Below are 115,343 nucleotides of genomic sequence, written 5' to 3'. Positions count from 1 at the left end.
ACTACCAACTCAATTCACATACGGGGCCTCCAGCCGGCGGCCCATGCTCTTGAAGCCGCGGCCGGGCAGGCGGCCGGTGAGGCGGGTAGCGAGGGCCTGTGCCTCGGGCGTACTCAGCACATCGAGCTTGTGCAGCCAGGCCAGGCGGCGCAGCTGCGGCTCAATGAGGCCCAGGGGGTTCACGGGGGCGTATTCCTGGCGCAGGTAGCGCTTGGTGTGGTTTTCTACATCCTGCACAAAGGCGCGCAGTTGGCGGCGGTCGCGGGGGTGGTCGGCCAGGGTTACCTGCAAGTTGGCCGTGTGCACGATGGCCTTGTGCCACCAGTTGCGATGGGCATAGGCTACCAGCAGCCCCAGCCCCATGAGCAGGCCAAAGGCCCAGCCCCAGGCCTCGGGCGTCAGCTCGGTTGGCCGCACGGCCCGCAGAATATTGAGCAGGCCAAAGAGGCTGAACACCACCCAGCGGCCCGTAATCTGGGGCACGCTGCGCTGGTACTCCAGACGTACGGGTAGCACCTCTTCATATGGCACCTCCAAGGCGATATCGACGGCCCCCCGGCTATCGCGCTGGCTCACAAACAAGCCATCCTGGCGCAAGGAAAACTGGGTAGACCGAGTAAGTTGACTTTGCTGAAACTGCATATTTTCCTAACAATACCACGAAGCTAAACTCCGCAGTTAAAGCACGACGAGCGGCGCCGGCGAAAAGCATAAAAGAAACAACCCCACCATTACCCAGCCCAGCACCTGCCGGCCCCGGCTAAGGGGGCTGTCGTCGGGCGCAGCCGGGTGATACACCCCCGAGAGCCGCCCCAGCAGCAGCCCGAATATCAGCCAGCCCGGCTGGCCCAGCGTGCCTGGCCACCGGGTAGTAATAGCTATTTGGGCCAGCCATACCACCGCGCCCACCGCCATTCCCCACGAGGCGCGGGGCAGCAGCCGCCAGAATACCAGTCCCAGGTACAGCGCATAAGGCACGCCCCCGTACAGCCACACCTGCCAGCCGCTGCGCAGCGAAAACAGCCCCAGCCCCGCGTAAAAGATGAACGTCACAAACAGCAGTGCCGACAGCCGCCCCGCCTTGCGCGACCCCAGCAGCCCGTATAGGATGTGCCCGCCATCGAGCTGGCCAATGGGCAGCAGGTTGAGGGCCGTAAAAAACAGACTCAGTTCACCAGCCACCAGCAAGGGGTAGCGCAGTAACAGGTTGGTAGGGGGTAGGCGGTGCGGGTCGGCAAACAAGTACTCCAGCACCCGGTAGAGCAGCGGCTGGGCCAGGGTGAACTCGGGCGCCGGGTAGCGGGCCAGGCTGCGCGTAGTCACCAGTAGGTATTCGGCCTGGTCGGGCAGGGTAGCAAAGGCATAAATAAGCAGCGGCACCGCCACCAGCAGCCCCGCCAGTGGCCCGGCCAGCCCGATATCAAAAAATTCGCGCCGCGAAAATATCCGGTCCTTCACCCTGATAACGGCCCCGAACGTGCCCAGCCCCAGGGGCACCGGCAGGAAAATGGGTAGCGAAGTCCGCACCTTATTGAAGCGCGCCGTGAAGTAATGCCCAAACTCGTGCACCGCCAGCACGCCCAAAAATGGCCCCGCGTACAGCAGTCCCCAGCCCAGCTGCGCCCAGCGCTCAGCCGCCGGCAGCCGCAGCACATCAAACGACAGCAGCTCGATGGGCCCACTCCGTACCAGCTGCACCCCGGCCAGAATGGTCGAGACCAGCGTGAGCAAAAACAGCCCTAGGTGCAGCGCATAGCGGTAGCCCGGCCGCATCGGCGGCCGCTCGTAGCGCCGAAACAGGCGCCGCGCCCAGGCCCGGCGGGCGGGCGCGGGCTCGGCTACCGCATCGGCGGGCCAGCCCAGCAGCAGGTCGTCGATTGGCGGCTCAGGCAGGGGTAGGGGCTGAGGGTTCAGGGTATTCTCGGGGGTAGGCACGCAGGGCTTCGGGCAGGGCGGTGGTGAGGGTCAGGGGCGGGGCCAGGTGCAGCACCCGCAGCCCCAGGCGGCGGGCCGTAGCAATGTGCTGCGGGCTGTCTTCAATGAATAACGTCTCGGCGGGCTGCCAGTTCATTTCGCGCAGCGCGTGCCGGAATATCTCTTCGCCCGGCTTGCGCAGGCCCACCTCCTGTGAGTAGAACACGCGGTCGAGGCAATCGGCTATGCCATTCTTGAAGCCATACTGCCGGGCCAGCCGCCGGTTTACCTCTTCAATGTGCAGCTGGTTGGTATTCGAGAGCAGGGCCGTTTGGTAGCCCTGCCGGCGCAGCTCGCCGATGAGGGCCAGGCGCTCGGCAGGCACATCGAGCAGCAGGGCGTGCCAGGCGGCGTCGATTTCTGCGTCGGTGGCATCCAGCTCGTAGCGCTCGCGCAGGCCAGTGCGAAACTCGGCCGGTGAAATCTGGCCCGTCTCCAACTGGTCAAACAGCTCGGCCTGGCTGGCCTGGCTGTACTCGACGGTGCTGCCCGCCCGGCTCAGGCGGCGAAAAGCGGCAGGGGTGCGGTCGTAGTCAATATCAATAATGACGCCGCCAAAATCAAAAAGCAGGTTAGGGAGCATGTAGTAGGCGCTAGCTTGTGGCTGCTAGCGCGGCAAAGGTCGGGCTCAAAAGATGCTGCGCCGAGCAAAAATGCACATCCATTCGCCCTTCCCATCGTAACTTTGGAGCGCTGGTTGCTTCGTGCGCTGGCATCGGGCCTATAGCTCAATCGGTTAGAGCAGCTGACTCATAATCAGCAGGTCCTTGGTTCGATTCCAAGTGGGCCCACCCTAAACCGCCTCTACGATAGCGTAGGGGCGGTTTTTTGTTTTTTTAGTATGGGTCAAGTATGTAGACCGACTAAGAGGAGTCTTACGGGGGCTGGATTCCACTGGAATTTTTTCTGCTCCGTTGGATTATTCCCTAGATTCCTCAAAAAGAGGTAACATGCGGGAGGAGGCTGAGGGTATCCGAGTCACACCTACCCTCACCTACAGAAAGCCAATGAGCATCACTCTAACCCCGACTGAACTCACCAGCCTAGCCCAACAGATTCAGGATGTATTGCTGCCAGCCTTGAAAATAGCCCTTTCTACGGCTTCGAAGGCTTCGGCCGATGCCACGCAATGCCTCACTGTCGCCGAGGTCGCTAAGCGCCTAAAATGCCACTCAAAGACTGTCTGCAAGTACATCGAAGAGGGTAAGCTAGCGGCAGCCAACATCGGTACTTGGGAACGCCCTCAGTACCGGGTAAGCGAGAAGGATTTTACCACCTTCTATAAGGGCCATCGGCGAGCTTAGCACTCAGGTAAGCAGTTAGTCCGGCCGTTTCGGAAGTACCCGGGGACCCCATGAAGGGTTGCTTTCAACTTTTTTATGGCTCCCTGAACCCTCGTTTTAGGGATAATAACGGTTTTTTTGATGCTGATAATAGGCCGAATCTAAGACACTGCATGGTAAGGTCAGGTAGCGAAAAGCCTTTTTGCAGCGCATTCGACGGTAAAAACGACCTGTCTCCAGCCTTCCTTTTACTAAAAGAGAGGGTAGTCAATAAAACGGGGCCCCACGCGTGCAAAGCTTAGCAAGGTGACCCAAGGTCTGCCCCGTAGCTCCGAGCGAGCTCCGGTCTAAGCTTTCGTTTGAAACAGAAAGATGGTATGTTTCCCTCGAAGGGGAGTGCGACTGTGCCACACTCGCTATTTACCCCTGATGAACGAAAGGAAAACGACTACAATACGTGCACGGATAACCCCTACTCAAGCCGCTAAACTTAAGGCCACAGGGCTAAGCTGTTCCCAGGCACTACGCGCTTTTATCGACGCTTTGCCACCACGTCCACAAGCTAATTAGCTGATTAATTAAGCTTTACAGCCTCAGTAAAGGCTGAATAACATCCCCGGAAGCATTCTTCTATGAATACCCGTCTGAATTCAGTACAAAATCTTGAACCACAACCTACTATACACTTTATGTATTGACAAACTAGTCATGAACCTTGAGTCAAGTCAACTATTTGATTATCAAGCAATTAATAAATTTCCCTTGCTGGGTAACGCCTACTCGCTCCCGTGTGGCGTATCACTACGCATAAACAGTAAACTCGCTACTAATTATCTGTACCAGTGGGATGTATGGATTGAAGAGGTTCACGTCGGCCTGTTAGCAACTGACTGCCGATTGCCCCAAACAAAGGCGAGGCAGCGCTTTTGGTTCGAAAATGAGGTCTTATACACCGACCCCGGATGGTTTCATTATCTGTCTATACTAAGCGCGGCGACGGGGCTACGTTGCCAGTCTATAGGGATTCTTGAGATTGCACTCGACATGCAACCTAAAGAGCCGAGCTCCGATGCCCGGGAGTTGCTCATCGAGCTTGACGACGTCTATAAGTATCTGCCTCGGAAGTCTAATACAGATGAGCGGTTCCGCCCGACACAAGGCAAGCTCCAGATAACTCATGACCAAGGCACTTTCTACTTTGGTAGGTCCGTCACTTCAGCTAACAGCAGCGGTAAGCAGATTGCAGTTTACTGCAAAAGCGACGAAATCGAGCATCGTCGAAAAGGCTATATTGCCGATTTTCATCAAGCTAACGGCTTGGATAGCCAGCGAGCCATCTTGCGCGTAGAGGTCCGACTGAGCAGCAAATACCTGGGTAGTATACCCTCGCTTACTGAACATGCCCTGCTCGATGCCGGGTTTTTAGAAGCTCTTTTTGTGGGCGCCGTGGGTCAGGCTTTCATGTTTCGCGATTTAAGTAGTTCAATGCGCGACGGAAATCGGAACCTTAAGTATACCATCAAAGAATTGGCAACCTTCGATTTCCTAAACCAGACTCCTCTCATTCTGCCGAGGCTAGTATCCACGTCTCAGGGGGGGGATAACGACCGGCCAAATATCTCTACGGTGAAACGATTGACACATGAGTTAATTAATCGCAATGCACCGGAAACCCAGGCCGAGCTGCTGCGCTTTGTCAAGACAAATCCAGCGCCTAAAGGGCATGATTGGGCTAAGAAGATACAGCAGTATGCCCGTAACTACCCAGGGGCTCCAAGTCCCGAGCAAATGGCTAGAGTAAAAAATATACTTCGCTGCCTATCGGGGTAAAGGCCCTCCGCGTAGGCGAAACCCATTAACATATGTTGGTTTCGCCTACGCAGGCTGCTCTTATTTCGTATTCCAGGGGCTATCTGTTGCACCATTACGGCGCCGCCTTCCTCAAGGCCTCATACACACGCTTGAGCATCCACTCCTGAACCATGCCACCAAACTCCTTATCGGCAAACAGACGATTAAATATGTCCTCGTTCTGGTCCCGGCGCTCCAGTAGAAACTGCCGGTACATGTCATCGAAGCCGAACTTGAAGTTCTCGATGGTGTTGGATTGGGCTTGCTTACTTAATAAGGTGTTGGCTACCAGGTCCTTCTCTATCTGGTCGAACAGCAGCTTGTCGGCGTCATCGAACTCGGTGCCGAACCGTTCGTTCAGGACGTAGATGATAGCCGACAGTCGCTCCTTCTCTTCCTTTGCCTGGCGTAGCCCCGCCTCGGTGGTCGGGTCCAACTCGGCGGTTAGGTCCTTCTCCGGGGTCAAGTCGGTAGTACCCACTTTTTGCAGTCGGTAATACTCCAGGGCCACTTCGTCGTTCAGGATAAACGCCTCGTTTTCGTGGCTAGGTGGCAGCTTGGTCAGCAGCAGGTGGCCGTAGGCAAACAGCTTTTCCAGGTCAGCATCGGTAAAGGGCATTACCTGCGATAGGTAGGCGTAGAGGCGTACAAAGCTGGTCAGGGTGTGCTTGAAATCGTCCTTGGCTTCCTCATCTACGATATACTTGTAGCGTTGCACAGCGGGGTCCAGGAAGCCGTTTAGCTTGCCTTGGTCCGTAGGGGTCAGGGAGCTGGCCGACTTGAAATACACTTGTGCAAACGCGTTAACTTCCTCCGTGTAAATCACGTTGCGCTGCTCTAGGCGCGATTTCAGGTCGTAGAGTAGGTTGGGGTCCGGGCTTTCTTTTAGGTAGGTGACCTCGTAGTAGGGTTGGAAGGAATCCAGGATGGTTTCGAGGTCGTTGGCAAAGTCCAGTACGAATGTGTCCTCCTTACCGGGAGCGGTACGGTTCAGGCGCGACAGGGTCTGCACGGCCCGTACGCCGCTCAACTTCTTGTCCACGTACATGGTGTGCAGCAAGGGCTGGTCGAAGCCAGTCTGGTACTTGTCGGCCACCAACAGTACCTGGTAGCCGTCGGTACCGAACTCCTCGGGTAGCGCCTTTTCCTTGATGCCGCCGTTCATCTTGGGCTCGGTGTATTCGAGGCCGTGGTCGTCCACTACTTTGCCCGAGAACGCAACCAGCGTTTTCATGTCGGTGTAGCCCTTCTCCTTTATATAATGGTCGAAGGCCTGCTTGTAGCGCACGGCGTGTAGGCGCGAGCTGGTGACTACCATTGCCTTGGCCTTGCCCCCAATCATGTGACGCACCACTCGCCGGTAGTGCTCCACCATGACTTCCGTTTTCTGGGCCAGGTTGTGCGGGTGCAGGCTCACGAATCGCCCGATAGCACTGGCCGCCTTTTTTTTATTCAGCTCGGGGTCATCGGCGATGGCCTTGCTGACGCGGTAGTAGGTATCATAGGTAGTGTAATTGCGCAGCACATCGAGAATAAAATGTTCTTCAATAGCTTGCCGCATGCTATACAGGTGGAAGGGCCGGTGCTTGCCATCGGCCGTGAGCTGGCCGAATACCTGAAGCGTTTTGGGTTTGGGGGTGGCTGTGAAGGCGAAGAAGCTCAGGTTAGTTTGCTTGCCTCGGGCTTCCATTACCTGCCGGATGTTGTCCTCGGCCGAGTCTTCGGCGCTAGGGATATCAGCTTCCTCAGCGGCGGCTTCTTCGAGGGTCCGGCCCGTGAGCACCTGCTTCATTTTGGTTACCCCTTCGCCGCTCTGTGAGCTGTGGGCCTCGTCTACGATAACGGCGTAGTTACGCTGGGGTAGGCCCGCTACTTTGGCCACCACGAAGGGAAACTTCTGGAGCGTAGTGATGATAATGTTAGTTCCGGCCTGGAGGGCGGCGGCTAGCTGAGTGCTGTCTTTCTCAATTTTTTGCACTACCCCCTTCTTATGCTCAAACTGGAAGATGGTGTCCTGCAACTGCTGGTCGAGCACGCGGCGGTCGGTGATAACAATCACGGAGTCGAAAACCCGGTGCGCGGCGGCGTTGTGCAGGCAGCTCAGGCGGTAGGCTAGCCAGGCGATGCTGTTGCTCTTGCCGCTGCCCGCCGAGTGCTGAATCAGGTAGTTGTGACCCGCGCCGTGCTCGTAGGCATGCTGGCCCAGGCGGCGCACGGCATCGAGCTGGTGGTAGCGGGGGAAAATCAAGCTGTGTTTTTCCAGGATTTTCCCATCCGGGGTTTTTACCTTCTCGGTCTGGACGTGCAGGAAGCGGCCCACGATATCGAGGAAGGTATCCTTGTGCAGCACGTCTTCCCAGAGGTAGGCCGTGCGGTAGCCGTGGGGGTTCACGGGGTTGCCCGCGCCGTTGCCATTGCCTTTGTTGAAGGGCAGGAAGTGCGTTTTGGCACCCGCCAGCCGCGTGGTCATGGCCACGGCATCGGGGTCTACGGCGAAGTGAACCAGCGTGCGGCGGCGAAACTGGAACAGCAACTCCTGCGGGTCGCGGTCGTTTTTATACTGGGTCTGGGCGTGTGTTACGTTCTGGCCGGTGAGGTGGTTTTTCAGCTCCAGCGTTGCCAGGGGAATGCCGTTCAGGCTCAGTACCACGTCGAGCGACTTCTTATTCTGCTGGCTGTAATACAGTTGCCGCGTGAGGCCCAGCCGGTTGCGGCCGTACAGCTCTTCAGTATCGGGGTTGAGGTTGGTTTCGGGCCGGAAATATGCGAGTTGGTATTTCACCCCGAAGTCGGTGATACCGTTGCGCAGCACATCGAGGGGCCCACGTAGGTCCAGCTCTTTCACTAGGCGCTGAAGCAGCTTGGTAGCTGCCTGCGGGCCGTGCGCCTTCTCGGTTTTCGCCCACGCCTGGGTCTGTGTTTCCTGCAAGAAGCCGATTACCTCGGCCGGAAACAGCGCCTTCGCCTGGTCGTACCCTTGAGCAGGTAGTACCTGGTAGCCGCCGCTCGTAGTTAGGTGATGCTCTAGGGCTTCTTCGAAGGCTTTTTCGGTATGGATGGCGGCGGGCATGAGGGCGGGACTGGGTGGCTAGGGCTGGGAGGTGAGTGGAGAAGGCGCACGGAATATGCGGCACATGACGGTTACATAAGCCGCCGCTGGTGGTTGGGCTGCTACTGCGGCCAGTTACATAAGCATTCGCTTCAACTGACTGGACATTAGGCCATAAACCCTCTTACTGATTAAGCCAGTTACATGAGGGTTACATAAGCCTCTACGCCCAGAAGGGTAAGTACTTAGTGTGCTTGCGGGACTTGTTTTCCGGGTCGTAGGGTTTAATAAACCCGGCCTTGATAGTATCGGCGATGATGCGGGAAGCGATGGGGTAGTTGGCCTCCTCAATATTGAGCCGCTGCCGCAACGACTGGTTGGTCATGATGTCCCCGGAAACGTACTTCAGTCCGGCGTGCTGGTAACAGGCCCTGATTTTATCCTGCCGGTCCATCTGGCCGAAGTTCTTCGGGCTGTAGAGGATGGCGCGGGTGTAGTTTTCACCCACGATGAAATCGGGCGGGGGTAGCTGGTGCTGCTCGCACTCGAAAATGACTTTATCGATGCCACTACCCCGCTCCTCGCAGATGTTCAGGCGGCGCATTACCCCTGCTAGGGTTTCATTTCGGCTCTGGGGCGCGTGGTCCAGAAAACGCTGGGCGTCGATGAGGGGCCGCCCTGGGTTGGAGATTTCGATGCGGTTGTCGAAGACTTCTACCATCGGCGAAGAGCCCGTCACGGCAAAATCCTGGTGGATGAGCGCGTTAGCAATCAATTCGCTTAGGGCCAGCTCGGGGTACAGGGGCGTAGCGGTGCCGCGCAGCACCTTTTTCACCTCCTCATTGCCCGGTAGGTGGTTGTTGATGTAGTTTACCAGCCCTTCAAACCCCAAGGCGTATCCCCGGCCACCGGGTTGCTCCCGAATGGTAGTTATCCGGCTGTTGCCCGCGTAGAATATCACGCGCACGGCTTTGCGGGCCAGCCGGGGGAAACTGGCCAGGTTGCGGGCGAAGAGCATGGCCCCGAGGTTGGTGATGGCGTAGCGGTCGGCATAGGCGCTGCCGGTGCGCGTTATCACCCGCTCTTGCAGCAGCCGGTCCAGAATGCTCGCCTTCACCGGGGGTAGGGGCGAGCCGAACAGGCGGAATAACTCGGGGTAATCAATTAGCTGAAGTACCTGGTCGCTCGTGAGCCCGGCCAGGGCCGTGTCTTCCTCGAAGTGGCTCAGGTGCGCCTGGCTGCGAATAATTTCCAGCTTGTCCAGGTTCAGGGCCGTTAGCTCTTCGCCGTTGCGGGCGTAGTAGTGGCCTTCCCAGGCGGTGGGGTTACCCCGCAGGGCGGGCGGAATCTCAAACAGCAGCACCCGCTTGCCTGCCGGGGTTTGCAACTCATGGATTTCGCGGAAGGTGAGGTTGTTGCTGACTTTGGCCGCCACTTCTCCCTTGAGGTGGTCCAGGTGCGGCCGGTCGGGGCGGTACTGGCTACCCGTTACCTGCTTTTTGTCGCTCACTCCAAATACCAGCCAGGCGGCCCCGTGGCCCCGCAGGTTGGCCTCGTTGCTGAGGGCGCTGAAGTACTTACCGAGCTTGTTGAAATCGTAGTTGGAACCCGCTTCCTTGAATTCCACCACTTCGGTTTCGGCAGGCAGGCGTAGCAGGCGGTCAAGCAGGGCCGTGAGTTCAACTTCGGTCATGACGGGGGTAGGAAAAGGGTAGTAAACAGGCGCACCGGAGCTAGCCTGCACATGACGGTTACATAAAAAAATGCCGCCAGGGATGTCTCCGGGCCCATCAGGGGTAGCAAAAGTCCCTGTTAGTTACATGACGGTTACATAAGATTTGCCTCCAGCGCGGGCTCATAGTACCGCACGTCTATCTGGCCGGTCACGGCCTCGGCGATGAGAGCGGAGCGGTATTCCTGAAGCAGGGCAATTTCCTGGTTGATGGTAGCTATCGAATCAGCTACTTGTTGACACTTTGCCTTCAGATAATCAATGATTACAGCCTGTTCATTGTAGGGAGGGAAAGCAATATCGAAGTTGGATAATGCGCCTAAGTAAATGCCTGGCTGGGCGGAGAACCCAACATTGCTCCACAGTAACTTTTGGTAGCTATCACTTTGAAAAAGGTAGCACATATACTGTGGTACGAGTAATTCTGGCTTTGGCCGAAATACTGCAAGGCTACGCTGAATAGTGAATAGCGGCATGTCTTCTACAATTGCCACTTTTCCTAAAGTCGCGCCGACAACGGCTAAAACTATATCATTTTTTCTTACATCGAATGATTTTTCCAGCATCATAAAGTCATTCTCCGACACTTGGCTATCGTCATCTAAGTTCACAAATTTTCCACCCACGATATTCCTTACGCTGAGTAACGGGTAGCCTTTTTCAACCCTTTGAGGTGGTTGGTGAGTACCATCACGGAGTAATGAACAAGCATGCTTAGTCTTCATGATTTCCCAGTGCGCGGGCACCTCGCCCAGCCACTCAATCCCCGAGTCCCGCAGGGGCGCGGCGGCATCCAGGCCCTTGGTCACGGCGTGGTTGATGAGGGCGGCCCGCTCTTCCCGTAGCAGCTCCAGCATCTGCTGCTTCTGGGTGATGAGCTGGTCTATCTGGGCGGTTTTGTCGTCGAGGAATAGGGCGATGGCGCGCTGTTCGGTAACCGACTCTGGAAACCAAATCGGCATGTTCCCGATTTCGGTGGCAGTAATGGCAGGATAGCTCACCCCGGTAGAATAAGCCGAGATGGTGTCTACAAATTGCTCACTTGTCGATAGATAGAACAAAAATCGCTTGTCCAGTTCTCCGCGAGCCGATAGCACAGCAAAACCAGTTGACCCGATGATATCGTCTGCATCCTCTTCAATCTGAGCAATCGCTTTGAGGTAAGTTCTGACTGTTGAGATTAATAAGTCCCCCCGTTGTACTATCCGCCTTGCTCTAGATGGAGCTTCTTTAAAGGTTATGGGCTCAACACTGTAGTTTACACTGCCAAGGGTTACGTTGCCAATATCCAAGTAACGAAAAGTGAACTCTTCGACTGTCGTTTCGGGCAGTGTATTGGCGTTAATATCAACTACGTATTTGAGTCGTTTGGTAGTCCACCCTACCGGAATCTCCGGCAGCCACTCCACGCCCGTAGGCATGTACTCGTCATACCGCTTCATCAGGCTTCGATTACTTGATTTAGCAAGCCTTCCGTCTGGGTTTCCAACCGCAGGATATCGGCCCGGATATCCCGAAGCGGGCGTAGGGCTTGGTACTGGTAGAAGTAGCGGGTAAAGTTGATTTCGTAGCCCTCCTTGGTTTTCGTCTCATCCAGAAACGCATCGGGTACGTGGGGTAGCACCTCGCGCTGGAAGTACTCGTCGGGGTCATCGAGCAGGGGCACGTTCTCGAAGTCGCGCAGGCTGCCATCGGCCTTGGGGTTGCCCTTCTTATCGGTCACTGGCTGACCCTTGGTATCGCGCTGGGGCCGCTCTACCGTGAGGCGGCGGTAGCCAAAGGCTTCATTGGGAAAAATCTTGCAAAACTCACCCTCCCGGAAGTCGCCGTAGAGCCGGGTAATGGCGGCTAGCTGGTCGTCGGAAATCACGTTGCGCTTGTTGCCCAGGCTACGCGGCATCTTCTGCGAGAAGCTCACAGCGTTGAGCAGCTGCACCTTGCCTTTGCGCTCGGCGGCCTTCCGGTTGGTCACCACCCAGATGTAGGTAGTGATGCCGGTGTTGTAAAACAGCTGGTCGGGTAGGGCCACGATGCCTTCGAGCATGTCGCGCTCCAGCAGCCAGCGCCGGATTTCGCTTTCCCCGCTCCCCGCCGCGCCCGAGAACAGCGGCGACCCGTTGAACACGATGGCTAGGCGTGTACCCTCGGCTGTGTTTTTCATCTTGCTGGTCATGTGCTGCAAAAACAGCAGCGACCCATCCGAAATGCGCGGCAGGCCCGCGCCAAACCGGCCCGCGTGCCCCTGCTTCTCGTGCTCGGCCTTAATGATCTTCTCCGCCTTCTTCCACTCCACCCCGAAGGGCGGGTTCGATAGCACGTAGTCAAACTTGGCATCGGGCAGCTGGTCCTGGGTAAAGCTGTTGCCGAGCTTGATATTATCGGCGCGGTGCCCCTTAATGAGCATGTCGGCCTTGCAGATGGCGTAGGATTCGGGATTTAGCTTCTGCCCGAACGCCTCCAGCCGGGCTTCGTTATTTAGCTCGTGCAGGTACTCTTCTGCCACCGATAGCATGCCCCCGGTACCGCACGCCGGGTCATAAATGGTTTTCACGATGCCCTTCTTGGTCAGGATTTCGCGGTCCTGTAGAAACAGCAGGTTCACCATCAGCCGGATTACCTCTCTGGGGGTAAAGTGCTCGCCCGCCGTTTCATTACTCGACTCCGCGAAGCGCCGTATCAACTCCTCGAAGATGTAACCCATCATCAAGGGCTTCACCTTATTCGGATGCAGGTCGATTTCCTGAAACTTCTTAAGGACGATGAACAGCAGGTTGGCCGAATCCAGCTTGGTTATTTGGTGGTCGAACTCGAAATGCTCCAGAATTTCACGGGCATTCTGCGAAAACCCGTTGATGTAGTGCCGTAGGTTGGCCGCGATGTTGTTCGGGTCGCTCACCAAACGGTCGAAATCGAACGGGCTGTGGTTGTAGAAGCTCAGGCCCGATTTCTGGTTTAAAACCATGTCGGCCATTTCGGGGGGTAGGGTGCTGGTCCGGGGTATTCGGCCAGCACAGCGGCCTTCGTCGGCGCCAACACGCAGTCGAGGCGGCGTAGCACCGCGAGCGGTAGGATAACCCCTCCGTAATCTGCCTGCTTGAAGTCCCCCCGGAGCAAGTCGGCCACAGCCCAAATGTGCGCGGCGTGTTGTTTAAAATCCATGTAATGCTAAAAAAAAAGCCCTGTTTGGCGAAGCAGGACCTTGAAAGTAGGGATGGCTCGGCAGACTAGCTAACCCGAAGCCTGGAGCTAGGCCATAAGTAGTTGAGAGATAGGCACAGGGTAGTATAATTTACTATACTTGGGATTACACTTGGGTTAATATGCTGGCCCATACTTCTCGTAACCGATTACCCCCAGCCCCCGGCCTCGTATCCTCAACCAGCCCCCGGGCCCTCCACCGCCTTGGCCCGGATGAATACAGTAGTAAAAAATTTGGCAGAAAAATCTAGCCCGGAAACAAGACTTCCTCCTCAAAAAAATAGGAAAGTGCCTACTAAATCAAGGCACTCCACAAAAAAATTAGCCAAAACTTTCCAATGAACCTTACTATTAGTAAGGCAGGTCCCGAATTTAGTTGCCCAGTTAGACAGCATCTCTTGAACAGCGACTGACCCGAGCGTAACGGCTTTTCCTTCTAGTGCTCGTCGGGGTCGGTAGCAAGAATTGGCGCTTCGGCCGAGTCCGATGCAGGCTCCGTAGCGGGTGCCGGGGCTGGGCTCACCCCTGCAAAGACATCTTCCAAGTCAAACGCGCCTTCGGCTAGTAAGGCATCGTTAAGTAGTCGCTGATAATGAGTCATGTAATGTGGTACCTAAGGACGTAATGCGCGCATTGTTATTAGCGGCATTGGGGATTAAGTGCTCCGCGAGTGTCAAATTAAGTGGTTATTTCCGGACCTCCACAACTCCCGGCCAGCAAGTACTTTCAGTGCCTGCGCCAATTCTTGCTTAGTGAAGCCGAAGCGCTCGTCACAGACGACCAAGTGCTTGTGCTGCGCGGGGTGAAAGTTCGTGGGGCCCATGTCATCGATGATGACGTAGGAACTCACCGGCTCTTGGTACTCGGCCAGCCACCGGCTGATTTCATCGCCCCGGGTAAAGTTTTTGTTGTCGAGCTTCGGCGTGTTGCCGAGCACTACGACGTCGGGGTCATAGCGGTGAGCCCACATCCGGGCCAGGTCCGTTTCGGTTCGCCGATTAGTGGTAAACACGATTCCGGCGCCCGTCTGGCTGAGCAGCGAGCGAATGTTGTGGACGCAGTGCGGGGCAAAAAAGTCCATGTACTCGTCGGCTAGGGCCACCCCGCCTTTGCTGATGCGCCCCCATTGTTCGAGGAAGGCGTGAAAGGTGGTGGGGATGAGCACGCCATCGAGGTCGAGGAAACAAATTTTTCTCACGGCAGTAAGGCGTTGATTAACCCGGTTATTTGCTGCTATAAGCCTGAGCGAACTGCTCTGCGATGTCGGCCTGGTTTTCATTTTGGCCCATGTAGCGCTGAAAGGCTGCCAGGGTGCTGTGTCCACTCCATTGCATTACCTGCTTAGGCAAAAACCCTAGGTCTAAACACAGGCTGCAAAAACTGCGGCGGCTGCTATGAGAGCTGATTAACGTGTACTTCGGGGGAGTCGTAACTATTATTTCCCGACGTTTTTTCTGCTCAATTACTACAGGCTCATTTAACTGGGGTACAAGAGCGCAAAGCTCCTTCAGGTATTCGTTAAATTTTTGGTTGCTGATAACAGGTAATTCCAGTTCTCCTGTTTCTGCGTTCTTGTATTTGTCTAACACTTCCTGAAGGGGGGCAAATACGGGAATTGTTACCGTTTTACCTGTCTTGACAGTTTTCTGCGGCCGGATGGTTATGATTTTGCCTTCTCCGTAGGATTTGATATGATGCTGGCGGAGAGCCATTAAATCAGAGAAACGCAGGCCGCTGAATATTTGAGCCTGCTGTAAATCTCGGACTCGTTCTAAGCGTGGATTCTGGCAGAGGTCTAGGGCCCGGAGGGCTTCTATTTCCGATTTATGTAACACTACGGGTGCAGTAAGCATCTGTGAGTGCAATGCCTTTACCCTAGCCATGTTGACGCCCTGGGGCTGCTTTTCCCGGAGGAACTGACGCAGCAGCCTAACCCGTTTACCCAGCGTGGCATTGTTGTAATCGTAGGTTTTCAATAGCCAGTGCTGCCAGGCTTCTATGTCCGTGTTGGTAAGCGTGGATAGTTTCCAGGTTTGGCGATGAGCGGTTTCGTAGGCCTTAATATTGTTGCTGAGGGTAACAAATCCTTTCCGGGTAGCATCAGCCCAGTCGGCTGTTTCCGTCTGGTAGGTAATGAAACCTAGCAACTCAGCTACGAGCGGCTGTTCGGTAACAATGGCAGCAATTGTCTCCGTAGAGGCGGCTAAGTGAGCGTTGAGTTGGTCTACCGTGGGCAGGATGTTGCCGTTTGCCAGGTAAAGCGTTTTTACAGCGTCGTTGAGGTTGGCTAGCGCGGCTTTAAGCTGGGCGTTAGTGCCAGAAACATCCTTATGCCCGTTGGCTTTAACTAGCCCGTTTTTGTTGTCCCAGTACTTTTCGTGGATTCCCTTAACCCCCGTGGCGACGCGCTTTATCTTCTTACTATTGCTGTATTCGGCATAGATAGTCAGGTGACCGGCATCGGTACGATTTCGGGCGGCGAGATAGGCATTCATCAGAAATGGGCATCTTGGGGGTGAGTAGGTTATACGTAGAAGCTCATGTTTAGTATGTGATTAGTATGTTATTTGGGGTAAAGGTGGGGTTGTTTAGGGTTCCCAGGAGTTGATAAAAGCCGTTTATGGCATACTAAAGGGCATTTTACAGTAGTATGTAGAAAGTAGGTGTTATTCCAAGTGGGCCCACGAAAAGGCCGTTTCTGATACAGAAACGGCCTTTTTTATTTTATGTCCCCGGTTTTACCCCCGGTTAATGAGAAATTACTCCTTCTCAACCTTAATTTTTTCTGCTTCTGTTGCGGCTCATGGTGGTGCTAGGTGCCAATGAATAGGTGACTATCGAGTTGAACCACGCGCAGGAAGAGGTTGGGTCGCTAGTGGTGAGCGGGGTGCAGCTTAGGTAGTGGTGGGTGAAGGGGTAGCGTCTAGCGCAGGCAGCGCTTTACTCACCGTCAGGTGTTTCAGGCCCGTAACTACCTTAGGCATTACATCAAGCGCAGGGCATTGAGTACTTAGGAAAGCGCGATAGGCTGTAATGCCATGTGAGCCATAAGTGCTCTATTTGTAGGTGAGCAATGTTCAATCTACTAAGTGCCAAGCTGAGGTAGCACAATCCAATGCTTCGTAAGTCGAGTCAAATTCTCGAGCGAACGCTTCAAAATCAGCCTCAGGCTTGCGCAATAAATCTTCGGGTGATGTCAGCAAAGCGTAGAAGGCCAGAAAATTGTGATGAAAACAAGGAAAATTTTTGGGAGCCTAATCGTAGCCAATCTCGACGCGCAGGAAAGCAGCTAGGAGTGGCACTCCCAACTCCAAAAACAAGAAAATCCCGGCTAGCACACGCCAGCGGGGCTTTTCTTTGCACCATGCGTCCGCGTTCCTTCTTTCAGTATGTCATCGGCAGCTTCGTAGAGTTGGCGCCGGGCACTTCCATGCAGCGCGTAATCTGGCGCGGTAAGCAACTGGTGCCCAGTATCACCGGCCGGCAGCCCTACGAGGTGCCCGTGTACCGCCTCGACAACGAGCACTGGGACTGCTACTACGAGCACGAGCTACGCCCGGCCCTACGCCGGGACGACAGCCCGCCCGGCCATAACGGGTCGGGTTCAGAAGGTAAGAACCAATAGCGCAGCCCCAACTGCTCGCCCAACCACAGCAGCGTCGCAACCAGTAGGTTGGAAGCAAACACGTCGTTCTTGCGCGGTGGGTTGGTAGAGCGAAATAGAAGTACGGCCCAAGGTATTAGTGCCTCGTAGCTTCGCTACTGCAACAACCCTCGTGCCGCCCTGCGCCTCACCCGCTACTAAGACCTCAAGGCCAAACTACTCGGCCCCATCGGCAGCCCCGAGCGTGACCAATTCGAGCGGAAGCTAGCGGCGCTGACTGCCGCCCTCAAGCCCCCACGCAAACCCACCACCCGCGAGCCACGCGAGTAGGAGAGTGGTTGTTTTTCTGAGTACTAGGCTGTTTACTGTTCAGCTACGTATAAAGGATTCTACTTTCCTGCCGTAGCCATGCAACCACATTCTCCTCAACTGCCTACGGACGACTCGGCTACCCCAACTGCCAAGCACTGGAAGAAACCAACGCTCTACGTCCTCCTGGTGGCCGCCGTCCTGGCGGCGCTCGTCGCCTTTTTGATGCCCAAAAAGCAGGTCGAAGGACGGAATGCGTCGCCGTCTACTGCGCATCGCTCCAGTTCTCCCGGTTTCAACTCCCCGACGAGCAAGTAACAACTCACCTGAGAAGCTAGCGCATACGTGGGTCAAAGCATAGCGTATAAATTATTTTTAACTTAAAGAAACGGCCCGATTGGGCAAGGGGTTGGGGCTTTCCGCTGTAGTGGTCGCTGACTGGCTAAGAAGCTACCGCAGCTAGTTCATTTTCAGCTACTATGATGCCTATTCTATACGCTACGCCCGGTCTTATCATTGAGCACGATGCTCCGCTGCACTGGCTTTGCCTGACGTGGCGGGGCATCCACTCTAGCTTGGCGGCCCAGCATTGCTGTGCCGAAGTGCTGGCGCAGGTCCGGGCCACGGGCAGTACAAAAATTCTCAACGACGCCACTGAAGACTGCGATGGCTGGGAGGAGGGAGTGCCTTGGTTGACAAAAGAATTTTTTCACCAGCTAGCCGGCACCGGCATCACCACGATAGCCTGGGTGGTTCCGCATAACATTCGGGCCTATACCGCCCTGAACAACGCGATGAGCGTCACTGCCTGGCCGGTTGTCACCACTTTTACGGATGTGGAAGCGGCTTATACTTGGCTATGCAAAGTGAAGACGGTCAGTGAAGAGCCTTCTTCACTCAAAAGCTCTGCCTGGTAAGGGGCTTGTCTTCGGGCAAATGGGAGCGGGTTGGCAGTTGGTCCTACTTGTACTGGGTTGCCTATCCCAGCGATGCTATCGCTACCTGCAAACTCCCCGTTCCTCACCAAGCTTTTTGCTGGCCTGGGCACCTGCGGCACGTGCCGCTTGTTGGAGTGTAGGTACGCCAGCAGCCAGCCAAGGCTGCCGAAACGGTGTAGCTGCCCGCATGGAAACACTTCTTCACTTCTTGCTCCAACACGACGTCCTGAGTCCTACCCAGTATTGGCATTTGCGCTTGCTCAGTACCCTTACGCTCGGGCCGCTGCTTAGCGTGCTGTACCTGGTCTACCTCGGCTGGCGCAAGCCGCGTACGCCCCGCGCGGCCGTCAACTCCTCGGCTACCATGTGGGTGAGTAGCGATGGCCAGCTGCTCAGCCGGCGCGCCCGCTCCTAGGCGCCCCCTAGCCCCACCGGTAGGGGAGAAGTCCCGTGGCGTAGCGCGCTCAGGAATTCTTCATGTGGTGCGGTGTAGTATGCAGCCCTTTTCTGCCCCTATGCCCTCCCCTAAACTACCCATCTACTTCGAGAACGACGTGGCCACGCTGCGCGAGCACCCCCAGGGCTATGTCGTGTTCGAGTATAAGCCCGGCAAGCGGGCATTTACGGATTTGCAGGCCGTGCTCACGCACTTAAGTAATCTGCTGCGCCGCCGCGACTGGTACAAAATCCTGGGTGACCAGCGGGCTATGTCGCCCTTCACCGAGCAGGAAAGTGCCTGGATAGTCGACTACTGGCTTGATGTCACCCGCCAGCGCCCCGGCGGCCTCTACGCGGCCGTGCTGCTGGCCGAGGACGTATTTGCCCGCCTGGCCGCCACCCAGTTGCGCCTCGAAAACAAGCAGGCTGCCCTGACCTACCACCTCTTCGAGGACCAGGCCGAAGCCGCCGCCTGGCTCGTGCAGCTAGGTCAGTAGGGCATTTAGCCACTGTTCTTCTGGGTCCAGGGCGTGCGCTGCCGGCCGGCCCACTTCCAGCCCACGGCCCTGCGTATTGTCTCGAATAAGGACCCCGACGCGGCCCGCCGCACCGCCATCCTCAACCGGCAGGCGGCGGCCGTCAAGAAAGCTATCCTATCCTACACGCCGAAGCCAACGAAACGTCCTTGGCGCAGGCATCGAATGCCGCCTGGCGAGCTAGCGCCCGCCCTGGATAGGGTAGCAGTATGGTAATAATTAGCACACACTGCCGCCCTAGCGCCAGCTCTACTTTTGCACCCCGGTCGGGGCCGGGCCGACTGGCCATTGCCACCCGGTCGTTTCTGAAACGATGAAGGGTACGTGGTATAAATGTAGTTTTCTGATTATCTGTCTATTGTGTGGATTGGTAAGCTGCTCGGGGCCGCACCGCGATGCGGCTATTCTCAGCCCCGAGCAGGCCACCCAGCACAGCATCTACGACGACAGCACGCTGCACAACACCCACCTGCCGGTGCTGATGCCCTACAACCGCCTGCTGGCCCCCGCCGGCCGGGTAGTGACCTACGGCAGCGCCGAACTCGAAAACCACGCCCTCGACGTGCAGCTGGTGCCCGACACCCCGCTGCTGGCCGTGGAGGACCGCTACGGCGTGGCCCTGATAGACACCATACAGCGTACCGTAGTAACCCGCTGGACCTACGCCACCGACGCCCGCACCAAGGGCATGATGAGCACCTACGCGGGCCTGAAAGTGCTGCGCCAGGAGGGGGTAGTGCACCTGCTCTGGAGCGCCGACAACGGCCAGACCCGCCAGGGCGGCGTGCTCGATGCCGAGTACACAGAAGGTCAGCTGCGCCTGCGGCGCGTGCTGTCGTTTGCGCCGGTGGGCGCCCCCCTGGCCCTACCCAACGACCTGGCCCTGACCACCGAAAGCGGCCGGCAGTACCTCTACGTGGTGCTCAATGGCAACAACCAGCTTGCCAAGCTCGACCTGGCCACCGGCGAGCGCCTCTGGACCCGGCCCACGGGGGTAGCGCCCTACGGCGTGGCTGTGGCCGGCGGGCGCGTGTTCGTGAGCAACTGGGGCGGGCCGCTGCCCACCGACACCCTGCACCATGAAGTGGCCGGCGTGCCCTACGGCCGCGCCTACATCGACCCCAAAACCGGGGCCATTGCCCAGGGCACGGTATCAGTTTTTGAGCAGACTGATGGCAAGTTTATCCAGGAACTGCCGGTAGGCCTGCACCCCAATGCCGTGCTGGCGAGCCCCGACGAGCAGCGCGTGTACGTGGCCAACGGCAACAGCGACGCGGTGAGCGTGCTGGAAACCAGCACCCTGCGCCTGCGCGAAACCATCGCGGTGCAGCTGCTGCCCAGTAGTACGCCCGGCTACGGCGGAGACTCGCCCAACGCGCTGGCCCTGAGCCCCGACGGTGCTACCCTCTACGTGGCCAATGGCCTCGACAACGCCGTAGCCGTGGTGGCGCTGGGCCAGGCCGCCGCCCGTGCCGGCGCACCGGGCGCCAGTCAGGTGCGGGGCTTTATCCCCACCGAGGCTTACCCCGGCGGCCTGGCCCTGGGCGCCCACGCGCTGTTTGTGGCCAACCTTGAAGGCGAAGGCGCCCGCGTGAGCACCACCGACCTGCTGCACGAGGGCGGCGCGCTGGACCCGCTGCTGCACCCCGCCGCCCCGGCCTTCAACTCGCACCACCAGCGGGCCACCGTGTCGCTGATTGCGCTGCCCAACGCGGCGCAGCTGGCCCGCTACACGACGCGGGTGCGCGAGCTGGCCTTCGCGTTTCGCAAGGAGCTGGCGCAGCGGTTGCCCCGGCCCGGCCAGCCGCCGGTGCCGCTGCCCGAGCGCATTGGCGAGCCCTCGGTATTTAAGCACGTGCTCTACATTATCAAGGAAAACCGGACCTACGACCAGGTGCTTGGCGACCTGCCGCAGGGTAGGGGCGATAAGTCGCTGTGCGTGTTTGGCGACAGCGTAACGCCCAACCAGCACCAGCTGGCCCGCGAATTTTTGCTGCTCGATAACTACTACGTCTCGGGCAAATCGTCTGCCGAGGGCCACCAGTGGACCGATGCGGGCATGGTATCGGACTACGTGGAGAAGAACGTGCGGGCCTGGTTTCGCTCCTACCCCCACGTGCAGGAAGATGCCCTGGTGTACAGCCCCACGGGATTTATCTGGAACCACGCCGCCGACCACGGCCACTCGGTGCGCATCTACGGCGAGGCCAGTAAGCCGCACTACGATACCCGGCTGAGCTGGTCCGACGTCTATACTAACTACCAGGCCGGCCGGCCCCTGGTCTTCACCAACACCAGCACCATCTCACGGGTGCGGCCATTGCTCTCGCCTAATTACCCCGGGTCCGACGAGCTGCGCATTACCGACCAGATTCGGGCCGCGGCCTTCATCAAGGAGCTGGCCGCCTATGAGAAGCAGCCCGGCGATGCCTTCCCCGAGCTGTCGGTGATGGCCCTCTCGACCGACCACACGGTGGGCACCCGGCCGGGCATGCCCACCCCCAAAGCCATGGTGGCCGACAACGACCTGGCCCTGGGCCGCATTCTGGAAGCGCTCAGCAAAAGCCGCTTCTGGAAGAATACGGTAGTGTTTGTGACCGAAGACGACTCGCAGGCCGGCTGGGACCACGTGTCGGCCTACCGCACCACGGGCTTCGTGGTGAGCGCCTACAGCCGCCTGCGCCGCCCGGTGCACAAGAATTATAACCAGACCGGCATGCTGCGCTCCATTGAGCAGATTCTGGGCCTGCCGCCAATGAATAACGTCGATGCCACGGCCCTCCCCCTGTTCGAGTGCTTCACGGACCGGCCCAATTTCGCCCCCTTCCGCAGCCGGCCCAACCGCGTGCCCCTCAACCAGCTCAATCCCCCGCTCTCGAAGCTGACGGGCGCGGCCCTGCGCTTCGGCCGGCTCTCCACCAGCCCCGAGTTTGACCACATCGACAACGGCCGCGACGACGTGCTGAACCGCATCATCTGGTTTGCCACCAAGGGCCGGCAGCCCTACCCCGCCGCCCTCAGCGGCCCAGCCGATGACGATGACGATTGAGGGGGGTAGGGCCGATTTCAGGGCCTGTTTTCTACTTTATCCCGGTCAGCACAAAGTCAATGCCCAGCGGATTGTGCAGCGCCTGGCAAATGACGGGGAAGTCAGGATTATTGAGAATCCATAGCTCGGTGGGGTCGCCCTGGGCCACTACGTGCAGCACATCGAGCGGCCGGCCGCCGAGCAGCAGGGGCGTAGCGGTGGTATCGGCGCGCAGCTCGTACACGGTGTGGTCGTAGGTGTAGCGATGCTGGGCCATCAGCGCCGCGAAGGCACTTTTGGAGAGCAGCATAAATGTCTGGTCAGGGGGTAGGCGCACGGTGCGGCCGGGGGTAGGCTGGGCAAAATTCAGCTTATCGGCCCGCTGCCAGGCCGTGGGCGACACGGCGTAGGCCCCGCCCGCCAGGCCCCGAATGCGCCAGGTTAGGCGCAGCGTATCGGTGGCGCCGGCAATGGCCAGCTCGAAGGCCGCGTGCTGGCCGTGCAGGTCAAATTCATAGCGAAACGTGGTGCCGACGCCCACGGCGGGCTTCAGCAGCTGGGCTGCCGCCGGCCGGGCCAGGAGGGCGGGCAGCACGAGCAGTAGGAGTTTTTTCATCATCGGAGCGCAGGCTAGTCGGCGGAGGGGGGTAGGGTTTGGGTGCCCCAGCTGCCGGGCTGGGCGGCCATTTCCAGCACCAGCTCGCCGCCGCGCACCAGGTCCTGGTGGGCCAGCCAGGCCTGGCGCAGCGGCCGGCCGTTGAGGCGCGCCGACCGCACGTAGCAGTTGGTAGCCGAGAGGTTTTGGGCGGTGATTTTGAAGCTCTTACCGCCGGCCAGGTGCAGGGTGGTTTGGCGCACCAGCGGGGCGTTAAGCAAGTAGTAGGGCTGGCCGGCGTTGGGGTAGAGGCCCATCATATTGAAGGCCAGCCACGACGACATGGCGCCCGAGTCGTCGTTGCCGGGCAGGCCGGTGGGGGTAGGGCTAAAGCTCTGGGCGATAATCTGCTGAATGCGCTGGCTGCTCAAATCGGGCCGCCCCAGCCAGTGGTAAAGGCTGGGTGTGAGGAAGGAAGGCTCGTTGGCCACGTTGTAGTATTTCTTCTCAAACAACGTATCGAGCCGCGCCCGGAACGCCGCCCTACCCCCCGATTTGGCAATGAGCGTCGGCACCTGGTGCGGCACGCTCAGCGAGTATTCCCAGGACGTGGCCTCGTAGAAAAAACCGCACCAGTGGCACACGTACCACGGATATTCGCGCATCAGCGGCGTGTACACGAAGGTGGGATGCTGGATGTTGGACGTGCCGTAGGCAATGGTATCGAGCCACCGGCCGGCCGCATCGCGGGGCATGATGAAGCCCGTGGCGCCGTGGCTGCGGTAGTCGGCGCGCCACAGGTTTTGCCAGTTATCGGCCAGGCGGTGGTACTGCTCGTAGGTGGCCTGCTGGCCCAGGCCCTTGGCCACTACGGAGATGCAGTAGTCGTCGTAGGCATAGTCGAGGGTACGGTTGCCGGCGCGGGGCACGCCGTAGGGCAGGTAGCCCAGGCGCTGGTAGGCGGGCAGGCCGCCGCGGCCTTCCTGCTCCTCGTTGCCGCCGGGCGGCACGGTGGCATCCTTTAGCATAGCGGCCAGGCCCAGGCGGTAGTCGATGCCGGGCAGGTTTTTAACGAAGGCATCGGCGATGAGTACCTCGGCATTGGAGCCGCCCTGGGTGCGGCCGTTGGCGTTGCCGCTGCGCGCCTCGGGCAGGTAGCCGTCGTGCTTGTAAATGTCAAGCAAGGAGTTGACGATGGCCGTTTCGTGCTCCGGCGCCAGCAGGGTAATGAGCGGGTTGGATGTGCGAAACGTGTCCCAGATGGCGTAAAAATCGTCGTAGTACGGCGCCGGGCCGTTCCAGAGCGGGTTCTCGCCGGTGCGGTCCACGGGCATGAGCATGGTGTGGTAGAGGCCGGTGTAAAACAGCTTCTTCTGGTCGAGGGGCGCGTCGGCGTTCAGCTCGGCGCGGCCCAGTAGGTCGTTCCAGCGGGTGCGCAGCTGGCCCAAGGCCTGGGCAAAGTTCCAGCCCGGCAGCTCGGCCCGCACGTTGTCGCTGGCCCGGGCGGCGCTCAAAAACGAGATGCCGACCTTCACTTTCAACGAGTCGCCGGCGCCGGTGGCGAAGCGCAACAGCGCGCCGGTTTTCTCACCCGAGTCGGCTTGCAGGCGCTGGCCGGGTTGCAGCCGGCCGCCCTTCCAGGTGGCAAACTCGGCCACCGGCGCGTCGAACACCGCCGCAAAATACACGGTGTAGGCCCGGCCGTTGTTCCAGCCGCCCCGGATGCGGCTGTAGCCCCGCACCTCGGTATCGGACACGATTTCAATTTCCGAGCCCACAAACTGCTGGGCCTCGCGGGCGTCGGGCTCCGGCTGCTCGCCCAGGAAGAAGCCGGCATCGAGCTGTAGCGCCTTGGGTTGGCCGGGGGGGTAGGCCAGGCGGTAGAAACTCACCTTGGGCGAGGCCGTAATCTCCACCTTGATAGCCGGTTGCGCGAACTGGGCGCAGTAGTAGCCCAACGCCACGCGCTCGGCCTGGCGGTGCGCCGACTTGTCGCCCAGCACCAGCGGCCCGCTGAAAGGCATCAGCAGGATGTTGCCGTACTTGGGGCCGCCGCCGGTGCCGCTCACGTGCACCTGGGCAAAGCCCGTGACGGGGGTAGGCTCGGGCAGCCAGCCGCTGTTGGGGCTGCTGGTGCAGTCGGGGCCGGGCTTCACCATCCCGAAGGGCGCGGTGGGACCAACGAACACCCGCCCCAGCCCCTGCGAGCCAATGAGCGGGTCCACGTACTGGCCGGGGCCCTGCGCGGCGGCCGGGCCCCGGCGGGCGAGCAGGCCCCCGGCCAGCAGCAATAGGTGCGTAAGGCGCATACTAAAAATCGATTCCTGGCGAGCTAGCTGTTTTGGGTGTACCCGTTTTCGGGCTACTTCACGGCGGCCATCGTCGCGTTCACCGGGTTGGGCCGGAAGTAGGTGCCGCCCACGAAGCTGACCACGTAGGGCGACTGGAAGTGCGTGCTGGGCAGGTAGTAGTCGGTGCTGATAATCTGAGCGCCCGACTGCTGGGCCGCCGCGAAGCTGCTGAGGTCGTTGCGGCGCGCCTCCTGGGTGTCGCTGTCGGCGCGGGTGCGAATGATGTATCCCTTCTCCACCAGGCTCTTAATGGCTGCCTGGTCCCGCTTGGCGTTGTTTAGAATGTGGATGGCGGCCTCGGGCGTGCCCGGCTCAGCGTCGGCAAACAGCACCCGGCCCTTCAGCGAGGGGTGGCCCTGGATATAGGTCGCGCGCTTCTCGCCCAGCTCATCGAGCACGAATACAAACTTGCCCTGCGCGGCCGCCAATGTGGGCCAGTTGCGGTGCAGCACCGCGCTCTCCAGGGTGGGGTAGGCGCCGCGCACCTGGTCGGGGGTGATGAGCTTGTCGGCCCCCAGGTTGTCGCGGATTTCCTTGTCCAGGGCGTCAAACACGGCTGCCGTGAAGGGCTCGGGCACCGTGAGGCCCGGCCGGGGTAGGGCCTCACTTTTGGCATTCATCGTAATAAAAACCGGATGGTGCGTGGGGTGCGCCGCCGACCATTTTTTCAGCTCCTGCAAGGCCAGCCGGAAGGTAGGCGCGTTGCTGCGGTAGTCGAGGTCCTGAATGTGAAACACCTTGAAACCCGGCTGCTTCATCAGCCCGGCCTCGTCGTAGGGCGGCTGGCCGGGGGCCAGGTCGAGGCCCTTGGGGTGGGTGTATTTGCCGCCCTGGGTGTCGGCGTACACGTCGATTTCCAAGGCCAGCAGGCCCTTGTTGAGCTGCTCGCTGAGGGTGATATGCTCGTAGTCAATCTTGCTCATGCTGGCCGAATCGGCCTTTTGCAGGACGCTAAACAGCTTGGGGTCAATGGCTTGCTTGTAGCTGTTGTGCGAGCCGATAACCTGTACCTGGTTCAGGCGCAGCGGCTCGGCGGGCTTGGTAAACGCGGCCAGCACCAGGATGCCCGACAGGGCGGATAGTTGCAACGTGACTTTCATGGTTTTCTTGTGGAAAAGGGGGGTAGGGGGCGCCGCTAATACCCGGTATTCTGCTGCAAAGCCGCGTTCAGGCGCAGCTCAATGGTGGGCACGGGGTAGAGGCGGCGGAAGGTGCTCTTGTCCAGCTTCAGCACGTCATTCGGCAGCGGGTATTCGGTTTCAAACTGGCCGAAGCGGATGAGGTCGTTGCGGCGCCAGGCTTCCCAGCTCAGCTCGCGGGCACGCTCGTCGAGCATGCCGCTCAGGGCGATGCTGGTGGCCGCCGGTGCCCCGGCGCGGGTCCTTATCTTGTTCACGAGCACCAGCGGCGTTTGCAGCTCGCCGCCTACGGCCGTGGCGCCGGCCCCGCGCAAAATGGCCTCGGCCTTCATCAGCAGCACGTCGGCTAGGCGCAGCACGGGCACGTCGTTGCCATTGAGGCGGGTGGCCTGAATGATAGTCGGGTCGGGGTAATACTTGATGGAGCGCACGCCCTCCGACTGCGTGGTGAGGGTGTTGCCCAGGTCCATGGGCTTGGGCGGCACCAGCGTCAGCACCGGGTCGATGTTGACCTGGGTGGTCGTGTTGGGGTAGTAGACCGGCGTGGTGGTGAAGCCGCCGTTGCCGTCGGGTACGTACTGCGGGCCCGCTAGCCAGGTGGTGGTGCGCGCATCGCCGGGCAGGTTGAAGCGGGCGTAGAACTCGGGCGTGGTGCTCATGGCAATGCTCAAGCCCACATTAAAGCCGTATGCCTGCGTGAGGTAATAAAAAAAGCCGAAGCGCGTGAACTGGTTGCCCGGAATCTGCTGGTCGTAGGGAATGGCGAAGATGGTTTCCTTAATCTGCGGCCCGTTGTTGGGCAGGAAAATATCGCGGTAGCGGGCGTCGAGGCTGTAGTTAGGGTTGGCCTGCACGCTGTCGGCCATGCGCACCACGTCGGGGTAGCGGGCCGCGCCGCCGTACACTTCCGAGTTGAGGTAGAGCTTGGCCAGCAGCGCATACACCAGGCCTTTGGTGGGGCGGCCGTACTGCTGGGTGTTGGTGGCGGCGTTGCTGCTCTTGGCCGGCAGCTTGGGGGTGAGGCTCGTCAGCTCGCTCTCGATAAACTTATACACGTCGGCGCGGGGCTGGGTGGCCGGCGAGCTCACCACCGGGTAGTCCGTCACAATAGGCACGTTGCCGTACAAATCGAGCAGAAAGAAGTAGTAGAGCGCCCGCATGGCCCGGATTTCGGCCAGGCGGTTGGCCTTTTCGGCATCCGAAAAGCCAAACGAGTTGGTAATGTTGAGCAGGCGGTTGCAGGTAGTGATGCCCCCGTAGGCCCACTGCCAGATGGTAAGCACGTTGGGGTGGTCGGGCGTCCAGGTGTGGTAGTGCAGCTGCCGGTACTGCCCGCCGTCGTCGAAATTGCCGTCGCGGGCGGGCAAAATGGCCTCGTCGGTGCTCATGTCCTGCATGCGCCAGTAGGGCACCGCAAACTGCGACGACAGGTTGGAGTAAATGGCCCCCATTGAGGCGTTGTAGTCCGACAGCGTTTTGGGGAAGTTGGAGGCCACGAACTGCGACTCGACCGGCACATCCAGCTTTTTGCAGGAGTACGTACTCCCGGCCAGTACGCTCAGGGTAAGGAGAATAGCTTTGCTTTTCATATCGTTTTGTTAGGAATGGCTACCGCGTGGCCCCGCGCCTTCCCCCCCATGGCGGGGCCGAAGGCGCGGGGGGGGTAGGGCGCTAGAACGAAGCCGTGAGGCCCAGCGTGAACGTGCGCGTTTTGGGGTAAAAGCTGTTGTTGTCGATGCCCGGCGTGAGGCCGCCGATGTTGATTTCGGGGTCGATGCCGCGGTACTTGGTGAGGACAAACAGGTTGCTACCCGTCACGTAGAGCCGGATGGCCTTCACGTACTCAGTGCCGGGGCGCAGGGTGTAGCCCAGGGTGGCGTTGTCGAGGCGCAGGTACGAGCCGCTCTCCAGAAAGCGGTCCGAAATGAGGTAGGCGTTGATGTCATTCGGCGACTCGCCCAGCGTGAAGCGCGGGATGTTTTGCAGGCGCGCATCGGCCGGGTTGTTGAGGCCGGCCAGGGTAGCGTTCAGGATTTTATTGCCGTACACGCCGCGCACCAAGAAGTTGAGGTCGAAGCCCTTGTAGCTGAAATTGTTGACCCAGCCGTAGATGAGGGTAGGCTGGGCGCTGCCGGCAAGCTGCATGTCGGTGGTCAGGGGCTGGGTGGCGGTGGTGGTGCCGTCGGCCTTCTGGTAGGTGCTCACACCCTGCTCGTTTTTGCCCAGGTAGTGCCACAGCTTAAAGGTGCCCAGCGGTGAGCCGGGCTGCACAATCTGGCTGTAGTTGCCGCTCTGGCCCTTGCCCCCGAGCTGCGCCGTCTGGATGTAGGGAATCGTGAAGCGGTCGGTGCTCAGGTTGTCGATGTTGTTGGCATTGTGCGAAAAGTTGAGCGACGAGCGCCAGGTGAAGGCCGCCGTTTGCACCGGCACCACGCTCAGGGCCACCTCCACGCCGCGGTTGGTCATGCTGCCCACGTTGGCGGTGTAGGTGGTGTACTGAAACTCGGTGCTCGACACCGGCAGCACGTCGTCAATTAAGTCGCTGGTCTTCTTCACGTAGTAGTCCACCGAGCCCGTGATGCGGTTTTTGAGGAAGCCGAAGTCCAGGCCTACGTTGTAGGTGGCGGTGCTTTCCCACTTCAGGTCGGGGTTTTCGTTGCGCACCGCGTTCACCACGTTCGAGATGGTGCCGTTGTTCAGGTACTTGCTGCTGCCCGGCGGCGTGCCGTAAATGAGGATGGACGAGAAGGCATCGAAGCCCTGGCTGTTGCCCGATACCCCGTAGCCGGCCCGCAGCTTGAGGTCGCTCACGGCCTCATACTGGCGCATAAAGTCCTCGCCGATAATGCGCCAGCCCACGGCCGCCGTGGGGAAGTAGCCGTAGCGGTTGTTCACGCCGAAGGCCGACGAGCCATCGCGCCGCAGCGACGCCTGCACCAGGTAGCGCTCGCCGTACTGGTACTGCACGCGGCCGTACTGCGAGAGCAGGCGCAGGGTCGAGATGGGGTTGTTATCGAAGGCAATCTGGGCCAGCGACGAGGGGTTCGACAGGAACAAGTTGTTGGACCCCAGCGCGTCGTTGGCAAAGTTCTGGGTCGTGATGCCGAAGCCATCATTCGTGCGGTCCTGCTGGTAGGAGTAGCCGCCCAGCAGCTGAAAACTGTGCAGGCCCAGGGTTTTGTCGTAGTTGGCGTAGGCCTCCAGCACGTCGTTGGTGGTCTGGTACTCGGCGCGGCGGGCTACCCCCCCCAGGTTCACAGCCAGGCCCGACTGGCTGTTCAGGTAGCTGGCGTAGTTGGTCTGGGCGCGCTGGGTCGAGCCGCTGAGCGTGATTTTCAGGCCCGTAATAATGTCGACCTGCACAATGCCGTTGAGCAGCGTCTTGCTGTCGTTGGTAACGTAGGTGTTGTTGTTGGCCAGCGAGAGCGGGTTGAGCGGGCCGCTGCCCGTGCGAGTAAAGTTTTCCTTGTAGGTGCCGTCGGCGTTGAAGGGGCTCACCGTGGGCAGGTAAAACAGCATCCCCGGCAGCACGCTGGTCTGCGGAATGTCATTTTGGGTGGTGGTGCTGTTGATGATATTGGCCCCCAGCCGCAGGTGGTTGTTGAAGAAGCGCTGGTTGATAAACCCGCGGGTGATGAGGCGCTCCAGCGAAGTATTTATCAGCGTGCCATTGTTTTTCAGGTAGTTGACGCTGGCCCCGTAGTCGGTGGCATTGGCCGAGCCCGTAAACGACACGTTGTGGTTGGTGGCGTAGCTGGTGCGCTCAATCAGGTCCTGCCAGTTGGTGTTCGAGCCATCGTCGTCGGTGGGCTTGGTGAGCGGCCGGGCGTTGTTGGTGGCCAGGTACTGGCGCAGCTCGTCGCCACTCAGCATGTCGATGCGTTTCGACACCTTCGACACCGCCCCGTAGCCGCTGTAGGTGAGGCGCGTCTGGCCGGGCTTGGCCCGCTTGGTGGTCACGATAATGACCCCGTTGGCGGCCCGCGTGCCGTAGATGGCCGTGGCCGAGGCATCCTTCAGCACGTCGATGCTGGCAATATCGTCGGGGGCCAGCAGGTCGATGCTCGCGCCCGGCACCCCGTCAATCACGTAAAACGGCTCCGTAATGCCGCCGTTCAGGGTGCGGATGGTGCTCGGCCCGCGCAGCACCACCGAGGGCCGCTGGTTGGGGTCGCCGCTCTTGGTGATGTTGAGGCCCGCCACCTTGCCTTGCAGCAGCTCGGCGGGGGTAGTGAGCACGCCGGGGTTAAACTGCTCGGCCTTGATGGATGTGACGGACCCCACCACGTCTTGCCGGCTCTGGGTGCCGTAGCCAATCACCACCACGTCCTTCAGCTGCTGGGCATCGGGCCGCAGCGTCACGTTGAGGGTCGTTTGGGTGCCAGCGATGATTTCCTGGCTCACTGTGCCCACGAACGAGAACACCAGCACATCGGCCGGCCCGGTAGTCCGGATGCTGTACGAGCCGTCGGGGCCGGTGCCCACGGCGTTGCTGCCATCTTTGAGGCGCACCGTCACGCCGGGCAGCGCCGCGTTTTTCTCGTCCGTTACGGTGCCCTTGATGGTTTGCTGGGCCAGGGCCAGGGCGGGCGTCAGCACCAGCAATGGCAGCACGGCCCGCCGGGGTAGGCCCGCCGTAGCCTGCCAGAATAAGAAGGAAAAGTACCCGTTTTTCATACGCGCTAGCAGTGCTTGATAAGTGCGGTGTTAAAGCACTACAAAGCACCGGCGGCGCCATTACCTCAAGATGATTGCTACGTTACGATTAGTACTTATCAGTGAAGAAATTGGTATTAACCACGGCCGTATGGCCCGGCAAAGCGCCGCCCTACCCCCCTAGTGCCGCTTCAACGAAACAGCTGCGTAACAGGGGTTATCCTCGTCTTTGAAGTGTCTCTACTTCCGCCCAATTTTCGCAGCTCATTTGGCAACGAGCATAGTAAGCCAGCTACAGCGGTACCCAGACGTAAGAATTGCGCTAAAAGCCTTTTGTGTTACAGGTCAGGCTCATTTTCCAAGAGCAGCTCCTGGGGGAGATGCCGCTGAAAATGCTGCATCAAGATATTGTTAATCTTTTCGCGCGTGAGCGGCTTGCTCACCCAGTTATCGACGGGTAGGGTGCTTAGCCGCGACTGGTCGTGGGGGTGCACCGAGCTAGACAGAATGACGATGACCGGCAGCATGGCCGGGGGCTGCACGTAGGCTTCCAGAAACTCAACCCCGTCCATGACTGGCATGTGCACATCGAGCAGTACCAGGGCCGGGGGGGGCGCGTCGCCGGCTTCGGCCAGCAGGTCCAGGGCCTCGGCGCCGTTTTCGGCCACAATGCAGCGGTCCGTCACGCCCAGGCTTAGCAGCAGGTGCTCGTGAAGAAAGTTGGTGGTGGGGTCATCATCCACCAAAAGCACGCAGGGAAGCTTTTGCATAAGATAAAGACAAGTAGGTAGGGGTGGGGTAGGAATTAGGTAAGGGAGGGGGGTAGGGCAGTGGGGAGCGACACAAGGAAGGCCGAGCCCGCGCCCATTGTGCTGTGCACGGCGATAGTACCACCGGCATTCTCCACAATGCGCTTGACCATGTAGAGGCCCACGCCCGAGCCATCGACGTGGGCGTGCAGGCGCCGAAACAGGCCAAATATTTTTTGCTGCTGCGGCGCGCTCAGGCCCAGGCCGTTGTCCTCCACGGTCAGCACCGACATACCGGCCTGCATGTGGCAGCGCACGCGTACTTCGGGCACCCGGTCGGGGTGGCGATACTTGAGTGCGTTGCTGAGCAGGTTATACACGACGGAGCGCAGATGGTGGGGAGCCAGCAAGATAGTAGGGCAGTCACTTACATCAACCGTGAGTTGGGCCCCAGTCGCTCTCAGCTCCGAGGCCAGGTCCAGGCGCACGGCCTCGATGGTAGTCTCCAGGCTCACGGTTTCGGCCAGCTCGGAGTGGGCCTGCTGCAAGCGCGAGAGGTCGGTGAGGTGGGCAATGGTGAGCTGAAAGCGCCCAATGGCATCCTCCATCATGCGCAGCACCTTGGGCACCATGCCCGCCTGCCGGGCCTCGGCGGGCAGCTGCTGGCGCAGCATCAGCAGCAGGCTCTCAATGTTGCTGATGGGCGCCTTCAGGTCGTGCGAGGCCGTGTAAATAAAATTGTCGAGGTCGGTGTTGGTGCGCGTGAGCTGAGCATTGGTGGCGCGCAGGGCGTTATTAGCCTCAGCCAGCTGCTGGCGCGAGTTCACCTGCTGGGTTATCTCATTAGCAATAAGCATTATAGACGTAACCTGCCCTTGCGCATCGAGCATGGGTTGCAGCACGAAGTGGAAGTAAAGCTGCTGGTTGCCCCAGGCGCGCTGAAACTCAACAAGCTGCTCCTCAACCATGTAGGGCGTGCCCGTGCGCCGCAGCTCGGCCAGCAGCTCGGGGTAGCCCTGGTTGCGCATGAGCGGCCAAACTTCAAACAGCGGGCGGCCCAGCACCTCGTCGCGCTGCTGCTGCGAAAAGGCCAGAATGGCCGGGTTAACCACCCGAATGATGTAATCGGGGCCGTCGAGCAATGCCAGGGCCACGGGGGCCTGCTCAAACGCTGCCTGCAGCTGGGCTTGCCCTTCCTCGCGCTGCTGGCGGCCCAGCACCTGCTCGGTTACGTCGTAGGCGAATATGGAAAGCCCCACAATTTGCTTCTCTTCCCGCACGGCCTGGTACGTAAAGTTCAGGTACTTAGTCAGGGGCGGGCCCCCGAAAAGGGCAACTTCTACCGGGACTTCGTTGCCCACGTAAGGCCTACCCGTCTGGTACACCTGGTTCATAATGGACATAAAGCCTTGCGGCCGGGTGTTTTTCAGGACTTCAGCCAGCGGGCGCCCTATCTGGGCAACGCCAGGAATTAGGCGCTCGTAGGCTTGGTTGGCGTATTCCAGCTTAAAATCAGCCCCGCGCAGGAACAAAATAGCCGCCGATGTCTGGTCAAAAACCTGGTGAAAAGTGGCCAGCGCCTGTGCCTGCCGCTGGGCCGCCCGCAACACCTGCGCCTGCAAGTCGGTGGCCCGCCGCTGGGCCCTCACCTTGGCCGTCACGTCGAGGGCAAACACGAGCACCCCGTCGATAACGCCCTGCTCGTCGAAGCGGGCCTGGTACACGCAGTCGAAGTAGGCAGCCTCCACCTGGCCATCGCCGACGCGGGCCACGGCCAGCATTACTTCACTGCCCTCGTGGGTAATACCCGTAGCGTACACGTCGCGCAGCCGCGCCACTGTCGCGTGGCCGGTGAACTCGGGCAAGGCATCGAGCAGGGGCAGCCCCAGCAGCTGGCGGCCCGGAAAGCGCTGCTGATAAGTCGGATTGACCAACTCATACACCAGCTCGGGGCCATTGAGCACGCAAATGGCCGCTGGCGACTGCCTGAAAAAGCTCTCCAGGCGGTGGCGCTCGCGCTCGGCCTCCGCGCGGGCTTGCTGGGCCTCGGCTACCCCGGCGGCCACGCGCGCCTCCAGCTCCTGGTTGAGCTGCTGCACCTGCTGCTGCGTGTGGGCCAGGCGATGGTAGTTGGTGCGCAGCTCCTCGTAGGTGGCGTGAAGCCTCCTACTCAGCTTTTGCTTGTGCACCTGCCGGCGGGCCAGCACCTGCCTGGTCACGTCGTAGCCAACTACCAGGATGCCCGCCGGCTCGCCGGCCGGCTGGTAAGCCTGAAAGGTCAGGTTCAGGTACGTTGTCTGGCCAGCGCTGTTGGCCAGCGGCTTCTCGAAGCCACTGTAGGGCTCACCCGTAGCAGACACCTGGTTGAGGATGGGTAGCAATGCCTCGGTAATGAGCTGCGGGAGCAGCTCAGTAATGGGCCGGCCGGCTGCTACCCGGCCCGCCAGCAGGCGGTCGAAGGCCGCGTTGGAATAGCTCAGCTCGTAGTGGGGCCCGCGCAGCAGGCAAACGGCAACCGGCGCCTGCATCAGTACCTGGGCGGTGGGCGGCTCGGCAGCAGCCAGCTGGCCGGCTGCGGGTAGAGCGGGCGGGCGAGTGGTGGTCAGGCGCTCGGTGCGGGGGGGTAGGGCGGCTTCAGTAATGGCCATTACCAGCTGCTGGCCCTGGCGCTGGGCCACGGCCCGCCAGCCTGGCTGGTGCTGGTTGGTGGGGGGTAGGGCGTAGTGGCCCACCTCATCCGATTGAAAGGTAGCGTTGCAAAATTCAGCGAAGCCCGCTGCCTGTGGCAGCAGGGTGCCCACGGTACCCTCCGCAAACTCAGGCAGCCCGAGGAGGCGTTGCGCCAAGGGGCTTACTTGCTCAAAAGCCAGGGTAAGTAGTTTCTCTGAGTTGCCATCGGCATACACCGGGCTGAAGTAGACCACACCGGTTTCCAGCGCCTGCAGCAGCGCAGCAGGTACGGCCGACTCAGTAGTGAATAAATGCGCGGAGGAGTTCATGCGGTAGTGCGGGTAAGGCCATCCAGCGCGGCCCACCTACCCACTAGGCAATCACTGACGGTAGGTAGAGGAAAGCAGCCAAATAGGTAGCAGCAGGATAAGATAATGTATAAAACAGATAGAATAAAACCAGTAGTGCGGCCAGCTTTTTGAGCGTGGCCGCCAACCGGAGCTGGGCCACCACCTCAAAGGGCCTGTTTTGTCGGCGATTGGGAGTGCGTACCAGTCTTTTTGCCGGGTGTAAGCAGCACCGCCTGGCAGTCTCGTTGTCCTACCCTCGTGTAGCAGCGCAGCGCTCAACTATTGTTACGCAAAATAAAAAGTTTTATACTGTTGAGTTCGGGTAAGAAGCAGCTAGGAGCAGTAGCTACCAGCTTATTGTTCGCTGGTGTCAATACGTATGCGGGCGCCATACTGCTAATTTAGCAGCTGCAAATCAGGTGTTTGTCAGTATTTTTTAAAGTTCCATATAACCCTAAAAATACTTCTGCCTATTTAGAAAATAAATAAACTAACGCTTTTCTGTTACCCTCATTATCAGCGCTAATGCAGCCGGATTCCAAATAATGTATCTACTAATATAAAGTAACGCAGATAATTTTATATAATGAAACTAGCGTAGCATCCATACGCCTGCTTATTCTATGTGCAGCCAGCTAGCAGGTGCTACCCCCTTCTAAGCTGGGTTGTAACCAGTGTAAGTGCGTGTTTTAGCCAATTTTAGCACATGCTGTTTAATTGCACTGCATGTGCTACAAGCCCAATAGCAAAAAAGTACTGACAAGGAGCTTATGCTGGCGGGCGCCGGTGGCATTTGGTAAACTATTCTCACTTCCGGGCCGCGAAGCCGCATGACCCGCGTAGTGGCCAAAGAACCCAGGCGCCACTGCGCCCTTGTGGAGGGGTAGTAAACTTCTTGGCGCGGGCGGGTGTTAGGGCGGGCATACCACCCGCACGCAGCGCCGCCAACGATTTAGGCGCATCGTGCGTATTTAAGTGTTCTCCAATACCTTTGCCCCATGGAAGTTGCTAGCTACACCCTGGCCGAAGCCACTACGGCCGCCCCTTACCTCGACTACGCACGCTGCGTCGATGCCGACAGCCGCCCCGCCAACCACAGCGGCGACTGGCCTCTGGAAGGCGAGGTTTATCCCGTGCGCGTGGTCGAAAGCCGCCTCGAAGGCATCCCGCTGGTGCACGTGCTCACCTTCGATGGCCCGGCGCCCTACTACAATGCCTTCGCGCCGCACCGCTTCGAAATGACGCACCGCATCTACCTGAACTAAGTGCTTATCAGTGACATAAGAAAGGCCCGGCCGCGTAAGCAGCCGGGTCTTTTTGGTGGGGGTAGCACGCCGGGCTACTGCCCGCTGGCCGTGGCCGAGTCGCCGCTCAGGGTGTCGTGGTAGCCGAAGCCGTTGAGGGTAAGCGTGGTTGACGTCACTCGGTGCACGTCGCGCGCTTCGCAGGTGAGCTTGAGGTAGGCCGAGCCCGTGTAGCCCGTCACGTTGCCGGCGGGCTGCGGGCCGGGCTTGCACACGGCATCGCGCATGGCCTGCACCGATACGCGCGTGCGCCGGTCGAGGGCATTGAGCTGATACACCCGCACGGTGGCTACCTGGGGGCAGCCGGCCTGGCCGGTAGTGGTCCAGTCTATTTGAACGGGCACCTTTTTGGTGGTGCCCACCAGCAGGCTGCCGGTGTAGGTGTGGGGGTAGGAGCGCCCCCCCACGGCTGGCTTCGTGAAGGTGGTGTCGAAACGCAGGATTTTTTCGGGGCTGGGTGCGGTGGCGCTGGGCCGGCTTTGCACGCCGGTGTTGGCTTCGCGGCACGAGGCGAGGGCGGCCACAGCCGCCAGCGTAGTAAGAATTTTTTTCATAAGTATAAATGGACGCGGCCAGTACTAGCCAACTTCAAAGATAACGGGCTTTCTACGGAAGCTGCTCGCCAAAAGGTGCCGGTAGCGGGCAGGTAAATAGGCGCCGGCAAACCTAGTGCCGACCTCGGCACCAACTTCGTGCCTAGTGCAAATTGGGAGGGGTAGAGACGCGACTCAGCGCGTCGTATCTCTACATCGATTGAAAGCCCAGGTAGGTTGTTTTTTACCGGCAGCCGTGGCAGGTAGGAGCCAGTAAATGGGTTCAAATAAAAGTCTAGCATAACCTGAGGTTATTCAGGATAACATTTTTGGATAAACTAGCTGGTAGTCAGGGCCGTACCTTTGTGCAGTAATTAATCGCTGCCGCTATGCCTGCTCTGCTCACCCCGCCGCCTACCCCCACCCAGCCGCCCAACGTACCCGTACCCAACGACCCAGAGGAAACGACTGGTTTTTTTCGGCACTTTCATACGCCGCACGGGGTAGGCGGCTACTCGATAACCTTGCGCCAGGTGGCGTTTGGGCTATTTTTGGTGTATTGCCTCACGCCGTGGGCATCGCCGCCCGTGGCGCTGGCGCTGGGCCTGGTACTGGCCCAAACGGTTGGCAACCCCTTCCCGGCCCGCACCAAGGCGCTGACGCATACGTTGCTGCAATTCTCGGTTGTCGGCCTCGGCTTTGGCATGAATGCCCACGCCGCCGTGCAGGCCGGCCGGGAGGGAATCTTGTTCACGGTGGTATCTATTAGTGGCACGCTTGTGCTGGGCTACTTCGTGGGGCGGTGGCTGGGGCTGGGCCGCCACGTGGTGCACCTTATTTCGTGCGGCACTGCCATTTGCGGGGGGAGCGCCATTGCGGCGGTGGGGCCGGTGCTACGCGCCAAAGATGAGGAAATGTCGGTGGCGCTGGGCACCGTGTTTGTGCTTAATGCGGTGGCGCTGTTTGCCTTTCCGCCCATCGGCCACGCGCTGGCCATGACCCAGAACCAGTTTGGCCTGTGGTGCGCCATTGCCATCCACGATACCTCGTCGGTGGTGGGCGCGGCCAAGGTTTATGGCGACCAGGCCCTGCAGGTAGCCACCACCGTGAAGCTGGCACGGGCCCTCTGGATTATCCCGGTGTCCATCGGCACGGCCCTGGTTTTTAGGCAGAAGGGCGTCAAGATTACCGTGCCGTATTTCATCTTCGGCTTCATCGGGGCCATGCTGCTCAACACCTTCGTGCCCGCCGCCAAGCCCCTGGGCCCGGTGCTCACGGGCCTGGCCAAAGTGGGCCTCACGGTTACGCTGTTCTTCATTGGTGCCGGCCTGTCGGCGCGGGTGGTGCGCTCGGTGGGGGTGCGGCCCTACGTGCTGGGCCTGCTGCTGTGGGTGGTCATTTCCACGGCCTCGCTCTACGTGATTCTGCACACGGTGTAGCTGCGCCGCCTGGGCTAGCTGGTGGGGGGTAGGCGCACCCGGCACTTCTCAATCTGGCGGGCGCGGTAGCGGTAGCGCAGCCAGCCCACCAGCAGCACCAGCAGGCCCGTGCCAATGGCCCCCAGCCCTACCCACCGCGTGCGCCGCGGCTCCAGCTGCAAGAGCGTGAGCCCGAAGGCCAGCAGCGCCAGGCTAGTGCGCACGTAGGTGAGCAGGGTGCGCTCGTTGGCCATGTGGGTGCGAGCGGCGGCCAGGAGCTGCCGGTCGTAGCTGAGGGGGGTAGGGCTGGGGAGAATGCTCACTAAACCAAGCTATTAATTTACCGGGCCGGTATTGCTGATGAAGGCCACGTGCTTGCCATCGGGCGACCACGAGGGTGTATTCATAGTGCCCTGCCCGCCGTAGACGTAAGCAATCACCTGCGGTTTGCCGCCCGCGATGGGCAGCCGCCGAATGTAGACGTGCTTATAAAACGGGTGGTCGTTGGCCGGCACTTCGTCCTTCAAAAACGACACGAAAACCAGCCACTTGCCATCGGGCGAGATGTGCGGAAACCAATCCTGAAACTCGCCGTGGGTGATGGCTTCCTGCTGGCTGCCGTCGGCGCGCATCCGCCAGATTTGCATGGTGCCGGTGCGGGCCGAGTTGAAGTAGATATACTGGCCATCGGGCGTGTACTCGGGGCCATCGTCGAGGCCGGCGGCGGTGGTCAGGCGCACTTCCTTGCCGCCGGTGGCCGGCACGCGGTAAATGTCAAAATCACCGTTGCGCTGCCCGGTGAAGAGCAGCGAGCGGGCATCGGGCGACCAGCTGTGCAGGTACGACGGGCCCTTGGGCGTAATCTGGCGGGGCTTGCCGCCCGCCGCCGGCACCGTGTACACGATGGAGCCGCCGAGCTTATCGACGCCGCTGCTCAGCCCCAGCTGCCGCCCGTCGAAGGACAGCACGTGGTCGTTGTTGTTGTTCTTGACGTCGCCGGTGGGCAGCACCGAGGGCTGGCGGGTAGCCAGGTCGAAACTGTACATGAGACCGTCGCTGTTGTAAACCAGGGTTTTGCCATCGCGCTGCCAGTTGGGCGCCTGAATGGAATTGGGAGCGGTGTAGATGACCTCGCGGTCGCCGGTGGCCACGTTCAGCAGCTCCAAGCGGCTGCCCAGGTACTGGCGGTAGGGCACCAGGCCGTCGGGGGCGGGCTGAGTCAAGCGCACATCGCGAAACACGCCGGTTTCGAGCACGTCGGGGTTGTGCGCGGTCACGAACAGGCCCACGTACACCGTTTCGCCCAGGCCGGTCACGGTGGCCTGCACCACCTCAAAGGGCTGGCCAAACTGCGCCACCCGCATGGTGTACACGTCGCCCTTGCGCTCTAGCTGCACCACGTCGGCGTGGGTGATGGCGGCGCGGGTTTCTTCGGTAGTGCCGCCGCTGGCCCGGCGGTATTGCAGCGAGGTGAGGCCATCGCCATGCACGGCGGCGCTCACGTGGGGTGAGGGGCCGGTGAGGCTCTGGCGCACCATCCAGCCCAGCTTCCGGTGTTCTTCTACCCCCTTGCTACCCGCGAAGCTGGCCCGCGCATACACGATGAAATCGCCCTTCAGCTGCTGATAGGCGTAGTGAAACTCGTCGTGGTCGGCCCACACGTTGGCGCCCGCGCCGGTGATAACATACTGCTGAGTGGCCGGCAGGTAGGCCGCCGCGCCGGGCTTCACATTCGTGCCCACGTCCTGGTCGTTGGTAAACACACCTAGCTTTTGCTGCGCTAGCGCGGGCCTGCCCAAGAGTAGGGCCAAAAGAAGAAGAAACGCAGAAGGAGTTTTTTGCTGCATGGGAATTTGAAAAGGAGAGTGTAAGGAGTATGGTTTTGCTAACGCGAAGCGGCCGGCTGACGGCGTCAGGCCACTTAGTTCAGCTAGTGATTAAACGGGCTGCCGGGTGATTGGGATTAGGTATTACTACGCGTTTACCGGCATTTTATAAGCGTAAGAGACGAAGTTAGTGTATTTCTTAATACCTTGACAGTCAAAATTTATCATCTCAAAATACCAAATCAAAATGGCGGTTTCTACCCCCCCCAAGTCCGTGAGAGTTGCCGTGCTGGGCGGCGGCGTGGCTGGTATGAGCGCCGCGCACGAGCTGGCCGAGCGCGGCTTCGAAGTAGACGTGTACGAGCGGCAGCCGGTGTACGTGGGCGGCAAGGCCCGCTCGGTAGAAGTGCCCGATACCGGTACGGATAACCGCCCCAACCTGCCGGGCGAGCACGGTTTCCGGTTCTTTCCGGGCTTCTACAAGCACGTGACCGACACCATGAAGCGCATTCCGTTCAAGGATAATAAGCAGGGCGTGTTCGACAACTTGGTGGCCTCGCGGCGGGTGCTGCTGGCGCGCTTTGGACGCCCGCCGCTGCCGGCGATAGTCAACTTTCCCAAGAGCCTGGCCGACCTCAAAACCATTCTGCAGGACCTGTCGCAGGCCGATACTGGCCTCACGCACAGCGATATTCACCTGTTTGCGAACAGCTTGTGGCGCATCCTCACATCGAGTTACGAGCGGCGGCAGCAAGTGTATGAGCGCATGAGCTGGTGGCAGTTTATGCAAACTGATGAGCAGCGCCACCGTGACGGCATCGGGCCGAACGCGCCGTTTCCTTATGAAATTTACTGCGTGGGCGGCCTCACGCACTCGCTGGTGGCGGCGCAGCCCAAGCTCATGAGCATCAAGACGGGCGGCGATATTCTGCTGCAGCTGCTGCTGCTCACCGCCAACCCCGAGGCCCACACCGACCGCATCCTCAATGGGCCTACCAATGAGGTGTGGCTCAACCCCTGGCTGCAGCACCTGACCGGCAAGCTCGGCGTGCGCTTTCACCAGCATTGCTACGTGAAGCGCTTCGACTGCGACCCCTTCAGCCGCCAAATCACGGCGGCCTACGTGTGCTACGAGGAAAAAGAAGCGGAGCAGCGCGTCGAGGCCGACTACTACGTGGCCGCCGTGCCGGTCGAGCGCATGGCCCAGCTAATTAACCCGCACATGCTGGCCGTGGATGGCACGCTGAACTTTATCAAGAAGCTGGCCGCGCCCGCCACCCACGCCCTCAACTGGATGAACGGCATTCAGTACTACCTGAATGTGGACGTGCCCCTGACGCCCGGCCACGTCATTTGCCTCGACTCGCCGTGGGCGCTCACGGGCATTTCGCAGGCGCAGTTCTGGCCCCAATATCCGCTCTCGGGCTACGGCGATGGCCAGATAAAGGGCCTGATTTCGATAGACGTCAGCAACTGGTTTGAGAAGGGCCTGAATGGCAAAACCGCCGCCGACTGCCAGCTGCCCGAAGTGGCGAAAGAGGTGTGGGAGCAACTAAAGAAGAGCCTGGTGCAAGCCGACGGCACCAGCCTGCTCACCGATGCGATGCTGGTGCGCTACCACATCGACTCCGACATTGAGCCGGGCACCGAGCACGTGCTGCCGCCGCCCATCCGCAGCCCCTTCGCGGCTTCGCACAATACTGAGCCGCTGCTCGTGAACACCGCCAACTCGTGGAGCCTGCGCCCCGAGAGCTTCTGCGGCATCGAAAACCTGTTTCTGGCCTCCGACTACGTGCGCACCAACACCGACCTGGCCACCATGGAAGGTGCCAACGAGGCCGCCCGCCGCGCCGTCAACGGCATTATCGCGGCCAGCGGCAGCAGTGCGCCGCTCTGCCAAATTTGGCCCATGCACGAGCCCGACGTGCTGGCCGTGCTGCGCTGGCGCGACCGCCAGCGCTTTGCCAAGGGCCTGCCCTGGGTAGATGTGCTGGAGGGCTGGCCCACCCGCTTGCTGCACGAGGCCAACTACTGGTGGCACCGCGCGCGCGGCGTGCGGTAGCGGCTCAGGTGCTGCCTGCTCCTCCGCCCTTCTGCCCCGTTCGCTGCTCATGCGCTGTCTCTCCTATTTTCTCCTTTTTATTCTTGGGCTGGCGGGGCCGGCGCTGGGCCGCCCTACCCCCCTGCCGGCGGCCGGCGTGCTGCTGGGCCCCGGCGGCTGGGCCTTTCGGCCGGGCCCCGACTCGGCCGCCGGCCCGGCCTGGCAGCCCCTCGACCCTACCCGCAACCTGCACAACCTGCCCGCCGCCCGCCAGGCCGGCCAGGGCTGGTGGCGCTACCGCTTGCTGGTGCCGGCCGGGTGGGTAGGGCGCCCGCTGGCCCTCACGCTGTCGCAGACCGGGGCCACCGAAATCTACCTCAACGGGCAGCTGCTGAGCCGGCGCGGCCGCCTGCCGGGCGCTCCCGGCGGCGAGCAAACGCTGTACCTCAACCACGAGCCGGTGCCGGTGCGCTTTGCCCGGGCCGGGCCGGTAACCGTGCTGGTGCATTGGTCGTTTGGGGTTGATAATCTGTATTATACCTACTCGTCGGGGATGCTGCTGCACGGCACGCCCGCCGTGCGCCTGGAGGTGCACGAGCCCGCCGAGGCCGCCGCCCGCTACCTTCTCGACCGCCGCATCGATAGCTTTCAGTTTGCGGGCCGGGCGGGGCTGCTCTTCTTCGCGGGCTTTGTGCACCTGCTGCTCTTCCTGTGGTTTCGGAAGGAGCGCGGCAACCTCTACTACGCGGGCTATGCGCTGCCGGCGGCCTTGGGCGCGGCCGTGGCAGGCGTGGCCTGGCTCAGCACCGACCGCACGGCGGTGCTCTTCGGGGCCGGGCTGGTAGATATTACCTGCACCACCCTGGCGGCCATTTGGGGGCTGATTACCATCTACATCATGGCCAATCAGCCCAAGGGGTTCACCTTTAGGCTACTGCAAGGCATATTTGTCGTGGTGCTGATGCTGAACTTCGTGGGCTGGTGGGCGCAGTACGTCACGATTTACGTGTTTGCCTTTGGTATTTATGCTGATGCCGTGCGGGCCAGCCTGCGCGGGCGGCGGCAGGGCGAGCTGGGCGCGGGCGCCGTGGTGGCGGCTATGCTCATTGGCGCGGCATTTTTCATGTCGGGCACGCTCGTCACGGCCCTCACGCCGCACTATGTGCTGGGTAATATCCTGCTGAACGGCTCCTACATTACCAACCCGCTCATCTTGTCGCTGCTGCTGGGCCAGCGCTACGCCCGCACCGGCAAGGAGCTGGCCGTCAAGCTCCAGGAAGTAGAGTTGCTCTCGGCCCGCACCCGCGTGCAGGAGCAGGAAAAGCAGCAGCTGCTGGCCTCCCAAAACGACCTGCTGGAGCAGCAGGTGGCCGAGCGCACGGCCGAGGTAGTGGGCCAGCGCAACCGCGCCGAAGCAACCCTGCTGGAGCTGCGCGCCGCTCAGCAGCAGCTGGTGCAGCGCGAGAAGATGGCCAGCCTGGGTGAGCTCACGGCAGGCATCGCCCACGAGATTCAGAACCCGCTCAACTTCGTCAACAACTTTGCCGAGGTAGGGGCCGAGCTGTGCCTGGAAGCCCAGGCGCTGCTGGCTGCCCCGGCCCTACCCCCCCCCGCGCAGGCCGAGCTGACCGAGCTGGTGCGCGACCTGACCAGCAACCAGGCCCGCATTGTGCAGCATGGGCAGCGGGCGGCGGGCATTGTGCGCAGCATGCTGGAGCACTCGCGCCCCAGCAGCGGCGAGCGCCAGCCCACCGACCTCAATGCCCTTTGCGACGAGTACCTGCGCCTGGCCTACCACGGCCTGCGGGCCAAAGACAATGTCTTTAACGCCACCCTGGCCCTGGACCTGCTGGCCGACTTGCCCCCGGTGCCGGGCGTGAGCGGCGACCTGGGCCGGGTGTTGCTGAACCTGTTTACCAACGCCTTCTATGCCGTGCAGCAGCGCCAGCTGGCGGGCGAGGCGGGCTACGTGCCCACCGTGGGCGTGCGCACCTGGGTGGTGGGCCAGCAGGTGCGGGTGTGCGTGCACGACAATGGCACGGGCATGCCCGAGGCGGTGCGGGCCAAGGTATTCCAGCCTTTTTTTACGACCAAGCCCACGGGCGAGGGCACCGGCCTGGGCCTGTCGCTGGCCCACGACATCGTGACGCAAGGCCACGGCGGCACCCTCACTGTGGAGAGCCACGAAGGCCAGGGCACCGATTTTATCATGACGCTTGCTTATTAATCTCCCCACTGGCTGCCCGTGAAACACTTGCTCCTGCTGCTGGCCCTGTTTACTGCCAGCGGCTGCCTGGCCCAAGCGCCCGCTACGGCCGCTACCCTCCTCAGCGGCCTGCCCCCCGCGGGCCTGTTGCTCAGCCAAGGCTGGCGCTACCACGCCGGCGACGACCCCGCCTGGGCCCGGCCCGATTTCGACGACCGCCGCTGGGCCCCGCTCGACCCCACCCGGCGGCGGCGCGCGCTGCCGCCCGCCGCCCAAGCCGGTGTGTACTGGCTGCGGCTGCGCTTTCGCCTCGCCGATAGCCTGCGCCAGCGGGCCCTACTGCTGGATGTGTGGCGGCTGGGCACGGCCGCGTTGTACCTCAACGGGCGATTGGTTTCGGCCCCGGCAGTGCGGGCGTGGGGGCTAACCATGGACCTGGCGATGGCCCCGATTGAAGTGCCCGCCAATGCCCCCGCCGAGCAGGTGCTGGCCGTGCGCTTTGCCCCCTGGCAGCCCGCCCCACTGCTGCTCGGGGCCGACTGGCTGCCGCAGCTGCTACCGGTGCTGCGCACGCTGCCGCAGCGGCGGCTGTTGGAGGCGGAGTGGGCCGATACGAACATGATATACTACATCATGGCGGGTGTGTTTCTGCTGCTCGCCCTGCTGCACTCCACGTTTTATCACTACAACCCTGCCCAGGAGGCCAACCGCTACTTTGCCCGCTACGCCCTGGCCCTGGCCCTGGGGTTTGCGTGCATAGATAGCGCGGTGGATACGCTTGGGGTGCTGCCGGCCAATAACTGGGGAATGTTGCGCTGGATTGCCGAGTATATCTTTCTTTTTCTGAGCGCTATGTGGATGGTGCTGGCTGTGTATCCGCTGTTCGGCTTTCGGCCCGGCCGGCCCTACGTGGCCCTGGTCGTGAGCGGGGTGCTGCTGCTGCTGGTGCAAGAGCTGACCTTGTTTTCGCCCCTATACACGTATCCCTACCTGGCCTTTGGGGGCCTGATGCTGGCCGAGCAGCTACGCCTGACGGCCCTGGCCCTGCGCCAGCAGCAGCGCGGGGCGCCCATCATCGCCTGCGGGTTGGTGGGTGGGCTGATAACCGTGGTGATTTACCTGGCCCTGCACATCCTGGGCGTGGCCCTGCCCTTGCTAACGGATAACCTCCTACTGGCGCCCATTATCATGCTGCCAGCGCTGGGCATCTCGCTGTTTCTGGCCCGCGATTTTGCCCTTGATGCCGAGATGCTGCAAGTCAAGCTGGGCGAAGTAGAGCAGCTTTCGGCCCAAACCCTGGCCCAGGAGCAGGATAAGCAAGCCCTGCTGGCCAGCCAGAATGAAACCCTGGAACACCAGGTAACGCAGCGCACCGGCGAGCTGCAGCGCTCGCTTACCGACCTGCGCACCACGCAAAATCAACTCATTCAAAAAGAGAAAATGGCCAGCCTGGGCGAGCTCACGGCCGGCATCGCCCACGAGATTCAGAACCCGCTCAACTTCGTCAACAACTTCTCCGAAGTGAGCACCGAGCTGGTGAGCGAGCTGCGTGAGGAGCAAGCCAAAGGCGCAGCCGCCGACCCGGTATTGCAAGAGGAGCTGCTGGCCGACCTAGGCCAGAACCTGACCAAAATCAGCCAGCACGGGCAGCGGGCGGCGGGCATCGTGCGCGGGATGCTCGAACACTCGCGTGCCAGCACCGGCGAGCGTGCCCCCACCGCCCTCAACGCCCTGGCCGACGAGTACCTGCGCCTGGCCTACCACGGCCTGCGCGCCAAGGACAAGCGCTTTAACGCCACGCTCGAAACCGACTTTGCCCCGGACTTGCCGCTGGTGCAGGGGGTAGGGCCCGACCTGGGCCGAGTGCTGCTGAATCTGTTTACCAATGCCTTCTACGCCGTGCAGCAGCGCCAGCAGGCCGGCGAGGCAGGCTACCAGCCCACGGTGGGGGTAGCAACCCGCCGCGTGGGCAACACCGTGGAAGTGCGCGTGCACGACAACGGCACGGGCATGCCCGAGGCAGTGCAGGCCAAGATATTTCAGCCCTTTTTCACCACTAAGCCCACCGGCGAAGGTACTGGCCTGGGCTTGTCTTTGAGCTACGACATCGTAACCAAAGGCCACGGCGGCACGCTCACGGTACAAAGCCAGGCCGGCCAGGGCACCGAGTTTACGTTGCGGCTACCCGCCTAGCGTGGTGCCGCGTCGCTAGCCTCTTCCTACTTAAAATACTTGGCGTATTGCGCCGGCATCGCCTTCAACGGCTTCAGCATGATGTCTTTGTAAAACACCTCGGCGGCCTCGCTTTGCAGCTGAATCTTACCGTGGGTGAGGGGCTGGCGCTGGCCTTTGGTGATGAGGCTGGAATGGTTGACGGCCATTACCACGTGGCCGTTTACGATATGTACGCTCTGGCCATTCACGTTGATGAGCTCCAGCTCGGTCCACTCGTTGGCGGGCGGCGGGGTAGTGGGGGCGGCGTAGCAGAAGTTGCGGCCGCCGTTGCCCATGGCCACGGCGGCCGCGGCCGGGTCGTAGCGCAGGGTATCCTGCACGGGCCGGGCCCGGATGTCGGACGCCGAATTGGCAATGCACCAGTAGTCGCCCATCGAGTTACCATTCTGATATTCTGATACTTGAAATTCCTGGCTCAGCATCCAGCTGTGCCAGTAGTCCACGCCCGGCTTGCCCTGGCTGTTGTAGAGAATACCACTGTCGCGCGGCTCCTGCAGGCGGGGTGGCCACTTCTGCTGGCCCCAGCGCACCTTCAGCTTGAGGTCGTAGTTGGTGTAGTCCTGGCGCGTCACGAGGCAGCCGTAAATCTCGCCGCTGATGCGCAGCACCGGCTCGCCATTCTTCATGGTTACCGAAAACACGTTGGCCTCGTTCTTATCGTAGCCGATGGGGGGTAGGGGCTGGCCCTGGGCATTGGTGGGCGGCAGGCCCTTATCGCCGGGCACGTGGCGGTGGCTTTCGTAGGTGCGCCACTGGCTCAGGTTTTTATCAAGCAGGCGCTCCCAGCCACCGGGCGTGGGCGGGGGGGTAGGGGGCGTGGCGGCGGTGCACAGCAGCGCCGCGCCGAGTAGTATGGATAGTTTTTGCATGGGGGAAATAGGTAGAAAAAGAGGGGGTAGGAAAAGGTGCGACACCAAAAGAACGTCATGCAGACCGCAGGGAAGCATCTCGTTCGTGCCATTCAACGATTTGATTTGCAGCACGCGAGATGCTTTCCTGCGGTCTGCATGACGTTCTTTTGGTGAGTTATTTTCTTCAGCATAATTTATAAGCCCAGCAGCGGCAGCGCCCAGTCGAGGGCCAGCACACCCAGTAGCCCCACCACCGACACAATGGTTTCCATCATCGACCACGAGCGAAAGGTGTCTTTCACCGACAAGCCAAAGTATTCTTTAAACAGCCAAAACCCGCCGTCATTCACGTGTGAAAACAGCAGGCTGCCCGCCCCGATGGCCAGTACCAGCAGGTTAGGGTTAACGGGCGAGTGGGCCAGCATGGGCAGCATCACGCCGGCCGCCGTGAGGCCCGCCACCGTGGCCGACCCCAGGCACACCCGGATGAAGCCCGCCAACAGCCAGCCCAGCACCAGCGGCGGCAGGCCGGTGCCGCGCAGGCTGGCGGCCAGCTCCTGGCTCACGCCGCTGGCTACCAGCACCTCCTTCAGCGCCCCCGCCCCGCCAATGATGAGCAGGATGGGCGCCACATCGGCCACGGCTGCCCCGAAGGTGCTCATCACGGCCGGCACCACCCGCCCCTGCGCCACACCCAGGCTAAACGTGGCCACCACCACCGACAGCAGCATCACCACGCCCGGGTCAGCCAGGAAGCCGAGGCCCGCCGCCAGCGCCCCGCCGGCCGGCACCAGCGCTTTGATACCCAGCACCACTGCAATCCCCAGCACTGGCAGCAACGATGATAAAAAGCTATTGAGCCGCCCCGGCAGCGGCCCGGCCGCCGCCTGCTCGGCCACCAGCCCCGGCGGCGGCTTCGACACAATGCCCTTGAGCGTGCGCGCGTACAGCGGCCCCGCCAGCACCACGGCCGGCACCGCCACCAGCAGCCCATACACGAAGGTGAGGCCCAAATCGGCGTGAAACTGCGCCACCAGCGCCGTCGGCGCGGGGTGGGGGGGTAGGAAGCCGTGCAGCACCGACAGCGCCGCCAGCATGGGCAGCCCCACGTACAGGGCCGGCAGCCGGTACTGATACACCACCGAAAAAATTAGCGGCATCATCAGCAAAAACCCCACGTTGTAGAACAGCGGAATGCCGATGACGAAGCCCGCGCCCAGCATGGTCCACTGCACGTTGCCTGGCCCGAAGGCGCCCACCATTACGCCCGCAATCTGCCGGGCCGCGCCGCTGTCGGCCACCAGCTTGCCCAGCATGGCGCCCAGCACCACCACCAGCGCCACCGACGCCAGCGTATCGCCGAGGCCCTGCTGCACGGCGGCCAGCAGCCGGGCCGGCGGCAGGCCCAGCGCCAGCCCCGTGGGCAGCGTCACGAGCAGGAAGGCCAGAAATGCATTCACCTTGCCCCAGCTGATGAGGGCGATAAGGGCGAGCACGGCCAGCAGGATGATGAGCAGGGTCATATAAGGAGTTCGTTCTTACGTGCGCCTCACCCCCCGGCCCCCTCTCCGAAAAGGAGAGGGGGAGCCGAGAGTCAGTGAGCAGTGAGCAATCAGCGAGGAGCAATTGCTCACTGCCCACTGTTCATTGCCTCCCCCTCTCCTTTTCGGAGAGGGGGCCGGGGGGTGAGGCGCCCCGCCAAAACAAGTCGTTTTTACTTCAACTGCACCGTCAGCGCCTGCCCCGCATACGTCACCGTCTGCGCCGGAGCTTTGCCAAAATCAACGGGGGTAGGGCGGTCGGGGCTCACCCACACAATGTTAAACGTGCGGCTGGCCGCCATGCCCGGAAACGAGCCCTGGCGCGCCCCGATGGTCAGCGTCTTGCTGCGCTCGTCGTAGCTCAGCGGGATGGTGGCCGAGGCACCCTTCTCGTAGTTGTAGTTCACGTTCTCATCCTCATAGAGTGAGAATTTGCCGTCCTGGCCCGTGTACACGTAGAGCGTGATGGGGTCGGCGGGCTTCTCGGCGGCGTATTGCAACTCGGGGCCGAAGGGCACGATGGCGCCCGCCCGCACGTAGAGCGGCATGCGCTCCAGGGGCGCGTCGGCGGTCAGGGTCTGGCCGCCGGGGTAGTGGCGGCCGCTGTAAAAGTCGTACCAGCCGGTGCCGGCCGGCAGGTACACCTTGCGGCTGCGCGCCTGGTAGTCGGTCACCGGGCTCACCAGCAGGCTGGGGCCAAACAGGTACTCGTCGGCAATGCTGCGCACGGCCGGGTCGGCCCCAAAATCCATGACCAAACCGCGCATAATGGTGGCGTTCTGGAAGTGCACCTGCCCGGCCAGCGAGTAGATGTAGGGCATCAGGCGGTAGCGCAGCTTGTCGTAATACAGCATGCTCTCGTAGGCCGGGTGGCCAGCGGGCGCGATGTTGTAAATCTCGCGGAACGGAAACTGCCCGTGCACCCGGAACAGCGGGCAAAACGCCCCAAACTGGTACCAGCGGGCCTGCAATTCGCGCCACTCGGCCTGGTCCGTGGCATTGGGGTGCTCATAGCGGCGCTCCACCGCAAAGCCGCCGATGTCGCTGGTCCAGTACGGAATGCCCGACATCGAGAAGTTGAGCCCCGCCGGAATCTGGTTCTTAAAGTCCTCCCAGCGCGCGCCAATGTCGCCGCTCCAAATGGCCGCCGCGTAGCGCTGCGAGCCCGCGTAGCCCGAGCGCGTCAGCAAAAACACCCGCTGGTCGGGAGCCGTGCCGCGCTGCCCCTCGTAAATGCCCTTGGCATTTTGCAGTGGGAAGGCGTTGAAATACTGCGTGCTAGAGCCAATAGCCGGGGCCATCAGGCCCTTGCGCGTAGCCACGTTGGTATTCGAGTAAATGTCGGGCTCCGAGGCGTCCATCCACCAGGCATCCACGCCCTTGGTGAAGAGCTTGGTATTCATCAGGTTCCAGAACGCCTGGCGGGCCTGCGGGTTGAAGGGGTCGTAGAAGGTCGAAGTGTAGCCCGGCGCAATCCAGTCCTTGGTGCCGTCGGCAATGTTGCGGGGATACACGTAGCCCTTGGCCTTAAAGTCTCTATACACCGAAGTGCCCTCGTAAATCTTGGCCCACACCGAAATCATGAAGTGCAGGTGGTCCTGCTCGTGCAGGGTCTTTATCATGGCGTCCGGGTTGGGGAAGCGGCTGGGGTCAAACTCCTGGCTGCCCCACTCGGCGGGCTTCCAGTACGACCAGTCCATCACGATGTTATCGAGCGGAATCTGGCGCTTGCGAAACTCAGCGGCCACGTCCAGCAGCTCGGCCTGGGTCTTGTAGCGCTCGCGGCTCTGCCACAAGCCCATCGACCAGCGAGGCGACACCGGGGCCGCGCCCGTCAGCTGCCGATAGCCGCTGATGACCTCATGGGCCGACTGCCCCTGCACAAAATAGTAGTTCAAATCAGCGCCCGCTTCCGAGCGGAAGCCGTACTCCCGGGCAGCCTGGCCCACCAGCGGGCTTAGCCACTTCAGGCCCAGGTACGACTCGCTGCCGTCGGGGTCCCACTCCAATTTAATGGTGTATTTGCGCCCCTTCTCCATCATCACCGGCACCACCGACGTGCCGGGGTTCCAGGCCTGGCGCCACTTGTTCACCACTTCCTTGCCATCAATATACAGCTTGGCGTAGCCCGCGTTTTTGAGCAAAAAGTGGTGCACGCCCGTCGTGCCCGACGATACCGCGCCCTCCCAGGTCGCCTTGATATCGCCGAGCTTGATGGTGGCCGGAAAGTTCTTCTGGTCCTCCAGGTACTCGTAGTTTATCACCGACTCGGGCCGCTGCACCAGCACCTGCTGCGGGTTGTTTTTGCTGCTGTAAGTGGCCGTGAGCCAGCCCGGCGTGCCCTCCTTCGAGTACAGCTGCAGGGTAGAAAGCGCCTCGTAGTCGCGCGTGTCGCTGGCGTGGGTGATGGAATAGTTATCCCACAAAATGCCGTAATTCTTGCTCGACAGCAGGAAGGGCACCGCCACGTCGGTGTTGTTCTGGGCCAGCTCCACCGGCTGGCCGCGGTAGTTCATCACCCCGTTCTGGTGCTGGCCCAGGCCATACAGCCCCTCATCGGCGGGCGACTCAAACACCTGCGTCACCTCGTACAGCGGCTGCCCGTCGGCCACAGTGGGCCGGAAAATCTTACCGCCGCCGGCCCGCTCCTGCAAAATGGGCTTGCCCTGCGCATCGGCAAAGCTCACGGCGCCCGTGGCCAGCGTCACGGTGGCCGTAATAGCGGGCGTGGTCAGCGTCCCTACCCCCTTCTTTTCGCGGTACGTCCAGCGGGCGGCGGGCCCAGTCTGGGGCACCACCATCAGGCTTTTGGTGGTCGAAAGCGTGTCCAGCGGGCTGGCTTCCACGTGAATAATGTGGTCTGACACCACCGTGAGGCGCACCGTGCGCGTGTCCTGGTCGGTGAGCGGGGCCAGGTGCAGCACCAGGCCAGTGGCGGTTTTCTCCACCCGCGGCGCCTGCTGTGCGGCGGCCGGCAAGGCTGCCAGGCCACCGGCCAGGCTCAGGAGTAAAAGGGGGGGTAGGGATGTTTTCTTAGGCATACAACGTAGTCTCAACGGGTAAAAAGCCAGGCGGAGCCCGGCGCGTTTGGGTTAGTTTTCTTCCACTATCTGCACGCCCCAGGCCGGCAGGGCCAGCGGCTGCTGGGCGGCCACGGCGGTGCCGCTCAGCAGCTCGCGGCCGGCGCGGTGGGGGTAGGGCAGGGTGGCGGCCGCGGCCGAGTAGTTGAAGTAGTAATGTACCTGCTTGCCGCGCTGGTTGAGGCCGGCCCGCGTGATGAGTGGGAACTGCTGAGCCTGGTCGGGCCCCCACAGGCCGGCCTTGCGCACGGCCTCGCTCACGATTTTCTCGGTCAGGGCGTCGGCGGTGTGGCAGCCCACGTAGGTGGCCAGGCCCTTGCCGTAATGGTTCTCGGTAATGGCCGCGTACTGGCTCCACACCGGGTGCTCGTAGCGGGCTAGTACCTGGGCAGTGGTGGGCGTGAGCAGCTCCATCCAGTCGGTTACCTGGTTGTCCTTGCCGGCCTGGTAGGGGTCGCCCTTCAGGCTCACGTTTTCGGGCACAGTAAATTGGCTGTACGTCACGCCGCAGGCGGTGCTCAGGCCGCCCGGCTGCGCGGTGGTGCGCACCTGCACGTTGTCGTCCGAAAAGCCGCTGCGGTAGGTCACCAATAAGTGGCCGCCGTTTTTCACGTAGGCATCCAGGCGCTCCAGCAGGCTGGTGGGCGCGGCGTATAGCATGGGCACGATGAGCAGCGAATACTTGCTGAAGTCAGGGCTGCTGGGGTCCACTAGGTCGCAGCCCACGTTGTGGCGGTAGAGCGGGTCGTAGAACGAGCGCAGCACCTCGTTGTAGCCCAGCCCGTTCTTAAACCAGCCCTCGGCCGTGAGCGCCTGGTTGCTGAACAGAATGGCAACCTTATTCGTCTTTTTCAAATTGACCAGCTGCGGACTGAGGCGTTGAAAATCACGCCCGATGGTCTTGGCCTCGTCGTAAGTCGGGTTGGGGGCAAAATTGTGGCTCAGTAGACCCTTCCAGTACGTTTCGGCCGAGTTGTGGATACTGCTCCAGTGCCAGTATTCCACCATGTTGGCGCCCGAAGCCAGGTGGCTGAACGCCTGCAGGTGCAACTGGCCGGGGTAGGGCGTCCACTGCGGAAAGCCCTGGGCCTCCGTCTCCAACACGAGGTAATTCTGCCCCCCCTTCATCGAGCGGGTCAGGTCGCCGCCAAACGCGATTTCGGCGCCCGTAAGCTGGTCCTGGCTGGGGTGGTAGATGTCGATGCCCGCCACATCCAGCGCCTTGGCCGCCGCGAAGTGGTCCACTTCCGATTGAATCCCAAACGAGTAGCCGCGCCAGTCAAGGTCAAAATTATGGGTGATGAACTGCCCCGGCTGCTTGTACTCGCGCACAATGCCGGCCTGCCACGCCAGGTAGTCGGTCACCAGCTTCCGCTGAAACCGGGCAAACTCACTGCCCAGGCTGGCATTAATAGTGCCCACCATCGACGGAAAATCTTCCCAGCTGTTGATGCGGTTGCTCCAGTAATCCAGCCCGTAGGCCTTGTTGAGCGCATCCAGCGACGGAAACTTACGCTTCATGTACTCTACGAACTGCGCCTGCACCGCCGGCCCGGCCGTGCCGTACGACTTCGTCTCGTTATCCACCTGGTAGCCGATAATGGCCGGGTGGTTCTTGACATGCGCCAGCATCGCCCGGATGGCCATTTCGGCGTGCCGCCGAAAGTCGGGGTTCGTAATATCCATGTTCTGGCGCACCCCGTACTGGTTGGCCCCGCGCGCCGTGGTGGCCAGCACCGCCGGGTACTTGCGCACCAGCCAGGTCGGCACCGCGTAGGTCGGCGTGCCGATAATGACCCGAATCCCGGCCTTGTGCATAGCGTCGAGCACTCTATCCAGGTGCGAAAAGTCGAACACGCCCTCGTGCGGCTCCATCGTGCTCCACGTCGATTCGCCGATGCGCACCACGTTGATGCCCGCCGCCTGCATCATGGCCACGTCCTGCGCCAGCCGGTCGTAGGGCAGGTACTCTTCGTAATACGCCACGCCGTAGAGCAGCCTATCCTGCTTGGGCGCCTGGGCGGCGGCAAACGTGAGGGGTAGGGCAGCCAGGAGGGAGGCAAAAAGAAGTTTAGCCAAAACGGTTCTGATTTAAAGCTGACAAAAAGTATTGTCTGCGATGCGCATGCTTTTAAAACGCAGCTTTTTTAACGAGCTTACTGCACAAACGTTTGTGCAGTAAGCTCGTTAAAAAAGCCGTGGCGCGCACCGGCCGTCCTGGGGCAGCCGGCACGCGCCACGGCTTTGCTACAGCGTCAGCATTCCCCGCTGCCGGATATCGTCCGAGGCGCTGCCGACCCGCACTTCAAACTGGCCGGGCTCCAGTACCCACTGCTTCTTGGCCTCGTCGTAGTACTGGAAGGCTTCAGCGGGCAGCTGCATAGTCACGGTCTTGGCTTCGCCGGGTTGCAGCAGTACTTTTTCGAAGCCTTTCAGCTCTTTGTCGGGGCGCTTCAGGCTGGATTTTACGTCGTGCACATAAAGTTGCACCACCTCGGCGCCGGCCACCTTGCCAGTGTTGCGCACGGTCAGCTTCACGGTTGCGCTCTGCTTGCCGGGCGTCACGGCCAGCTTGCCGTACTCAAAATTGGTGTAGCTGAGGCCGTGGCCGAAGGCGAACTGCGGCTTCACGCCGTAGGTGTCGTAGTAGCGGTAGCCCACGTAGATGTCATCCTTGTAGGTCTGTTTCAGCGGGTTGCCGGGCGTGCTGGGGTACTCGCCCAGCTTCATGGCGGGCGCGTCTTCCAGCTTCACGGGGAAGGTAACGGGCAGCTTGCCCGAGGGGTTCACGTCGCCGTACAGGATGTGCGCCAGCGCGTTGCCACCTTCCATGCCGGGGTACCAGGCCTCCACGATGGCCTTGGCCTGGCCGGCCCAGGCGGCGGTTTCGATGGGGCCGCCGCCCAGCAGCACCACCACCGTGTTGGGGTTGGCGGCCAGCACGGCCTGCACCAGCTCATCCTGGCCGAAGGGCATTTTGAGGTCGGGCTTATCGACGCCCTCGGCGTCGTAGGCGTTGTCGCTCCACTTGCTATAGTCGTAGCCGTGCACGGAGCCGCCCACGAAAATAACCTCGTCGGCAGCCTTGGCAGCGGCCACGGCCTGCGCAATGAGAGCCGGGTCGGCCTTCTGGTCGCGGGCAATGGTGTAGCCCGGCGCGTAGGTCACGGTCACGCCGCTGCCCAGCTCGTTTTTCAGCCCTTGCAGGGCCGAAATTTCATACTTGGCTTTTACCTGGCCGCTGCCGCCGCCCATCGAGTTGGCCCGCTCGGCATTAGCCCCAATCACGGCCACGGTCTTCACCGTTTTGCGCAGGGGTAGGAGGCTGCCCTCGTTCTTGAGCAGCACAATGCCCTCCTCGGCCACCTTGAGGGCGGTGGCCTGGTGCTCCTTGGTGTTGTAGGCGCCGGGCTGGCGCTTGGTGTCGCCGAGCTGGTGGGTGGCGTACATCACGCGCAAAATGCGCCGCACCTTGTCATCGACCAGCGGCACCAGGCTTGGGTCTTTTTTGAGCGCATCGAGCAGTGGGTTGGCCAGGAAAAAGCGGTCGTAGAGGCTTTTGCTGCTGCCGTTCACCAGGTCGGGCTGGCCGGTTACGCCCGAGGCGGCGGCGCTTTGGTCCACGCCCTTGCTCATCAGCACCAAGTCGGTGCCCATCTCCAGGTCGGTGCCATTGCGTAGCGCTTCATTGGTGTCGTGTACCGAGCCCCAGTCGCTTATTACCAGGCCCTTGAAGCCCCATTCGCCCTTCAGAATGGTGTTCATCAAATACGGATTCTCGGTGGCGTAGGTGCCCCGAAACTTATTGTACGAGCCCATCAGCGAGTACACGCCGCCCTGCTCCACGGCCGCCTTGAAGCCCGGCAGGTAGATTTCGCGCAGCGCCCGCTCGCTCACCTCCACGTCGATATCGTCGCGGTGCGTTTCCTGGTTGTTCAGGGCGTAGTGCTTCACACAGGCCGACACGCCCTGGCTCTGCACCCCCTGGATGTAGCCTGCCACCATCTGGCTCACTAGGTAGGGGTCTTCGCTGAAGTACTCGAAGTTGCGCCCGTTCAGCGGTGCCCGGATGATGTTGACGCCCGGCCCGAGGATGATATCCTTGCCGCGCGCATTGGCCTCGCTGCCCAGCACCGTGCCAGCGGTGTAGCCCAGGCTACGGTTCCAGGTCGAGGCCAGGGCGTTATTGGTGGGCATGGCGGTGCCCGCGTCGTTGGCATCCTTCACGCCACGCCAGTCGCGGCCCTGCTCGGGGCGCACGCCGTGTGGGCCGTCTGAAGTCATGATTTCCGGGATGCCCAGGCGCGGAATGCCGCCCGCTGCGAAAGCCGAGTTGGCGTGCAGCATGTGCACCTTTTCCTCCAGCGTCATTTTCTGGAGCAGGGCATTAACCTGGGCATCGTGGGTGGTGAGCAGCGCCTGGCGGTTGGCGCCGGCCGCGGGCTTCAGGGGTTTGGCCGGTTTGGTTTGGGCCAAAGCCGGGCCGGCTACGCAGCATAGGGCGGTGCCGAGCACGGTTGCGAAGCGGGAAAAGGGGTAGGGCATGAGAGGGGAAATAAAGAGGGGGTAGGGCGGTTTCCGAAGAAAAACCTTTTAAGAAAGCGTGTTAAAAATCGGTTGTCAGGCTCATCTATCGTCCACGTAGTGCAGCATCTTGCCCGCCTCGTCGTTGACGGGTAAGATTACTGCTGCACGCGAAATGCGTCACTATATGGACGACGGATGAGCATTATATGCTAGTAAAATGCTTGAAAAAAGCCATCATTTCAAAACCAGCGTGTTGAAAGAATGCGCCCGCAGCAACGGCGCCACTGTGCGGCCGCTCACCCGAAAGCGCACGGTTTGGTCGGTGTCGCGCTCGTTCTGCGCCACCAGCACCACACTTTTATCGGGGTTTTGGAAAGCCAGCAAATTCGTAAAGGCGCCGCTGGTAGCCAGCCGCCGCGCCCCCGGCTGCACGTAGTGGCTTAGGTGTTTCAGCAGGTAATACTCGTGGTTATAGCGGTAGGTGCGGGCGGCCTCGTCCACCGTCACCAGCGAGTTCTGGCTCCAGCCCCAGCGGCTGATGCCACCTTTTTTCAGCGAGATGTTCCAATACATATACGCGTTGGCGCCGCTGCCGATATAGTGTTTTAGCAGGCCCCAGGTGTATTCGCAGTACTTCCAGTCGTTCTGGCCGTCGCCGCATTCCTGCTCGCTTTGGTAGAGCGCCAGCGCCGGGTAGCGCTGGTGAATGCCCGCAATCGCGCCCTTGCCCGCCCACTGAAACCCTACCCCCTCAATAAAGGGCTGGCTGCGCGGGTCACGCAGTACGGTGTCTACCAGCGCCTCGTTGGCTCGTTCCATGGTGCCGAAGAATATGCGCGTCTGGCGTTGCTGCATCTGCGGCCCCAGGTAGCCCACGAAGCGCGCCAGCCCGGCGGCCGTCCAGGGGCAGCTCGGAAATACCTGCGCCGAGTTAAACTCGTTCTGCGGCATCACCATGCCCACCGTAATGCCCTGCTTTTTATAGGCTTCGATGAATTTGGCGAAGTACAGCGCGTAGGCCGTGAAGTACTTGTCTTCCTGAATGAACAGGTTGTGGCCCTCCTTGCCCTGGCGGTCCACCGGCAAGCCGTTTTCGGCTAGCGTCGGAAACGCCTTGCGGTATTCGGGCAGCACGGCCGCGGCGGCGTAGTGGTGGTTGTACTTCATCCAGGTAGGCGGGCTCCAGGGCGAGGCCCACAGCGCCAGCTTCGGGTTGAACTGCTGGGCCTGCTTGATGAACGGAATCAGCGTCTGCTCGTCATTGGCAATGCTGAAGTGGGCCATCTCAAAGTCGTCGGGCGTCTCGTCATACGAGTACCAGTCGCGCGAAAAGTCATTGGCCCCAATCGGCATCCGACAGATAGTGAAGTTGGCTCCCACGCCCGGCGCAAATAGTTCGCGCATCACCTTCGCCCGGTCGGCGGGGGGTAGGGCGCTCAGCGAGGTCCAGCCCAGCTCATTAAAGCACGCCCCAAATCCCTGCATGGTTTGCAGCGGCTGCGAAAGCACGATTTCGGCATCGGCCGCGCCGGTGCTGGCGGTCAGCTTGGGCGCCGGCTGCGCCACCCAGCCAGCGGCGGCCGTGGTGGCCACCCACTCGGCGCGAGTTTGCGCCTGGGCACTACCCAGCCCTACCCCCAGCGCGGCGGCCAACGTCAGGATATGGAGACTTTTCATAAAGCAGTTTTGAGGTTTTACCAGGCCGTCATGCTGAGCTTGCCGAAGCATCTCTACCGCGTAAGTAACTACTGACGTTTGAGGCTAGTTACGCGGTAGAGATGCTTCGGCAAGCTCAGCATGACGGCCTGGCGAGGCCGGGCCATTAGGTTATTTTCGCGCCATTTTCATCTCCGCCACGGGCGCCTGCGGGGCCAGCAGTGGCCGGCTTTTCTCCACCACCAGCGCGGCGGGCAGCTGGAAAGTCGCGCGCTGCTTAATGTTTGAGGACGACGCCCCAGCCAGTACCGTGTAGGTGCCCGCATCGGCCACCCACGACGACGAGGCCGTGTTGAAAGAAGCCAGGTCACTGGGCTTCAGCGTGAAGGTCAGCGTCTGCGACTCGCCGGGGGCGAGCAGCTTGGTTTTGGCAAAGCCTTTAAGCTCGCTGGCCGGCTTGTCGAGCTGGCCGGCCGGGGCGCTCAGGTACAGCTGGGCCACTTCCTTGCCGGCCACCTTGCCGGTATTCGTCACCGTGACGCTGGCCGTGAGTGAACTGCCAAACGAGGCCGCGCTCAGTTTCAGCGCCCCATAACCGAAAGTGGTGTAGCTCAGGCCGTAGCCAAACTCATACGCCGGCTGCTTTTTGAACGTGCTATAGTAGCGGTAGCCCACGTAAATACCCTCCGAGTAAGTGTTTTCCGAAGGTGCGCCCATGAACGAGTTTCCGCCCTTAACGCCGGCTAGCAGCTTGCCCGGAAAATCGGCCCCATACGGAATATCGGCGTAGCTCACCGGGAAGGTAGTCGCCAGCTTGCCCGAGGGGTTCACCTTGCCGCTCAGCACGTCGGCCACGGCGTAGCCGCCCTCCTGGCCCGGCTGCCAGGCCAGCAAGATGGCGTCGGCCTGGGCGCGCCAGCTGGCTACCTCGGTCACGCCGCCCACGTTCAGCACCACCACCACTTTCTTGCCCTTGGCGTGAAAGGCCGTGGCCACCTGCTTGAGCAGCGCCTGCTCGGCGGCAGTCAGGGTAAAGTCGCCGGCCACCTTGCGGTCGCCGCCCTCGCCAGCGCTGCGGCCCAGCGTGAGTACGGCCACATCGTTGTCCTGGGCCTGCTGCTGCACCATCGCCGCCGAAGGCGCCATTTCGGGGATGACCGGCGCCGGCGCCAGGATGTTCTTAACCTTGGGAAATTTGGCCTTCTCGGTCTTCAGATACTGCGCGTACGCCTGGCTCAGCGGCCCGTTCAGGGCGTAGCCGGCCTCTTTCAATCCCTGGTCAACGGAGATGGTGTAGGCGCGGTTGACGTCGCCGCTGCCCGTGCCGCCCGCAATCAGGTTATAAGACGTGGTGCCGAATAACGCCACCTTGCGGCCAGCGGATAGGGGTAGGGCAGCGCCCTCGTTGCGTAGCAGCACCATACCCTCGGCGGCGGCCTGGCGGGCCACCGTGGCGTCGGCTTTTAGAGCCGGCTTACTGGTAAATTTCACGCCCTTGAATGTGGGCGATTTCAGCACCAGCCGCAGCACCCGAATGGCGTTGCTGTCGAGCTGGGCCGTCGTAAGCTGCCCGCTTTTGAGGCCCGCCAGAATGGCTTCGGTCTGGGCATGGGTGCCGGGCTCCAGCAGGTCGTTGCCGGCTTTTAGCTGGGCCACGGCGTCGTGGCCGCCGTACCAGTCGGTCATCACCAGGCCCCGAAAGCCCCATTCCTTGCGCAATAGCTCGGTCAGCAGGTCGGGGCTTTCCGAGGTATAGGTGCCATTTACTTTGTTATAAGATGACATCACCGTCCAGGGCTGGGCGCGCTGCACGGCCAGCTTAAAGCCTTTCAGGTAAATCTCGCGCAGGGCCCGCTCACTCACGTGCGAATTGAGCTGCATGCGGTTGAATTCCTGGTTGTTCACCGCGAAATGCTTGATACTCGTGCCCACGCCGTTGCTCTGAATGCCGCCCACCAGCGCGGCGGCCATGCTGCCGGCAATGAGTGGGTCCTCAGAATAATACTCGAAGTTGCGCCCGCCCAGCGGGTTGCGGTGAATATTCATGCCCGGCGCCAATAGCACATCAATGCCAAAGTCGCGCACCTCGCTGCCAAACGCTACCCCCACCTGCCGCACCAGGGTCGTGTCCCAGCTGCTGGCCAGCAGCGTGGCCACCGGAAACGCCGTGGCATAATACGTCCTGGTGCTGTCCTGGCCCCGAATGGGGTCGATGCGCACGCCCGCCGGACCATCCGAGAGCGTGAGCGACGGAATGCCCAGCCGCGCAATGGCGTGGGTGCGGCCGGCCGCACCGGGCACCTTTTCGGGCACCTCGCGGTCGCCAGGGTCGCCGGGTGGCAGCATTCCTTCCGGGAAGCCCGACGGGTAAAAGCCCATACCCACCACCAGCTTCACTTTTTCCTCGGTGGTAAGAGCAGCCAGCACGTCTTGCAGGCTGGCCTTGCCGAGCTGGGGTAGGGAAGAATCGGCTTGGCCCGTGCCAGCCTGGCCGGTATTCGTGGTGCCCGATTGCGAGCAGGCAGTAGCGCCGAGTAGGCCGAGCGCGGCCACTGCCCACCGGGCCGTCGGAATGATTGTTTCCTTAGTCATATAAGCAGGGTGGGAAATAGACGGGTTGGGTACTGGCGCAGGGGGTAGGGCCGCCCGGCCAGCATCGTAAAAGCAGCGGCCCGAAAAGCGAACGTCATGCTTCCCGAGGGCTAGCATGACGTTCAGTATCAGAAAATACTAGGCAATGGGCGGTTAGTAGCCGGGGTTCTGCGTCAGGTTGGGGTTCACGTCACGCTCGGCCTGCGGAATAGGTAGCAGGTCGTTGAATGGCTTAATGCCCTTGGAAAGCAGTCTGGGATTATTAAGTAGGGTTTTCGTACGCTTCAGGTCATACCAGCGGTCCATTTCGAAGGCAAATTCGTAGCGGCGCTCATTTAGAATAGTAGCCTGACTGGTGTTGGTAGCGGCAGGCAGGCCCGCGCGGCTGCGTACCGTGTTGAGGGCTGCTAGGGCACCGGTACCGCCGGCCTCCGCCTTAATCAGATACATCTCGGAGAGGCGCAGAATGGGCACGTTCAAGGGCGAGTCCCAGATGGTGGATAAGCCACCGGCGTAGAATTTACGAATGTTGTAGCCGTTGGGGCTACCCTGCAGGCTGGCAGGCTGCACCTGCACTTTACCCTGCGCATCCAACGGGCCGTCGGTGTAGAGGTCGCCGGGCACGAACACGGTTGAAGCCTTACGCTTATCACCGGCCTCGTAGCCGTCCACAAATTCCTTTTCGGGAATGTTGTAGCCGTAGCCACCATTGCTCACTACGTAGGGGTTGCCGAAGAAGCGGGCACCCCAGAACTCGTTGATGGCCGAGCCTGGCCCTTCCAAGATGTAGGCGTTCTGGCCACTCTTAAACTGCACTTCAAACAGTGACTCCTGGCCGTTTTCGTTGGTTGGTTTGAAGTTGTCGGCGTAGTCGGGCCACAGCTTTTTGCCGTCGGCCAGGGCAGCAGTAATGGTGGCATCGGCCTGCGTGCCCGCACTGGACATGTTGCCCTGCGTGAGGTACACCTTAGCCAAAAGGCCCATTGCCGACAGCTTGCTGGCCCGGCCAATGTCGTCGCCTGAGTAGGTTGAGGGTAGGGGTAGGTTCTTGATGGCGTCGGTCAGGTCGGTAACAATTTGCGTGTACACCATTGCAGCCGGGTCGCGGGTTACGCTGTTAGCGGCGGCGGGGCTCGCGGCGGGGGTCAGCACCAGGGGTACATCGCCGTAGGTCCGCACCAGGTAGAAGTAGTACAAAGCCCGCAGAAACTGCGCCTCGCCCAACGACCGGCTTTTGATGCCTGCGTCAATGACCGTGATATCCGGTACGTGCAACAGCACCTGGTTGGCGGCCCCGATGCCCAGGTAGGCCCGCTGGAAGAGGTCAGTAGTGTTGACGTTGTTGGGCGGAATGGAGAAGTTATCCACCTGTTGAAACTCGATACCGTCGGTGCCACCCCCGCCGCCGGTGGTAGAGTTGTCGGCCATAATATCCATTATCCACAGCGCGTGGTTTACAAAACCAGCCTGTTGCAGGTGCGCATACGCAGCGTTAGTGGCCTGAATGGCAGCCGTCTGGGTTGTGTAAAAAGTCTCCGTCGAGGCCTGGTTGCGCGGCTGCAGCTCCAGGTAGTCCTTGGTGCAGCTGGTGCCAAACAGCCCCAGCGTAAGCAGCGTAGTACCCAGGGCTCGCTTTTTTAAAGATAGGGAGTTCATCAATGTGGGAAATTAAGAGTCAGAATTAGAAGAGGCTGGCTAAGCGATAACGGTTAGTGGGGAGCAGTCAGTTCGCTTGCCGGTTTATTGCCAGCCACTAACCGTCAGTTCCTGCTTAGAGGCCGATGTTTACCCCGGCCAGAAAGACGCGGGATTGTGGGTAAATACCGCGGTCAACGCCTAGGCTATTGCCCTGGTTGCCCAGTTCCGGGTCAAACCCGGTGTAGTTGGTGATGGTGGCCAGGTTTTGGGCCGTTACATAGATGCGGATGCGCTGGCTGTGCAGCGTCGTCAGCAGCGACTGGGGTAGCGTGTAGCCCAGCGTGAGCAGCTTAACGCGCAGGTAGGAACCGTTCTCGATGAAGTGGCTCGACACGCGGTTGTTCTGGTTCGGGTCTTGCAACACGGCACGGGGGACGTAGTTGCTCGTATTGGGGCCAGTCCAGCGGTCCAGGGTAATGGTACCCCCGTTGGAGGCTGCTGCCAAGCCGAAACCTTCCAGGTAGTAGCGGTTCAGGTTGTATACGTCATTACCCTGCGAGCCTTGTATAAATACACTCAGGTCGAAGCCCTTGTAAGCGAACGTGTTGTTGAGGCCGTACGTGAACTTCGGGTTCGGATTGCCGATGAACGTGCGGTCGTCGCCGTTTACTACGCCGTCGCCGTTCAGGTCTCTAAACTTGATATCGCCAGCCCGGGTGCCGGAAGCCTGGTAGAAGCCGGTTGGCGACTTCGTGTTCAGCGCTGCCAGCTCATCACTGGTCTGAATGATGCCATCGGCCACGTAGCCGTAGAACTGGCCCACGGATTGGCCTACATCGAAGCGCGTGAGGCTACCCCCCCCCCGAATGCCCTGCCCAGGGAAGGGCGCGCCGCCACCCAATGAAGTGATTTGGCTGCGGTAGGCTGAAATGTTCAGGGTAGTGCTCCAGGTGAAGGCGTCGCCGGAACCCACGAAGTTGTTGGTGGTCACGGACAGGTCAACCCCCCGGTTTCTAGAGGCGGCGGCGTTGGTTGCTACCGCCTCGCGGGTACCTGAAATGTAGGTTGCCGGCACAAACAGCAACAGGTTGGGCGAGGTGCGGGTGTACAGGTCAACTGTGGCGCTTACCCGGTTCTGGAACAGGCCCAGGTCCACGCCCACGTTATACTGGATATTGTTTTCCCAGGCAATGTTGGGGTTGGGCAGGCGGGTTGGTACGCTGCCCTGCACCAGGTTTTGTGCGCCCGTGCCGAATACGTAGCCCGTGCCTGGCCCACCATACGAGCTAACCGAAGAGTTGATGAGCGCCGTGTAGGCGAAAGCGCCCGCGTTCAGCGGGTTACCTACCTTACCGTAACCCAGGCGCAGCTTGAGGTTGCTGATGGCACTCACGTCCTTGAGGAAGTTTTCCTCCGAAATGCGCCAACCCGCCGATACACCGGGGAAGAAGCCAATGCTATTCTCGCGGCCAAAGGCCGACGAACCGTCGAAGCGGGCAATGGCCTGGAATAGGTACTTGCCCGCAAAATCGTAGTTCAGGCGCCCAAAGTAGCTGAGTAGTCGGCTCTGACTGTTGCCGCCGTAATTGCTTATAAAAGCGTTAATCGGACCCGAGTCCAGAATCTGGAGAGTGTTGGTTTGGTAGCCGGTGCGGCTGCCACCCAGGTAGAAGTTGTCGAACTGCTGCGCCGACTGGCCAAGTAGGAAGGTCAGGCGGTGATTGGTGCCAATGGTCTTGTTGTAAGTGGCCGTATTCTCAATCAGGTAGCTAGGCTGGTAGTTGGAGCCGCTGCTGGCAGAGGCATTCTGGGTCGTGTACTTTGCCGACCCTGGCAGGGAAGGATTGAACTGGTCGTTTTGGTTGAACTGCAGGTCTGCCCCAATGCTAGTACGGAAACGCAGGCCGGTCAGGGGCTCCAGCTCGGCGTAGAACGTGGTGGTGACGCGGTTACGGTTGTTGCGGTTGCTGGCGCGTAGCGCCTTCGTCACCGGGTTTTCCTCGGCAAAGTTGTCTTCTGCCGTGCTGCCAAACTCATAAAAGTTGCCATTGGGTTGGTACACGGGCAGGAAAGGAGGCGCTTGGATGGACAACTGAATAGGCCCGCCAAATTCGTCGTTTTCGCCGTTCAGTGGGTGCTCTTCCTGGTGGCTGAAGGCCATCGTGTTACCCACTTTGAAGATTTTTGACAGGTTCACCTCGCCGTTGGTGCGAAGCGTGAAGCGCTGGAAATCGGAGCCGATGATGGTACCGTTTTGCTGGAAGTAGCCGGCGCTTACGGCGTAGCGCGCCTTCTCGCTACCCCCCGTGGCCGAAACGGAGTAGTTCTGAATCCGGGCCGGACGGAAAATCTGGTCCAGGAAGTTGGTGGAGGGTAGGGCCGCTATTTTGGCGGGCGTGTTAAACCGGGAGTTGAACGGCGCGGGCGAGAAAGTCGGGTCGCTGGCATTCTGCGCGTTCCAGTTGGTAGTGGCCTCGTTGTTGAGCGTAGCATACTGCTGCGAATTGAGCAGGCCCGGCTGGCGCCATACGTTCTGGACGCCCGCATAAGCATCGATACTGACGTTGGAAACACCGGCCTTGCCGCGCTTGGTCGTAATCAGTACTACGCCGTTGGCGGCCCGCAGGCCGTAGATGGCGGTAGCCGAGGCATCCTTCAGCACATCGATGGTTTCGATGTCATTCGGGTTAATGTTGTTAATCTCCGTGCCCGATGGGTTGCCATTGCCGTCATAGGCTGCGGGCAGCGGAAAGCCATCCACTACGTAGAGCGGCGAGTTGTTGCCGGCCGAGGTGATGCCGCGGACCCGGATGGAGGTACCACCCTGCCCACCCGGCGAGCCACCGTTGGATACTACCTGCACGCCGGCCGCCCGGCCCTGAATGGCCTGTGCGGGGTCGGCTACCGCCACGGCCGAAATCTCGCGGCTCGATACCGAAGAAATAGCGCTGGTTACGTCGGCTTTGGTTTGCGTGCCGTAGCCTACTACCACAATTTCGTTTAGAGCCTGCGCGTTTTCCTGGAGCGTTATTGCCAGGCTAGCGTTGGCCCCCGTAATGGCAACTTCCCTGGCAGTGTAGCCAATCGTGCTGAATACCAGGGTGCTGTTTTCGGGTACGCTCAGGGTGAAGTTACCGTTGGCATCGCTTGAGGTACCAATACTGGTACCCTTTACCAGCACCGTTACACCGGGTATGCCTTCGCCGTTGGCCTGCGTCACGCGGCCTGACACGGGCACGTTGGCTAGCTTCGATTGGCTCAGCACAATGCGGTTTTTGCGCACTTCGTACTGAATCTTACGCGGGGCCAGCAGCTCGTCGAGCACCTGCGTCAAGGGCCTGTCGGCCACCTTCAGCGTCACCTTGCGGTTGGCGCCGATGAGAGTAGGGCTGTACACAAACCGTACGTGTAGCTGCTGCTCTAGTTGGGTGAGTACCGACTCAATAGTCTGATATTCGGCCCGCATAGTTATTTTCTGGTCCAGCACAATCTGCGTCTTGACCGAGGCGTGTTCTGCAGCCATCCCGGTGAGGGGGTAGGCCAGGCAGAGGTGAAGCGCGAGCACCCCAGTGGGGCGCCAGTAGCTTCGCTGGGGGGGTAGGCTGTTTTTCATTCGCCGGAATCGTTTGTGGTGGGAGTTAAAAGAAAGTGATGACTAGTACGCGGGGCGGCAGCGTGGCGGGGTAGGAGCCTGGGCTGCCAATTGCAAGGCCGGGCACGAGATGCGAGAGGGTAGGCTACTATCAGCTGGCTTTGCAGCCGCTGCTTTCAAATAGTATTTGGGCGTTATTAGCCATTTTGTACTTGGCGTCCAAGGCTTTGCAAAGCGTATCGAGCTGCTCAAACAGCGACTCATCTCCGAAGCTTATCGTGATGGTGCAGTCGCGCAGCTTGGCCGGGTCATACACGATATTGACGCCGTAGGCATGTTCCAGCGCCGTGAGCACTTCGGCCACGGGTCGGTTGTGGAAGTCGAGCGGCTCGGCAGTGAGCTGAACCGGCTCCCGCACCAGGTTTTTGGCCAACTCCTTGGTCGAAGCCGAGTAGGTAGCCTGCTGGTTGGGTAGCAGCAGCAGGCCGGCGGCGGCTGGGTGGGCGGGGGTAGCCGCCAGCTCGGCGCCCTGGCGGCGCTGCACGGCCACGCGGCCCTCACGCACAGCCACGGTATTTTTCTGGTTGGCATAGGCCGTTACCATAAAGCTGGTGCCCAATACAGTCGTCACCAGCTTATCGGTATAAACCAAAAAGGGGTGGGTTGGGTCCTTGGTAACCTTAAAGCACGCCTGGCCCGCGAGGTAAACTTCCCGCCGCTGGCCCACCAGGCCGGTGAGGTAGCGCACACTGCTGTGGGGGTACAAGTTGACCAGGCTGCCATCGGCCAGGCGCAGCGCCGTGGGCTGCGAACCCTTATTGGTGCGCTGCACCCACCGCGGGGGCGCTGCTTGGGACAGGCCAGCCGCTTGGTGCCGGGGTAGCCACCAGCTTAGCGCCCCCGCCCCCGCAGTCAGTAGGGCGGCGGCGGCCCAGCGCAGGGCGGGCTTGCGCCAGCTGCCGGCGGGCCACAGGGGCCGCACCACCGGGCCTGCCGGCTCGGCCGTGCGCGCCGTAATGTTTTGCCACATGGCCGTGCGCACTTCCTCCCGCAGGTGGGGGGGTAGGGGCTGGTGCCCGGCGCGGCCCAGCTGCTCGCTCCACTGCTCTACCAGGCGTTGCTCGCCAAGGCGGCTTTGGCCGTCGAGGTAGCGCTGGAGCATGGCGTCGAAATCAGCTTGGGTCATCATGGGGCGGGGCGTCTGAAAGGATAGACGCGCAACTGCTCCCCATCCCTAAAGCACCACCCACTTTTTTTTCAAAAACAGCAACCTTTTCTTTTCAAAAACGTGCTGCTGACCCGGAAAGCTACTGCGCCAATAAAAAAACGAGAACCAGTACAACAAAATCGCGCAAGTGGCTGCGCAGCAGCCGCATCGACTTGGTGAGGTGATATTCAACTGCCTTGGCCGACAAATTGAGGTGCAGCGAGATTTCGTGCACCGAAAAATGCTCTAGTCGGCTCAGCCGAAATACCTCGCGCGATTGCTCGGGCAGGTGCAGCAGAGCTTTGGTGAAGGCTTCGTACAAGTCGGCCGCGGCCAGGTCGTTTTCCGTTTCCCGGGTGGCTTCGGCCTGCGTCCAGCGGCAGTAGTCGGCGTAAGCAGTGCGTACTTGGGTGCTGCGCAAATGACTGATAACGCGCCGATTGATAGCCGAAGCAAGGTAGTGTTCCAGGTTTTCGATGGCCTGCTCGCGGCGCTTCTGCCACAGCATGGCAAATAAGTCCTGCACCAGCTCCTCGGCCGTTTCCCGTACTTTAAGCTTGCGGTAGGCCAGGGCAAACACGCGGTACCAGTGCCGCTCATATAGCTCGGCAAAAGCATCACGGTCGTCGGCGAGCAGCGCGGTGAGCAGTGCCTCGTCGGACCAGGAATTGTACGCGCGTAACGTTGGCGAACTCACGGGACTAGAAAAGTAGGGGTAGGAATAGAAATCTAGCGCAAAGTGTAGTAAATGTACCAGTAGATGCTGGTAAAGCAATAGGAGGTTGCAAGTAAACGGATTATAGAGTGCAGCTGCGATGAAGCCCGGCTGTTTAGGAAAAAAATTGTAGCATAAATGCCTTTTCTACTTAAGTTTGACGGGTAGATAGTTACCGCTACCCGCCCTACCCCCTTCTTTATCAGGATAAAGCCTGGTTAGATACGGTAGGGGCAATGCTGCCACGCCACCGCGGCTTAATGTGCGCCGCATTGTTACATTGCCATGCCATTTGGGCCTTCTGCTGCCCGCTACCCACTGCTTTAGTACTGCGGTTCGCCGCCTAAGGTGCTGGTTCTTGTCACGTGCTTATCTTTTATTCCCACCCACTTCCTAGTAGTAGTTTCATGGACAAAAACACGTATGACGCCATCGTCATTGGCTCGGGCATTTCGGGTGGCTGGGCCGCCAAAGAATTGACCGAGAAGGGGTTGAAAACGATTATGCTGGAGCGCGGGCGCAACATCGAGCATATCAAGGACTACGTTAATGCCAATAAGGCACCCTGGGAGCTGCCCCACCGCGGTGGCCGCACCCAGCAGATGATTGAGGACCACCCGGTGCTCAAGCGCGACTACACCCTCAACGAGAGCAACCTCTCGTACTGGGTAAATGAAAAGGAGAGCCCCTACGTGGAGGTGAAGCCGTTCGACTGGTTTCGGGGCTACCACGTGGGTGGCCGCTCGCTGATGTGGGGCCGGCAGTCGTACCGCCTGAGTGACTACGACTTCGAGGCCAACCTCAAGGACGGTATTGCCGTGGACTGGCCCATTCGCTATAAGGAGCTGGCGCCCTGGTACAGCCACGTGGAGAAATTTGCGGGCATCAGCGGCAACCGCGACGGCCTGCCGCAGCTGCCCGACGGCGACTTTATGCCGCCCATGAACATGAATGTGGTGGAAAAGGATGTGGCCGCCCGCATCAAGAAAAACTACGAGCACCGGCGCATGGTAATCGGCCGCACGGCCAACATCACGCAGCCGCACCACAACCGCGTGAACTGCCAGTACCGCAATAAATGCTGGCTGGGCTGCCCGTTTGGGGCGTATTTCAGCACGCAGTCATCGACGCTGCCGGCCGCCGTGGCCACCGGCAACCTCACGCTGCGCCCATTCTCCATTGTCACCAAAATCCTCTACGACAAGGATACCAAGCGGGCGAAGGGGGTAGAGGTGCTCGACGCCGAAACCAACCAGACGGTTGAGTACTACGCCAAGGTTATTTTTCTCAATGCCTCGACCCTGAATTCGGCCTGGGTGCTGATGAACTCGGCTACCGACGTGTGGCCCGAGGGCCTAGGCAGCAGCAGCGGCGAGCTGGGCCACAACCTGATGGACCACCACTTCCGGGTAGGCGCGCACGGCGAAGCCGAGGGCTACGACGACAAATATGTGTACGGCCGCCGGGCCAACGGCATTTACGTGCCGCGCTTCCGCAACCTGTTTGGTGATAAGCGCGACTACATCCGCGGCTTTGGCTACCAGGGCAGCGCCGGCCGCGAGGGCTGGAGCCGCGAGATTCCGGAGATGAGCATTGGTGGCGATTTTAAGGACGCGCTCACCGAACCGGGCAAGTGGACGATGGGCCTCACGGGCTTTGGCGAAACGCTACCCTACCACGACAACCGCACGTTCCTCGACAAAACCAAGAAGGACAAGTGGGGCCTGCCCGTGCTGGCGATGGATGCCGTAATCCGCGACAATGAGCAGAAAATGCGCATCGACATGATGAACGATGCCCAGGAAATGATGGAGAAGGCGGGGTTGAAGAACGTAAAGACCTACAACAACGGCTACGCCATGGGCGGCGGCATCCACGAGATGGGCACCGCGCGCATGGGTAGGGACCCCAAAACGTCGGTACTCAACTCTCACAACCAAGTATGGGACGCGCCCAACGTGTACGTGACCGACGGCGCCGCCATGACCTCGGCCGCCTGCCAAAACCCCTCGCTCACCTACATGGCCCTCACGGCCCGCGCCGTAGACCACGCTGTGAGCGAGCTCAAGAAGCAAAACATCTAACCTGCTAATTCCCACCCATATGAATCGCCGCGATGCCCTCGCCCGCGTGGCCGTCCTGATGGGCGGCACCGTGATTGGCGCCGAATTTTTCCTCACCGGCTGCTCCTCGCCGGCCGGTACTAGCTCCACAGCTGGGGAAACTGCCACTAAATTCGCCCTCAGCCCAACCCAGCTGAGTACGCTCGATGAGGTGGGCGAAACCATCTTGCCCGCCACCAAAACGCCGGGCGCTAAAGCCGCCAAAATCGGCAGCTTTATGCTCGTGATGGTGCGCGACTGCTATACGCCCGCCGACCAGCAAATCTTCCTCACCGGCCTCACCAAGCTCGACGAGGCCAGCCAGAAGCAGATTGGCAAAGCCTTCATGGCCGCCGACCCCGCCCAGCGCACGGCCGTGCTCACCAAGCTCGACGCTGAGCAGAAGGAGTTTACCAAAAACCAGCGTAAGGATGACCCCGGCCACTACTTCCGCATGATGAAGGAGCTGACGCTGCTCGGCTATTTCACTTCCGAGGTGGGCGCCACGCAGGCCCTGCGCTACCTGCCCGTGCCCGGCAAATACGACGGCAACGTGCCTTATAAGAAGGGCGACCGCGCCTGGGCTACTTCTTGAGTTAGAAAACGCTAGTGCACTTTATAAAGAACGTCATGCTGAGCTTGCCGAAGCATCTCGCTTGCAGCACGAACCCAATCGTTTAAAGATGCGAGCGAGATGCTTCGGCAAGCTCAGCATGACGTTCTAGTATCCTTTCCCTACCCCCCTCATTCCCGCCCATGACGCCTGCCATTCGCTTCAAGCTGTCCCTGATGATGTTCCTGGAGTTTTTCATCTGGGGCGCGTGGTTCGTGACGCTTGGTACTTACCTGCTGCAAAACCTACATACCAGCGGCACGCAGGTGGGCGTGGCGGTGCTCACGCAGTCCATCGGGGCCATCGTGGCGCCATTTATTATTGGGCTGATTGCCGACCGGTTTTTCTCGGCCCAGAAGATATTGGGTATGCTGCACCTGGTGGGCGCGGTGCTGCTTTGGCGCGCCGCCGGGGCCGCTAATTTCGACAGCTTCTACCCCAGCATTCTGCTCTACATGATAGTGTATATGCCCACGCTGGCGCTGGTCAACTCTATATCGTTCAGGCAGATGAAGAACCCCGAGAAGGAGTTTGCGCCCATCCGGGTGCTGGGCACGCTGGGCTGGATTGTAGCCGGCCTCACCATCGGCTGGCTCAACTGGGAGCAGGGCGGGCAGCTGGGCCTCACGTTTAAGATGGCGGCGGGTGCGTCGCTGCTGCTCGGGCTGTTCAGCTTCCTGCTTCCGCCTACCCCCCCCATCAAGCGCGAAGGTCCCATTACAATTGGTGAGGTAATGGGCCTGGAAGCAATTGGCCTGCTGAAAAACCGCTCGTACCTGATTTTCTTCCTGGCCTCGATTGCCATCTGCGTGCCGCTGTCGTTCTACTATGGCTTCACCAATGCGTTTCTCAACGAGGTGGGCATGAAGAGCGCGGCCGGCGTGCAGACGCTGGGCCAGGTATCGGAAGTGCTGTTTATGCTGCTCATTCCGGTGTTTTTCGTGCGGCTGGGCGTCAAGAAAATGCTGGCTATCGGCATGTTGGCCTGGATAATTCGCTACGTATTCTTTGCCTACGGCAACGGCGACTCGGCCTACTGGATGCTGATTGCGGGCATCATTTTGCACGGCGTCTGCTACGATTTCTTCTTCGTAACGGGCCAGATTTACACAGACAACCTGGCTGGTGAACAGTCCAAAAGCGCCGCCCAGGGCTTCATTACGCTAGCAACTTACGGGGTAGGGATGCTTATTGGCTCGCTACTTTCGGGCCAGGTAGTGGACGCCCACAAGACCACCGGCGACCTGCACGACTGGCACACCATCTGGTTGATTCCGGCGGCTATTGCGGCGGCGGTGCTGCTCGTATTTATGCTGCTGTTTCGTGACCGCAACGCGCCGGTCACTACGGCCGAAATCAGCTACGCCGAGGCCAATGCCCGCCTCGAAGTATAAGTCTTTCACTTTCTGAACTACCGCATGAAACTACGACTGGCCATGATTGGGGGCGGGCCGGGCGCCTTTATTGGGGCCGTGCACCGCATTGCAGCCGCCCTCGACAGCCTGTATGAGCTCAAGGCCGGCGCCTTTAGCAGCGACCCCACCAAATCGAAGGCCGCAGGCGAGTTGCTGGGCCTGGCGCCCGACCGCGTGTACGGCTCTTACCAGGACCTGATTGCGCAGGAAAAGGCGCGCCCCGCCGCCGAGCGCGTGCAGGTAATCGCCATCGTGACGCCCAATCACCAGCACTTCGAACCCGCCCGCCTGGCCCTGGAAAGTGGTTTCGATGTCATCTTGGACAAGCCCATGACGTTCTCGCTGGCCGAGGCTAAGCAGTTGCAAACTGTGGCCGATGCCAGCGGCCGCCTGCTGTGCCTCACCCACACCTACACTGGCTACCCGATGGTGAAGCAGGCCCGCGAAATGCTGGCCAGCAACGTGTTGGGTCCCATTCGCAAGGCCTACGTAGAGTATCCGCAGGGCTGGCTGAGCCGTCCCGAGGAAGGTGGCGACAACAAGCAGGCCGCCTGGCGCACCGACCCGGCCAAGAGCGGCATAGCCGGCGCCATGGGCGACATCGGCACCCACGCTTTCAACCTGCTCGAATACGTGACCGGCTTGGAGGTAGTGAAGCTTTGCGCCGATATCAACACGGTAGTGGCCGGCCGCCGGCTCGACGACGACGGCGCGGTGCTGCTCAAGCTCAGCAATGGCGCCAGCGCTGTGCTGATAGCCACGCAAATAGCAGCAGGAGAGGAGAACAACGTCAAAATCCGGGTCTACGGCGACCAGGGCGGGCTGGAGTGGCAGCAGGTCGATGCCAACACCTTGCAGGTGAAGTGGCTCGACAAGCCCACCGAAATCTGGCGCGCGGGCACTGGCTACGTGGGCGCGGCGGCGCAGCACAACACCCGTACCCCCTCGGGCCACCCCGAAGGCTACCTCGAAGCCTTCGCCAACCTCTACCGCAACTTCGCGCTGTGCGTGCTGGCGCGCGACGCCGGCACCCTACCCCCCCCCGAAGCCCTCGATTACCCCAGCATCAAGGAAGGCGTGCGCGGCATGGCCTTTATCGAAAACGTCATCGCCTCGGGCCGCTCCACGGAGAAATGGACTGAGTTCACCGTCTGATTTTTGCCCTATGACTACCATCCAAGGTCCCGCCGTTTTTATCGCCCAGTTTATCGGCGACCACGCGCCGTTCAATAGCCTGGACGGCATCTGTGCCTGGGCCAAAGACCTGGGCTTCAAGGGGATTCAGCTGCCCACCGGCGACAAACGCTTCATCGACTTGCAGCTGGCGGCCGAAAGCCAGACCTACGCCGACGAGCTCAAGGGCAAAGTGCAGGCCGCTGGCCTGGAAATCACGGAGCTATCGACCCACTTGCAGGGCCAGCTGGTGGCCGTGAACCCGGTCTACGACAAGCTGTTCGACGGCTTTGCGCCGGAGGCAGTGCGCAACAACCCCGTGGCGCGCCAGCAATGGGCCACCCAGCAGCTCACCTACGCCGCCAAGGCCTCGCGCCGGCTGGGCCTGAAAGCGCACGCCACATTCAGCGGCGCGCTGCTCTGGCCGATGGTCTACCCCTGGCCCCAGCGCCCGGCTGGCTTGGTCGAGGAAGGCTTCACGGAGCTGGGTCGCCGCTGGCTACCTATTCTGGATGAGTTTGAGAATGAGGGGGTTGACCTGTGCTACGAGATTCACCCCGGCGAGGACCTGCACGACGGCATCAGCTACGAGATGTTCCTGACCGAGGTCAACGACCACCCGCGCGCCTGCCTGCTCTATGACCCCTCGCACTTCGTGCTGCAATGCCTTGACTACCTCGATTATATCGACATCTACCACGAGCGTATTAAGATGTTCCACGTCAAGGACGCCGAGTTTAACCCCACCGGGCGGCAGGGCGTGTACGGCGGCTACCAGAGCTGGCTGAACCGCGCCGGCCGCTTCCGCTCTTTGGGCGATGGGCAGGTCGATTTCAAGGCTATTTTCAGTAAAATGGCCCAGTATAACTTCCCCGGCTGGGCCGTGCTGGAGTGGGAATGCGCCATTAAAAACTCGGAGGACGGCGCCCGCGAGGGCGCCCAGTTTATCAAAGACCACATTATTCGCGTCACCGATAAGGCCTTCGACGACTTTGCCGGCACCGCTACCGATGCCAATTTTAACCGCACCCTACTGGGGCTGTAATTCTACCTGCTCATGAAAAAAGTCGTCCTTTTCCTCAGCGCCTGCGCGCTGCTTGCCGCTTGCGACTCCGGCTACAAACCCGACGGTGCCGACACGGCCCGTACCAACGATAAGCCAGGCGAAGCCGGCCCAATGAATAGCGACAGCGCGGCCGACCGCCGCCTGAGCGCCGTGAACGAGCAGGCTCAGGTTGATACCAACGCCATGAAAATTGGCACCGCTCACACCGGCGGCATGACGGCGGCGGGCGCCAAGTTGATTGCGGGTTCCGACTGCCTGGGCTGTCACAAGGAAGATGTGAAGCTGGTGGGCCCCGCCTACAAAGACGTAGCCGCCAAATACCCCGCCACCGACGCCAACATTGCCATGCTCGCCAACCGCGTAATTACGGGGGGTAAGGGCCACTGGGGCGAAATTCCGATGTCGGCTCATCCGGCGCTATCGCTGGGCGATGCTAAGGAAATGACCAAGTATATTCTGAGCCTGAAGTAGGTAGCGAGTAGCGCGAACTTTCCAGTTCGAGCGCCAGCGAGCAAGCGGCACCGCGCGGTGCGAACGACGACGCTCGCTGTGCTCGCGCACGAACTGGAAAATTCGCGCTACTTACTGCTTGCTTCCTGCAAAGCGCGTTGATTACCAGCTAGCTGCGTGCTTGTTTTTTCCGCCCTACCCCTTCTTTATTCTGCCATGCCCGCACTTCCCACTCGCCGAACAATGCTCAAGAATGTGCTGGCTGGCACGGCCGCGGTAGGGGTAGCCGGCGCGCTAAAAGCGACTGCGGCCGCCCCTGCCATGACGCCCACCTCCGCGCTGAAAAATAATATTAAGCAGTCGGTGTGCCGCTGGTGCTACCAAAACCTGACGCTTGACCAGCTCTGCGCCGCTGCCAAAGAAATGGGCCTCAAGGGCATTGACCTGGTAGGCCCGAAGGAGTGGCCGACGCTGAAAAAATACGGCCTCGACTCGCCCATGTGCAACGGCGCCGAAATCAACCTTACCGACGGCTTCAACGACCCGCGGTTTCATGCGCAGCTGCAAAAGCAATACGCCGAGATGATTCCGCTGGTGGGCCAGGCCGGCTACACCAACCTAATTTGCTTCAGCGGCAGCCGCCGGGGCATGAGCGACGAAACCGGCTGGGCCAACTGCGTGCAGGGCCTCACGCCGCTGCTGGAACTCGCTGCCAAGCACAAAGTAGTGCTGGTGATGGAGCTGCTCAATAGCAAAATTGACCACAAAGACTACCAGTGCGACCGCACTTCATGGGGCGTGGCGCTGGCCAAAAAGCTGGGTTCCGAGCACTTCAAGCTGCTGTTTGACATCTACCACATGCAAATTGATGAGGGAGATATCATTCGCAACATTACCGATTTTCACCCCTACCTCGCGCACTACCACACGGCCGGCGTGCCGGGTCGCCACGAGCTCGACGACCAGCAGGAGTTGAACTACCCCGCCATTATGCGGGCCATTAAAGCCACCGGCTTCACGGGCTACGTGGCCCAGGAATTTGTGCCGCGGCAGGCTGATAAGCTGGCTTCATTGCGCCAGGCCGTGCAGCTCTGCGACGTGTGAGCAGTAGCGCGAGCTTTCCAATTTCGTGCGCGAGCCCAGCGAGCATCGTCGTTCGCGCCACGCAATTTTACCTGCTCGCTGGGCTTGCGCACGAAATTGGAAAGCTCGCGCTACCAGATTTATACACTTAACTCATTCAACACCATGAAAACCTGGTTGATACTTGCGGCCGCCTTGGCCGGTAGCGGGGGGGTAGCGCACGCGCAGCAGGCCGGCAAGCCTGAAGACACCGAAGTGTGGGAGCCTGTGCCCAAAGTGGTGACGCCCGGCAAAACCAGCGGCGAAGCCCCGTCGGACGCCGTCGTGCTCTTCAACGGTAAAAACCTCGACCAGTGGGTGATGACCAAAGACCACACGCCCGCCCAGTGGATAGTAAAGGACAACATCCTGACGGTGAATAAGGCCACCGGTAACATCGAAACCAAGCGCTCCTTTGGCAGCTACCAGCTGCACCTGGAGTGGCGCATCCCGGCTAATATTTCGGGCACCGGGCAGGCGCGCGGCAACAGCGGCATCTTCCTGGCTTCGCTCGGCGAGGGCGACCTGGGCTACGAGCTGCAGATTCTGGATGCGTATAACAACAAAACATACGTCAATGGCATGGCGGGCAGCGTCTACAAGCAGTTTGCGCCGCTCGTGAACCCCGCCCGCCCGCCCGGCGAGTGGCAGACCTACGACGTGCTATGGACCGCGCCGACCTTCGATGGCAGCGGGGCGATGGCCACGCCGGCCCGCGTCACGGTGCTTTTTAATGGCGTGCTGGTGCAGAACAACACTGCCCTAATGGGCCCCACGCAGTACATCGGCAAGCCCTCGTACAGCAAACAGCACGGCCCGGCCCCCATCAAGCTGCAAGCCCACGGCGACAAGAGCGAGCCGCTAAGCTTCCGTAACATCTGGATTCGGGAAGTGCCAGCCATGAGCCAGGCCGTTAAGTAGATATCGTCTCTAAAGGCAAAACGCCGCGACAGAAACCAATTGGTTTCTGTCGCGGCGTTTTTATGAAGCTTGGCGTAAACTTGATTTACACTAGGTTTTTCTTGATGTAAGCCATGCTTTGGGTGACGCTATCGAACGGCGAGCCGGGGGTAGCGTCCTGCTCCACAAAGAAAAACTTCATGCCGGCCTCGTTGGCGTGGGCAAATATCTTCTTGAAGTCAATCGTGCCGTTGCCTACTTCCGTGAACGAGTGCGGCGCGTCCTTGGCCATGTCCTTGACGTGCCAGAGCGGGAAGCGGCCGGGGTGCTGCTTGAACAGCGCCAGCGGGTCCTGGCCGGCTTTGGTAACCCAATACAGGTCCAACTCCATCTTCACCAGGTCTTTGTCGGTGCTGTTGAGCAGGATATCGTAGGGCCGCTTGCCGCCGGCCTGGGCTGGAAACTCAAAATCGTGGTTGTGGTAGCAGAGCTGGATGCCCGCTTTTTTGCAGCGCTCGCCGGCCTTGTTGAGCTGCTCGGCAATTTTCTGGTAGTGGTCGAGGCCGCCGCGCTCGGCCTCCGAGAGGTAGGCGCACACCATGTACTTCACGCCCACGGCGGCGGCATCGTCCACGGCGCGGTCCCACTCGTGCAGGATGGTACCAGCCACGGGCGCGCCGTTCTGCTGCTCCTCGCCCAGGCGGTGGTGGCTGCTGGGCATTATCAGGCCATGCTGCTTGAGCAGGGCCGCGAACACGGGTGGCGTCATGCCATAAAATTTCTGGCTGCCTGTGTAGGTGGCGCCTTCCACCGAGTTATAGCCAATTTTGGCAAGGTGAGCCAGGGTGCCGGCGGGGTCTTTCTCCATCGCCTCTCGCACCGTATAGAGCTGAATGCCAATGTAGCGCTTGTCGTAGGCCAACAGCGAAGGGGCAATTAGCAGGCCGGCCGAAAGCAGCGCTGCCGAGGTTAGAAATTCTCTTCTCGAAGTCATAGGGAGCAAGGGTGGGAGTGGTGAAAAGGTGCTTCGCTGGCAAGAAAGGCCAAAAACGTGCTGCAAGATAGCAGATTAGCGTAATTGATAAACCAAGAATGATACCGGGTTTGCTACCCCCGCTGCCTTGCGCAGTGGCGGGGCGCCACCGCTGCCAGCAGCGCAAAGCCCCGGCCAGTGTGGGTGCACCCGCAGGAGGCTGCGCATCGAGCAGTAAGCTTTGCGGGTAGTTTGAGCAGCCGCAGGGCTTTGCCGGAGCAATCAGGCCTTCCTGGCTGCCAGCAGGGGGGTAGGACCGGGCGTACTTTTGTAAAAAATGCCGCGTATTTCATGAAAAAACAGTTGTTTTTCTGGCTGCTGGCGGCTGGCTTTCCGGCCGCCGCGCAGACGCCTACCCCCCTCACCGCCCGCCAGGGCAAGGTGAAATTGACTTTCATGCTCGCGGCCGGGCAGCCGACCTACGCCGTCACTTACGGCACTAAGGCCGTGGTAAATGCCTCGCGGCTGGGCCTCGCCTTTGAAGGCGGCCAGGGCTTCGACGGGCCGCTGACGCTGCTGGGCAGCGAGGTGAAAGACGTGGACGAAACCTGGCAGCCGGTGTGGGGCGAGGTCAAAAACATCCGCAATCACTACCAGCAGCTCACGGTGCACCTGCGCCAGCCCGCCGCGCCCGGCCGCCGGCTCGACGTGGTGTTTCGGGTGTTTGCCGATGGGGTAGGGTTTCGCTACGAGCTGCCGCGGCAGCTGGCGCTGGGCAACTTCGTGGTCAGCGACGAGCTCACCGAGTTTGCCCTGCCCGCCGACCACCAGGCGTTCTGGATACCTGGCGACTACGACACTAACGAGTACCTGTACACCAAGTCCAGGCTGAGCGCCGTCGATAACGCGCAGCAGGTCAAGGCTTCCACCGAGATTGCGGTGCGCGACGCGCCCGACGCGCAGGCCGTGGCCACGCCCCTCATGCTGAAGGCCGACGACGGGCTGTACGTGAATATTCACGAGGCAGCGCAGGTCGATTACCCAGCCATGCAGCTGCACGTAGACCGCGCCAGCCACCGCCTCACCGCGCGGCTGGTGCCCAACGCGGTGGGTAGTAAGGCGTTTTTGCGCGCGCCGAGCCGCACGCCCTGGCGCACGATTATCGTGAGCGACAAGGCGCCCGATATCCTGGCTTCGAAGCTGATTCTCAACCTGAATGAGCCCAGTAAGCTGCCCACTACCGACTGGATAAAGCCGATGAAATTTGTGGGTGTGTGGTGGGAAATGCAGATTGGCAAAAGCGACTGGAAGTACGCCAATAGCGCCGACACGCTCGACGCGCAGGGCCACCTTATCCCGACCGGCCGCCACGGCGCCAACACCGCCAATGTGAAGCGCTACATCGACTTTGCGGCCGCGCACCATATTGCCGGTGTGCTGGTGGAGGGCTGGAACGTGGGATGGGAAGACTGGTTTGGCGCCTGGAAGGAGCAGGTGTTTGATTTCGTGACGCCCTACCCCGACTTCCACGTGCAGGAAATCAAGGACTACGCGCAGTCGAAAGGCGTGCAGATGATTATGCACAACGAAACCTCCGGCTCGGCCACCAGCTACGAGCAGCACCTCGACACGGCCTACCAGTTTATGAACCGCTTCGGCTATCCGTCGGTAAAAACCGGCTACGTGGGCCGCATCATTCCGCGCGGCGAGCACCACGACGGGCAATGGATGAGCAACCACTTTGTGCGGGTGGCCGAGATGGCCGCCAAGCACCACGTCACGGTCGATATGCACGAGTCGGTGCGGCCCACTGGCCTCTCGCGCACCTACCCCAACTGGCTGTCGGGCGAGGCGGGCCGTGGCAACGAGTACAACGCCTTCAGCATCGGTAGCCCGCCCGAGCACGAGACGATTATGCCCTTCACCCGCTTCATCGGCGGGCCGATGGACTACACGCCCGGCATTTTTAAGCTCCAGAACTTTGAGCCCACCGGCAAGCGCAGCGTGCGCACCACGCTGGCCAAGCAGCTAGCCCTGTACGTGGTGCTGTACTCGCCGCTGCAAATGGCGGCCGACCTGCCCGAAAACTATGAGGCGCACCCTGACGCGTTCAAATTCATCGAAGACGTGCCCGTGGACTGGGACGACACCCGCATCGTGGCCGCCGAGCCTGGCGACTATATAACGACCGTGCGCAAGGCCAAGGGCGAAAACGAGTGGTACTTGGGCAGCATCACCGACGAAAATGCCCGCACCCAGCCCGTGAAGCTCGATTTCCTACCCCCCGGCCAGCGCTTCGAAGCCACTATCTACGCCGATGCCAAGGACGCCGACTGGCAGAAAAACCCCGCCTCCTACCAGATAACCAAGCAGGTAGTTACTAGTAAATCAACGCTCACGCTGCGGCTGGCGCCGGGCGGCGGCGCGGCCGTCAGCTTCAAGCCCGTGGCGGGCAAGTAGTCGCTCCGCCTCCCTACCCCCCTCCGGCTGCCTGGACGAGCCAGATAAGGAGCCGCCGCCGAAGTGCGGCCGCCGAGCACTATACTTGCTTGGCGGCCGCACTTTGGCGTTCGCGCTCACCGGGTTATGTGGCAAAATTTAGTTGATGTAGTGTGGTTTTCGGTGGCCTACCCGGTGTCGCTGCTGCTGGCTGTGGCCATGGGCTACGCGGTGGCCGAGGTGCGCTACCGCCGCCGCCAGCGCCAGTGGAAGCCTTCGGGCATCGAAAGCGCGCTGATTACCATCTTCGGGCTGCTGCTTTCTTTTACGCTGCTTTCGGCCAATAATGCCCACAAGGAACGCATCCTGCTCATCCACCAGGCGGCCGAGTCGGTGACGGAATTGTACCGCGAAAGCCAGCTGCTACCCCCCACCGACCGGGTGGCCATCCGGGGGTTTCTGCTGCGGTTTTTGACGCTGGAGCAGGCGGCCCACCGCCCCGGCCACCCTCCTCCGACGCGACGCACCCGCGCCAGCTGGGCGCGCTGTACCAGGCCGTCTGGCTGCAGTTTCGCGACTCGGTGCGGGCGCCCGCGCCGCGGGCCGCCGAACTGCGCCGGCTGCTGCCCGCCTTCAACCAGCTCACGGCCAGCACCTCGCGGCTGCACTATGCGCTGGCCGAGCGCACGCCGGCTTCCATTGTGCTGCTGCTGCTGATTTCGTCCTGGGCCATTGGGGTGCTGGTGGGCTTCACCAATAGCGCTCAGGAAACCCGGCACTACTTCGTGCCAGTGCTGTTTGTCATCATCTCGGCGCTCACGGTGCAGGCCATCCGCGACCTCGACAACCCGAAGCTAGGCTTCATCCGGCCCAACTATCAGAACCTGGAAGACCTACGGCGCCTCATCGAGCACGACCACTAGCGCGCCGCGCCGGCTGGGCTGGCTGGTGGGGGGTAGGGCTGGCCAGTGCCGCTAGGCCGGCAACTCGCGCTGAAAGTGCAGGCGCAGCAGCGTATCAATCTTTTCGCGGTTGAGGGGCTTGCTTACCAGGCCGGCAATGGGCAGCTCGTTGATGCGAGCCAGGTCGCCCGAGTCCATCGAGGTCGTCAGCATCACGATAATGGTGGCATCCTGCTGCGCCTGGGGCAGGCGCAGGTACGCTTCCAGAAACTGAATGCCATCCATAACGGGCATGCCGATATCGAGCAGCAGCAGCGTCGGCTCAAAGGGTGGGGGCTGGGTGAGCAGCGCCAGTGCCTCCTGGCCATTGTGGGCAATGTGAACTTGGTCGGTCACATTGAGCCTTTTAAGCAGGTGCTCATTGAGAAAATTAGTCGTATCGTCATCATCAACGAGCAGAATATGCGGTAGTTTTTCCATGGGTTAAACTAGACAATCAACGGGTTAGGCGCTGAGAATGTGGGGTAGGGAAACGGTAAAAGTGGAGCCCACGCCCGGCTCGCTCTGCACCGTGATGGTGCCGCCGGCATTTTCGACAATGCGCTTCACCATGTAGAGGCCCACGCCCGAGCCTTCCACGTGGTCGTGCAGGCGCCGAAACATGGTAAAGAGCCGGCTCTGTTGCACGGTGCTCAGGCCCAGGCCATTGTCCTGCACGGTCAGCAGTACGGCGTCGGCAGTGGGGTAGGCCCGAATATGCACCACGGGCAGGCGGTCGGGGGCGTGGTATTTGAGCGCATTGCTCAGCAGGTTGAATACGATGCTGCGCAGGTTTTTTACGGATAAGCGCAGGGGCGGGCACCCGGCCACGTTGAGGTGTAGCTCGGCGTGGGTGCTTTCCAGCAGGCCGGTCAGGTCCAGGCGCACGCCGGCTACTATATCGGCCAATACTACGGTTTCTGTGATTTGCTCCTGGGTTAGGCGCGAGATATCAGTGAGGTGGCCTACCGTCTGCTGAAAGCGGGCAACGGCCTGCTGCATAAGCCCCAGCAAGTGCGGCACCATCGGTTCCGGGCCATTGGCAGGCAGGTAGTAGCGTAGTGCATCGAGCAGCCCTTCGATGTTGGCGATGGGAGCTTTCAGGTCGTGCGAGGCGGCGTAAACGAACGTATCCAGGTCGGCATTGGTACGGGTGAGCTGGGTATTGGTTTCGCTCAGCTCTTGGTTGGTGGCCCGCACGGCCGCGTTGCTAGTGGCCAGCTCGTCGTTGAGCTCCTGCACCTGCTGCCGGGCCTGCACCTGCTCAGTCACGTCGTAAGCAAAGATGGCAATCCCTCCGATACGACCTTCTTCGCGGTGAGCCTGGTAGCTGAAATCGTAGTAGCGCAGGTGGGATGCCGCGCCATCGCGGGGCGTCGTTACCAGCGGTAAGGCGTAGCCATAGTAGGTGAGGCCAGTAGTATATACCTGGTCTAGCTGCGCCATCAGGCCGGCGGCTACTATTTCGGGCATGGCATCGGCGTAGAGCTGCCCCGCCAGCACGCGCCCCGGAAACAACGCCTGAAATGCCGGGTTGCAGTAGTAGAAAAAGTGCTCGGGCCCTCGCAGCAGCGCTATCACCACGGGCGCTTGCTCAAACACCTGAAACAACTCTTCGCGCTCCTGCACCTGGCGCTGCGTGGTGGCCAGTAGCTGCGCCTGCAAGGCTTCGGCGTGCTGGCGGGCCACCACTTTTTCCGTCACATCCACGATAAAGGCCAGAATTCCCAGCGTGCGGCCCTGCTCATCGGTCAGCGGCTGATAGACAAAATCCACGTACCGCAACTCGGGCTGGCCAGTGCTTGGATTAACGAGCTGTATCGGCATTTCCCGGCCCTGAAATGGCTCACCCGTAGTGTACACCTGGTTAAGCAGCTCAATAAAACCCTGCGTTACTACCTCCGGCAATACATCAGCCACGGTAAGCCCCAGCTGAGTGCGCCCCTCCGTCAGGGCCTGGTAGCCCTCATTAAAAAACGCGTAGCGGTGCTCGGGGCCCGTCAGGGTAGCAATGCTAGCTGGCACCTGCCCCAAAATCTGGCTGAGCAGGCGCTGCTGCTCGGTCAGCTGCCCGCGCTGCTGCTTGGCTTGGCGCAGGGCGGCCGCCAGCTGCTGGCTGGTGCGCAGCTGCTCGGTCATCTCAAACGCGAATACCAGAATGCCATCAATCTGGCCGAGCTCGTTGTAGCGCGCCTGCTGCGTGTAGTTGAAGTACCGGTCTTCCAGCTGGCCATCAGCCCGGGTAATAGGAACCAGAATGCCGACTTCGTGATTGGTGCGACCCGTGTTGTACACCTCGCGCAACGTGCGCAGCGCCTGGTGGTCTGCCAGCTCGGGCAGGGCCGCCAGCAGCGCCAAGCCCGGCTGGGGCCGCCCCCCAAATAAGGCCTGGTAGGCCGGATTAACCAGCTCAAACACAAAGTCGGGCCCATCGAGCATGCAGACTGCGGCGGGGGCTTCCTCAATCAGCCGGGCCAGGCGGGCGCGCTGGTGCTCGGCCGTGGCCTGGGCCCGTTGGGTGCGTGCCTGCCCACTGGCCTCCAGCTGCTGCTGAATGAGCAGTAGCTCGTGCTGATTGGCCAGCAGCTCTTCATTGCTGGTGTACAGCTCCTGGTTGGTAGCGGCAAGCTGGTCGTTGAGGTCCTGTACCAGCTGGCGGGCCTGCACCTGCTCGCTTACTTCGGTAGCTACCACCATCACACCGGTCACGCGGCCGTCGGCTTCGCGTAGTGGCAGGTACACAAAGTTCCAGTACACCATTTCGCGGCGGCCATTGCGGTCAATGGTCGAAGGCATTTCGGTGGCCACGTGCGGCTCACCGGTTGTCAGCACCTGATTCAGCAGCTCTTCATAGCCCTGGCCCACTATTTCGGGCAGCAACTCAAAAAGCGGCGTGCCCACGGCCTGCTTTGGCGTGCGGCCCCAGAGCGCGCACACCAGCGGGTTGGCCAGCTCAATCACGTAGTGGGGGCCGCGATAAGTGGCAATGGCCACCGGGGCCTGCTCAAAAATGCGCTCCAGCTCGCCGCGCTGGCGCTCGGCTTCGGCGCGGGCCGCCTGCTCGCGGGCCTGGCTTTCGCGCAGGGCCTGCTCTGCCGCCGGCCGGGCGGGCTCCTTAAGCTGGGTAAGGCTTACCAGCAGCTGTTGGCCCAGCCGCCGGGCCGCTAGCCGCAGGCAGCTATCGTAGCCCGCTACTTGGTAAATGAGGTCGAAATGGCAAGCCTCCTCGGAGCCCCAGGCCTCGCGGTGAAACGCAAAAGCCTGGTTGGCCAGCTCTTTGGGTAATTCCTCGCGGTAAGTGGTGGGCTGCGGGGGTAGGCGCAACAGCTGCCGCGCCGCCGGGTTGAGGTAAGCGAAGGCAAAATCCACTACTTCCCCAGCCTCATTCAACAAAGGATTATAACAAACTACGCCGCTAACCGACAAGTCGAGTAAAGTGGACAGGAACTCAGCAGATGAGGCAAAAGCAGGTAGTAATTCAGTCACAAAGGGGGTGGAAATAGAAGATGTTAGAAAAGTGCTATAATTTATGAAGCAATTAATATTCCGAAAAGATAAACTTGCTATACGAAGGCGCTATCAAGTAGGTGATAAGCCGCCTACAAGAAAGCCTCAGTGGCTATAGTAGTCACCCACGCACACGCGGAAGCTGCCCAGGAATGAGCAACAGCTATGGGTGCCGCAAGGCTTGAAAACCAGGGGTAGGGGGGAGTTGCCGTGGATTCACTTTACCCAAAATGGCTTGTGCGGGCGGCAACGCCACCCTCCTTATCGTGCGCAATAGACTTGTTCCTAAAATCAAGAAAATTGCTAAAAGTCGTTCGACAAGCTCAGCAGGACGGCCTCTCTTCATTTTTTGCTTATTCGGGAACAAGCCTAATGACTAACAAAGCAGAAGCTTACTAAAGATAAATACTGCGGTACCCGGGCTTGAAAGCTGCCTCGAAGTCCTTGCAAATAGTATCGCGGCGGGTAGCGGTGCGTTCTTGAATAAGAGCCTTAGCCGGCATCGCTGCCCCCGCCCACGCAAAAGCCCGGCGCTGAACTACCAGCGTCGGGCTTTTGCGTGGGCAGAGTGGCAGCCTAAGCGGCTACGGGTGCCGCCAGGATGGTACGGCCATGCTGCCGAAGTTCTGAGTTGGTTTGCTCCAGGCTCAAGTTACCAAGTACGTATTGGGTCAATACGGCCAGCTCGGGAGTCGAAGGCTGGTTGCGGGTAATGGCTTGGCGTACGGCTTGGGCACGAAGATTTTTAGACTCAGAAAGAAACATAATGAATAATAAAAGAAGGGTAAGAAAGCGGTGGCTGGTCGGTCAATGCTGCTAATAGGGCGGCAAGGTTTATCTGAAAACATCTTTAAAAAGCGCTACTTCGTTGAGCTAACGGCTAGGCTATCCGAATGGCATATTTTCGTTATTGACTAGCTGCCTATACTAGACGAGAAATCGCGGTGTACTCTAAAATTAACTGCCACACTTACTCAAGCCTACGGGCATTTTAAGCCGGCTCACCTACTGGTTTGGCGCTCTATTCAAGCAGTAGATAGCCCAGCCGTGTAGCCATTGCTCCTAGCTGGGGGGGTAGCAATTCCAGCAGTAATTATGTTGCAGGCACTATTGGCCTTCCCTGCTGGATGTTGCATATTTCCCTTTTTTCGTACGGGTGATTTACGCTCCTAGCCCGTGCTGCTTGCCACAGCGAAGAGTGCTGGCGCAGCCACCGGCAGCGAGGCTGCCGCCGCGCGCAAGGCCAGTAAGGGTGCAGCGACCTGGCAGCCGGGGAGAGCGAAATAGCGACGGCCACCAGCCTGCCCTGCCTTGGTGGCAGTACGTGCTGGTGGCCGTGGGTCAGGAATTGGTGGTGCGTAGGCGGTGGTTATCGGGGTGGCTGCCGTGGCTTAAAGCTGTCCGAACGTGTAGTGCACCCCAACCAACGCATTAAGAAAAAGTCGGTCGCTGAATTTATAGTAGGTATCCCCTAAAATGGCACTTACCAAGCCGTTGGCGGTTAGCTCCAGGTTGGGCGACAGCGTGTAGCGCGCTGCCGGCTCCGTAAGCTCATAACGTAGCAGGGTATGGCTAGGCACTTATAGCGCATGGTGACGTACTGCCTCCTATAAGAAAAATGTAACCTTGCCGTAACCAGCCGCGCGCCCTACCCAACTGCATGCCCGCAGCTAAGAGCGAAACCCAGGCCAAGAGGCTAGAAGCAGATGAGCGACCTGACCGGCGACCGTAACGGAGCCACAGCCCGGCAGGGGTTGCCCATTGCCAAATAAAAAAGGCCTCCTCGGTATCGAGAAAGCCTTTTTAGTAGTCCGTAGGGGAATCGAACCCCTGTTGGTAGAATGAAAATCTACTGTCCTAACCCCTAGACGAACGGACCGTTTTTTGTTTTGGTGGTGCAAAGATACGGCGACCTCTTGTCAATCCAAATTAAGGGCTAAAAAAAACGTGCTGGTAGCAATAAGGGCGTTGATTTTCAGGAGCAAAAATTCAAAGACTCTACCCAATGCCGCCTGAAAACCGTAAGAATACTCGTCTGCTGGCAGCGGGATAACGGTAAAGTCGCCAATGCCCGTACCTTCGCAGCGCGTTATCACTTGGGCTGCGGCAGTAGCCCGCTACTCTCTCTATTTTTTCCAACATCATGGCAAAAATTAAAGTCGCTATTAATGGCTTTGGCCGCATTGGTCGCCTCACCTTCAAGTCGCTGCTCGGGCGCGACAACGTGGAGATTGTGGCTATCAACGACCTGACTGACAACAAAACGCTGGCTCATCTGCTGAAGTATGACTCCGTCCATGGCCGTTTCGACGGTACGGTAAGCTACGACGACAATAGCCTGACCGTGAACGGCCAGCACATCGTAGCTCTTGCCGAGCGCGACCCCAAGCTGCTGCCCTGGAAGGACATGGGCGTGGATATTGTGCTCGAAAGCACGGGCCGCTTCGTAGACGAGGCCGGCGCAGGCCAGCACATTACGGCAGGTGCCAAAAAGGTCGTGATTTCGGCCCCGGCTACCGGCAACATCCCGACCGTGGTACTCGGCGTGAATGAGGACACCCTGAAAGGTGACGAGACTATCATCTCGAACGCTAGCTGCACCACCAACTGCTTGGCCCCTATGGCCAAAGTGCTGGATGACGTGTTTGGCATCGAGAAAGGCTACATCACCACGGTGCACGCCTATACCTCGGACCAAAACCTGCAGGATGCGCCCCACAAGGACTTGCGCCGCGCCCGCGCCGCTGCCTACAGCATCATCCCCACCAGCACGGGTGCTGCCAAGGCCGTTGGCCTAGTGCTGCCCCAGCTGAAGGGTAAGCTCGATGGCATCGCCATGCGCGTGCCCGTGCCGGACGGCTCGCTGACCGACCTGACCGTGGTGCTGAAGAAAGAGGCTACCAAGCAGGAAATCAATGATGCCCTCAAGGCCGCCGCTAATGGTGCGATGAAAGGCATTATTGAGTACACCGTCGACCCGATTGTGAGCATCGACATCGTGGGCAACCCGCACTCGTGCATCTTCGATTCGGAGTTGACCTCGACTAACGGCACGCTGGCCAAAGTAGTAGGCTGGTACGATAACGAAACTGGTTACTCAACCCGCACCGCCGACCTTATCCAGAAATTGGGTGAGAAAATGGTGGGTTAATTAAGTAGTGACAAATGACTAGGGACTAGTAACTAATGCCGTTCTAAAATTGAACGACATTAGTTACTAGTCCCTAGTCATTTGTCATTAAAAACCTATGCCACCCATCTGTTTTGTTTTTAATCCCATGGCCGGCACTGGCCGCCGGGCCGACTTCCCGGCGCTGCTCCAGCGCTATTTTGGGGGGGTAGCGGGCATTGATTACTTGCTGCGCCCCACTGAGCGGCCCGGCCACGCCACCGAACTGGCGCGCGCCGCGGCCCAGGCCGGCTGCCGGATTGTGGTGGCGGTGGGCGGCGATGGCACCGTGAATGAAGTGGGCCAGGGCCTACTGGGCCAGACTGGCACGGCGCTGGGCATTGTGCCCCGCGGCTCGGGCAATGGCCTGGCCCGGCACCTGCGGGTGCCGCTGGGCCTGTCGGCGGCATTGCGCCGGCTGCGGCAGCCCACTTTTAGCCGCATGGACGTGGGCACTATCAACGGCCGGCCGTTTTTCTGCACGGCGGGGTTGGGGTTTGATGCGCATGTGAGCCAACACTTTGCGCAGGCCGGCTCGCGCGGGCTTAGTACGTATTTGCGCGTAACCATTCGGGAATACGGCAACTTCCGGCCCGTGCCGATAGAGGTCGAGCTCAATGGCCAAACCCTGGTCACCAACTGCTATGTGCTGGCTTTTGCCAATGCCTCACAGTACGGCAACAACGCCTACATCGCACCGCAGGCCAACCTCCAGGATGGCCTGCTCGATATGTGCCTCATCAATGCCCTACCCCCCTTGCGGGCGGTGCAAGTGGTACTGGGTATGGCGCTGGGCACGCTGCCGCGCACCGGCGGCGCGGCCTACCGCCATACGCAGCACGCCACGGTGCGCGCCGCCGCGCCGCTGGGCTACCACGCCGATGGCGATTATCTGGGCCACGCTACCGATTTTGAGCTGGGCCTGCTGCCGCTGGCGCTGGAGGTGGCCGTGTAGCACGGTTTGGGAGAATAGCTTGTCAATTAATCAACCGCAAGGGCAGCTAACTTGGAGGCTGACTTGTTAAAGAGCGTAGTTCATCAACTTTTATACTTAAGGATATGTCACAGGATTTTGTGCAAGACTTACAGGCGCAGCTCCAGCCGTTTCGGCAGCGCATGGTAGACCACTCGGTGTACCGCCGCCTTGATACGCTGGCCGATTTGCGGGTGTTTATGGAGCACCATGTGTACGCGGTGTGGGATTTTATGTCGCTGCTAAAGGCCTTGCAGCGCGAGCTGACGTGCGTGGAGCTGCCCTGGGTGCCCAAGGGCAACCCCGCTACCCGCCGCCTTATCAACGACATTGTGCTGGAGGAAGAAACCGACCTCGACCCCGAAGGCCAGCCCACCAGCCACTTTGAGCTGTACCTGCGGGCCATGCGTGAGGCTGGCGCCGACACCGCCCCCGTGCAGCGCATGCTGGCCGCCCTGGCCAGCGGCGCCAGCGTGCCTGCCGCACTGGCCGCTGCGCCCGCCCCGGCCAGCGTGCAGGAGTTTGTGAAACACACCTTTGCCGTGATTGCCGGTGGGCAGCCGCACGCCATCGCGGCGGCCTTCACCTTCGGCCGCGAGGACGTGATACCCGATATGTTTCGCAACCTGGTCGATGACCTGGCGCGGCGCTTTCCGGGCCAGCTCGATACGTTTATCTACTACCTCAACCGCCACATCGAGCTTGATGAGGACCACCACGCGCCGTTGGCCCACCAGATGGTGCGTGACCTGTGCGGCACCGATGCTGCCCGCTGGCACGAGGCCACCGAAACAGCCCGCCAGGGCATGGCCGCCCGCGTGGCCCTGTGGGACGGCATTGCCGCCGCGCTGCCGCAGCAGCAGCCAGTAGCCTAACCCGATAGCGAAGATGAAAAACGACCAGTCGCGCCGCCAGGGAGTAATCTATTCGACCAATCCGGAGTTCTCTTTCCAAAACGATGAGCCGGCCGAAGCCACGACCCTACCCCCCCGCCAGCAGCAGCTGCGCGTGCAGCTTGATAAGAAGCAGCGTGGCGGCAAGCGGGTGACGCTCGTCACGGGCTTCGTGGGCCGTGACGAAGACCTGCAAACCTTAGGTAAGCTTCTGAAAACCAAATGCGGAGTAGGCGGCAGCGCTAAAGACAACGAAATAGTAGTGCAGGGCGACCTGCGCGCCAAAGTGCTCGAAATTCTGCTTAAAGAAGGCTACAAAGCCAAGCAGATTGGCGGCTAAGAGTAGCTTGGTCTTCGCCGAAAGAGGAGGGGGTAGGGAAGTTTAGCTGCGGCCAAACTTCCCTACCCCCTCCTCTTTTGGCGAAGCTGCTTAATCCCGCACTTCTTCCAGCGAGCTGTTGCCGCTGAGGTCTTTCTCGATATTGTCGGGCTTGCCGGCGTAGCGGGCCCGGCTGCTGCCGCTGAGGTTAGCCGTGAGGCCGCTGCTGGCACGCACGGTGGCTTGCGAGGCGCCCGATAGCTCAAGGGTCGTGTGCTCGGTGCGCAGGCCCAGGCCTTCGACCTGGCTGGCACTGGAGCCGTCAATGGTGAGGTTGTTGGCGCTGCCGCTCAGGTCGGCGTGGCTGGCGCCGCTCAGGTTCACGTCGAGGTTCGGCACGTCCACGTTGAGGCGGGCAAACGAGGCGCCCGACAGTTCTAGGCCCAGGCTTTCGTCGCGGAAGCCGCTCACGTCAGCCTGGCAGGCACCGTTCAGCTCCAGCTTCTGGAGGCGGGGTAGGGTAACGGTAACCAGAATAGGATGGCTCGAAAAGTTGAAGCCCGAAAGAAATCCCCGGCCGCGGTGGCGCACCACAAGGCGGTCGCCCTCCACGCGGAAGGTCATTTGGTCAAGGTCCTGGGGGCGGCCGGCGGCCTCCACGTGGTAGCTGCTGCCCTGGCGCACCAGCACCCGAAAGGCACCGCGCGTTTCTACCTCGCTGAAGTCGCCGGGATTGTTCAGGTTTTTGCGGCCCGTGCCGTAGTGGCCCAGGTCGGTGTTGAACTTCGGGGCCTCAGTGCTGATGTGGATATTGGGCTTGTCGCCGTCGGTATTCACGCGCACCCGCATTTTGGTACCGTTCACGCCCAGGTCCACTACCTCGTCTCCGTCCTCGTCGTAGCTATTGATGCTTGTCTGGTCGTCGCTATCGTCTTCGTTTTCGCGGCCGGTAGGGGGGCAGTCGAGGCAGGTGAATTTGCGCTGGCGCGTGAGGCGGGCACGGTGCTCCTGGTCGTCGTGGGGGCGGTTGCGGTTGGTGAAGTCCTCGTCGCGCAGCTTCTCCATAAAGAGCGGTGTGAGGCGGTACACCTTATCCAGGGGCAGGTGCAGCGTCAGGCTCAAGCGCTGGCCCCGGTAGGGCATGTTCTCGCGCAGCGTAATGCCCTGGTCGAAGGTGATAGTCGAGTCTTCCTGCGTGATATTATAGAGTATCGACTGCTGGGCGGTGAGGCGCGCTGCGTCCTGGGTGCGGCCGCGGGCCTGGTAGTCTTCCTCAATATAAGGAGCTGCGCCGCTATCGGCTAGGGCTAAGTGCAGGCGTACCTCATCGCCCGCATAATCTTCTAAGTTGCGTGATGCCAGCACGATACCAGGGCCGGGCACCGGCGCCAGGCGGCGGGTAGTAGTGTACGAAGCGCGCGTCTGGTATTCGCGGGCAATCTGGGCGCCCGCCACCGCCGAGCCAAAAATACCCAGTACCCACAAGCCCAGCAGCGACAAGCCACCCGTGCGCCCCAGCACCGAGCGGCGCAGTATCAGCCGCACCCCCAGCAGCATCAGCGCCAGCGCCGGAATGCCCGTGGCCAGCAGCAGCGCTACCACGCCCCAGGGCTGGGCGTTGCGCACTACCGAGTTAAAGCTCTCATCGCCAAAGGCAAAGTCATTATTGGTATGAATTACCGACTCGGTCGAGATGATGCCCAGCGCGGCGGCAGCCAGGCTTAGCACTGTCAGCAGCCACGACCCGCCCATGACCACGAGCAGCGCGCCCACCGCCCACCGAATGAGCGAGCCCAGAAAGTCCACGGCCGGCCGCGCCTGCCGGGCCGCACTCTCCAGGTAAGTGCCCAGCGGGCGGTTGGGGGGGGTAGGGGTGCCATCGGCATCGAAGGCGCTGCTGCGCAAGTTGTTATCAATACCCGAAAGCGTGACCGCATCGCCGCGCATCTGCATTTTTTCTGACATCGTGCGGGCCTCCGGCACCACAGCCCACAGTATCAGGTAGATAATGAAGGTCGAGCCGCCCAAAAACAAGCCGATTAAGAAGAGTACCCGTATCAGCACCACATCGGTCTGGAAATAAGCTGCCAAGCCGGCCGCCACACCGCCTACCTTGCCGGTATCGGTATTGCGGAAGAGCTTGCGCCCCGTAAGCTTGCCGCCAAAATCCAGGGTGTCAATGGGTTCAGGGGCGTCGGCGCGCTTGGGTAAGGCTATCCACAAAATGCCGTAGGCAATGAGAGCCAGGCTGCCGAAATCGAAACGGTGGCGGAACATGCCCAGGCCCGGCACTTGGTCGAAGCCCGAAAACACGCCCGGCAGCAGCAGCAGCGCCAGAAAAATCAGGCGCACCACCAGCGGGTTCACCATGAAGTACTGGGCCAGGCCGGCGCACACGCCCGCAATCTTGCGGTGGGCCAGATCGCGGTACAGGCGGCGGGGCTGGCCGTCGGCATCCGTGCGGCCAGCAGCGAAGGGGCCTTTGGGACCAAAAGGACCTTCTTTGCCAAAAGTGCCCTTTGGACCGAAAGGACCATCGGGGCCGAAGGTGCCACCAGCGGCTTCGGCAGCCGTATCATCTTCGTCGGGCTCAGGGGCGAAGTCGCTGACGCGGCCCATCTTGGCCGTCATCTCCTGCACGTCGGCCAGCGTAATAACCTGCTTGCTCACCGAGAGGCGCGCCGCGAACAGCTCGGCAATGCGGCCCTCGATGTCGGCCACGATTTCTTCGTGGCCCTGGTAGCTGGCGAAGTGTGCCTTCACCTCCTGGAGGTAGCGGCTAAGTACTTCGTAGCCATCATCTTCAATGTGAAAGATGAGCCCCTGCAAATTGATGCTGATGTTCTTTTTCATGAGAAAGGCCGCAGGCGCGAAGCGCGGCAGTTTAGGCTGAGAAAGGTTGTTTGGCGAAAAAGAGAGGCATTAAGCAGGGCGGCGGGGTTGGCGAATGATGCCTACCGACAGCGCCATATCCTCCCAGGTCTGGCGCAGCTCTTCCAAAAACTGGCGGCCGGCCGCCGTGAGCGTGTAGTATTTGCGGGGCGGCCCCGAGGTCGATTCTTTCCACACGTAGTCGAGCAAGGCGGCATTCTTGAGGCGTGTGAGCAGGGGGTAGAGGGTGCCCTCCACCACAATCATGCGGGCAGCGGTGAGCTCCTCCAGCATGTCGCTGGCGTAGGCTTCACCGCGGCCGATAATCTCCAGGATGCAGAATTCGAGGATGCCTTTGCGCATCTGCACCTGGGTGTTCTCTAGTTTCATGGGCGGTATGGGCTAGTAGTAGGTGAGGAACGGTACAAATGTACAACGGGTACTTTGTATTGCATAATACTCGGTGTAAAATTTTTTGTTGTCCGCCGCCAATTATTTTTTTGCCCTTCCTACCCCTCCCTAATTCTTTCGTCCAATGCCAATCGCCGCCAATCCTAAAACGGCACGATAACTGCGCGCCAGCCAGCCTGCTGCGGTTTTTGGGCTTCGGCAGCGCGCTTAGCTACGCACTAACCGGCAGTAACTTGCGTTGCTGCTGCATTCTATTTTTCGATTATTAGTTTACTATGCTAAAACTTTCCGCTGCAAGCCGCCCCTGGGCGGTAGGGTTGGGACTAAGTGCGCTGCTGGGGCTAGCCGCCGCGCCCACCGCCCGTGCCCAAACCAACACGCCCAAATACAGCAACGAGTTTCTGAACCTGGGTGCGGGCGCTCGCTCGCTTGGCATGGGTAAAACTCAGGTGAGCCTGGCTGATGACGCCACCGCCGGCTACTGGAACCCCGCCGCCCTTACCAATATCAAAGCCCGGTACGACGGCGTGCTCATGCACTCCGAGCTGTTTTCGGGGGTAGTGAAGAACGACTACGTCGCCTTCGCCATGCCGCTTGATGAGCAGAGCGCCATCGGCGTGACGCTGCTGCGCTCGGGCGTCGATAATATTGCCGATACGCGCTCGCTCATCAATGAGTACGGCTACATTCAGTACGATAAAATCACCTACTTCTCGGTAGCCGACTACGCGCTGCTGCTCAGCTACGCCCGCAAGCTAGGCCCCGAGGGCCTGAGCGTGGGCGGCAGTGCCAAGGTCATTTACCGCAATGTGGGCAGCTACGCCAACGCCTATGGTTTTGGGGTAGATGTAGGCCTGCAATACAACCACAAAGGCTGGCGGCTGGGCCTGATGGCCCGCGATATCACGACCACTTTCAACGCCTGGAGCATCGACGCCGACAAGTTTAAGAATACTGCAGCGCCCGGTGAGGTCATTCCTTCTAACTCAACCGAGCTAACGCTGCCGCGCCTGGTGCTGGGGGCGGGCCGGCAGTTTAAGCTGCCCGCGCAGTTTACCGCCCTGGTAGCCGCCGACCTGGAAGTTACTACTGATGGCCAGCGCAACACCCTCATCTCGGCCAAGCCCGTGAGTGTGGACCCGCGTGTAGGCATCGAAATTGGCTACCGCAGCCTGGCCTTCCTGCGAGGGGGGGTAGGGAACTATCAGCAAATCACCAACTTCGATTTGCAAAAGCAGTGGAAGGGCCAGTATAGCCTGGGCGCAGGCGTGGCCATCAGCGGTTTGCGCGTGGACCTGGCCCTCTCGCGCCTCGACGTAGGCGTGCAGGGCGGCGCATCTTCCCAAACCAATTCGCTCATTGTGAGCCTGGGCTACGGCCTGGGCAGCCGGGCCAACGCCGGGCTACCCAGCATCAGATAAAAAGTGCGCGCTGCTGACTACTACTATTATAGCTGCTTGATTAGCTGAACTATGAACAATCATTACCCCGCTGCATGGCAGCATTTAGTTGATAAAGTAAAAACCTGGCGCGGCGCATACCTGCTGGTGCTGGCCTGCCTGCTGCTGAGCCCAGCGGCCCAGGCGCAGTCGGGCCCCTACGGCAACGAATGGATTGTGCCCGGCCAAACGTACTACAAGATGAAGGTGTGGCGCGATGGCCTCTACCGCCTCGACTATGCCTACCTGAGCAAGCTCAGCGGCATTGCGGGCGTGGCCCCAACGCAGTTGCAGCTGTGGCGGCGCGGCAAGGAAGTGGCCGTGTACCAGGGTGGCAGCTCCGCCGCGCTCGATAACACTACCTACCTAGAATTCTACGGCCAGCGCAACGACGGCGTGCTCGACCGCGACCTGTATAAAAAGCCCGCCGACCAGTCCCACCCGTTTTTCAGTTTCTATACCGATACGGCGGCCTACTTCATCACCTGGAGCGGCAGCCGGCCCGGCAAGCGCATGGCCCAGCCCGTGGCTGCTGGTAGCACCCCCCACGGCTGGCGCATTCAGTCGGTGCTGAATTTGTACTATGATTGGTTTATGGATGGATGTAATACGGATTATCTCACTTGCTTGCCCTGGATAGAAAAGGGAGAAGGTTTTTACTCCGGTCAGAAAGCTGACGAGTCCATCGTAAATAGTGCCCCCCTGCGAGCGGTCGTGTCTAATCCGGCGGCGCAGTTGCCAACGGCCGAATTAGTAGTTGTGGGCGGGAGTATTCCGCCGGCGTCGAATGGCCTGCACACCACGTCTATTGGGGTTGTGCCGCCCGGTGGCACGTACCGTGAGCAGCTAGTGACTAAGTACCAGGCCTTCAATTTTGTAAGGCCTCGTTTTACGCTTCAGCGGAGTGATATTAGCAGTGATGGGAAAGTAGAGTTGAAGGCAAGGGTAGTCAATCAGAACACCGGGCCTATTTATGATACTTGGCGCCTCGGCTTTGTGCGCATAACGGCGCCCCAAGAGAGCCGCTGGTTTAGTGATGTGCATGACCTATGGTTTCAGAACGACTCGCTGCTGACCGGGCCTGCCACGTATGAGCTCGATAACATTCCGGCCACGGTGATGGGCTACGATATTCAAGACCCCTGGAACGTGCAGCGCATTGCGCCAACGGCTGCCCAAACATTGGGCAGCAGCGCCCGCCGGTTTGTGTTTCCTAATGCGACTAATGAACAAACGCGCCGGCTCTACTTGGCCGATGTAACGCAGCCGCTGGTGCCGGGCGCACCGCTGGCGGTGCACTTTCGGGTCATTGACCCGGTGAAGCCCAACTTTATCATCATCACGCACCCGCAGTTGATGAAAGCGGCTGGCTCAGAACCTAACGCCGCCCGAGCGTATACCAACTACCGCGCCTCGGCAGCCGGGGGCGGCTACGATACGCTGATGGTGACGGCTCCGCTGCTTTACGACCAGTTTCACTACGGCGAGCGGTCGCTGCTGGCGTTGCGACACTTTGCGCTGTGGCTCAACGCTGCTGCCCCTGCTACGCAAACCAAATACCTGCTGCTGTTAGGTAAAGGGCTGCAACCCAATGCCTATCCTGGCTATGATACGCACCCACCCGTTTACCGCGGAATATCCGCTTATGCTACTACCCGCTTCCAAGGCGAACAGGGCCTCGATTTAGTGCCGGTTTCTACGCGGGCTCCTTCGGATAACCTGCTTTCCAGCGATTGGCAGCACGATGACTACCGCGCCAAGCTGCCAACCGGCCGCATTATCGCCGTCACGCCCCAAGATGTGATGAGCTACCTCAACAAATTAAAAGAGCATGAAGCCCTTGGAATCGAGGATTGGCGTAAAAACGTCATGCACTTGGCTGGTGGGGAAAGTGCCGCTGATTTTCAGGAGTTTGGTGGATATCTAGATAAGTATAAGCGCATCATTGAGCGGCCGTTATTTGGTGGCAAAGTAACTACGTACCGGCGCACGACGCTGGGCCTGCCAACTAGTGTGAATATCTCCACAGAACTGAATAATGGCCTGTCAGTTATCTCTTATTTCGGGCACGGCTCTACCAGTAGCTTTGATATTAACCTGGGTGATATCAACGACCCGGTAAACAACTACCATAACGCGGGGCGCTACCCGGTGATGATGTACGACGGCTGCGACGCTGCTGCTTGCTTTTTTAGCCCACCTACTTTTGGGGGAACTTGGCTGCTGGCACCTGCCAAAGGGGCAATTGGCTTCTTGGCACAAACGGACTTCAGCTATGCCTATTTGCTCGACCCGGCCCAGACACTGCTTCACCAACTGTTGTTTAATAACCCCGCCTGGTTTGGCCGCCCGGTAGCCGAAGCGTACGCCGAAGTAGTACGACGCCTGCAAGGCGCTGCACCCTTTGTAAATAACCCTGTGGCGTCGATAAGCTTACTTACTACCCTATGGCAGGGCGACCCGGCGCTGCGCCTATACGCCCCCGCCAAGCCCGATTTCATTGCCAACGGCGTGTCGATGACGCCCGCCACGGTGGCCGCTACGGCCACCAGCTTCCGGTTGAATATCCCGGTAAGTAACCCGGCGCGTATCACCTTCGACTCAATTGAGGTGCGCATTACGCGCAGCTACGCATCGCAGAACGGGGCCGCCACTCGCAAGCCAGACGTTATCCTCCAGACGTTCCGGCAGGCCTGGCAGCGCGATACAACTTATACGGTGACGATTCCTAACTCGGGCAATGTGTTCGGGACCAATAAATTTGTAGTGGAGTTGGACTACCGCAATAAGGTAGCCGAACTGAACGAAAATAATAATTCGGCTGAGCTATCGTACACCTTCCTGCAAGGTGGGGTGACGCAGCTTTCGCCCACCGAGTTTGCGATTGTGTCGACTCCTACCCCCCGATTGGTGGCCCAGAGTAATGACCTTGCTTCGCCCACGCGGGGCTATGATTTTCAGGTCGATTCGGTTGCCACGTTCGATAGCAAAGCTTTGCAGCTGAAGCCAAACCTGCAGGCTGCTGCTATCGCCAGCTGGACCCCCGCGGCCCTGCTGCCGGCGGCCGGCCGCGACTCGGTGGTGTGGTATTGGCGCGTGCGCTTTACTACCCCCTCGGCGCAGGAAGATGGCAGCTGGCAGGTAAGCTCCTTCCGCGTTATTACCAAGGCGCTGGCGGGCGGGTGGTCGCAGAGCCACAACGGGCAGTTTAACCGCGACCAGCTGCAAAACGTGGCAGTCTCGACGCCGGCCAATCGTTGGAAATTTGCCGATAAGCAGCAGGCGTTGCAGCTTAGAACCTTAGGAGGTGGGCCACCAGGTAGCGACGCTACTTTTAATATATTTAACGGCTACGGAATCTTTACTAATACTAATCAGCCGCCTGATGTAGCTTACTGCGCTAATAATGTGCCTAATTTGTTAGTGGCAGTGCTAGACGAGCACTCGCTCAAACGCTTAAATATCACCCAAGGGGGACCGTATTTTACGTGTGGGCAGAACGACCAGACCTTCTATTACTTCAGTAATTACGCTGATACTCTCGACAATATTCAAAATAACGCAGCGCGACAGGCCCAGTTCAATACTTTTATGAACAATATACCTGACGGGGCATACGTGGCACTAATCAGTGTTAATCGGTTGCGTTACAGTAGTATGTTGCCGGCACTAGGCAATTCGTTTTCGACCCTGCTCGGCAGCAAGCTGATTACGCAGCTTAAAAATGGCGACCCGTGGGCGCTAGTTGCCCAAAAGCGGGCGAGTGGCGGGCGCCTGATTCAGGAAACAGGCCCCGACCGGAGCTTGGCCCAGGCAAGCTATAGCCAGGTCGTTACCCTGAATACGATGCTCGCTACCCCCGGCCAGACTGGCAGCGTCACGAGCACGCTCATTGGCCCGGCCCAGAAGTGGCAAACGCTGTACAACACCGTTCGGCGCGAAACAGCTACTTCAAGCTATACTCTGGTGCTATCGGGCGTCGATGCTGCGGGCAAGGCTACCGTGCTGAACCCGAACGTGGGCCACCAACCCGTGGACCTGAGCGCCTATTCAACCACTACTTACCCCTACATGCAGCTGCAGCTGGCCCTGCGCGACTCGGTAAATCGGACGCCGCCGCAGCTGAAGCAGTGGCTCATTACCTACAAGGGCTTGCCCGAGGGTGTGGTGCGCCGCGACCTGATAGCCTCGGCCGTGTATGATACAGCGCGCATTAAAAACCAGGCGCTTACTACCGGTATTATCAGCTTCCCGGTGAAGTTTGATAACGTATCGCAGGAGGCTTTTGCCAGCCGCTTGCAGGTGCAGGTGCAGCTCATCAACGTGGCCACGGGCTTGCCGGTGGCCAGCACCACCAAGCTGCTACCGGCCCCGCGCGACTTGGGCGCCAACGACAGTGTGCTGACCGTGAACGTAAGCCTGAACGTGAAAGGGCTGTTCGGCCGCTTTATTCCGCGCGTGTTCGTCAATCCGCAGCTGCAGCCGGAGCTCTATTATTTCAATAATGTGCTGACGCTGAATCCCTTTACTATTATGGATGCTAGCGTGCCGCCTACCCTCGACGTAGCCGTTGATGGCCGCCATATCTTGGATGGCGAGCTGGTATCGCCCACGCCGGTTATTAGTATCCAGCTGAAAGACAGCGATAAAGTGCGCCATATTACGAAGGCATCGAACTTTACGGTGTTCCTGCAAGGCCCTGGACAGGCCACGGCTACGGCCATTGATGTGAACGGCCCGCTGGTGCACTTCAGTGTAGATAGCACGGCGGGCAGTGTGGCCCGGTTGGAGTTCAATCCTGCCAAGCTGGCTGATGGGGTGTACACCCTGCGCGTGCAGGGCCGTAACCCAGTCAATGCCGCCGCTGCTGCGCAGGATTTTCAGGTGAAGTTTGAGGTGGTGAATGCCTCCACCATTACCAATGTCTTTCCCTACCCCAACCCCGTGACCAGCAAGGCGCGGTTTGTGTTTACGGTGACGGGCCAGGAGCTGCCGCGCAACATGAAAATCCAGATTATGACTCTAACTGGCCGAGTGGTGCGCGAGATTTTTATGAACGAGCTGGGGCCGTTGCATATCGGCAACAACATCACCGACTATGCCTGGGATGGCACCGACCAATACGGCGACCGCTTGGCCAATGGCACCTACCTCTACCGCGTTTCGCTCGACCAGGCGGGCGGCACGTTTGAGCGCCGCGCCACCGCCGGCGACCAGGCCTTTAAAAACGACTGGGGCAAGCTGGTTCTACTGCGGTAAATGGGTAAGTGAGCAAATGAGTAAGGGGTAGGCCGTTCAACTTTCCGAACGGCCTACCCCTTACTCATTTGCTCACTTACCCATTTACTGAATTACCGCCGCCGTAGCGTCACGAAGCTGTAGGCGAACGCGTGCTTCTCGTCGGGCTCGTGGCGCTCGCGGGTTTCCTCGCGCCAGTTGGTGGGCGAGAGGGTAGGGAAGAAGGTGTCGCCGTCGGGCACGGTGGTGTGCACCTCGGTGAGGTACACCACATCGGTGGCGGGTAGGGCCTGGCGGTAGATTTCGCCCCCGCCAATGATGCAGACCTCTTCACCGCCGGGCTGCGTGGCGGCCAGCGCCAGCGCCTCGGGTAGCGAGTTGGCCAGCAGCACGCCCGCCGGTGCCGGCCAGCCGGGCGTGCTGGTAACTACGATATTAGCCCGACTAGGCAGAGGCCGCCCGATGCTTTCAAATGTGCGCCGACCCATCACGACGGGGTGGCCCAGGGTGTGTAGTTTAAAGTGCTTAAGGTCGGCGGGCAGGTGCCAGGGCAGTTGGCCCTGCCGGCCGATTACGCCATTATCGGCGGCAGCTACGACGATGGAAACCATAATTTCAGTTATCGATTATCAGTGAGCAATTATCAAAGCGAAGAGCTACTCTTGGTGGACTCAGCTAGCTTAATTCCAGCCTGGTGCCGCGTAAGAACTCTTCGGTGGTGAGGCGTTTTTTGCCTTCGAGCTGCACTTCGAGCAGGTCGAGCCAGCCGGTGGGGGTAGCCACGCGCAGGTAGTGGCGGGCGTCGGTGGCCCAGGTGCCGGCCGGGGCTGGCTGGTCGGGCAGCTCAGCAGCGCGGTACACTTTCAGGCCGCGGCCATCGGGCAGGGTGGTGTAGGCGGCGGGTGCGGGGGCCAGGCCGCGCACCTGGTTTACCAGCTCGGCGGCGGGGCGCTGGAAGTCGAGCCGGCCGGTTTCCTTGGTTAGCTTGGGGGCGGGGCGCAGATGGGGGGTAGGGGGCTGCGGTGTGCTGGGTGCGGTGCCCGCCGCAATGGCCAGCACCGTGCGCCGGGCCAGCGCCGCGCCCGCCACCTTTAGCTTATCATATAAAGAGCCAAAATCGTCGGCGGGCGCGATGGCTATTTTATCCTGCAAGATGAGGTCGCCGGTATCAATCTCATGGCGCAGGAAAAAGCTGCTGACGCCCGTTTCCTGGTCGCCGTGCATCAGGGCCCAGTTGATGGGCGCCGCGCCGCGGTACTGCGGCAGCAGCGAGGCGTGGATATTGACCGAGCCCAGGCGCGGCATATTCCACACGGTTTCGGGCAGCATCCGGAAGGCCACCACCACCTGCAAGTCGGCCGCGTAGCCTTGCAAGTCGGCCTGAAAAGCCAGGTCTTTGAGGTTAGTCGGTTGCAGCACGGGTAGGCCGTGGGCCAGCGCCGCCGCCTTCACGGCCGAGGCTTGCAGCTGCCGCCCGCGCCCGGCGGGCCGGTCGGGCCCGGTGAGCACGGCCACCACCTGCGCCTCGGGTAGCGTGAGGAGGGTTTCGAGGGTCGGCACGGCAAAATCAGGCGTGCCCATGAAGACAATTCGGAGGGGAGCGGGCATAGGTAATAGAAGACGTTGACGGCACATAAGCAGTGGCTCAGGCCGCCGGTTCTTATTTTTCAGGATACAACAAATACTTCTTGCGCAGCGCCTTGAACTGTCCCAGCTGCGGCTGCCAGCTGGCCCGGATGCTGGCCTCCGAGCGCCCCGCTACCACCTGCACCCGTAGCGAGTCGGTGCCGGCCAGCTGTTCAAAATACTTCGAAAAAAAGTGCGCCTTATCGGTGCTCTGCTGATAAAAATCGAGCAAATAGCGCACGCTGAAAAACTCGGCCGGCTCGCCGGGCCCCGGCTGATGCAGGTCGAGGCCGTAGCAAAGCTGGCCGTTTAGCGGGGGGATAGGGGAGCCGGCGTTGGGGTGGGGTGTAAACTGGTAGGGCCGCGTGGTGGGCTGCGTGGGCGCCCCAATCACCTCAAATGGTCGGTCGGTGCCGCGCCCCACGCTCACGTTGGTGCCTTCGAGCAGGCACACGCTGGGGTACAGCGCTACGGCCCGCGCGGTGGGCAGGTTGGGCGATGGGGGCACCGGTAGGGGGTAGGGCGTGGCGTGGGTGTAGCCGCCCGCCACCGGCACCACCGTGAGCGGGCAGGTGCGGCCGCCGGCCAGCCACTTTTCGCCGTTCAACATCTTCGCCAGCTCGCCTACCGTGAGCCCGTGGCAGATGGGCAGCGGGTCGAGGCCCACAAACGAGCGGTGCTTGGCCTCCAGCACGGGGCCGTCCACCACCGCGCCATTAGGGTTGGGGCGGTCAAGTACCACCACGGCCTTGCCCTGCTCGGCGGCGGCCTCCATAATATAGTGCAGCGTGCTGATGAAGGTATAAAAACGCGTGCCCACGTCCTGGATATCAAACACCAGCACGTCCACATCGGCCAGCATTTCGGGGGTAGGCTTCTTGGTTTTGCCGTACACCGAGCGCACGGGCACACCGGTGCGGGCGTCGCGGCCGTCGGCAATAGTGGCGCCGTCGGCCGCCTCGCCCCGAAAGCCATGCTCGGGTGCAAAAATAGCCGTTAGGTTGACGCCCAGCGTTTTGAGCGTATCTACTAGGTAGGCGTTGCCCACCCGTGAGGTCTGGTTCACCACCAGCCCCACGCGCTTGCCGCGCAGGCCGGGCAGGTAGCGGCCCAGCTGCGCCGCGCCCACCACTAGTGGCCCGGCGGGGGGGGTAGGGCGGGCCACGGGAGCCGGTTGGCGCGTCTGGGTATCGGCGTTGGCTTCCCCTTGGGCAGAGCAGGCGCCGAGGCCGGCCGCCACGAAAATCCATTTCATCATGGCTCAAAAGTACCGTTGTTCGTAAGAAGCGCCCGGCTACTCTGGCGCAACGCCCAGCGCGGCCGTAGCTTTACAGCCACTCGTGAATACCGCCCGCTACATATCGCGCCGCATGGATGGCGCCGACACCGGCTCCTTTACCCACTCCGTTACGCGCATCGCCACGGTCAGCATTGCCCTAGGCATTGCCGTGATGATAGTTTCGTTTTCCATCCTGCACGGGTTTCGCGAGCAGATTCAGAACAAGATTTTCTCGTTTGGGGCCCACTTGCAGCTCTCGCGCTACGACACCAACAACTCGCTCGAAGTAGCGCCCATCTCCGAGCCCCAGCTGCGGCGCGCCCTGGCCCGCTACCCCCAGGTGGCCTCCGTGCAGCCTTTTGCCCGCAAAACGGCTATTATCAAAACGCCCGATGAGGTGCTGGGCGTGGTGCTCAAGGGCGTGAGTGAGCACCACAGCCCCAGCTCGATGCGCCAGAATATGGTGTCCGGCAAGTTCATCACTTTCGCTGATTCGGCGGCCAGCAACGACATCGTTATCTCGCAAAAGATTGCCGATAAGCTGCGCCTCAAAGTGGGCAGTAAGGCGCTGTTCTACTTCATTCAGCAGCCGCCGCGGGTGCGCCCGTTCCGGGTGTCGGGCATCTATCAAACCGGCCTCGACGAGTTCGATGAGGTGTACGTGCTCGGCGACCTGCGCCAGATTCAGGAGCTAAACGCCTGGCCCGATTCGCTGGTGGGCGGCCTCGAAGTGCGCCTGCGCGACTTTTCGCGGCTCGACCGCACCTTCGACCAGTTCTACGAGCAACTACCTTACGAGGTGCGCATCGAAAAAATAACTGACCAGTACGCTCAGCTCTTCGACTGGCTCAACCTGCTAAATCGGAACGTGATTATCTTTTTGATACTCATTATTTTCGTCGCCACCTTCAACATGGTCGCCACCATTTTCATCATGATTCTGGAGCGCACCAAGATGATTGGTATTTTGAAGGCCGTGGGCGCCACCGACAACCAGATTCGGGAGATGTTCTTCTTTCGCGGGCTGTCTATTACCCTCAAAGGGCTGGTTATTGGCAATGTTATCGCCTTGGGATTCTGCGCGTTGCAGTATTACTTCCGCATCATCCCGCTCGACCCCGAAAACTACTACATGGACCGCGTGCCCATTGCCTGGGACCCCACCGTGATGGTGCTGCTCAACGTGGCCACGCTGGTCGCCTCCATCCTCTCGGTGCTCATTCCCACCTATATGATTGCCCGCATCAAGCCCATGGTTGCCATCCGCTTCGACTAATGCCTCCGTGTGGGGGTAGGGTCTGGAACCCAGGCTATTCGTAGCCTGTTAAGCCCGACAGCTAGCCAAAAAATCCCTGTTGGGGAGCTGGAAATCAATTTTTTGCTCCTCTATACCGACTAGCCCTTTTTTAGCGTTTACTCGATACAAAGCGGCTGTTGGCCGATGAAAGAGGGGGTAGGGGGTAAAAAAAACCGTATCTTGCGGGTCCAAATAAGGCATTCTTCTAATTCGGGCGCATGCAACCAACTTGTCGCCCAGCTGCCTCTCAAGGGTATCACAATCTTCTTTTTTCATGAAAAACCTCGTTCTACGAGCAAGCCAGCTGATGCTGGCACTAGTGCTGCTAGGCAGCCTCGGCCTTACTAGCTGCAAAAGCACCGACTCTACCACCGTATTGGGCAACTGGACGAAGAGCAGCACCTTTCTGGGTACGCAGCGTGGCAACGCTGTCAGCTTCGTCATCAATAAAATTGCCTATGTAGGCACCGGCCTCGATGGCAACGCCGTCAAATACAAAGACTTCTTTTCCTTTGACCCTGCTACCGGCAGCTGGAACAAGATAACCCCCATGCCCGCCGCTGCCGCCGCGCGCTACAACGCCGTGGGCTTTTCGGCCGCTGGCAAAGGCTACGTGGGCACCGGCTATGATGGCACGAACCTGCTGAGCGACTTCTGGCAGTTTGACCCGGCGGTCAACACCGTTACGACTACTACCGTAGGCACTACCACCACGACCACGACTACCATCGGTAGCTGGAAGCGGGTGGCTGACTTCCCAACCCCGAACGGCGCAGGCCGCTACGGCGCGGTAGCCGCCAGCATCAGCGATATCGGCTACGTGGGCTGCGGCTACGATGGCAATAACCAGAAGGACTTCTACAAGTACGACCCCACTAGCAATACGTGGTCGGCCCTAACGGCCGGTTTCCCTGGCGACAAGCGCATCGGCGCGCTGGCTTTCGTTATCAATGGCCAGATGTATGTGGGCACGGGTACCAATAACCTGACCTACAACACGGACTTCTGGTCCTACAACCCGGTTGGTAACGGCACTTGGACGCAGAAGCGCGACCTGGCTAACAAGAGCACCTCGACCGATTCGTACGATTATAGCACCGTGGCGCGGGCCTACGCCTCTTCCTTCGTGGTTGGCAACATGGGCTACGTGACGCTTGGTAGCACTAGCGCCGTGCGCACCGACTGCCAGGCCTACGACCCTAGCCTGGATACCTGGACGGCCACCAACCCCTTCACCTTCACTGGCGGCGGCGCCGGACGCAATTCGGCCGTGTCGTTTGGCATTGGTAGCTTTGGCTACGTAGGCACGGGCTACAACGGTAGCGCGCGCCTCGATGATTTCTATAAATTTGACCCCAGTGCAGCGCAGCAATAACGCAGCAACTCGGATAATGGCTAGCTGGCTCCGGACTACTTACCGGAGCCAGCTGCCCCATGCGCTCTTGCTAGTGATAGCGCTGCTGGCGGCCAGCTGCACCAAGGATATTGGCAACATTGGGGTAGGGCTGCCCGACTCGCAGGCCAACACGGGAGCGTATCTCATCGATACCGTTACCGTGCGCGCCTCCACCGTATTGCGCGACTCGGTAGTAACCTCCAACTCGGATAATCTGCTGGTGGGCCGCTACACCGACCCGCAGCTGGGCACGCTTACGGCTAAGAGCTACTTCCAAGTTGGATTGACGGATGCCTTTCATCCCGATGCCACTTTCGTGTACGACTCTACCATATTGGTGCTGCGTACGGCTACTGCTCCCAAGCCCGATAGCTTCATCTACGGCGACACGACCAAGACGCAAGCCTTGTTTGAGGTGCACCCGCTTATCGACCCCATTTCGATTACGAAGCCATCCTTCGCTTCGCCTAAGCTTACGCGTCTCAACTACGACTCGACTACCCTGCTTAACCTAGACCGCGTGGCTCCCCGAGGTCGCGTTCGGCCTACCAAGACCACGCTGCGCCTGCCTCTCGATGATAACACCTTCGGCCGCAAGCTGCTGCTGACGGGCCAGATGGGCCTCCTGAGTACCCAGGACCTGTTTGATAACTATCTGCCGGGCTTGGTTCTTACGCCGGCCGCTGGCGACGACGCGGCCATCGTGCGGCTGAGTGCCTCGGCCAGCGGCGCGGCGCTGATGCTTTACTACCACGACCCAACCAACCCGACGGTGGTGCTTTCCAGCACGTTTTCGCTGGCGAATGGTAACCGCCATTTTTACCAGGTAAAGGCTGGGCGCAGCACGGCAGCCATCCGGAATTTGCCCACTGCCTCGCTTCAGTCTGTTAATTCCTCCCTCACGGGCATGGCAACGGTAGTGGAAGGTGCATTGGGCCTGCAAACCCGTTTGGAGTTCCCGTATCTCACCGACTTGCAGCAGTTTGGTGCCAACCTCACCGTTACCAATGCCCGCATCACAGCGCTGGTGCCTGCATCTACGCTGTCGCCGTTTGTACCGGTGCCGCCTAATCTTTTGCTCAATATTCCTGATGCGAATAATCACCCGCTGGGTCTTTATGCCAATGGTTCCACTGTTGCGGGAGAAGGCACTTACCAAACGGGGATTTCTGCCCAATCGGGAATTGAGCAAGGGTCCTACTTTTGGTCGGTAGACCGCTACATACAAGGCGTCATCAACCGCACTACTGTGAATAATGGCTTCCTGATTTCGTCCGCTGCGTCGGCGCTACCCAACCGGGTAGTGCTGGGCGGCCCGCGCAACACCACCAATAAGCTTGCGCTGCGGATATATTTCATCACGGTGAAGTAAGCATTTACTTCGCCGCATTGGCCGCCGTAAAGGGGGTAGCAATTTCCGCAATGGGCGGAAATTGCTACCCCCTTTTATTATTATCGGCAAAAGAGACAACTAAGCATACCCCTCTTTCTGTTTAAGGAGGGTGTCTGACCTGCCTCCTGCCTCCGCCGCCCGCCCCGACCTGTTGCGCGTTTCCTACGACGACTACCGCGCCCTACCCGCCATTGCCAACTCCGACCTCTCTCGCCTGCGCGACGCCCTCGACGGCCGCCCCCCGCGCACCGATTCCGGCTCGGGTGCCCTGAGCTTCGGCACCGCCTTTCACACCGCCCTGCTGGAGCCAGCCGATTACCAGCCCGGCCAGCCCGGCCTCAACGATACCCTCATTTGGTGGCTGGTGGAAGGCGTGAAGCTAAATACGGAGCTGAATCGCCTGCTTGAACAGGGCGTTACCGAGCGCAGCGCCGTCTTTAGTGAGCCTACCACTGGCACACTATGCAAGCTACGCGCCGACCTGGTACTCAACCAGCCCGGCCAGCCCTACACCGTAGTGGACTTCAAAACTACCCTGGCCCGCGACGCCGACCACTTCCGGCTGCAATGCAGCCACTACGACTACGACCGGCAGGCCGCCTTTTACCTCGATGCCCTCCAGGCCGACCGCTTCCTGCTAGTAGGCGTGCAAAAAGTAGAGCCCTTCGGCGTTTTCCCCCTCGAAGTACCCCCCGATATGCTGGCCGAAGGCCGCCGCAAGTACATGCACCTGCTGAAGTTGCTGCGTGCGCCCGCCACAGCCCCTGCCTACCGCGCCGAAGCGGTGCAGGCTGCCGCCGCCGCACTGGGTCACGGCCACCCGTCTGCCGGCTAGCCCAGCCATTGTTTGTCAGGGAATTTGCTAAACAATTAGTTAGCTGAGCTAGTACTGCTGGCAGCAACGCCCGTTGCTGGTCCTGTTACGAAGGCCAGGCTATAAGTATCCTTACCCCCATCCACATGAATACCGTTAAAAAGGCCCTGCTGGTGCGCCTCGAAGTAAAGCCCGGCCACGAACAAACCGTTGCGGATTTTCTGCGTGGCGCCCTGCCCATTGTGCAGGCCGAGCCTGCCACATTCACCTGGTATGCCTTACAACTGGGGCCAGCTACTTTCGGTATTTTCGATACCTTCCCTGACGATGAAGGCCGCAAAGCCCACCTTGCGGGCCAGGTAGCGGCTGCCCTGGGCACCCACGCCGACCTATGGGCCAGCCCCCCCGCCATCGAGATGGTAGACGTACTGGCCAATAAATAGTCGCCTGCGTCCCTAGCGTCAAGCCAAGCTTGCCAGCCGCCCCGGTGCCGTAGCGCGCCGGGGCGGCTTTTTTTGCTACTTACTGCGGTTCCCGGAATTGGAAAGGGCTCTAAAAGCCAGCTAGGCCATTAGCAGTAAGCTCGCGCAGCAACTGCCGCAGGCCAACTGGCTCTTGCAACTGCCGCACCAGGTACGCTAGGTAGTCCGTCTCGGCCCGCAGGTCGCGCTTAATCTGGCGCAAGCGGGTGCGTTGCTGCTTTTCGGTGCCGCTCCAGGGCGCATCCTCCACGGGGCGCTGGGCGATGGTCAGCTCCTGGGCCAACTGCGTGTGCTGCTGTGCCAAGGCAGCTGTATAGCGTAGTAGCAACGCATCGCTCTCGGGGCTGGCAGTGGGGGTAGGATCCTCACTGGTGGCCAGTAACGATAGCAAAGCGGCCAGGTCGCCGGCCGCATAGGCCGCTGTGATGCGTTGCATCAGCGCCGTTTGAGCCTGTTGCGTGGCTGCATCGGCCTGGGCGGCCCGGTCGGGGTGGTGCACGCGGGCCAGCTGCCGGTAAGCGGCCTTGGTGTTTTGCAGCAGCGACTGGCTCTCGGTTTCGGCGGCCTGGGCCTGGCTGGCGCGTTGCTGATTTTTGCGCTGCTGGCGGTGGGCGCGGGCCGCCGCCGCCGCTTGCTCGTGCGGCAACTCCTGCGCGGTCGGCATCTCGGGCGCGGGGGGGGTAGGGGGCGCCTCGTCGTCCGGTACAGGCAGGGTAGGCGCGTAGCGCGCCAGTATCTCGCGCTCATCTTCCCCGAAGCGCCTTTCCAGGCTGTGCGCATTGTGCACCAGCAGCTCCATCACCTGCACTACCTCGGCGCGGCTGAGGTAGCCCTCAGTCAGGGCAAGTTCGAGTGGGGCGTATAGCGCCCGGCGCGCCGCCACGGCCTCGGCTGCCACCGGGCCTACTTGCCGCCAGTACGTTTGGCGAGTAGCTGCCTGCGCCGCCCGCAGGGTGCTCAGCTGCGCGCGTAGAGCCTCAATAGCCGCCATCGCCTCGCGAAAGGCTTGCTGGGCCGGCGAGCCCACGGCCGCTGTTGCTACCCGGTCGGGTAGCCATTGGCGCTGGAGAAAAGTAAAATCAGTCACGTTTCACAAAAATACGGCTTAGCTCCAGCCGGCGCTATCCAGCCCAGGCAAGGAAGCTACCTAGGACAGGCTGACGACCATTTTTTAAGCTTTCTGACTAGCTTAAGCAATAGCCCCATCAGCCTGCTAATTTGCGCAACAAAGGAATTAATTAATTCGACTTAATTGCGGTAATTAATAGCTTTTAAAAAATAATTAAAAAATTATTCAACGAATACTTGCACAAGTAAAATAATTACCCCACCTTTGTCACACTAAAAAATAAACGCCATGTACCACCACCTGATAAGCTTGCGCAATTCGGATAAAAAGCAGCCAGAAAGGCTGCCCCGGCTCGGTACGTTTGCCTGATTTTAGCTTCCGCTAAATCTGTCGCCGCCCGAGCCCTTGAAGCTCGGGTTTTTTGTTGTTAGCCGGTTATTAGCCGCTTAGCCCATTCTCCCGATGTCCAATCTCCGCCCTAGTTCCCTGCCTGTCTATTCCCAGTTGCAGTTCGGTATAGCCGGGCAAGATGGGTGTCTCCGTGGTTTTTCTTCGTGGTTTCGATACCGGTAATTAATCGGTAAGAAATTGCGATAGTAAAAACCCGGCCTCGAATCCCGGGTTTTTTTTGTGTCTATTTCACAAATAAAAATCAATTTTTATTTGCTTGGGAAAGGTGTGTCTAATGCAAATTGATAATTAATAAAACCGTAATTAATTCAGCCTATTTCCCACCCATTACTCATTTATATCATGCGTTTCAATCTCAATTTTCGCAGCAAAGTCGCGCCGGTTCGCAACCACGAAAATGCCCCGGCCTACCCCCTCACGCCGGCCCAGGAACTGTACGCCGCCGTAGCCACGGCCGCCCTTAGCGACCAGTTCTACGAGTTAGCCGATACCCGCCTGGCCCGCTTGCGCGAGTTGGTGGCCCGTAGCGACCCGCAGTTTGTGGCCCGGCTGGCGGTGTATGCCCGCGAGCAACTCTACCTGCGTTCGGTGCCGCTGGTGCTGGCCGTAGAATTGGCCCGCATTCACCGTGGCAACAACCTGGTGAGCCGCCTAGTGGCGCGGGTGGTGCAGCGTGCCGACGAAATCCCCGAATTATTGGCCTTTTATGCCCAGGCCAACGGCCGTACCGGCGCAAAAGTCCTTGCTCGGCTCTCCAAGCAGATGCAGCACGGCTTAGCGCTGGCTTTCAATAAGTTTGACGCTTATCAGCTGGCCAAGTACGACCGCGACGGTGCGGCAGTGCGCCTCCGCGATGCCCTGTTCCTGGTGCACCCCAAGCCCCACAGCGAGGCACAGCAGGCCGTATTCAATCAACTCGTGACCGGCGAGTTGCCGGTGCCCTACACCTGGGAAACCGAGTTGTCGGCCGCTGGGCAAGTCGCCTATCCCTCGCCCGCCGAGCGGCAGGCGGCCCTCACCCGCACTTGGGAAACGCTGGTGGCCAGCCGCCGCCTGGGCTACATGGCCCTGCTGCGCAACCTGCGCAACTTGCTGGAAGCCAACGTGAGCACCGATACGCTGGCCCTGGCCTGCGCTACCCTCGCCGACGCCAGCCAGGTGGCCCGCGCCCGGCAGCTGCCCTTCCGCTTCCTGGCCGCCTACCGCGAGGTACTGGCCCTGGAAATGGGCGCGGCGCCCCCGGTGCTGGCCGCGCTGGAGGCCGCCATCGGGGCCAGCGCCCGCAACCTGCGCGGTTTCGGGGCCGACACCCGCATAGTGGTGGCCTGCGACGTGTCGGGCTCAATGCAGCAACCTATTTCGCCGCGCAGCAAGGTGCTGCTCTACGATGTGGGCCTGGTGCTGGGCATGCTGCTGCAAAGCCGCTGCCAGCATGTGGTCACCGGCATCTTCGGCAACACCTGGAAGCGGGTGGCGCTGCCCCAGGGCCAGGTGCTGCGCAACGTGCAGGAGCTGTACCGCCGCGAGGGCGAGGTTGGCTACGCCACCAACGGCCACCTTGTGGTGCAGGACCTGCGCCAGCGCCGTGAGGTGGTAGATAAAATGATGATTTTCACCGACTGCCAGCTCTGGGACAGCACCGGTAAAGGCAACACGCTGGCCCAGGAATGGGCCGCCTACCGCGCCAACGTAGCGCCCCAGGCCCGCCTCTACCTCTTCGACCTGGCCGGCCACGGCACCGCCCCGCTCGACGTGCGCGCCGAGCAGGGGGTAGCGCTCATCGCCGGCTGGTCCGACAAAATATTCGACGTGCTCGCCGCCCTCGAAACGGGGGGTAACGCGCTCACCGAAATCGAAAAAATTGAGCTATGAAAACCAAGTGGCCCGGCCGGGCAATAAAGCGAGACCCCCGGTCGGTTGCGTTAGCCGAATAATTACTCGCCTAAAATTAAATTCAGGCAAAAGAAATAAATTGGCAAAATAATTGTTTAATCATTCATACGAATCTGTTCTATGATTCCCGACTTAGGCAAACGGCTGACCCCTTAATGGCAGCCGCTGGCCGGAACGGCTCCCCGCCGGGGCCCTGTTTGCTCCGGCGGCCCGTTCCAAACCAGTCCCCCAACTCCCTCTCTTTCAGGTGCCGTAGGCTCGGCGTTACTTCGTGGTTGTCGGCGCAAGCCGTAGGGTTCGAATCCCACTGCCGCTATTTCGGTAGCGGCAGATACGCTGGCCGCTTGTCGCCCTGAATTCGGGAATTATTGATTTTTTCTAATTAAACCGGGTGCCGTCAGGTAGTCCTCCTTCGCTCCATTTGGGTTGGTCGCGGGTTCGACTCCCGAAGTAGTATTGCGTAAGTAATGCCGCGTTTGCGCAGGGGTAGGGCCAGCCCGTGGCTGCCAATTATCGCCCCGGTTTTTCAGGATTTATTCCTTCATTTTCTGAGTAATTAATTAATTGTTCGGAATAGAATTTCAAGTATAAAACAGCGGGTGCCGTAGGCGGGCCATACTTCGGAAGTTGTGCCGCAAGGTGTGCAGGTTCGAGCCCTGCCCTAGGGCCTGCCCTGGGTGGCGAAATTGGTAGACGCGCTCCTTAATAGCCGGCCTGCCGCTTGTTGCCCCGCTGCTTATTTTTATCTAATTGGGTGCCGTAGCCCGGCCATACTTCGCACTTTTATTGCCCAGGTCGCGGGTTCGAATCCCGCTGGCTGCTACTTCGGTAGCAGCTGTAGCTCAGTCAGGTAGAGCAGGATATGTCGGCCAGGCGCTTGTTGCCCCAACTAGATTTAATTTACCAATACCGGTGCCGTAGGTGCGCCTTACTTCGTTCGATACGGTGCGGTCGCGGGTTCGATTCCCGTTCGTGGGTCCGGCCCACGGTAGCTCAGTTGGTTAGAGCACATTCAGTGGCGCGTCGCTTGTTGCCCGGTATTTTTTAATTAATCTTTCACACGTAATAATTCGTTTTCTATGTCCAGAAATACACCCATCTCCGACCCATTCACATGGCATATTCACCCACCTAATTCGGCGGCCGGAATTTCGGGCCGCGCCCTTGGCACATGGCCAACCGCAACAAACCTCTCTCGGCCCAGGCGCGCACGACGCTGCTGGCTGCCACTGCCCTAACCCAGCACCTGCCCTGGCAAAAATGGCCGCCGGCCCGCCAGGTAGCCTTTCTTTTTTCACCCGATGCCGAGCGCTTTATCGGGTCGCAGGTGGAGCCCCACGCGGCGCTGGCGCAGCTGCACCGCCACTGTGTAGCCACCCGTACCACCAATGAGCAGTGGTGCATCCGGCACTTCCTCAGCCAGCTAATTAAGTGCCGGACCGGGCTGCTGGACCGCCCCGAGCTGGCGCCGGCCCTGGCCCACCTGGGCCTGCACTTCGCCAGCCGCGTGCGGGAGCTGGCCAACTGGCAGCCGCGCTCCAAAAATGCGTTTTACCAGCTTGATAGCCTGGTGCGCCACCTTTTCGACCAGTTTGGTGATGTGCCGGGCTGGGTGCTTAATGGGTGGGGTAGGGCGCCGGCGCAGCACGCGGGTGTTGACCTTACGCTGCTGCTCCTGCACCTGGGTAGGGGCCAGGCGCTGCGCAGCTTCGCGGGCTTGCCCGTGCCGCTCACCAAGCGGCTGGAGCACGGCATGCGGCAGGCCCCGGCCGGCTGCACGTTTCAGGAAGCCTACCGCTATGCCCAGCTGGCGGCCCGCGACGCCACCGAGTGGCTGGGCGTGGCGCTCGACTCGCGCCTGGGCCGCGAGCCTATCGGTCCCGACGATGTGCTGTGGCTCACGCTGCTCGACCTGTTTCGGGCCGAGCCGGAGGTCGATGCCTGGCAATTCGGCCCGGTGTGCGACTGGATTCACTTCCGCCGCCGCGTGGGTAGCCTGGCCGAGCCGGCGCAGCCCAACTTCTCGCTGCGGGGCCGCAGCCTGGCTTCGCTGCTAGCGCACACCGCGCACCGGCAGCGCACGCTGGGCCCGGCCCGGCGCAACCCGCGCTTTCAGCAGCTGCTGGCGGCGGTGTGGCCGGGGATGCCGGTGCCCGATTTTGCCGGTGGCGACGGCGAGTGGGTGCACATCCGGCAGCTGCACAGCTACCCCGAGCTGCTCGACGAAGGCCGCCACATGCATCACTGCGTGGCAACCTACGTGCACCAGTGCCAGCGCGGCCGGCGCGGCATCTATTCGCTCACCTTCAACGGCGGCCGGATACTGACCCTCGAAATCACGCCCGAGCACCAGCTGGTGCAGGCCAAGGGCAAGTACAACCGCCGCCCTACCCCCCTGGAGCGCCACTGGCTCACCCAGTGGCTCCAGCGCGAGCGCATCACCGTCGCCGGCAACGTGTGGGAGGCTGTTTACGACTAAAAATTTCTTTTGTCTGCGGTGCCGTAGAGCCGTCTTCCTTCGCCTGAAAACCGACCGATGGCTTGCCCGTTGCCCGCTTTTACCCCAGTTGCCGGATGCCGTAGGCCCGCGTTCCTTCGACCTATCCCGTCGCCTTTTGGCCCGACGCGGGCCGCTTGTCGCTCCGGCAATTTTTGAATTAGGCTGCTTCATCACGCCAATTCATCCTTTCAAATTCCCCATTCTAAATTTCAAACCAATGGCTTCTATTTTACAGGGCAATGACTTGCGGCAGCTCGGGTTTCCCGAGGGCCGTGCTATCGGGCTAGCGCTGGCGCAGTTGCAGCGCAAAGAACACAAGCGCCTGACCCAGGCCGACCAGCTCGAATTGCTGAAAGCAGTGCTGGCCAGCCCCACCGATTTTCTGACCAACCTGGCCTGGAGCCACACCGCCGCCGCGTTGCTACCCCCCGTGTCGCGGCACATCGAGCTGGTGGCGCGCAAGCCCTACGTCACCTTCGGCGCCGAGCACATCGACGCCGGGGCAGTGCACCAGATGGAAACTGCCATGAAGCTGCCCGTGACCGTGGCCGGCGCCCTCATGCCCGACGCCCACCACGGCTACGGCCTGCCCATCGGCGGGGTGCTGGCCACCGACAACGCCGTGATTCCCTACGCCGTGGGCGTGGACATCGGCTGCCGGATGGCGCTCTCGGTGTATGACCTGCCGGCCAAGTACCTCACCCAGCGCGTGCAGGAAGTGCGCCACCTGCTGCTCGAAAACACCCGTTTCGGCAGCGGCCGCAGCTGGGAGCGGGGCCAGCGCCTCGACCACGCCGTGCTGCACAGCGACACGTTTCAGGCCATTCCGTTCCTGAAAAACAAGCTAGACCGCGCTGCCGAGCAGGTGGGCACGTCGGGCTCGGGCAACCACTTCGTGGAATTCGGAATCGTGGACATCACCGACCCGGCCAACGACCTGGGCCTACCCCTGGGCCAGTACGTGGGCGTGCTCTCGCACTCGGGCTCGCGGGGGCTGGGCGCGGGCATTGCCGAGCACTACACCAAGCTCGCCAAAGACGTGTGCCAGCTGCCCGCCGAGGCGCAAAACCTGGCCTGGTTGGGCCTCGACACCGAGGCTGGCCAGGAATACTGGGCCGCCATGAACCTGGCCGGCGACTACGCCTCGGCCTGCCACGACCAGATTCACCGCCGCCTGGCCCGCGCCTTAGGCGAAAAGCCGCTGGCGAAGGTGGAAAACCACCACAACTTCGCCTGGAAGGAGCGCCTGGCCGATGGCCGCGAGGTCATCACGCACCGCAAGGGGGCTACCCCGGCCGGCGCGGGCGTGCTCGGCATCATCCCCGGCTCCATGACGGCCCCTGGCTTTATTGTGCGGGGTAGGGGCGCGGCAGCCTCGCTGTCGTCGGCCTCGCACGGGGCCGGCCGGCTGCTATCGCGCACTCGCGCCAAGGCCGAAATCGGCGAAGCCGACCTGCGCCGCCAGCTCGCCGACTACGGCGTGGAGTTGCTCGGCGGCGGCCTCGACGAAGCCCCGCAGGCTTACAAGGATATCCACACCGTGATGGCCAGCCAGCGCGAATTGGTGGATGTGCTCGGCTCCTTCACGCCCAAAATCGTGCGAATGGACGGCGCTTGAAAAAAAGTTCCGCCCAGGTAAATCCGCTAAGCTTAATCCTTGCGTAAAGTACCATAGGCTCGCCAGAGCCGTGTTTTCATAGCTCAGGAAAGCCCGCCGCCTTTGGCTGCGGGTTTTTTATTGCCCGTTGGCGTCGGCA

General features: G+C 60.7%; 82 protein-coding genes and 2 tRNA genes (1 of these 84 running past the window's edge). 38 read left to right on the top strand and 46 right to left on the bottom strand.

The features are described 5' to 3' along the window. Positions 1–9: 9 nt before the first annotated feature. Genes E4631_RS18310 through E4631_RS18300 form a run of 3 tightly spaced genes read right to left on the bottom strand, consistent with a single transcriptional unit; the run spans position 10 to position 2,557 of the window. Positions 10–642 (bottom strand): hypothetical protein, encoded by a 633-nt coding sequence (locus E4631_RS18310; RefSeq protein WP_133655708.1) that lies wholly within the window; start codon positions 640–642, stop codon positions 10–12. Between the two features lie 36 nt (positions 643–678). After that, a complete protein-coding gene (locus E4631_RS18305) occupies positions 679–1,935 on the bottom strand; it encodes a site-2 protease family protein (RefSeq protein ID WP_133655707.1) in 1,257 nt (418 codons plus the stop codon). After that, positions 1,886–2,557, bottom strand: coding sequence for an HAD family phosphatase (locus E4631_RS18300; protein ID WP_133655706.1), 672 nt, complete (start codon positions 2,555–2,557; stop codon positions 1,886–1,888). Before E4631_RS18300 ends, E4631_RS18305 begins: the two co-directional genes overlap by 50 nt. A 134-nt stretch (positions 2,558–2,691) precedes the next feature. Here E4631_RS18300 and E4631_RS18295 point away from each other — a divergent pair. The 3 genes from E4631_RS18295 (at position 2,692) to E4631_RS18285 (ending at position 5,087) form a co-directional block, all read left to right on the top strand. Continuing rightward, positions 2,692–2,765: transfer RNA gene (locus E4631_RS18295), tRNA-Ile, on the top strand. A 159-nt stretch (positions 2,766–2,924) separates the two neighbouring features. Continuing rightward, entirely contained in the window at positions 2,925–3,278 is a 354-nt protein-coding gene (locus E4631_RS27070) for a helix-turn-helix domain-containing protein (RefSeq protein WP_368027860.1), read from the top strand. 687 nt (positions 3,279–3,965) lie between these two features. Beyond that, complete coding sequence (locus E4631_RS18285) at positions 3,966–5,087, top strand: hypothetical protein (RefSeq protein ID WP_133655704.1); 1,122 nt, start codon at positions 3,966–3,968, stop codon at positions 5,085–5,087. Between the two features lie 94 nt (positions 5,088–5,181). Here the strand turns inward: E4631_RS18285 and E4631_RS18280 are convergent, their stop codons facing one another. From E4631_RS18280 to E4631_RS18255, 8 genes are all read right to left on the bottom strand, one after another. Beyond that, positions 5,182–8,178 carry a type I restriction endonuclease subunit R gene (locus E4631_RS18280; protein WP_133655703.1) on the bottom strand — a complete coding sequence of 999 codons (2,997 nt, stop codon included), beginning with the start codon at positions 8,176–8,178 and terminating at the stop codon, positions 5,182–5,184. 202 nt (positions 8,179–8,380) lie between these two features. Continuing rightward, positions 8,381–9,850, bottom strand: coding sequence for an ATP-binding protein (locus E4631_RS18275; RefSeq protein WP_133655702.1), 1,470 nt, complete (start codon positions 9,848–9,850; stop codon positions 8,381–8,383). A 134-nt stretch (positions 9,851–9,984) separates the two neighbouring features. Then, positions 9,985–11,331: a restriction endonuclease subunit S gene (locus tag E4631_RS18270; protein ID WP_133655701.1), complete on the bottom strand. Its 1,347-nt coding sequence runs from the start codon at positions 11,329–11,331 to the stop codon at positions 9,985–9,987. After that, positions 11,331–12,860 (bottom strand): class I SAM-dependent DNA methyltransferase, encoded by a 1,530-nt coding sequence (locus E4631_RS18265; protein WP_205704265.1) that lies wholly within the window; start codon positions 12,858–12,860, stop codon positions 11,331–11,333. The genes E4631_RS18270 and E4631_RS18265 overlap by 1 nt, the downstream gene beginning before the upstream one ends. Next, the gene (locus tag E4631_RS26290) at positions 12,842–13,048 is read right to left on the bottom strand and encodes a type I restriction-modification system subunit M N-terminal domain-containing protein (protein WP_205704264.1); all 207 of its coding nucleotides are present in this window, start codon (positions 13,046–13,048) and stop codon (positions 12,842–12,844) included. Before E4631_RS26290 ends, E4631_RS18265 begins: the two co-directional genes overlap by 19 nt. 475 nt (positions 13,049–13,523) lie before the next feature. Then, positions 13,524–13,688, bottom strand: a complete 165-nt coding sequence (locus E4631_RS25990; protein WP_166647931.1) for a hypothetical protein — start codon at positions 13,686–13,688, stop codon at positions 13,524–13,526. 72 nt (positions 13,689–13,760) lie between these two features. Then, a complete protein-coding gene (locus E4631_RS18260) occupies positions 13,761–14,285 on the bottom strand; it encodes an HAD domain-containing protein (protein WP_133655700.1) in 525 nt (174 codons plus the stop codon). Between the two features lie 25 nt (positions 14,286–14,310). Continuing rightward, positions 14,311–15,582 (bottom strand): site-specific integrase, encoded by a 1,272-nt coding sequence (locus tag E4631_RS18255; RefSeq protein WP_133655699.1) that lies wholly within the window; start codon positions 15,580–15,582, stop codon positions 14,311–14,313. Between the two features lie 869 nt (positions 15,583–16,451). Between E4631_RS18255 and E4631_RS18250 the strand changes: the two genes are divergently transcribed. The 5 genes from E4631_RS18250 to E4631_RS18230 all read left to right on the top strand — a co-directional run bounded on the left by E4631_RS18250 (position 16,452) and on the right by E4631_RS18230 (position 21,961). Beyond that, positions 16,452–16,712 carry a hypothetical protein gene (locus E4631_RS18250; RefSeq protein ID WP_133655698.1) on the top strand — a complete coding sequence of 87 codons (261 nt, stop codon included), beginning with the start codon at positions 16,452–16,454 and terminating at the stop codon, positions 16,710–16,712. A gap of 767 nt (positions 16,713–17,479) precedes the next feature. Further along, the gene (locus tag E4631_RS18245) at positions 17,480–17,917 is read left to right on the top strand and encodes a hypothetical protein (RefSeq protein ID WP_133655697.1); all 438 of its coding nucleotides are present in this window, start codon (positions 17,480–17,482) and stop codon (positions 17,915–17,917) included. 208 nt (positions 17,918–18,125) lie between these two features. Next, positions 18,126–18,353: a hypothetical protein gene (locus E4631_RS18240; RefSeq protein ID WP_133655696.1), complete on the top strand. Its 228-nt coding sequence runs from the start codon at positions 18,126–18,128 to the stop codon at positions 18,351–18,353. Positions 18,354–18,453: 100 nt separating this feature from the next. Beyond that, positions 18,454–18,873 (top strand): hypothetical protein, encoded by a 420-nt coding sequence (locus E4631_RS18235; RefSeq protein ID WP_133655695.1) that lies wholly within the window; start codon positions 18,454–18,456, stop codon positions 18,871–18,873. A 397-nt stretch (positions 18,874–19,270) separates the two neighbouring features. Next, positions 19,271–21,961, top strand: a complete 2,691-nt coding sequence (locus E4631_RS18230) for a bifunctional YncE family protein/alkaline phosphatase family protein (RefSeq protein ID WP_240735051.1) — start codon at positions 19,271–19,273, stop codon at positions 21,959–21,961. A gap of 31 nt (positions 21,962–21,992) precedes the next feature. On the opposite strand, the gene E4631_RS18225 is transcribed toward E4631_RS18230, so the two are convergent. The 7 genes from E4631_RS18225 to E4631_RS18195 all read right to left on the bottom strand — a co-directional run bounded on the left by E4631_RS18225 (position 21,993) and on the right by E4631_RS18195 (position 34,429). Further along, positions 21,993–22,556, bottom strand: coding sequence for a hypothetical protein (locus E4631_RS18225; protein WP_133655693.1), 564 nt, complete (start codon positions 22,554–22,556; stop codon positions 21,993–21,995). A 14-nt stretch (positions 22,557–22,570) separates the two neighbouring features. Further along, on the bottom strand, positions 22,571–24,844 hold the full coding sequence (locus E4631_RS18220) for a GH92 family glycosyl hydrolase (protein ID WP_133655692.1): 2,274 nt from the start codon (positions 24,842–24,844) through the stop codon (positions 22,571–22,573). 53 nt (positions 24,845–24,897) lie between these two features. Continuing rightward, the gene (locus E4631_RS18215; protein WP_133655691.1) at positions 24,898–25,986 is read right to left on the bottom strand and encodes a phosphatidylinositol-specific phospholipase C1-like protein; all 1,089 of its coding nucleotides are present in this window, start codon (positions 25,984–25,986) and stop codon (positions 24,898–24,900) included. A gap of 35 nt (positions 25,987–26,021) precedes the next feature. Further along, the gene (locus E4631_RS18210) at positions 26,022–27,614 is read right to left on the bottom strand and encodes a RagB/SusD family nutrient uptake outer membrane protein (protein WP_133655690.1); all 1,593 of its coding nucleotides are present in this window, start codon (positions 27,612–27,614) and stop codon (positions 26,022–26,024) included. Positions 27,615–27,696: 82 nt separating this feature from the next. After that, positions 27,697–30,702: a SusC/RagA family TonB-linked outer membrane protein gene (locus tag E4631_RS18205; RefSeq protein WP_133655689.1), complete on the bottom strand. Its 3,006-nt coding sequence runs from the start codon at positions 30,700–30,702 to the stop codon at positions 27,697–27,699. A gap of 317 nt (positions 30,703–31,019) precedes the next feature. Continuing rightward, positions 31,020–31,451 carry a response regulator gene (locus E4631_RS18200; RefSeq protein ID WP_133655688.1) on the bottom strand — a complete coding sequence of 144 codons (432 nt, stop codon included), beginning with the start codon at positions 31,449–31,451 and terminating at the stop codon, positions 31,020–31,022. A 35-nt stretch (positions 31,452–31,486) separates the two neighbouring features. Next, entirely contained in the window at positions 31,487–34,429 is a 2,943-nt protein-coding gene (locus E4631_RS18195) for a PAS domain-containing protein (RefSeq protein WP_133655687.1), read from the bottom strand. Positions 34,430–35,448: 1,019 nt separating this feature from the next. Between E4631_RS18195 and E4631_RS18190 the strand changes: the two genes are divergently transcribed. Then, on the top strand, positions 35,449–35,715 hold the full coding sequence (locus E4631_RS18190) for a hypothetical protein (protein WP_133655686.1): 267 nt from the start codon (positions 35,449–35,451) through the stop codon (positions 35,713–35,715). Positions 35,716–35,789: 74 nt separating this feature from the next. Here the strand turns inward: E4631_RS18190 and E4631_RS18185 are convergent, their stop codons facing one another. Continuing rightward, positions 35,790–36,308: a hypothetical protein gene (locus E4631_RS18185; protein WP_133655685.1), complete on the bottom strand. Its 519-nt coding sequence runs from the start codon at positions 36,306–36,308 to the stop codon at positions 35,790–35,792. 368 nt (positions 36,309–36,676) lie between these two features. Between E4631_RS18185 and E4631_RS18180 the strand changes: the two genes are divergently transcribed. Further along, a complete protein-coding gene (locus tag E4631_RS18180) occupies positions 36,677–37,726 on the top strand; it encodes a YeiH family protein (protein WP_133655684.1) in 1,050 nt (349 codons plus the stop codon). Positions 37,727–37,740: 14 nt separating this feature from the next. On the opposite strand, the gene E4631_RS18175 is transcribed toward E4631_RS18180, so the two are convergent. Together E4631_RS18175 and E4631_RS18170 are read right to left on the bottom strand one after the other, a co-directional pair. After that, a complete protein-coding gene (locus E4631_RS18175) occupies positions 37,741–38,028 on the bottom strand; it encodes a DUF202 domain-containing protein (RefSeq protein ID WP_133655683.1) in 288 nt (95 codons plus the stop codon). Between the two features lie 12 nt (positions 38,029–38,040). Then, positions 38,041–39,516 (bottom strand): biopolymer transporter TolR, encoded by a 1,476-nt coding sequence (locus E4631_RS18170; protein ID WP_317129136.1) that lies wholly within the window; start codon positions 39,514–39,516, stop codon positions 38,041–38,043. 289 nt (positions 39,517–39,805) lie between these two features. Between E4631_RS18170 and E4631_RS18165 the strand changes: the two genes are divergently transcribed. Genes E4631_RS18165 through E4631_RS26590 form a run of 3 tightly spaced genes read left to right on the top strand, consistent with a single transcriptional unit; the run spans position 39,806 to position 45,971 of the window. Continuing rightward, a complete protein-coding gene (locus E4631_RS18165) occupies positions 39,806–41,593 on the top strand; it encodes an FAD-dependent oxidoreductase (protein WP_240735049.1) in 1,788 nt (595 codons plus the stop codon). 49 nt (positions 41,594–41,642) lie between these two features. Next, positions 41,643–43,799, top strand: a complete 2,157-nt coding sequence (locus E4631_RS26595) for a sensor histidine kinase (protein WP_240735047.1) — start codon at positions 41,643–41,645, stop codon at positions 43,797–43,799. Between the two features lie 18 nt (positions 43,800–43,817). Then, positions 43,818–45,971: a sensor histidine kinase gene (locus E4631_RS26590; RefSeq protein WP_240735045.1), complete on the top strand. Its 2,154-nt coding sequence runs from the start codon at positions 43,818–43,820 to the stop codon at positions 45,969–45,971. A 26-nt stretch (positions 45,972–45,997) separates the two neighbouring features. Here E4631_RS26590 and E4631_RS18150 read toward each other — a convergent pair whose 3' ends face one another. The 11 genes from E4631_RS18150 to E4631_RS18100 form a co-directional block, all read right to left on the bottom strand. Beyond that, entirely contained in the window at positions 45,998–46,882 is an 885-nt protein-coding gene (locus E4631_RS18150) for a DUF1080 domain-containing protein (protein ID WP_133655680.1), read from the bottom strand. Positions 46,883–47,058: 176 nt separating this feature from the next. Beyond that, entirely contained in the window at positions 47,059–48,387 is a 1,329-nt protein-coding gene (locus E4631_RS18145; RefSeq protein ID WP_133655679.1) for a gluconate:H+ symporter, read from the bottom strand. Positions 48,388–48,578: 191 nt separating this feature from the next. Beyond that, a complete protein-coding gene (locus tag E4631_RS18140) occupies positions 48,579–51,446 on the bottom strand; it encodes a TIM-barrel domain-containing protein (RefSeq protein WP_133655678.1) in 2,868 nt (955 codons plus the stop codon). Between the two features lie 51 nt (positions 51,447–51,497). Beyond that, the gene (locus E4631_RS18135) at positions 51,498–53,564 is read right to left on the bottom strand and encodes a beta-galactosidase (RefSeq protein WP_133655677.1); all 2,067 of its coding nucleotides are present in this window, start codon (positions 53,562–53,564) and stop codon (positions 51,498–51,500) included. A gap of 168 nt (positions 53,565–53,732) precedes the next feature. Beyond that, entirely contained in the window at positions 53,733–56,030 is a 2,298-nt protein-coding gene (locus E4631_RS18130; RefSeq protein ID WP_133655676.1) for a glycoside hydrolase family 3 C-terminal domain-containing protein, read from the bottom strand. A 216-nt stretch (positions 56,031–56,246) separates the two neighbouring features. Beyond that, positions 56,247–57,689 (bottom strand): glycoside hydrolase family 30 beta sandwich domain-containing protein, encoded by a 1,443-nt coding sequence (locus E4631_RS18125; RefSeq protein WP_133655675.1) that lies wholly within the window; start codon positions 57,687–57,689, stop codon positions 56,247–56,249. A gap of 150 nt (positions 57,690–57,839) precedes the next feature. Then, positions 57,840–60,260 carry a glycoside hydrolase family 3 C-terminal domain-containing protein gene (locus E4631_RS18120; RefSeq protein ID WP_133655674.1) on the bottom strand — a complete coding sequence of 807 codons (2,421 nt, stop codon included), beginning with the start codon at positions 60,258–60,260 and terminating at the stop codon, positions 57,840–57,842. A gap of 153 nt (positions 60,261–60,413) precedes the next feature. Further along, a complete protein-coding gene (locus E4631_RS18115) occupies positions 60,414–61,916 on the bottom strand; it encodes a RagB/SusD family nutrient uptake outer membrane protein (RefSeq protein ID WP_133655673.1) in 1,503 nt (500 codons plus the stop codon). A gap of 115 nt (positions 61,917–62,031) precedes the next feature. Further along, complete coding sequence (locus E4631_RS18110; protein WP_166647930.1) at positions 62,032–65,421, bottom strand: TonB-dependent receptor; 3,390 nt, start codon at positions 65,419–65,421, stop codon at positions 62,032–62,034. 220 nt (positions 65,422–65,641) lie between these two features. Next, complete coding sequence (locus E4631_RS18105; RefSeq protein ID WP_133655671.1) at positions 65,642–66,679, bottom strand: FecR family protein; 1,038 nt, start codon at positions 66,677–66,679, stop codon at positions 65,642–65,644. 118 nt (positions 66,680–66,797) lie between these two features. Next, the gene (locus E4631_RS18100; RefSeq protein ID WP_166647929.1) at positions 66,798–67,394 is read right to left on the bottom strand and encodes an RNA polymerase sigma factor; all 597 of its coding nucleotides are present in this window, start codon (positions 67,392–67,394) and stop codon (positions 66,798–66,800) included. Positions 67,395–67,819: 425 nt separating this feature from the next. On the opposite strand from E4631_RS18100, the gene E4631_RS18095 reads away from it, so the two are divergent. From E4631_RS18095 to E4631_RS18060, 8 genes are all read left to right on the top strand, one after another. Beyond that, positions 67,820–69,496: a GMC oxidoreductase gene (locus E4631_RS18095; RefSeq protein ID WP_133655669.1), complete on the top strand. Its 1,677-nt coding sequence runs from the start codon at positions 67,820–67,822 to the stop codon at positions 69,494–69,496. A 19-nt stretch (positions 69,497–69,515) separates the two neighbouring features. Beyond that, positions 69,516–70,109, top strand: coding sequence for a gluconate 2-dehydrogenase subunit 3 family protein (locus tag E4631_RS18090; protein ID WP_133655668.1), 594 nt, complete (start codon positions 69,516–69,518; stop codon positions 70,107–70,109). A 161-nt stretch (positions 70,110–70,270) separates the two neighbouring features. Continuing rightward, positions 70,271–71,521 carry a nucleoside permease gene (locus tag E4631_RS18085; protein WP_133655667.1) on the top strand — a complete coding sequence of 417 codons (1,251 nt, stop codon included), beginning with the start codon at positions 70,271–70,273 and terminating at the stop codon, positions 71,519–71,521. Between the two features lie 24 nt (positions 71,522–71,545). Then, on the top strand, positions 71,546–72,697 hold the full coding sequence (locus tag E4631_RS18080) for a Gfo/Idh/MocA family protein (protein WP_205704263.1): 1,152 nt from the start codon (positions 71,546–71,548) through the stop codon (positions 72,695–72,697). A 10-nt stretch (positions 72,698–72,707) separates the two neighbouring features. Further along, positions 72,708–73,760: a sugar phosphate isomerase/epimerase gene (locus E4631_RS18075; RefSeq protein ID WP_133655665.1), complete on the top strand. Its 1,053-nt coding sequence runs from the start codon at positions 72,708–72,710 to the stop codon at positions 73,758–73,760. A gap of 12 nt (positions 73,761–73,772) precedes the next feature. Next, a complete protein-coding gene (locus E4631_RS18070) occupies positions 73,773–74,252 on the top strand; it encodes a c-type cytochrome (RefSeq protein ID WP_240735043.1) in 480 nt (159 codons plus the stop codon). Positions 74,253–74,447: 195 nt separating this feature from the next. Next, the gene (locus E4631_RS18065) at positions 74,448–75,335 is read left to right on the top strand and encodes a hydroxypyruvate isomerase family protein (RefSeq protein ID WP_133655664.1); all 888 of its coding nucleotides are present in this window, start codon (positions 74,448–74,450) and stop codon (positions 75,333–75,335) included. A 144-nt stretch (positions 75,336–75,479) separates the two neighbouring features. Continuing rightward, positions 75,480–76,274 carry a DUF1080 domain-containing protein gene (locus E4631_RS18060; protein WP_133655726.1) on the top strand — a complete coding sequence of 265 codons (795 nt, stop codon included), beginning with the start codon at positions 75,480–75,482 and terminating at the stop codon, positions 76,272–76,274. 85 nt (positions 76,275–76,359) lie between these two features. On the opposite strand, the gene E4631_RS18055 is transcribed toward E4631_RS18060, so the two are convergent. After that, entirely contained in the window at positions 76,360–77,247 is an 888-nt protein-coding gene (locus E4631_RS18055) for a sugar phosphate isomerase/epimerase (protein WP_133655663.1), read from the bottom strand. A gap of 330 nt (positions 77,248–77,577) precedes the next feature. Here E4631_RS18055 and E4631_RS18050 point away from each other — a divergent pair, with 330 nt between their 5' ends. The 3 genes from E4631_RS18050 to E4631_RS25985 all read left to right on the top strand — a co-directional run bounded on the left by E4631_RS18050 (position 77,578) and on the right by E4631_RS25985 (position 80,588). Then, positions 77,578–79,686 carry a glycoside hydrolase family 97 protein gene (locus tag E4631_RS18050; RefSeq protein WP_133655662.1) on the top strand — a complete coding sequence of 703 codons (2,109 nt, stop codon included), beginning with the start codon at positions 77,578–77,580 and terminating at the stop codon, positions 79,684–79,686. A 126-nt stretch (positions 79,687–79,812) separates the two neighbouring features. Then, positions 79,813–80,382, top strand: a complete 570-nt coding sequence (locus tag E4631_RS18045) for a hypothetical protein (protein ID WP_133655661.1) — start codon at positions 79,813–79,815, stop codon at positions 80,380–80,382. Beyond that, positions 80,367–80,588, top strand: a complete 222-nt coding sequence (locus E4631_RS25985; RefSeq protein WP_166647928.1) for a hypothetical protein — start codon at positions 80,367–80,369, stop codon at positions 80,586–80,588. The genes E4631_RS18045 and E4631_RS25985 overlap by 16 nt, the downstream gene beginning before the upstream one ends. Before the next feature lie 51 nt (positions 80,589–80,639). On the opposite strand, the gene E4631_RS18040 is transcribed toward E4631_RS25985, so the two are convergent. The 5 genes from E4631_RS18040 to E4631_RS18020 form a co-directional block, all read right to left on the bottom strand. Further along, positions 80,640–81,047 carry a response regulator gene (locus E4631_RS18040; protein WP_133655660.1) on the bottom strand — a complete coding sequence of 136 codons (408 nt, stop codon included), beginning with the start codon at positions 81,045–81,047 and terminating at the stop codon, positions 80,640–80,642. A gap of 24 nt (positions 81,048–81,071) precedes the next feature. Next, entirely contained in the window at positions 81,072–84,092 is a 3,021-nt protein-coding gene (locus E4631_RS18035) for a PAS domain-containing protein (RefSeq protein ID WP_135318621.1), read from the bottom strand. A 597-nt stretch (positions 84,093–84,689) separates the two neighbouring features. After that, complete coding sequence (locus E4631_RS18030) at positions 84,690–84,878, bottom strand: hypothetical protein (protein WP_133655658.1); 189 nt, start codon at positions 84,876–84,878, stop codon at positions 84,690–84,692. A 626-nt stretch (positions 84,879–85,504) separates the two neighbouring features. Next, positions 85,505–85,693 (bottom strand): hypothetical protein, encoded by a 189-nt coding sequence (locus E4631_RS18025; RefSeq protein WP_135318620.1) that lies wholly within the window; start codon positions 85,691–85,693, stop codon positions 85,505–85,507. Between the two features lie 227 nt (positions 85,694–85,920). Beyond that, positions 85,921–85,992: transfer RNA gene (locus E4631_RS18020), tRNA-Glu, on the bottom strand. Between the two features lie 264 nt (positions 85,993–86,256). On the opposite strand from E4631_RS18020, the gene gap reads away from it, so the two are divergent. The 4 genes from gap (at position 86,257) to E4631_RS18000 (ending at position 89,488) form a co-directional block, all read left to right on the top strand. Next, positions 86,257–87,264: a type I glyceraldehyde-3-phosphate dehydrogenase gene (gene gap, locus E4631_RS18015; RefSeq protein ID WP_133655657.1), complete on the top strand. Its 1,008-nt coding sequence runs from the start codon at positions 86,257–86,259 to the stop codon at positions 87,262–87,264. Positions 87,265–87,361: 97 nt separating this feature from the next. Continuing rightward, positions 87,362–88,237, top strand: a complete 876-nt coding sequence (locus E4631_RS18010) for a diacylglycerol kinase family protein (RefSeq protein WP_133655656.1) — start codon at positions 87,362–87,364, stop codon at positions 88,235–88,237. Between the two features lie 104 nt (positions 88,238–88,341). Beyond that, positions 88,342–89,130: a DUF3050 domain-containing protein gene (locus E4631_RS18005; RefSeq protein ID WP_133655655.1), complete on the top strand. Its 789-nt coding sequence runs from the start codon at positions 88,342–88,344 to the stop codon at positions 89,128–89,130. 13 nt (positions 89,131–89,143) lie between these two features. Further along, positions 89,144–89,488 (top strand): translation initiation factor, encoded by a 345-nt coding sequence (locus tag E4631_RS18000; protein WP_133655654.1) that lies wholly within the window; start codon positions 89,144–89,146, stop codon positions 89,486–89,488. A gap of 90 nt (positions 89,489–89,578) precedes the next feature. Here the strand turns inward: E4631_RS18000 and E4631_RS17995 are convergent, their stop codons facing one another. Together E4631_RS17995 and E4631_RS17990 are read right to left on the bottom strand one after the other, a co-directional pair. Beyond that, entirely contained in the window at positions 89,579–92,320 is a 2,742-nt protein-coding gene (locus E4631_RS17995) for a DUF2807 domain-containing protein (RefSeq protein ID WP_133655653.1), read from the bottom strand. Positions 92,321–92,389: 69 nt separating this feature from the next. Further along, on the bottom strand, positions 92,390–92,728 hold the full coding sequence (locus tag E4631_RS17990; protein ID WP_133655652.1) for a PadR family transcriptional regulator: 339 nt from the start codon (positions 92,726–92,728) through the stop codon (positions 92,390–92,392). 296 nt (positions 92,729–93,024) lie between these two features. Between E4631_RS17990 and E4631_RS17985 the strand changes: the two genes are divergently transcribed. Together E4631_RS17985 and E4631_RS17980 are read left to right on the top strand one after the other, a co-directional pair. Further along, entirely contained in the window at positions 93,025–94,170 is a 1,146-nt protein-coding gene (locus tag E4631_RS17985; RefSeq protein ID WP_133655651.1) for a PorV/PorQ family protein, read from the top strand. Positions 94,171–94,221: 51 nt separating this feature from the next. Then, on the top strand, positions 94,222–99,447 hold the full coding sequence (locus E4631_RS17980) for a C25 family cysteine peptidase (protein WP_133655650.1): 5,226 nt from the start codon (positions 94,222–94,224) through the stop codon (positions 99,445–99,447). A gap of 92 nt (positions 99,448–99,539) precedes the next feature. Here the strand turns inward: E4631_RS17980 and E4631_RS17975 are convergent, their stop codons facing one another. The 3 genes from E4631_RS17975 to E4631_RS17965 form a co-directional block, all read right to left on the bottom strand. Further along, complete coding sequence (locus E4631_RS17975; RefSeq protein ID WP_133655649.1) at positions 99,540–100,037, bottom strand: dihydrofolate reductase; 498 nt, start codon at positions 100,035–100,037, stop codon at positions 99,540–99,542. Positions 100,038–100,101: 64 nt separating this feature from the next. Beyond that, entirely contained in the window at positions 100,102–101,034 is a 933-nt protein-coding gene (gene fmt / locus E4631_RS17970; RefSeq protein ID WP_133655648.1) for a methionyl-tRNA formyltransferase, read from the bottom strand. 52 nt (positions 101,035–101,086) lie between these two features. Continuing rightward, complete coding sequence (locus E4631_RS17965) at positions 101,087–102,310, bottom strand: exo-beta-N-acetylmuramidase NamZ domain-containing protein (RefSeq protein ID WP_133655647.1); 1,224 nt, start codon at positions 102,308–102,310, stop codon at positions 101,087–101,089. 82 nt (positions 102,311–102,392) lie between these two features. On the opposite strand from E4631_RS17965, the gene E4631_RS17960 reads away from it, so the two are divergent. Continuing rightward, entirely contained in the window at positions 102,393–103,607 is a 1,215-nt protein-coding gene (locus tag E4631_RS17960; RefSeq protein ID WP_240735040.1) for an FtsX-like permease family protein, read from the top strand. A gap of 48 nt (positions 103,608–103,655) precedes the next feature. Here E4631_RS17960 and E4631_RS17955 read toward each other — a convergent pair whose 3' ends face one another. Further along, positions 103,656–103,904, bottom strand: a complete 249-nt coding sequence (locus E4631_RS17955) for a hypothetical protein (protein WP_133655646.1) — start codon at positions 103,902–103,904, stop codon at positions 103,656–103,658. Between E4631_RS17955 and E4631_RS17950 the strand changes: the two genes are divergently transcribed. The 4 genes from E4631_RS17950 to E4631_RS17935 all read left to right on the top strand — a co-directional run bounded on the left by E4631_RS17950 (position 103,903) and on the right by E4631_RS17935 (position 107,674). Then, positions 103,903–105,003 (top strand): galactose oxidase, encoded by a 1,101-nt coding sequence (locus E4631_RS17950; RefSeq protein ID WP_133655645.1) that lies wholly within the window; start codon positions 103,903–103,905, stop codon positions 105,001–105,003. The two genes, E4631_RS17955 and E4631_RS17950, sit on opposite strands and share 2 nt — an antisense overlap. A gap of 16 nt (positions 105,004–105,019) precedes the next feature. Then, a complete protein-coding gene (locus tag E4631_RS17945; RefSeq protein WP_166647927.1) occupies positions 105,020–106,396 on the top strand; it encodes a DUF4270 family protein in 1,377 nt (458 codons plus the stop codon). Between the two features lie 130 nt (positions 106,397–106,526). Then, positions 106,527–107,252, top strand: coding sequence for a PD-(D/E)XK nuclease-like domain-containing protein (locus tag E4631_RS17940; RefSeq protein ID WP_133655643.1), 726 nt, complete (start codon positions 106,527–106,529; stop codon positions 107,250–107,252). A 125-nt stretch (positions 107,253–107,377) separates the two neighbouring features. Then, positions 107,378–107,674 carry a putative quinol monooxygenase gene (locus E4631_RS17935; protein ID WP_133655642.1) on the top strand — a complete coding sequence of 99 codons (297 nt, stop codon included), beginning with the start codon at positions 107,378–107,380 and terminating at the stop codon, positions 107,672–107,674. Between the two features lie 109 nt (positions 107,675–107,783). On the opposite strand, the gene E4631_RS17930 is transcribed toward E4631_RS17935, so the two are convergent. Continuing rightward, entirely contained in the window at positions 107,784–108,800 is a 1,017-nt protein-coding gene (locus E4631_RS17930) for a hypothetical protein (protein WP_133655641.1), read from the bottom strand. 735 nt (positions 108,801–109,535) lie between these two features. On the opposite strand from E4631_RS17930, the gene E4631_RS17925 reads away from it, so the two are divergent. From E4631_RS17925 to E4631_RS17915, 3 genes are all read left to right on the top strand, one after another. Next, complete coding sequence (locus E4631_RS17925; RefSeq protein WP_133655640.1) at positions 109,536–111,065, top strand: TROVE domain-containing protein; 1,530 nt, start codon at positions 109,536–109,538, stop codon at positions 111,063–111,065. Between the two features lie 1,192 nt (positions 111,066–112,257). Next, on the top strand, positions 112,258–113,565 hold the full coding sequence (locus tag E4631_RS17920) for a PcfJ domain-containing protein (RefSeq protein WP_133655639.1): 1,308 nt from the start codon (positions 112,258–112,260) through the stop codon (positions 113,563–113,565). 238 nt (positions 113,566–113,803) lie between these two features. Next, positions 113,804–115,204, top strand: coding sequence for an RtcB family protein (locus E4631_RS17915; RefSeq protein ID WP_133655638.1), 1,401 nt, complete (start codon positions 113,804–113,806; stop codon positions 115,202–115,204). 117 nt (positions 115,205–115,321) lie between these two features. On the opposite strand, the gene E4631_RS17910 is transcribed toward E4631_RS17915, so the two are convergent. Beyond that, positions 115,322–115,343, bottom strand: the end of a protein-coding gene (locus E4631_RS17910) for an MOSC domain-containing protein (RefSeq protein WP_133655637.1). Its footprint extends 524 nt past the window's final position; 22 of the gene's 546 nt are visible here — the last part of the coding sequence; its start codon lies off the right edge, out of view; the stop codon is at positions 115,322–115,324.

It is taken from the genome of Hymenobacter sp. UV11, assembly GCF_004684095.1.
GTDB lineage: Bacteria > Bacteroidota > Bacteroidia > Cytophagales > Hymenobacteraceae > Hymenobacter.
The sequence above is the reverse complement of the archived record's forward strand: the minus strand, read 5'-3'. Positions and strand labels throughout refer to the sequence as shown.

What these genes read in the sequence shown, in the direction of transcription:
- E4631_RS18310 (WP_133655708.1), bottom strand. Translation starts at nt 642, where the DNA reads ATGCAGTTTCAGCAAAGTCAACTTACTCGGTCTACCCAGTTTTCCTTG.
- E4631_RS18300 (WP_133655706.1), bottom strand. Translation starts at nt 2,557, where the DNA reads ATGCTCCCTAACCTGCTTTTTGATTTTGGCGGCGTCATTATTGATATT.
- E4631_RS27070 (WP_368027860.1), top strand. Translation starts at nt 2,925, where the DNA reads ATGCGGGAGGAGGCTGAGGGTATCCGAGTCACACCTACCCTCACCTAC.
- E4631_RS18285 (WP_133655704.1), top strand. Translation starts at nt 3,966, where the DNA reads ATGAACCTTGAGTCAAGTCAACTATTTGATTATCAAGCAATTAATAAA.
- E4631_RS18280 (WP_133655703.1), bottom strand. Translation starts at nt 8,178, where the DNA reads ATGCCCGCCGCCATCCATACCGAAAAAGCCTTCGAAGAAGCCCTAGAG.
- E4631_RS18275 (WP_133655702.1), bottom strand. Translation starts at nt 9,850, where the DNA reads ATGACCGAAGTTGAACTCACGGCCCTGCTTGACCGCCTGCTACGCCTG.
- E4631_RS18270 (WP_133655701.1), bottom strand. Translation starts at nt 11,331, where the DNA reads ATGAAGCGGTATGACGAGTACATGCCTACGGGCGTGGAGTGGCTGCCG.
- E4631_RS18265 (WP_205704265.1), bottom strand. Translation starts at nt 12,860, where the DNA reads ATGGCCGACATGGTTTTAAACCAGAAATCGGGCCTGAGCTTCTACAAC.
- E4631_RS26290 (WP_205704264.1), bottom strand. Translation starts at nt 13,048, where the DNA reads ATGGATTTTAAACAACACGCCGCGCACATTTGGGCTGTGGCCGACTTG.
- E4631_RS25990 (WP_166647931.1), bottom strand. Translation starts at nt 13,688, where the DNA reads ATGACTCATTATCAGCGACTACTTAACGATGCCTTACTAGCCGAAGGC.
- E4631_RS18255 (WP_133655699.1), bottom strand. Translation starts at nt 15,582, where the DNA reads ATGAATGCCTATCTCGCCGCCCGAAATCGTACCGATGCCGGTCACCTG.
- E4631_RS18250 (WP_133655698.1), top strand. Translation starts at nt 16,452, where the DNA reads ATGCGTCCGCGTTCCTTCTTTCAGTATGTCATCGGCAGCTTCGTAGAG.
- E4631_RS18245 (WP_133655697.1), top strand. Translation starts at nt 17,480, where the DNA reads ATGATGCCTATTCTATACGCTACGCCCGGTCTTATCATTGAGCACGAT.
- E4631_RS18240 (WP_133655696.1), top strand. Translation starts at nt 18,126, where the DNA reads ATGGAAACACTTCTTCACTTCTTGCTCCAACACGACGTCCTGAGTCCT.
- E4631_RS18235 (WP_133655695.1), top strand. Translation starts at nt 18,454, where the DNA reads ATGCCCTCCCCTAAACTACCCATCTACTTCGAGAACGACGTGGCCACG.
- E4631_RS18225 (WP_133655693.1), bottom strand. Translation starts at nt 22,556, where the DNA reads ATGAAAAAACTCCTACTGCTCGTGCTGCCCGCCCTCCTGGCCCGGCCG.
- E4631_RS18220 (WP_133655692.1), bottom strand. Translation starts at nt 24,844, where the DNA reads ATGCGCCTTACGCACCTATTGCTGCTGGCCGGGGGCCTGCTCGCCCGC.
- E4631_RS18215 (WP_133655691.1), bottom strand. Translation starts at nt 25,986, where the DNA reads ATGAAAGTCACGTTGCAACTATCCGCCCTGTCGGGCATCCTGGTGCTG.
- E4631_RS18210 (WP_133655690.1), bottom strand. Translation starts at nt 27,614, where the DNA reads ATGAAAAGCAAAGCTATTCTCCTTACCCTGAGCGTACTGGCCGGGAGT.
- E4631_RS18205 (WP_133655689.1), bottom strand. Translation starts at nt 30,702, where the DNA reads ATGAAAAACGGGTACTTTTCCTTCTTATTCTGGCAGGCTACGGCGGGC.
- E4631_RS18200 (WP_133655688.1), bottom strand. Translation starts at nt 31,451, where the DNA reads ATGCAAAAGCTTCCCTGCGTGCTTTTGGTGGATGATGACCCCACCACC.
- E4631_RS18195 (WP_133655687.1), bottom strand. Translation starts at nt 34,429, where the DNA reads ATGAACTCCTCCGCGCATTTATTCACTACTGAGTCGGCCGTACCTGCT.
- E4631_RS18190 (WP_133655686.1), top strand. Translation starts at nt 35,449, where the DNA reads ATGGAAGTTGCTAGCTACACCCTGGCCGAAGCCACTACGGCCGCCCCT.
- E4631_RS18185 (WP_133655685.1), bottom strand. Translation starts at nt 36,308, where the DNA reads ATGAAAAAAATTCTTACTACGCTGGCGGCTGTGGCCGCCCTCGCCTCG.
- E4631_RS18180 (WP_133655684.1), top strand. Translation starts at nt 36,677, where the DNA reads ATGCCTGCTCTGCTCACCCCGCCGCCTACCCCCACCCAGCCGCCCAAC.
- E4631_RS26595 (WP_240735047.1), top strand. Translation starts at nt 41,643, where the DNA reads ATGCGCTGTCTCTCCTATTTTCTCCTTTTTATTCTTGGGCTGGCGGGG.
- E4631_RS18150 (WP_133655680.1), bottom strand. Translation starts at nt 46,882, where the DNA reads ATGCAAAAACTATCCATACTACTCGGCGCGGCGCTGCTGTGCACCGCC.
- E4631_RS18145 (WP_133655679.1), bottom strand. Translation starts at nt 48,387, where the DNA reads ATGACCCTGCTCATCATCCTGCTGGCCGTGCTCGCCCTTATCGCCCTC.
- E4631_RS18140 (WP_133655678.1), bottom strand. Translation starts at nt 51,446, where the DNA reads ATGCCTAAGAAAACATCCCTACCCCCCCTTTTACTCCTGAGCCTGGCC.
- E4631_RS18130 (WP_133655676.1), bottom strand. Translation starts at nt 56,030, where the DNA reads ATGCCCTACCCCTTTTCCCGCTTCGCAACCGTGCTCGGCACCGCCCTA.
- E4631_RS18125 (WP_133655675.1), bottom strand. Translation starts at nt 57,689, where the DNA reads ATGAAAAGTCTCCATATCCTGACGTTGGCCGCCGCGCTGGGGGTAGGG.
- E4631_RS18120 (WP_133655674.1), bottom strand. Translation starts at nt 60,260, where the DNA reads ATGACTAAGGAAACAATCATTCCGACGGCCCGGTGGGCAGTGGCCGCG.
- E4631_RS18115 (WP_133655673.1), bottom strand. Translation starts at nt 61,916, where the DNA reads ATGAACTCCCTATCTTTAAAAAAGCGAGCCCTGGGTACTACGCTGCTT.
- E4631_RS18110 (WP_166647930.1), bottom strand. Translation starts at nt 65,421, where the DNA reads ATGGCTGCAGAACACGCCTCGGTCAAGACGCAGATTGTGCTGGACCAG.
- E4631_RS18105 (WP_133655671.1), bottom strand. Translation starts at nt 66,679, where the DNA reads ATGATGACCCAAGCTGATTTCGACGCCATGCTCCAGCGCTACCTCGAC.
- E4631_RS18095 (WP_133655669.1), top strand. Translation starts at nt 67,820, where the DNA reads ATGGACAAAAACACGTATGACGCCATCGTCATTGGCTCGGGCATTTCG.
- E4631_RS18090 (WP_133655668.1), top strand. Translation starts at nt 69,516, where the DNA reads ATGAATCGCCGCGATGCCCTCGCCCGCGTGGCCGTCCTGATGGGCGGC.
- E4631_RS18085 (WP_133655667.1), top strand. Translation starts at nt 70,271, where the DNA reads ATGACGCCTGCCATTCGCTTCAAGCTGTCCCTGATGATGTTCCTGGAG.
- E4631_RS18080 (WP_205704263.1), top strand. Translation starts at nt 71,546, where the DNA reads ATGAAACTACGACTGGCCATGATTGGGGGCGGGCCGGGCGCCTTTATT.
- E4631_RS18075 (WP_133655665.1), top strand. Translation starts at nt 72,708, where the DNA reads ATGACTACCATCCAAGGTCCCGCCGTTTTTATCGCCCAGTTTATCGGC.
- E4631_RS18070 (WP_240735043.1), top strand. Translation starts at nt 73,773, where the DNA reads ATGAAAAAAGTCGTCCTTTTCCTCAGCGCCTGCGCGCTGCTTGCCGCT.
- E4631_RS18065 (WP_133655664.1), top strand. Translation starts at nt 74,448, where the DNA reads ATGCCCGCACTTCCCACTCGCCGAACAATGCTCAAGAATGTGCTGGCT.
- E4631_RS18060 (WP_133655726.1), top strand. Translation starts at nt 75,480, where the DNA reads ATGAAAACCTGGTTGATACTTGCGGCCGCCTTGGCCGGTAGCGGGGGG.
- E4631_RS18055 (WP_133655663.1), bottom strand. Translation starts at nt 77,247, where the DNA reads ATGACTTCGAGAAGAGAATTTCTAACCTCGGCAGCGCTGCTTTCGGCC.
- E4631_RS18050 (WP_133655662.1), top strand. Translation starts at nt 77,578, where the DNA reads ATGAAAAAACAGTTGTTTTTCTGGCTGCTGGCGGCTGGCTTTCCGGCC.
- E4631_RS18045 (WP_133655661.1), top strand. Translation starts at nt 79,813, where the DNA reads ATGTGGCAAAATTTAGTTGATGTAGTGTGGTTTTCGGTGGCCTACCCG.
- E4631_RS18040 (WP_133655660.1), bottom strand. Translation starts at nt 81,047, where the DNA reads ATGGAAAAACTACCGCATATTCTGCTCGTTGATGATGACGATACGACT.
- E4631_RS18030 (WP_133655658.1), bottom strand. Translation starts at nt 84,878, where the DNA reads ATGTTTCTTTCTGAGTCTAAAAATCTTCGTGCCCAAGCCGTACGCCAA.
- gap (WP_133655657.1), top strand. Translation starts at nt 86,257, where the DNA reads ATGGCAAAAATTAAAGTCGCTATTAATGGCTTTGGCCGCATTGGTCGC.
- E4631_RS18010 (WP_133655656.1), top strand. Translation starts at nt 87,362, where the DNA reads ATGCCACCCATCTGTTTTGTTTTTAATCCCATGGCCGGCACTGGCCGC.
- E4631_RS18005 (WP_133655655.1), top strand. Translation starts at nt 88,342, where the DNA reads ATGTCACAGGATTTTGTGCAAGACTTACAGGCGCAGCTCCAGCCGTTT.
- E4631_RS18000 (WP_133655654.1), top strand. Translation starts at nt 89,144, where the DNA reads ATGAAAAACGACCAGTCGCGCCGCCAGGGAGTAATCTATTCGACCAAT.
- E4631_RS17995 (WP_133655653.1), bottom strand. Translation starts at nt 92,320, where the DNA reads ATGAAAAAGAACATCAGCATCAATTTGCAGGGGCTCATCTTTCACATT.
- E4631_RS17990 (WP_133655652.1), bottom strand. Translation starts at nt 92,728, where the DNA reads ATGAAACTAGAGAACACCCAGGTGCAGATGCGCAAAGGCATCCTCGAA.
- E4631_RS17985 (WP_133655651.1), top strand. Translation starts at nt 93,025, where the DNA reads ATGCTAAAACTTTCCGCTGCAAGCCGCCCCTGGGCGGTAGGGTTGGGA.
- E4631_RS17980 (WP_133655650.1), top strand. Translation starts at nt 94,222, where the DNA reads ATGAACAATCATTACCCCGCTGCATGGCAGCATTTAGTTGATAAAGTA.
- E4631_RS17975 (WP_133655649.1), bottom strand. Translation starts at nt 100,037, where the DNA reads ATGGTTTCCATCGTCGTAGCTGCCGCCGATAATGGCGTAATCGGCCGG.
- fmt (WP_133655648.1), bottom strand. Translation starts at nt 101,034, where the DNA reads ATGCCCGCTCCCCTCCGAATTGTCTTCATGGGCACGCCTGATTTTGCC.
- E4631_RS17965 (WP_133655647.1), bottom strand. Translation starts at nt 102,310, where the DNA reads ATGATGAAATGGATTTTCGTGGCGGCCGGCCTCGGCGCCTGCTCTGCC.
- E4631_RS17950 (WP_133655645.1), top strand. Translation starts at nt 103,903, where the DNA reads ATGAAAAACCTCGTTCTACGAGCAAGCCAGCTGATGCTGGCACTAGTG.
- E4631_RS17955 (WP_133655646.1), bottom strand. Translation starts at nt 103,904, where the DNA reads ATGAAAAAAGAAGATTGTGATACCCTTGAGAGGCAGCTGGGCGACAAG.
- E4631_RS17945 (WP_166647927.1), top strand. Translation starts at nt 105,020, where the DNA reads ATGGCTAGCTGGCTCCGGACTACTTACCGGAGCCAGCTGCCCCATGCG.
- E4631_RS17935 (WP_133655642.1), top strand. Translation starts at nt 107,378, where the DNA reads ATGAATACCGTTAAAAAGGCCCTGCTGGTGCGCCTCGAAGTAAAGCCC.
- E4631_RS17925 (WP_133655640.1), top strand. Translation starts at nt 109,536, where the DNA reads ATGCGTTTCAATCTCAATTTTCGCAGCAAAGTCGCGCCGGTTCGCAAC.
- E4631_RS17920 (WP_133655639.1), top strand. Translation starts at nt 112,258, where the DNA reads ATGGCCAACCGCAACAAACCTCTCTCGGCCCAGGCGCGCACGACGCTG.
- E4631_RS17915 (WP_133655638.1), top strand. Translation starts at nt 113,804, where the DNA reads ATGGCTTCTATTTTACAGGGCAATGACTTGCGGCAGCTCGGGTTTCCC.